This is a genomic window from Microbacterium sp. ER1 (genome assembly GCF_023383675.1).
Taxonomy (GTDB): domain Bacteria; phylum Actinomycetota; class Actinomycetes; order Actinomycetales; family Microbacteriaceae; genus Microbacterium.
In genome coordinates this window covers 1-85,642 of record NZ_QCXO01000127.1, presented here as the reverse complement: position 1 = coordinate 85,642, position 85,642 = coordinate 1, and the positions used below count along the sequence as shown (strand labels likewise).

The 85,642-nt window shown below is 70.4% G+C and carries 91 protein-coding genes, 2 tRNA genes and 2 pseudogenes; 66 read left to right on the top strand and 29 right to left on the bottom strand.

The features are described from left to right. Nucleotides 1-333 precede the first annotated feature (333 nt). From rpsA to BV453_RS05165, 7 genes are all read left to right on the top strand, one after another. On the top strand, nucleotides 334-1,788 hold the full coding sequence (gene rpsA / locus BV453_RS05195) for a 30S ribosomal protein S1 (protein ID WP_025105051.1): 1,455 nt from the start codon (nucleotides 334-336) through the stop codon (nucleotides 1,786-1,788). A 144-nt stretch (nucleotides 1,789-1,932) separates the two neighbouring features. Beyond that, nucleotides 1,933-2,784: an ABC transporter ATP-binding protein gene (locus BV453_RS05190; protein WP_025105050.1), complete on the top strand. Its 852-nt coding sequence runs from the start codon at nucleotides 1,933-1,935 to the stop codon at nucleotides 2,782-2,784. Next, nucleotides 2,781-3,821, top strand: coding sequence for an aliphatic sulfonate ABC transporter substrate-binding protein (locus tag BV453_RS05185; protein ID WP_249521029.1), 1,041 nt, complete (start codon nucleotides 2,781-2,783; stop codon nucleotides 3,819-3,821). Before BV453_RS05190 ends, BV453_RS05185 begins: the two co-directional genes overlap by 4 nt. Further along, on the top strand, nucleotides 3,818-4,675 hold the full coding sequence (locus BV453_RS05180; RefSeq protein ID WP_062766830.1) for an ABC transporter permease: 858 nt from the start codon (nucleotides 3,818-3,820) through the stop codon (nucleotides 4,673-4,675). Before BV453_RS05185 ends, BV453_RS05180 begins: the two co-directional genes overlap by 4 nt. Further along, nucleotides 4,666-6,672, top strand: a complete 2,007-nt coding sequence (acs, locus tag BV453_RS05175; protein WP_249521028.1) for an acetate--CoA ligase — start codon at nucleotides 4,666-4,668, stop codon at nucleotides 6,670-6,672. The genes BV453_RS05180 and acs overlap by 10 nt, the downstream gene beginning before the upstream one ends. Then, the gene (locus BV453_RS05170; RefSeq protein ID WP_249521027.1) at nucleotides 6,669-7,973 is read left to right on the top strand and encodes an O-acetylhomoserine aminocarboxypropyltransferase/cysteine synthase family protein; all 1,305 of its coding nucleotides are present in this window, start codon (nucleotides 6,669-6,671) and stop codon (nucleotides 7,971-7,973) included. The genes acs and BV453_RS05170 overlap by 4 nt, the downstream gene beginning before the upstream one ends. Next, the gene (locus tag BV453_RS05165; protein ID WP_082758503.1) at nucleotides 7,970-8,542 is read left to right on the top strand and encodes a CoA-binding protein; all 573 of its coding nucleotides are present in this window, start codon (nucleotides 7,970-7,972) and stop codon (nucleotides 8,540-8,542) included. The genes BV453_RS05170 and BV453_RS05165 overlap by 4 nt, the downstream gene beginning before the upstream one ends. Before the next feature lie 26 nt (nucleotides 8,543-8,568). Here the strand turns inward: BV453_RS05165 and BV453_RS05160 are convergent, their stop codons facing one another. Genes BV453_RS05160 through BV453_RS05150 form a run of 3 tightly spaced genes read right to left on the bottom strand, consistent with a single transcriptional unit; the run spans nucleotide 8,569 to nucleotide 10,205 of the window. Further along, nucleotides 8,569-9,072, bottom strand: a complete 504-nt coding sequence (locus BV453_RS05160) for a hypothetical protein (protein ID WP_062766821.1) — start codon at nucleotides 9,070-9,072, stop codon at nucleotides 8,569-8,571. A gap of 23 nt (nucleotides 9,073-9,095) precedes the next feature. Beyond that, nucleotides 9,096-9,611, bottom strand: coding sequence for a signal peptidase I (locus tag BV453_RS05155; protein ID WP_231729464.1), 516 nt, complete (start codon nucleotides 9,609-9,611; stop codon nucleotides 9,096-9,098). 36 nt (nucleotides 9,612-9,647) lie between these two features. Further along, nucleotides 9,648-10,205 (bottom strand): hypothetical protein, encoded by a 558-nt coding sequence (locus BV453_RS05150; protein WP_062634042.1) that lies wholly within the window; start codon nucleotides 10,203-10,205, stop codon nucleotides 9,648-9,650. A gap of 126 nt (nucleotides 10,206-10,331) precedes the next feature. On the opposite strand from BV453_RS05150, the gene coaE reads away from it, so the two are divergent. The 3 genes from coaE to BV453_RS05135 are packed head-to-tail and all read left to right on the top strand — an operon-like array spanning nucleotide 10,332 to nucleotide 13,420. Next, entirely contained in the window at nucleotides 10,332-10,931 is a 600-nt protein-coding gene (gene coaE / locus BV453_RS05145; RefSeq protein WP_062766818.1) for a dephospho-CoA kinase, read from the top strand. A 57-nt stretch (nucleotides 10,932-10,988) separates the two neighbouring features. Continuing rightward, nucleotides 10,989-13,061: an excinuclease ABC subunit UvrB gene (gene uvrB / locus BV453_RS05140; RefSeq protein WP_025105040.1), complete on the top strand. Its 2,073-nt coding sequence runs from the start codon at nucleotides 10,989-10,991 to the stop codon at nucleotides 13,059-13,061. An 11-nt stretch (nucleotides 13,062-13,072) separates the two neighbouring features. Further along, nucleotides 13,073-13,420, top strand: a complete 348-nt coding sequence (locus tag BV453_RS05135) for a TfoX/Sxy family protein (protein WP_249521026.1) — start codon at nucleotides 13,073-13,075, stop codon at nucleotides 13,418-13,420. A gap of 12 nt (nucleotides 13,421-13,432) precedes the next feature. On the opposite strand, the gene BV453_RS05130 is transcribed toward BV453_RS05135, so the two are convergent. After that, complete coding sequence (locus BV453_RS05130; RefSeq protein ID WP_025105038.1) at nucleotides 13,433-13,681, bottom strand: hypothetical protein; 249 nt, start codon at nucleotides 13,679-13,681, stop codon at nucleotides 13,433-13,435. Nucleotides 13,682-13,720: 39 nt separating this feature from the next. Between BV453_RS05130 and BV453_RS05125 the strand changes: the two genes are divergently transcribed. The 16 genes from BV453_RS05125 (at nucleotide 13,721) to BV453_RS05050 (ending at nucleotide 29,648) form a co-directional block, all read left to right on the top strand. Further along, nucleotides 13,721-14,164 carry a MarR family winged helix-turn-helix transcriptional regulator gene (locus BV453_RS05125; RefSeq protein WP_025105037.1) on the top strand — a complete coding sequence of 148 codons (444 nt, stop codon included), beginning with the start codon at nucleotides 13,721-13,723 and terminating at the stop codon, nucleotides 14,162-14,164. Between the two features lie 63 nt (nucleotides 14,165-14,227). Further along, nucleotides 14,228-14,983 (top strand): DUF4129 domain-containing protein, encoded by a 756-nt coding sequence (locus BV453_RS05120; RefSeq protein ID WP_249521025.1) that lies wholly within the window; start codon nucleotides 14,228-14,230, stop codon nucleotides 14,981-14,983. Then, complete coding sequence (locus BV453_RS05115; protein WP_249521024.1) at nucleotides 14,980-15,450, top strand: hypothetical protein; 471 nt, start codon at nucleotides 14,980-14,982, stop codon at nucleotides 15,448-15,450. Before BV453_RS05120 ends, BV453_RS05115 begins: the two co-directional genes overlap by 4 nt. Beyond that, a complete protein-coding gene (locus BV453_RS05110) occupies nucleotides 15,447-16,418 on the top strand; it encodes a MoxR family ATPase (protein WP_249521023.1) in 972 nt (323 codons plus the stop codon). The genes BV453_RS05115 and BV453_RS05110 overlap by 4 nt, the downstream gene beginning before the upstream one ends. Beyond that, entirely contained in the window at nucleotides 16,415-17,722 is a 1,308-nt protein-coding gene (locus BV453_RS05105) for a DUF58 domain-containing protein (RefSeq protein WP_249521022.1), read from the top strand. Before BV453_RS05110 ends, BV453_RS05105 begins: the two co-directional genes overlap by 4 nt. Next, complete coding sequence (locus tag BV453_RS05100; protein ID WP_249521021.1) at nucleotides 17,719-18,294, top strand: hypothetical protein; 576 nt, start codon at nucleotides 17,719-17,721, stop codon at nucleotides 18,292-18,294. The genes BV453_RS05105 and BV453_RS05100 overlap by 4 nt, the downstream gene beginning before the upstream one ends. Nucleotides 18,295-18,303: 9 nt before the next feature. Next, the gene (uvrA, locus tag BV453_RS05095) at nucleotides 18,304-21,192 is read left to right on the top strand and encodes an excinuclease ABC subunit UvrA (protein WP_060921194.1); all 2,889 of its coding nucleotides are present in this window, start codon (nucleotides 18,304-18,306) and stop codon (nucleotides 21,190-21,192) included. Next, entirely contained in the window at nucleotides 21,192-23,096 is a 1,905-nt protein-coding gene (gene uvrC / locus BV453_RS05090; protein ID WP_085607836.1) for an excinuclease ABC subunit UvrC, read from the top strand. The genes uvrA and uvrC overlap by 1 nt, the downstream gene beginning before the upstream one ends. 35 nt (nucleotides 23,097-23,131) lie before the next feature. After that, entirely contained in the window at nucleotides 23,132-24,004 is an 873-nt protein-coding gene (gene rapZ, locus BV453_RS05085; protein ID WP_025105029.1) for an RNase adapter RapZ, read from the top strand. A 63-nt stretch (nucleotides 24,005-24,067) separates the two neighbouring features. Then, the gene (gene whiA / locus BV453_RS05080) at nucleotides 24,068-25,045 is read left to right on the top strand and encodes a DNA-binding protein WhiA (protein ID WP_025105028.1); all 978 of its coding nucleotides are present in this window, start codon (nucleotides 24,068-24,070) and stop codon (nucleotides 25,043-25,045) included. Between the two features lie 161 nt (nucleotides 25,046-25,206). Continuing rightward, nucleotides 25,207-25,833, top strand: a complete 627-nt coding sequence (locus BV453_RS05075) for a superoxide dismutase (RefSeq protein ID WP_025105027.1) — start codon at nucleotides 25,207-25,209, stop codon at nucleotides 25,831-25,833. Nucleotides 25,834-25,948: 115 nt separating this feature from the next. Further along, complete coding sequence (gene gap, locus BV453_RS05070; protein WP_025105026.1) at nucleotides 25,949-26,959, top strand: type I glyceraldehyde-3-phosphate dehydrogenase; 1,011 nt, start codon at nucleotides 25,949-25,951, stop codon at nucleotides 26,957-26,959. A 10-nt stretch (nucleotides 26,960-26,969) separates the two neighbouring features. After that, on the top strand, nucleotides 26,970-28,184 hold the full coding sequence (gene pgk / locus BV453_RS05065) for a phosphoglycerate kinase (protein ID WP_025105025.1): 1,215 nt from the start codon (nucleotides 26,970-26,972) through the stop codon (nucleotides 28,182-28,184). Continuing rightward, complete coding sequence (gene tpiA, locus BV453_RS05060) at nucleotides 28,175-28,966, top strand: triose-phosphate isomerase (RefSeq protein ID WP_025105024.1); 792 nt, start codon at nucleotides 28,175-28,177, stop codon at nucleotides 28,964-28,966. Before pgk ends, tpiA begins: the two co-directional genes overlap by 10 nt. An 80-nt stretch (nucleotides 28,967-29,046) precedes the next feature. After that, nucleotides 29,047-29,295 carry a preprotein translocase subunit SecG gene (gene secG, locus BV453_RS05055; RefSeq protein ID WP_025105023.1) on the top strand — a complete coding sequence of 83 codons (249 nt, stop codon included), beginning with the start codon at nucleotides 29,047-29,049 and terminating at the stop codon, nucleotides 29,293-29,295. Then, complete coding sequence (locus BV453_RS05050) at nucleotides 29,295-29,648, top strand: RNA polymerase-binding protein RbpA (RefSeq protein WP_025105022.1); 354 nt, start codon at nucleotides 29,295-29,297, stop codon at nucleotides 29,646-29,648. The genes secG and BV453_RS05050 overlap by 1 nt, the downstream gene beginning before the upstream one ends. 56 nt (nucleotides 29,649-29,704) lie before the next feature. Here the strand turns inward: BV453_RS05050 and BV453_RS05045 are convergent, their stop codons facing one another. Then, on the bottom strand, nucleotides 29,705-30,934 hold the full coding sequence (locus tag BV453_RS05045; protein WP_249521020.1) for a hypothetical protein: 1,230 nt from the start codon (nucleotides 30,932-30,934) through the stop codon (nucleotides 29,705-29,707). 71 nt (nucleotides 30,935-31,005) lie between these two features. Beyond that, a tRNA-Gly gene (locus BV453_RS05040) sits at nucleotides 31,006-31,079 on the bottom strand. A 94-nt stretch (nucleotides 31,080-31,173) separates the two neighbouring features. On the opposite strand from BV453_RS05040, the gene BV453_RS05035 reads away from it, so the two are divergent. The 11 genes from BV453_RS05035 to clpX all read left to right on the top strand — a co-directional run bounded on the left by BV453_RS05035 (nucleotide 31,174) and on the right by clpX (nucleotide 41,084). Next, nucleotides 31,174-31,247: transfer RNA gene (locus tag BV453_RS05035), tRNA-Pro, on the top strand. A gap of 60 nt (nucleotides 31,248-31,307) precedes the next feature. Continuing rightward, a complete protein-coding gene (tig, locus tag BV453_RS05030) occupies nucleotides 31,308-32,786 on the top strand; it encodes a trigger factor (protein ID WP_249521019.1) in 1,479 nt (492 codons plus the stop codon). Between the two features lie 72 nt (nucleotides 32,787-32,858). Further along, entirely contained in the window at nucleotides 32,859-33,353 is a 495-nt protein-coding gene (locus BV453_RS05025) for a tetratricopeptide repeat protein (protein ID WP_249521018.1), read from the top strand. An 81-nt stretch (nucleotides 33,354-33,434) separates the two neighbouring features. Continuing rightward, on the top strand, nucleotides 33,435-34,022 hold the full coding sequence (locus tag BV453_RS05020; protein ID WP_025105018.1) for an ATP-dependent Clp protease proteolytic subunit: 588 nt from the start codon (nucleotides 33,435-33,437) through the stop codon (nucleotides 34,020-34,022). 17 nt (nucleotides 34,023-34,039) lie between these two features. Next, complete coding sequence (locus BV453_RS05015; protein WP_025105017.1) at nucleotides 34,040-34,681, top strand: ATP-dependent Clp protease proteolytic subunit; 642 nt, start codon at nucleotides 34,040-34,042, stop codon at nucleotides 34,679-34,681. A gap of 154 nt (nucleotides 34,682-34,835) precedes the next feature. After that, entirely contained in the window at nucleotides 34,836-35,771 is a 936-nt protein-coding gene (locus tag BV453_RS05010; protein ID WP_060921184.1) for a sugar-binding transcriptional regulator, read from the top strand. Further along, nucleotides 35,768-36,769: a deoxyribose-phosphate aldolase gene (gene deoC, locus BV453_RS05005; RefSeq protein ID WP_025105015.1), complete on the top strand. Its 1,002-nt coding sequence runs from the start codon at nucleotides 35,768-35,770 to the stop codon at nucleotides 36,767-36,769. The genes BV453_RS05010 and deoC overlap by 4 nt, the downstream gene beginning before the upstream one ends. A 10-nt stretch (nucleotides 36,770-36,779) precedes the next feature. Next, nucleotides 36,780-38,222 carry an aldehyde dehydrogenase family protein gene (locus BV453_RS05000; protein WP_062766778.1) on the top strand — a complete coding sequence of 481 codons (1,443 nt, stop codon included), beginning with the start codon at nucleotides 36,780-36,782 and terminating at the stop codon, nucleotides 38,220-38,222. Further along, nucleotides 38,219-39,070 (top strand): aldehyde dehydrogenase family protein, encoded by an 852-nt coding sequence (locus BV453_RS04995; RefSeq protein WP_249521017.1) that lies wholly within the window; start codon nucleotides 38,219-38,221, stop codon nucleotides 39,068-39,070. The genes BV453_RS05000 and BV453_RS04995 overlap by 4 nt, the downstream gene beginning before the upstream one ends. A gap of 103 nt (nucleotides 39,071-39,173) precedes the next feature. Further along, the gene (locus BV453_RS04990) at nucleotides 39,174-39,698 is read left to right on the top strand and encodes a hypothetical protein (protein WP_062766775.1); all 525 of its coding nucleotides are present in this window, start codon (nucleotides 39,174-39,176) and stop codon (nucleotides 39,696-39,698) included. A gap of 117 nt (nucleotides 39,699-39,815) precedes the next feature. Then, on the top strand, nucleotides 39,816-41,084 hold the full coding sequence (gene clpX, locus BV453_RS04985) for an ATP-dependent Clp protease ATP-binding subunit ClpX (protein WP_025105011.1): 1,269 nt from the start codon (nucleotides 39,816-39,818) through the stop codon (nucleotides 41,082-41,084). Nucleotides 41,085-41,092: 8 nt separating this feature from the next. Here the strand turns inward: clpX and BV453_RS04980 are convergent, their stop codons facing one another. Genes BV453_RS04980 through BV453_RS04970 form a run of 3 tightly spaced genes read right to left on the bottom strand, consistent with a single transcriptional unit; the run spans nucleotide 41,093 to nucleotide 44,603 of the window. Next, nucleotides 41,093-41,590: a GyrI-like domain-containing protein gene (locus BV453_RS04980; protein ID WP_062766772.1), complete on the bottom strand. Its 498-nt coding sequence runs from the start codon at nucleotides 41,588-41,590 to the stop codon at nucleotides 41,093-41,095. 19 nt (nucleotides 41,591-41,609) lie between these two features. Beyond that, a complete protein-coding gene (locus BV453_RS04975) occupies nucleotides 41,610-43,661 on the bottom strand; it encodes a M3 family metallopeptidase (RefSeq protein ID WP_249521016.1) in 2,052 nt (683 codons plus the stop codon). Between the two features lie 9 nt (nucleotides 43,662-43,670). Further along, nucleotides 43,671-44,603 (bottom strand): LysR family transcriptional regulator, encoded by a 933-nt coding sequence (locus BV453_RS04970; protein ID WP_249521015.1) that lies wholly within the window; start codon nucleotides 44,601-44,603, stop codon nucleotides 43,671-43,673. A gap of 81 nt (nucleotides 44,604-44,684) precedes the next feature. On the opposite strand from BV453_RS04970, the gene tdh reads away from it, so the two are divergent. From tdh to BV453_RS16720, 3 genes and pseudogenes are all read left to right on the top strand, one after another. Then, nucleotides 44,685-45,728: an L-threonine 3-dehydrogenase gene (gene tdh, locus BV453_RS04965; RefSeq protein WP_062634086.1), complete on the top strand. Its 1,044-nt coding sequence runs from the start codon at nucleotides 44,685-44,687 to the stop codon at nucleotides 45,726-45,728. Then, the gene (locus BV453_RS04960) at nucleotides 45,728-46,906 is read left to right on the top strand and encodes a glycine C-acetyltransferase (protein ID WP_085607816.1); all 1,179 of its coding nucleotides are present in this window, start codon (nucleotides 45,728-45,730) and stop codon (nucleotides 46,904-46,906) included. The genes tdh and BV453_RS04960 overlap by 1 nt, the downstream gene beginning before the upstream one ends. A gap of 54 nt (nucleotides 46,907-46,960) precedes the next feature. Next, nucleotides 46,961-47,152: pseudogene (locus tag BV453_RS16720) on the top strand (winged helix-turn-helix domain-containing protein); the annotation flags it as partial. Nucleotides 47,153-47,553: 401 nt separating this feature from the next. Here the strand turns inward: BV453_RS16720 and BV453_RS04950 are convergent. Then, nucleotides 47,554-48,204: pseudogene (locus BV453_RS04950) on the bottom strand (MFS transporter); the annotation flags it as partial. Next, the gene (locus tag BV453_RS04945) at nucleotides 48,204-48,815 is read right to left on the bottom strand and encodes a TetR family transcriptional regulator (RefSeq protein ID WP_025104400.1); all 612 of its coding nucleotides are present in this window, start codon (nucleotides 48,813-48,815) and stop codon (nucleotides 48,204-48,206) included. The pseudogene BV453_RS04950 and the gene BV453_RS04945, both read right to left, overlap by 1 nt. Before the next feature lie 175 nt (nucleotides 48,816-48,990). Between BV453_RS04945 and BV453_RS04940 the strand changes: the two genes are divergently transcribed. From BV453_RS04940 to BV453_RS04900, 9 genes are all read left to right on the top strand, one after another. Then, the gene (locus BV453_RS04940) at nucleotides 48,991-49,428 is read left to right on the top strand and encodes an Asp23/Gls24 family envelope stress response protein (RefSeq protein WP_025104399.1); all 438 of its coding nucleotides are present in this window, start codon (nucleotides 48,991-48,993) and stop codon (nucleotides 49,426-49,428) included. Further along, nucleotides 49,425-49,616: a DUF2273 domain-containing protein gene (locus tag BV453_RS04935; RefSeq protein WP_025104398.1), complete on the top strand. Its 192-nt coding sequence runs from the start codon at nucleotides 49,425-49,427 to the stop codon at nucleotides 49,614-49,616. Before BV453_RS04940 ends, BV453_RS04935 begins: the two co-directional genes overlap by 4 nt. Beyond that, on the top strand, nucleotides 49,613-49,954 hold the full coding sequence (locus BV453_RS04930) for a hypothetical protein (RefSeq protein WP_029989602.1): 342 nt from the start codon (nucleotides 49,613-49,615) through the stop codon (nucleotides 49,952-49,954). The genes BV453_RS04935 and BV453_RS04930 overlap by 4 nt, the downstream gene beginning before the upstream one ends. Beyond that, a complete protein-coding gene (locus BV453_RS04925) occupies nucleotides 49,951-50,517 on the top strand; it encodes a hypothetical protein (RefSeq protein ID WP_249521013.1) in 567 nt (188 codons plus the stop codon). Before BV453_RS04930 ends, BV453_RS04925 begins: the two co-directional genes overlap by 4 nt. Continuing rightward, the gene (locus BV453_RS04920) at nucleotides 50,514-51,212 is read left to right on the top strand and encodes a hypothetical protein (protein WP_249521012.1); all 699 of its coding nucleotides are present in this window, start codon (nucleotides 50,514-50,516) and stop codon (nucleotides 51,210-51,212) included. Before BV453_RS04925 ends, BV453_RS04920 begins: the two co-directional genes overlap by 4 nt. A 14-nt stretch (nucleotides 51,213-51,226) precedes the next feature. Continuing rightward, entirely contained in the window at nucleotides 51,227-51,400 is a 174-nt protein-coding gene (locus BV453_RS04915) for a CsbD family protein (protein ID WP_025104394.1), read from the top strand. Nucleotides 51,401-51,517: 117 nt separating this feature from the next. Then, nucleotides 51,518-52,084, top strand: coding sequence for an RNA polymerase sigma factor (locus tag BV453_RS04910; protein WP_085603738.1), 567 nt, complete (start codon nucleotides 51,518-51,520; stop codon nucleotides 52,082-52,084). Continuing rightward, nucleotides 52,081-52,683, top strand: coding sequence for a hypothetical protein (locus BV453_RS04905; protein WP_249521011.1), 603 nt, complete (start codon nucleotides 52,081-52,083; stop codon nucleotides 52,681-52,683). Before BV453_RS04910 ends, BV453_RS04905 begins: the two co-directional genes overlap by 4 nt. After that, a complete protein-coding gene (locus BV453_RS04900; protein ID WP_238695680.1) occupies nucleotides 52,680-53,069 on the top strand; it encodes a hypothetical protein in 390 nt (129 codons plus the stop codon). The genes BV453_RS04905 and BV453_RS04900 overlap by 4 nt, the downstream gene beginning before the upstream one ends. A 17-nt stretch (nucleotides 53,070-53,086) precedes the next feature. Here BV453_RS04900 and BV453_RS04895 read toward each other — a convergent pair whose 3' ends face one another. Continuing rightward, nucleotides 53,087-53,932 carry an SDR family oxidoreductase gene (locus BV453_RS04895; protein ID WP_249521010.1) on the bottom strand — a complete coding sequence of 282 codons (846 nt, stop codon included), beginning with the start codon at nucleotides 53,930-53,932 and terminating at the stop codon, nucleotides 53,087-53,089. Nucleotides 53,933-54,025: 93 nt separating this feature from the next. Here BV453_RS04895 and BV453_RS04890 point away from each other — a divergent pair, with 93 nt between their 5' ends. The 7 genes from BV453_RS04890 (at nucleotide 54,026) to glmM (ending at nucleotide 60,160) form a co-directional block, all read left to right on the top strand. Beyond that, a complete protein-coding gene (locus BV453_RS04890; protein ID WP_025104389.1) occupies nucleotides 54,026-54,391 on the top strand; it encodes a helix-turn-helix domain-containing protein in 366 nt (121 codons plus the stop codon). Nucleotides 54,392-54,489: 98 nt separating this feature from the next. Continuing rightward, the gene (locus BV453_RS04885; RefSeq protein ID WP_060922145.1) at nucleotides 54,490-56,028 is read left to right on the top strand and encodes an APC family permease; all 1,539 of its coding nucleotides are present in this window, start codon (nucleotides 54,490-54,492) and stop codon (nucleotides 56,026-56,028) included. A 38-nt stretch (nucleotides 56,029-56,066) separates the two neighbouring features. Continuing rightward, nucleotides 56,067-56,915, top strand: a complete 849-nt coding sequence (gene truA / locus BV453_RS04880; protein ID WP_249521009.1) for a tRNA pseudouridine(38-40) synthase TruA — start codon at nucleotides 56,067-56,069, stop codon at nucleotides 56,913-56,915. Between the two features lie 53 nt (nucleotides 56,916-56,968). Then, on the top strand, nucleotides 56,969-57,637 hold the full coding sequence (locus BV453_RS04875) for an endonuclease/exonuclease/phosphatase family protein (protein ID WP_025104386.1): 669 nt from the start codon (nucleotides 56,969-56,971) through the stop codon (nucleotides 57,635-57,637). 191 nt (nucleotides 57,638-57,828) lie between these two features. Next, the gene (rplM, locus tag BV453_RS04870) at nucleotides 57,829-58,275 is read left to right on the top strand and encodes a 50S ribosomal protein L13 (protein ID WP_025104385.1); all 447 of its coding nucleotides are present in this window, start codon (nucleotides 57,829-57,831) and stop codon (nucleotides 58,273-58,275) included. Nucleotides 58,276-58,301: 26 nt separating this feature from the next. Next, nucleotides 58,302-58,787 carry a 30S ribosomal protein S9 gene (gene rpsI / locus BV453_RS04865; RefSeq protein ID WP_025104384.1) on the top strand — a complete coding sequence of 162 codons (486 nt, stop codon included), beginning with the start codon at nucleotides 58,302-58,304 and terminating at the stop codon, nucleotides 58,785-58,787. 14 nt (nucleotides 58,788-58,801) lie between these two features. Next, nucleotides 58,802-60,160: a phosphoglucosamine mutase gene (glmM, locus tag BV453_RS04860; protein ID WP_062766240.1), complete on the top strand. Its 1,359-nt coding sequence runs from the start codon at nucleotides 58,802-58,804 to the stop codon at nucleotides 60,158-60,160. Between the two features lie 21 nt (nucleotides 60,161-60,181). Here the strand turns inward: glmM and BV453_RS04855 are convergent, their stop codons facing one another. Both BV453_RS04855 and BV453_RS04850 read right to left on the bottom strand, forming a co-directional pair. Further along, nucleotides 60,182-60,643 (bottom strand): VanZ family protein, encoded by a 462-nt coding sequence (locus tag BV453_RS04855; protein ID WP_025104382.1) that lies wholly within the window; start codon nucleotides 60,641-60,643, stop codon nucleotides 60,182-60,184. 47 nt (nucleotides 60,644-60,690) lie between these two features. Further along, nucleotides 60,691-61,626 (bottom strand): Ppx/GppA phosphatase family protein, encoded by a 936-nt coding sequence (locus tag BV453_RS04850; protein WP_249521008.1) that lies wholly within the window; start codon nucleotides 61,624-61,626, stop codon nucleotides 60,691-60,693. A 28-nt stretch (nucleotides 61,627-61,654) separates the two neighbouring features. On the opposite strand from BV453_RS04850, the gene coaA reads away from it, so the two are divergent. The 8 genes from coaA to BV453_RS04810 all read left to right on the top strand — a co-directional run bounded on the left by coaA (nucleotide 61,655) and on the right by BV453_RS04810 (nucleotide 70,351). Continuing rightward, nucleotides 61,655-62,608, top strand: a complete 954-nt coding sequence (gene coaA / locus BV453_RS04845) for a type I pantothenate kinase (RefSeq protein WP_025104380.1) — start codon at nucleotides 61,655-61,657, stop codon at nucleotides 62,606-62,608. A gap of 63 nt (nucleotides 62,609-62,671) precedes the next feature. Beyond that, entirely contained in the window at nucleotides 62,672-64,519 is a 1,848-nt protein-coding gene (gene glmS / locus BV453_RS04840) for a glutamine--fructose-6-phosphate transaminase (isomerizing) (protein WP_062766244.1), read from the top strand. Nucleotides 64,520-64,623: 104 nt separating this feature from the next. Continuing rightward, a complete protein-coding gene (locus BV453_RS04835; protein WP_025104378.1) occupies nucleotides 64,624-64,983 on the top strand; it encodes a holo-ACP synthase in 360 nt (119 codons plus the stop codon). Beyond that, nucleotides 64,980-66,086 carry an alanine racemase gene (gene alr / locus BV453_RS04830; protein WP_025104377.1) on the top strand — a complete coding sequence of 369 codons (1,107 nt, stop codon included), beginning with the start codon at nucleotides 64,980-64,982 and terminating at the stop codon, nucleotides 66,084-66,086. The genes BV453_RS04835 and alr overlap by 4 nt, the downstream gene beginning before the upstream one ends. After that, nucleotides 66,083-66,574, top strand: a complete 492-nt coding sequence (gene tsaE, locus BV453_RS04825; RefSeq protein ID WP_025104376.1) for a tRNA (adenosine(37)-N6)-threonylcarbamoyltransferase complex ATPase subunit type 1 TsaE — start codon at nucleotides 66,083-66,085, stop codon at nucleotides 66,572-66,574. The genes alr and tsaE overlap by 4 nt, the downstream gene beginning before the upstream one ends. Continuing rightward, nucleotides 66,571-67,416 carry a response regulator transcription factor gene (locus tag BV453_RS04820; protein WP_249521007.1) on the top strand — a complete coding sequence of 282 codons (846 nt, stop codon included), beginning with the start codon at nucleotides 66,571-66,573 and terminating at the stop codon, nucleotides 67,414-67,416. Before tsaE ends, BV453_RS04820 begins: the two co-directional genes overlap by 4 nt. Nucleotides 67,417-67,625: 209 nt before the next feature. Further along, on the top strand, nucleotides 67,626-69,218 hold the full coding sequence (locus BV453_RS04815) for a cell wall metabolism sensor histidine kinase WalK (protein WP_249521006.1): 1,593 nt from the start codon (nucleotides 67,626-67,628) through the stop codon (nucleotides 69,216-69,218). Then, nucleotides 69,215-70,351: a hypothetical protein gene (locus tag BV453_RS04810; protein ID WP_025104373.1), complete on the top strand. Its 1,137-nt coding sequence runs from the start codon at nucleotides 69,215-69,217 to the stop codon at nucleotides 70,349-70,351. Before BV453_RS04815 ends, BV453_RS04810 begins: the two co-directional genes overlap by 4 nt. Before the next feature lie 15 nt (nucleotides 70,352-70,366). On the opposite strand, the gene BV453_RS04805 is transcribed toward BV453_RS04810, so the two are convergent. Further along, nucleotides 70,367-71,035, bottom strand: a complete 669-nt coding sequence (locus BV453_RS04805; protein ID WP_025104372.1) for a FadR/GntR family transcriptional regulator — start codon at nucleotides 71,033-71,035, stop codon at nucleotides 70,367-70,369. A 278-nt stretch (nucleotides 71,036-71,313) separates the two neighbouring features. Here BV453_RS04805 and BV453_RS04800 point away from each other — a divergent pair, with 278 nt between their 5' ends. Continuing rightward, entirely contained in the window at nucleotides 71,314-73,008 is a 1,695-nt protein-coding gene (locus BV453_RS04800) for a 2-isopropylmalate synthase (protein WP_249521031.1), read from the top strand. Here BV453_RS04800 and csrA read toward each other — a convergent pair. The 12 genes from csrA to BV453_RS04740 all read right to left on the bottom strand — a co-directional run bounded on the left by csrA (nucleotide 73,005) and on the right by BV453_RS04740 (nucleotide 82,232). Beyond that, entirely contained in the window at nucleotides 73,005-73,256 is a 252-nt protein-coding gene (gene csrA, locus BV453_RS16560; RefSeq protein ID WP_025104370.1) for a carbon storage regulator CsrA, read from the bottom strand. The genes BV453_RS04800 and csrA overlap by 4 nt on opposite strands. Nucleotides 73,257-73,265: 9 nt before the next feature. Continuing rightward, complete coding sequence (locus BV453_RS04790) at nucleotides 73,266-75,323, bottom strand: flagellar biosynthesis protein FlhA (protein WP_249521005.1); 2,058 nt, start codon at nucleotides 75,321-75,323, stop codon at nucleotides 73,266-73,268. Beyond that, complete coding sequence (locus tag BV453_RS04785; protein WP_249521004.1) at nucleotides 75,320-76,411, bottom strand: EscU/YscU/HrcU family type III secretion system export apparatus switch protein; 1,092 nt, start codon at nucleotides 76,409-76,411, stop codon at nucleotides 75,320-75,322. Before BV453_RS04785 ends, BV453_RS04790 begins: the two co-directional genes overlap by 4 nt. Continuing rightward, entirely contained in the window at nucleotides 76,408-77,169 is a 762-nt protein-coding gene (locus BV453_RS04780) for a flagellar biosynthetic protein FliR (RefSeq protein WP_025104367.1), read from the bottom strand. Before BV453_RS04780 ends, BV453_RS04785 begins: the two co-directional genes overlap by 4 nt. 4 nt (nucleotides 77,170-77,173) lie before the next feature. Continuing rightward, nucleotides 77,174-77,446: a flagellar biosynthesis protein FliQ gene (gene fliQ, locus BV453_RS04775; RefSeq protein WP_025104366.1), complete on the bottom strand. Its 273-nt coding sequence runs from the start codon at nucleotides 77,444-77,446 to the stop codon at nucleotides 77,174-77,176. Beyond that, complete coding sequence (gene fliP / locus BV453_RS04770; protein ID WP_025104365.1) at nucleotides 77,443-78,252, bottom strand: flagellar type III secretion system pore protein FliP; 810 nt, start codon at nucleotides 78,250-78,252, stop codon at nucleotides 77,443-77,445. Before fliP ends, fliQ begins: the two co-directional genes overlap by 4 nt. Next, nucleotides 78,249-78,659: a flagellar biosynthetic protein FliO gene (locus tag BV453_RS04765; protein ID WP_238695681.1), complete on the bottom strand. Its 411-nt coding sequence runs from the start codon at nucleotides 78,657-78,659 to the stop codon at nucleotides 78,249-78,251. The genes fliP and BV453_RS04765 overlap by 4 nt, the downstream gene beginning before the upstream one ends. 71 nt (nucleotides 78,660-78,730) lie before the next feature. Further along, a complete protein-coding gene (gene fliN / locus BV453_RS04760) occupies nucleotides 78,731-79,390 on the bottom strand; it encodes a flagellar motor switch protein FliN (RefSeq protein ID WP_025104363.1) in 660 nt (219 codons plus the stop codon). Further along, complete coding sequence (locus BV453_RS04755; protein WP_249521030.1) at nucleotides 79,387-80,307, bottom strand: flagellar motor switch protein FliM; 921 nt, start codon at nucleotides 80,305-80,307, stop codon at nucleotides 79,387-79,389. The genes fliN and BV453_RS04755 overlap by 4 nt, the downstream gene beginning before the upstream one ends. Before the next feature lie 49 nt (nucleotides 80,308-80,356). Further along, complete coding sequence (locus tag BV453_RS04750) at nucleotides 80,357-81,166, bottom strand: flagellar motor protein MotB (RefSeq protein WP_249521003.1); 810 nt, start codon at nucleotides 81,164-81,166, stop codon at nucleotides 80,357-80,359. Beyond that, nucleotides 81,163-81,978: a motility protein A gene (locus tag BV453_RS04745; protein WP_025104360.1), complete on the bottom strand. Its 816-nt coding sequence runs from the start codon at nucleotides 81,976-81,978 to the stop codon at nucleotides 81,163-81,165. Before BV453_RS04745 ends, BV453_RS04750 begins: the two co-directional genes overlap by 4 nt. Continuing rightward, nucleotides 81,978-82,232 (bottom strand): flagellar FlbD family protein, encoded by a 255-nt coding sequence (locus tag BV453_RS04740; protein WP_249521002.1) that lies wholly within the window; start codon nucleotides 82,230-82,232, stop codon nucleotides 81,978-81,980. The genes BV453_RS04745 and BV453_RS04740 overlap by 1 nt, the downstream gene beginning before the upstream one ends. Nucleotides 82,233-82,449: 217 nt before the next feature. Here BV453_RS04740 and BV453_RS04735 point away from each other — a divergent pair, with 217 nt between their 5' ends. Continuing rightward, entirely contained in the window at nucleotides 82,450-83,826 is a 1,377-nt protein-coding gene (locus BV453_RS04735; RefSeq protein ID WP_036292979.1) for a M23 family metallopeptidase, read from the top strand. A 98-nt stretch (nucleotides 83,827-83,924) separates the two neighbouring features. On the opposite strand, the gene BV453_RS04730 is transcribed toward BV453_RS04735, so the two are convergent. Both BV453_RS04730 and BV453_RS04725 read right to left on the bottom strand, forming a co-directional pair. Then, nucleotides 83,925-85,085 (bottom strand): flagellar hook protein FlgE, encoded by a 1,161-nt coding sequence (locus BV453_RS04730; RefSeq protein WP_249521001.1) that lies wholly within the window; start codon nucleotides 85,083-85,085, stop codon nucleotides 83,925-83,927. Nucleotides 85,086-85,110: 25 nt separating this feature from the next. Then, the gene (locus BV453_RS04725) at nucleotides 85,111-85,569 is read right to left on the bottom strand and encodes a flagellar hook assembly protein FlgD (protein WP_025104356.1); all 459 of its coding nucleotides are present in this window, start codon (nucleotides 85,567-85,569) and stop codon (nucleotides 85,111-85,113) included. Nucleotides 85,570-85,642: the final 73 nt, after the last annotated feature.

Sequence of the window (85,642 nt, the reverse complement as noted above, 5' to 3'; positions counted from 1 at the left end):
GAGACAGGGCGTTGGCTCCGGAGTGGGGGCGCAGGCGGACAGGGCCGAGACGCCGAGGGCAAGCACGGCGAGCATGCGGAGAGCGGTGGGCGACATCACCGGGCCACCGTACGCGGAATGGACGGAGCGGCGCCGACGTTATCCACAGAGAAGCTCGCACGAATCCGCTCTTTCGCGGACGGCAACTTCTGATAGCCTGAACTGTCACTCGTGGCGTGTACATGCATGCCCAGGTGACGAACACACCACAATCCACCTGCTGCGAAGCACATCCCGGCCGTGCGCGGCCATGCTCCGCAGCCCGAGTATCCATTCACAAGGACAACCCACTACATGACTACCGCAACGACCGCCCCGGCCACCAAGCAGGTCGCCATCAACGACATCGGATCTGCTGAGGACTTCCTGGCCGCGGTCGAGAAGACCCTGAAGTTCTTCAACGACGGCGACATCATCGAGGGCACGATCGTCAAGATCGACCGCGATGAGGTCCTGCTCGATGTCGGCTACAAGACCGAGGGTGTCATCCCCTCGCGCGAGCTCTCGATCAAGCACGACGTCGACCCCAACGAGGTCGTCAAGGTCGGCGACGAGGTCGAGGCCCTCGTTCTCCAGAAGGAGGACAAGGAAGGCCGCCTGATCCTCTCCAAGAAGCGTGCACAGTACGAGCGCGCCTGGGGAGACGTCGAGAAGATCAAGGAGAACGACGGCGTCGTCACCGGTACGGTCATCGAGGTCGTCAAGGGTGGACTCATCGTCGACATCGGCCTCCGTGGCTTCCTCCCGGCCTCGCTCATCGAGCTCCGTCGCGTCCGCGACCTCACGCCGTACCTCGGCCAGGAGATCGAGGCGAAGATCCTCGAGCTCGACAAGAACCGCAACAACGTCGTCCTGAGCCGCCGCGCGCTGCTCGAGCAGACGCAGTCGGAGTCGCGCACCACGTTCCTGAACAACCTGCACAAGGGTCAGGTCCGCAAGGGTGTCGTCTCCTCGATCGTCAACTTCGGTGCGTTCGTGGACCTGGGTGGCGTGGACGGCCTCGTGCACGTCTCCGAGCTGTCCTGGAAGCACATCGAGCACGCCTCCGAGGTCGTCGAGGTGGGCCAGGAGGTCACCGTCGAGATCCTCGAGGTCGACCTCGACCGCGAGCGCGTCTCCCTGTCGCTGAAGGCGACGCAGGAGGACCCGTGGCAGGTCTTCGCCCGCACCCACGCGATCGGTCAGGTCACGCCGGGTAAGGTCACCAAGCTCGTTCCGTTCGGTGCGTTCGTCCGCGTCGCCGACGGCATCGAGGGCCTCGTCCACATCTCCGAGCTCTCCAGCAAGCACGTCGAGCTGGCCGAGCAGGTCGTGTCGGTGGGCGAAGAGGTCTTCGTCAAGGTCATCGACATCGACCTCGAGCGTCGTCGCATCTCGCTGTCGCTGAAGCAGGCCAACGAGTCGGTCGACCCCAACGGCACCGAGTTCGACCCGGCTCTGTACGGCATGCTCGCCGAGTACGACGAGAACGGCGAGTACAAGTACCCGGAGGGCTTCGACGCCGAGACCGGTCAGTGGAAGGAAGGCTTCGACGCCCAGCGCGAGGCATGGGAGCAGGAGTACGCTGCGGCCCAGGCTCGCTGGGAGGCGCACAAGGCTCAGGTCGCGAAGGCGGCCGAGGCCGAGGCTGCGGCCGGCGACGACTTCGGCGGCCAGTCCTTCTCGAGCGAGTCGGCCGGCGCCGGCACGCTCGCCGATGACGAGGCTCTCGCGGCTCTGCGCGAGAAGCTCTCGGGCGGCAACTCCTAAGCACCACTCCGAAAAGGGTCGTCACCCCGCGTCACGGCGGGTGTGGCGGCCCTTTTCGCATGCCCGGTATCCGGCGGAGCAGCTGCGTGACGCAACGTTACGACCGCATTCGTAACATTCCGGAGCCTCCGACAGCATGGGGACATGACCGCCCTCCTGCCCGCTGCGTCGCGCACCGCTGAGGCCCCGACGACGTCGGGCTCCGCACAACCCGTGCGCTTGGACGGCATCGCGCGGTCGTTCCCGCTCGCTCAGGGGCGACGCGAGGTGCTCCGCGGCATCGACCTGGATATCGCCGCCGGGGAGATCGTCGCCGTCGTCGGTCCGTCCGGGTGCGGGAAGTCGACGCTGCTGCGCCTCATCGGCGGACTGGACACCCCTACGCGCGGGACGATCCGTCTGGACGGCTCCGGTGTCGCCGACGTCGACGAGCGCACGGCGATCGCGTTCCAGGAGCCGCGGCTGCTCCCGTGGCGTACGCTCGCGCAGAACGTCGAGCTCGGTCTTCCCCGGGGCGTCTCCCGCCGCGCCGGACGCGCCCGGGTCCGCGAACTCCTGCAGCTCGTGGGACTCGAGCACGCCGCCGACCAGCGCCCCCGTGAAGTGTCGGGAGGCATGGCGCAACGGGCCTCCCTCGCCCGGGCTCTCGCCAGGAACCCCGGAGTCCTGCTGCTCGACGAGCCGTTCGGCGCGCTCGACGCCCTCACGCGCCTCCGTATGCACGACCTGCTCCTGAAGATCCACGCGGCCGAGCTCACCACGGTGCTGCTCGTGACCCACGACGTGGAGGAGGCGCTCTATCTCGCCGACCGCGTGCTGCTGCTGCGCACCGTCGGCGACGCGGACGACACCGCGTCGTCCGTCGCGCGGACGATCCGCGTCCCTGGCATCCGCCCTCGAGACCGCGCCGACCGCGGCCTCGCCGACCTGCGCGCCGAGCTCCTCGAAGGGCTCGGCGTCGACACGCACCACCACACCCCCGAGGAGACCCGATGAGCACCATCACCCGCCGCATCATCCCTGCGATCGCCGTCGCCGGGACGATGATGCTCGTCGCCACCGGCTGCGTCGCCGGGGAGAACGCGTCCGCCGAGGCCGAGTCCACCCCGGCCGGGAACGGCGAGTGGTCGGCGGACACGCTGTCCGTCGACTTCGCGACCTACAATCCGCTCAGCCTCGTGATCCGCGACCAGGGCATCCTGGAGGACATCCTCGGCGACGACGTCACCGTCGAATGGGTGCAGTCCGCCGGCTCGAACAAGGCCAACGAGCTCCTCCGCTCGGGTTCGGTCGACGTGGGGTCGACGGCGGGCTCGGCCGCGCTGCTCGCCCGCGCGAACGGTTCGCCGATCCAGGTGATCGACATCTTCTCCCAGCCCGAGTGGTCGGCCATCGTCGTCGGGCCCGACAGCGACATCACCTCGGTGGAGGATCTCAAGGGCGCCTCCGTCGCGGCCACCAAGGGCACGGACCCCTACTTCTTCCTCCTCCAGGCCCTGGAGGAGGGCGGGCTGTCGCTGGCTGACGTCGAGGTGCAGAACCTCCAGCACGCCGACGGCCGCGCGGCGCTCGACGGCGGTTCGGTCGACGCATGGGCGGGTCTCGACCCCATCATGGCCGCCGCGGAGCAGGAGTCGGGCGACAAGCTCATCTACCGCAACGTCGACTTCAACACGTACGGCTTCCTCAACGCGACCGAGGACTTCATCGACAACCACCCCGACCTCGCTCAGGCCGTCGTCGACGCCTACGAGGAGGCGCGTGCGTGGGCGCTGGAGAACCCGGAGGAGACCGCCGCCCTGTTGGCAGAGGTCGCCGGTATCGACCTCGAGGTCGCGACCACGGTCATCCAGGAGCGGTCGAACCTCGACGTGGACGGCGTCCCCGGTGACGACCAGCTCGCGGTGCTCGAGAAGATCGCTCCGGTGCTCGTCGAGTCCGGCGACGTCCAGGGTGGGCAGGAATCCGTCGACAAGGCGCTGTCCAGCATCATCAACGACACCTTCGCGACGAAGGCGGGCGCAGGCGAGTGACTGGTCTCGAGGATCGGGTGGTCGTCCCGGCGGAATCGCGGGACGCGCTCGAGTTCGCGAAGGGTGCTCCCCGGCGGGGGACAGGAGGATCACGGCGTGGTCTGCCGCCCGTCGTGCGGATCGTCGCGGGTCTCCTGCTCCCGGCCGCGATCCTCATCGCCTGGCAGGTGGTCACGACGGCCGGTCTCATCGAGCCGTACCGCCTCCCGGCGCCGGCGTCGGTCTTCCAGGCCGGGGTGGAACTCGCCGAGTCCGGACAGCTCTGGACCCACATCGCCATCTCCGTCCAGCGGGTGCTGCTCGGATTCGCGATCGGCTCGGTCGTCGGCCTCGCCGCAGCCGGCATCGTCGGGCTCTCGCGCTGGGGTGACGTGCTGCTCAGCCCGACTCTCGCCGCGGTTCGCGCGGTGCCGTCGCTCGCCTGGGTGCCGCTGCTGATCCTGTGGATGCAGATCGGCGAGGAGTCCAAGGTGACCCTCATCGCGATCGGTGCGTTCTTCCCGGTCTACACGACCGTCGCCTCCGCGCTCCGGCATGTGGACCCGCAGCTCGTCGAGGCGGGACGCTCCTTCAGCCTGCACGGATGGTCGCTGTTCCGGACGGTGCAGCTCCCGGCCGTCGTGCCGTCCGTCGTCGCCGGCCTGCGCCTCGCGCTCGCCCAGGCGTGGCTGTTCCTGGTCGCCGCCGAGCTGATCGCCTCGTCCATGGGGCTCGGTTTCCTCTTGACCGACTCCCAGAGCACGGGGCGCGTCGACCGCATCCTGCTCTCCATCGTGCTGCTCGCGCTGCTGGGCACGATCACCAACGGCGTGCTCGCTCTGTTGGAGAAGTACCTGCTGCGGCGATGGACGTGACGACGACCGAGGCTCGGCTGCTGGAGGAACGGGTCTATCCTCCGTCGCCCGCGTTCCTCGACGCCAACGTGACCGCGGACGCCTACGAGCGCGCGGCCGCTGATCCTCTGGCCTTCTGGGAGGACGCGGCGCGCCGACTGGACTGGGCCGAGCCGTGGACGGCCGTGCACGAGTGGGAGCCGCCCGTCGACGGTGCCGTCCCCGCGGCGCGGTGGTTCCTCGGCGGGCGGCTGAACGTCGCGGTGAACTGCGTGGACCGTCATGTCGACGCCGGACGCGGAGACAAGGTCGCGCTGCATTTCGAAGGGGAGCCCGGCGACCGGCTCTCGGTGACCTACGCCGACCTGCAGCGTCGTGTGGCCCAGGCGGCGCACGCGCTGGAAGACCTCGGGATCCGACCGGGGGATCGCGTGGTGATCTACCTCCCCGTGCTCGTGGAGACCGTGGTCGTCACGCTCGCGTGCGCCCGGATCGGAGCCGTCCACTCGCTCGTCTTCGGAGGGTTCTCCGCGGAGGCCGTGCGTTTCCGGCTCGAGGACACCGGGGCGAAGCTGCTCGTCACCAGCGACGGCCAGTTCCGGCGGGGGACGGCGACCGAGGTCAAGTCCGCCGCCGATGCCGCCGCTGCGGGACTGCCGGACCTCGAACACGTCCTCGTGCTCCGTCGCACCGGACAGGGCGTCCCGTGGACCGAAGGCCGGGACGTGTGGTGGCACGATGTCGTCGACACGGCTCCCACCGCGCATCGGGCGGAGGCCTTCGACGCCGAGCACCCGCTCTTCATCATCTACACCTCCGGCACGACCGGGAAGCCCAAGGGCCTCGTGCACACCTCCGGTGGCTACCTGACCCACGCGAGCTGGGCGCATTGGGCGCACTTCGACGCCAAACCCGACGACGTCCATTGGTGCACGGCCGACCTCGCCTGGGTCACGGCCCACACCTACGAGATCTACGGGCCGCTGTCGAACGGGCTCACCCAGGTCATCTACGAGGGCACGCCGGACACTCCGCGCCGCGAGCGGCACCTGGAGATCATCGAGCGCTACGGCGTCACGGTCTACTACACGGCCCCGACGCTCATCCGGACGTTCATGACCTGGTTCGGTGACGAGCTGCCGAGCGGCCACGACCTGTCGACCCTGCGACTGCTCGGCACGGTGGGCGAGGCGATCAATCCGGAGGCCTGGGTGTGGTTCCGTCGGAACTTCGGGCGGGAGGAGCTCCCCGTCATCGACACATGGTGGCAGTCGGAGACCGGCGCCGCGATGATCGCCCCCCTGCCCGGCATCACGCCGCTGAAGCCCGGCTCCGCGTCGGTCCCGCTTCCGGGCATCGACGTCGCGGTGGTCGACGAGAACGGGGACGAGGTGGCGCCGGGCCGATCCGGGACGCTGGTCGTCCGGCGCCCATGGCCCGGGATGGCGCGGACCGTCTGGGGGAACCCGGAGCGCTACCGCGACGCGTACTGGTCCGCGTACGCCGGCGTGGGCGCGCACGGCGGCTACTACGTCGCCGGAGACGGGGCGACCCGGGACGCCGACGGGTTCATCTGGATCCTGGGCCGGCTCGACGATGTCGTGAACGTGTCCGGTCATCGCCTCTCGACGATCGAGATCGAGTCGGCGCTCGTGGCGCACGAGACGGTCGGCGAAGCCGGGTCCGCCGGCGTGGCGGATCCGGTCACCGGGCAGGCGGTCGTGGCGTTCGTCACCCCGTCCGGCCGGGCGGAGATCGACGCGCACGCGCTGCGCGCTGAGGTCGCCCGCGCGATCGGTCCGGTCGCGAAGCCGAAGCACGTCGTCGTCGTGCCGGACCTGCCCAAGACACGCTCGGGGAAGATCATGCGCCGCCTGCTCGCGCAGCTCTGGGATGCCGAACAGGATCGGCGCGCGGGACGCACTCCGCAGGCCCTCGGCGACACGACGTCACTGCAGAACCCCTGGGCCGTCGACGACATCGCCGGCGCTCTCGCCGCAGAATCGAGGACATCATGACCGAGGACCACCGCTTCGGGTTCCGCACCCGCGCTCTGCACGCCGGCGGCACACCGGACGCCGCCACCGGAGCGCGGGCGGTGCCGATCTACCAGACGACGTCGTTCGTCTTCGACGATGCGGCCGACGCCGGGAATCTCTTCGCGCTGCAGAAGTACGGCAACATCTACTCGCGCATCGGCAACCCCACCGTCGCCGCCCTGGAGGAGCGGCTGGCCTCGCTGGAAGGCGGTATCGGGGCCGTGGCGACCGCCTCCGGGATGAGCGCCGAGTTCATCACGTTCGCCGCCCTCGTGGGCGCGGGCGATCATGTCGTCGCCGCCGCGCAGCTCTACGGCGGCACGGTGACGCAGCTCGACGTCACCCTGCGACGGTTCGGCGTGGAGACGACGTTCGTCAGCTCCTCCGACCCGGCCGACTTCGCCGCGGCCATCCGTCCGGAGACCAAGGTCGTCTACGTCGAGATGATCGGGAACCCGTCGGGCGAGATCGCCGACATCGCGGGTCTCGCCGCCGTCGCGCATGAGGCGGGGGTGCCGCTCGTCGTCGACGCCACCCTGGCCACCCCGTACCTCGCGCGCCCGCTGGAACACGGGGCGGACATCGTCATCCACTCGGTCACGAAGTTCCTCGGCGGTCACGGCACGACCCTCGGCGGCGTGGTCATCGAGAAGGGCACCTTCGACTGGGGGAACGGCAAGTTCCCGCAGATGACCGAACCGGTGGCCTCCTACGGCGGGATCTCCTGGTGGGGGAACTTCGGCGAGTACGGATTCCTCACCAAGCTGCGCTCCGAGCAGCTGCGCGACATCGGGCCGGCGCTGAGCCCGCAGTCGGCCTTCGCGCTCCTGCAGGGCGTGGAGACGCTGCCGCAGCGCATCGACGCCCACATCGCCAACGCCCGGGTCGTCGCCGAGTGGCTGGCCGCCGACCCCCGCGTGTCCTACGTCACCTGGGCGGGGCTGGACGGTCATCCGCATCACGAGCGTGCCGCGCGGTACCTGCCGCTGGGACCGGGATCCGTGTTCGCGTTCGGGGTCGCCGCCGAGGACGGCCGCGCCGCGGGGGAGGCGTTCATCGAGAACCTGCAGCTCGCGTCCCACCTCGCCAACATCGGCGACGCCCGCACCCTGGTGATCCACCCGGCCTCCACCACGCACCGCCAGCTCACCGAGGAGCAGCTCGTCGCCGCGGGCGTGCGTCCCGACCTGATCCGCATCTCCGTCGGCCTGGAGGACGCGGAGGACATCATCTGGGACCTCGACCAGGCCCTCACCCTCGCGACGGGAACCCGCCGATGAGCACGACCTCCGCCGGCGACGCCTGCGCCATCCCGCCGACCACGGATGCCGCCAGCTGCGCGCTCCCCGCTGCCGTCGAGCCGGGCCGCACCTGGACCGGGCCCTCGCAGCCGCAGCGGTTCGGACTGCTGCGGCGGGCGCGATCGATCGCCATCGTCGGTGCCTCCGGGAATCCGTCACGGGCCTCGTACTTCGTCGCTACCTACCTGCTGTCCAGCACGGCCTACGACGTCTATCTCGTGAACCCGAGGGAGACCGAGATCCTCGGCCAGCCGGTCTACCCGTCGTTGAGCGCCCTGCCCGTGCAGCCCGACATCGTGGACGTGTTCCGTCGTCACGACGACCTCCCGGGCGTCGCGCAGGAGGCGATCGACAGCGGAGCGAAGACCCTGTGGCTCCAGCTCGGCTCCTGGAACGAGGAAGCCGCCGCGATCGCGGAGGCGGCCGGGCTCTCGGTGGTCATGGACCGCTGCATCAAGATCGAGCACGCCCGCTTCCACGGCGGCCTGCATCTCGCCGGCTTCGACACCGGGGTGATCAGCTCCCGACGGCAGCTGCTCGCGCGCTGAGGGGTGCCGCGCCCCGCCCAGGAGGCTCAGGTGCAGATCGTGTTCGCCGTGGTGCGCTGCAGCGTCACGGCAACCTGAAGGTCGGTGAGGTGCCAGTCGAGGCTGCGGCCGGTGAGCCGGGGCAACGAGGAGCACGTCCACGCGGGGTCCGGCGTGACGTGGCTGCCCGGGAGCACCCCCGCAGCGGTCCACGAGGTCCACGTCCGGGGAAGGCCCGTCGCCTTCTTCAGATCCACGTCGACGTCGACGTGGTGCGACCCGCCCGGGGCGTTCGTGCTGATGTAGAAGTGGCCGGAGGTGTCGCTGATCTCCTCGTAGCGGATCGCCGTGATCGCGCAGCTGGTGGGAGCTGCCGACTGGCTGCTGTAGGCCTTGCACGTGTTCCCCGCGAACGGCGACAACCATGCCGAGGCGGACGTCACCGTCGCCGTGACCACGGTCCGATCCGTCCACGCCGCGGTGGTGGTCGAGACGCTTCCCTGGGCGACGGCCAGGAAGACGAACGCCATCGCGACCGCGAAGCCGGCCATCGGGGACACCCGTCGTGCCGGCATCACGTGGTCAGCGGCTTCCGCGCCGGTCGCTCCCCAGGGCTCATCATGCTCAGGCCGAGCAGCCCCAGGAGTCCGAGGAGCAGCGGGACGGCGACGGCGGGCGTGGTCATCCGCATGATGGCGGTCCCCCAACCGGGAAGCTGCACCGCCGGCTTCCAGACATCGCCGGTGACCGGATAGTCGAGAGCGTCGGAGAACTCGTTGTTGTCGCCCTTCATGGTGATCGTGCGCGCGCCGTCGGCGGCTTCGATGGCGGTGATGCGATGAGTCACCAGGGAGTCGGTCAGCGCGCTCCGGAGGCTGACGACGTCGCCCACCTCCAGAGAGTCGGCGGGGACCTTCGTGGCGATGAGGAGATCGCCCGTCATGATCCCGGGCTCCATCGAGCCCGAGATCACGACGAGCGGCTGGATGAGCCCGATCGCCGTGGCGCCCCAGACGACGCCGCAGCCCACGCCCGTGGCAGCCAGCGCCCAGAGCACGGGCAGGGCGAGCCGGCGGAGGATCTGCACCACGGTTCGTCTCTTCGTTCTCTGCTGCGGGGCGAGGGGTCAGTTGGTGGCGGTGGCGGAGACCGTGACGAGGATCGTGCCGGTCTTGCCCTGGTTGCTCGTCGGCCAGTCGGCCGGGGTGGTGACGACGAGGTCGAACTCATCGGTCGCCGTGGAGCCGGAGGAGGTCAGCGACGCCGCGAGCCCGGTGATCGTCGCCGTCGGCTTGACCGTGAAGTCCGTCGCCGTGTTGCCGGGGGCGTACTCGACGGTCGAGGTGAGTGCGGCGTTGACGGAGCTGGCGTTCTTCACCCAGAGCTTGATCGTGCGGGTCTCGCCCGGGAGCAGGTTGGCCAGCTTCTCCGCGGGCACGACGAGCTCGATGCTGTTCTTCGCGGCCGACTCCTTCCAGGTGGTCCCGTCGGTGGAACCCTGGAGGTTGAAGGTGGCTCCTGCGGCCGGGGCGCTGAAGAAGGTGTTGTCGGTCCACGCGGCGCTCGTGAGCGCGGCACCGATCCCTCCGGTCGCGAGCACGGCCAGCGCGAACGCCATGATCGGGCGCCGCCGGGAGCGTCGCTCGGTGCGGTCAGGGCGTGCGGGGGCATCCGTGTTCGTCATGGCTTCGACGTTACGCAGCGCACCTCAGGGGACCGTCAAGTCTTCCTCAAGAGGGACCGAAGCTTTCCCGATTGTTCCGCGGCAGCGTCGTGCGCCGCCCTCGGACAGGCGTGGCAGGATGGTCGGATGCCGCTCATCGCTCTCACCGGAGGCATCGCGTCGGGAAAGTCCACCATCGCGAACCGGCTCGCCGAACTCGGCGCGGTGGTCGTCGACGCGGATCGGATCGTGCGCGAGGTGCAGGCGCCCGGATCCGAGGTGCTCGGCGCGATCGCGCGGACGTTCGGTGACGAGGTCATCGCCGAAGACGGGTCGCTCGACCGAGCCGCTCTCGGTGCGACCGTGTTCGCCGATCCGGGCCGTCTCGCACAGCTGAACGCCATCGTGCACCCGGCCGTACGGGCCGAGTCCCAGCGTCGTTTCGACGCCGCCTTCCAGGCTGATCCGGATGCCGTCGTCGTGTACGACGTGCCGCTTCTCGTGGAGGCTCGTGTCGACGACCCCTGGGATGCGATCGTCGTCGCCCATGCCCCGGAGGAGGTTCGCCTCGAGAGGCTCGTGCACCTGCGCGGGATGACGCCCGACGAGGCCCGCGGACGGATCGCCGCCCAGGTCCCGGACGACCGGCGGCTCGCGATCGCCGACGTCGTGATCGACACCGCAGGATCGATCGCGGACACGCTGGCCCAGACGGACGCGCTCTGGAACCGGCTCCGCGCGAGCTGAAGCGGTGTCGCCGCCGGACGCGGCCCCGATGTCGGAGGGGCGGCATACGCTTGATGTATGCAGCCCACCCGCAGTGTCCGCCCCTTCGAGGTCATCAGCGAGTACGCCCCTGCCGGTGACCAGCCGCAGGCCATCGCCGAGCTGGCCTCCCGTATCAACGCGGGCGAGACCGACATCGTGCTGCTCGGCGCCACCGGAACGGGCAAGTCGGCGACCACGGCCTGGCTCGTCGAGCAGGTGCAGCGTCCCACGCTCGTGCTCGCGCACAACAAGACCCTCGCGGCACAGCTCGCCAACGAGTTCCGCGAGCTCATGCCGAACAACGCCGTCGAGTACTTCGTCTCGTACTACGACTACTACCAGCCCGAGGCCTACGTCCCGCAGACGGACACCTTCATCGAGAAGGACTCCTCGATCAACGCGGAGGTCGAGCGGCTCCGCCACTCGACGACGAACTCCCTGCTGAGCCGGCGTGACGTGGTCGTGGTGTCGACCGTCTCCTGCATCTACGGCCTGGGTGCTCCGGAGGAGTACCTGCGCGCCATGGTCGCGCTGCAGGTGGGGGAGCGGTACGACCGCGACGCCCTGATCCGTCAGTTCATCGCGATGCAGTACAACCGCAACGACGTCGACTTCTCGCGGGGAAACTTCCGCGTGCGCGGCGACACGATCGAGATCATCCCGGTGTACGAGGAGCACGCCATCCGCATCGAGCTGTTCGGCGACGAGATCGAGGCGCTCTACTCGCTGCACCCGCTCACGGGCGAGGTCATCGAGAAGCTGGACGCCGTGCCGATCTTCCCCGCCTCGCACTACGTCGCGGGCACCGACGTCATCCAGCGCTCCATCGGCACCATCGAGCACGAGCTGGAGGAGCGGCTGAAGGAGTTCGAGCGTCAGGGCAAGCTCCTCGAGGCGCAGCGCCTCCGGATGCGCACGACCTTCGACCTGGAGATGCTCCAGCAGCTCGGATTCTGCTCCGGCATCGAGAACTACTCGCGTCACATGGACGGACGCATGCCCGGCGAGCCCCCGCACACGCTCCTCGACTTCTTCCCGGACGACTTCCTGCTCGTCATCGACGAGTCCCACGTCACGGTGCCGCAGATCGGCGCGATGTACGAAGGCGACGCGTCCCGCAAGCGCACCCTCGTCGACCACGGATTCCGGCTGCCGAGCGCGATGGACAACCGACCGCTGCGCTGGGACGAGTTCAAGAACCGCGTGGGGCAGACCGTCTACCTTTCCGCCACCCCGGGCAAGTACGAGATGGGCATCGCCGACGGCGTGGTGGAGCAGATCATCCGCCCGACCGGCCTGGTCGACCCGGAGATCATCGTCAAGCCGTCGAAGGGGCAGATCGACGATCTCCTCGAAGAGATCCGGCTTCGCGTGGAGCGGGACGAGCGCGTCCTCGTCACGACCCTCACGAAGAAGATGGCGGAGGAGCTGACCGACTTCCTCGGTGAGCACGGCGTGCGCGTGCGCTACCTGCACTCCGACGTCGACACCCTGCGTCGCGTCGAGCTTCTCAGCGAACTGCGCGCCGGTGTGTACGACGTCCTAGTGGGTATCAACCTGCTGCGCGAGGGACTCGACCTCCCGGAGGTGTCGCTCGTCGCGATCCTCGACGCGGACAAGGAGGGCTTCCTCCGCTCCGGGACCTCACTCATCCAGACGATCGGCCGCGCGGCGCGCAACGTCTCGGGTGAAGTCCACATGTACGCGGACAACATGACGGACTCCATGGCCAAGGCCATCGAGGAGACCGACCGTCGGCGTGAGAAGCAGATCGCGTACAACAAGGAGCACGGCATCGATCCGCAGCCGCTGCGCAAGCGCATCGCCGACATCACGGAGGTGCTGGCGCGCGAGGGTCAGGATACGGCGGAGCTGATGTCCGGCCGGGGCCGCGCGTCGGGCAAGGGCAAGTCGCCGACGCCGAACCTGCGGCGCACCGGGATCGCGGCCGAGGGCGCTCAGCAGCTGGAGGCCACGATCCAGGACCTCACCGATCAGATGCTCGCGGCAGCCGCGGAGTTGAAGTTCGAGCTCGCCGGGCGCCTGCGCGACGAAGTGCAGGATCTGAAGAAGGAGCTCCGGTCGATGGAGCGGGCCGGGCACGCGTAGACGAAGCCGAGATGGATGCCGCAGGAGAGGAACTCGCGGACCGCGTCCGCGCACTGCTCGGGGCCGACCCTTCCATAGAGGAGCGCCGGATGTTCGGGACCAGGGCGTTCCTCGACGAGGGGCGCATCCTCGTGGGTGCCCGGAAGGACGGGACGCTTCTCGTCCGCGTGGATGAGGAGAACGGGGCTGTCGCCGTGACGCTGCCCGGGGCCGCGCGTGCCGTGATGGGATCCCGCACCATGGGGTCCGGCTGGATCGATGTCGCAGCCTCGGCAATCGCCGACGACGCCGCGCTCATGACGTGGATCGACATGGCCCGCGAGTCCGTCGGCGCCGCGCTCGCCGATGACGACGACTGACGCCGAGGGAGCTTACGGGCAGTGCACCAGTGTCTTCGGGCCCGAGCGATCGATCTCGTGCTCGGTCATCGGCGCGCCGCACAGCGGACAGGCCCGTTCGGCGCGCTCCGCGGCGCTGGGCGGCGGCGTCTTCTCGTACGGCCCGACCGAGGCCGGACCGGCGAGACGCACGAGGTTGGTGTTCACCCAGGCGTAAAGGCCCCCCGCCTCGCGGATGCGGGTGCGAAGAGGGGGGCGGCTGGAGTCGCGTGACATGTTCATTAGTGTACTAATGATTCGTGCGGATGTATAGTCAGGACCGTGACTGACACCGACGATCTGCTCCGGCTCGAGAATCAGCTCTGCTTCGCCGTGGTCACGGCGGCGCGGAACGTCGTGGCGATCTACCGGCCGATCCTCGAGCCGCTCGGGTTGACGCACCCGCAGTACCTGGTGATGCTCGCCCTGTGGGAGCGGTCGCCGCGGACCCTGAACGACCTCGCCGCCGACCTCGCGCTGGAGCCCGCGACCGCGTCGCCCCTCGTCAAGAGGCTCGAGGCCGACGGCCTGGTGACACGCCAGCGCAGCAGTGAAGACGAGCGCCGACTGGAGATCACGCTCACCGATGCTGGAGCGGCTCTGCGTGCGAGGGCCGTGGATGTGCCGCGACAGGTGATGGCCGCCGTGGGGATGGGCATCGGCGAGATCGCCGCCCTCCGCGACGGGCTCGGGGCCTTCGCGGGGCGGCGCCCCGATCAGAGCTGACACGTTCCGCGGCACCCCGGTGCGGAACGGGGCCGTCTCGGGCCGCGCCCCTAGGGTGGAGGCATGTCGCGCCCAGAGCCTCCGGTCCGTGCACCGGAGGCCGTGCGCCGGTCATGGCCCACCGCGCCGCTGCTCGGCCTCGCCGCGATCGCCGGACTGTTCGGGGTCCTCATGCTCGCTGCCGCGGGACAGGGCACCCCGCAGTTCTCGTCGTCCCGACCGGAGAGCACGCCGCCGCCCCCGGAGGACGTCGTCCTCCCGGTCCCGTCGACGACCGGGACACCACCGCCCCCGGAGTCCTGGGGCGAATCCGCTCTCGCGCAGATTCTCGGGGTGGTCTTCGGGGCGCTGCTGACGCTGGCCGTCCTCGCCCTCGTCCTCGTGGTCCTGCGCCAGCTCCTCCGCTTCCTCCGACGGCTGTGGCAGGCACGTCCGCTCGATCGTCCTGAGGTCACCGCTGCCGCCGGGGAGGACGGTGGCAGCGCTCCCGCGGTACCTCCGAACGAGGAGGTCATCCGCCGCGGGGTCTCCGCCGCGTTGCGCACCGTGACAGCGAGGCCCGATCCCGGTGATGCGATCGTCGCCGCGTGGGTCGGACTGGAGGAATCCGCCGCCGACGCCGGCCACGGTCGCGGAGCCGCCGAGACGCCGGCGGAGTTCACGGCCCGGGTGGTCGGTGCCCGCCGGAGCATCGCGGCCGACGTGCTCCGGCTCCAGGGGCTGTACGAGCGGGTCCGCTTCGGTGGGCTGGTCGCAGACGAGCAGGACCGACAGAGCGCCGTGGTCGCCCTCCGGGGCATCAAGGAGGGGTGGCGGTGAAGGGCATCGTCGTGACGGTGATCAGCGCCCTCATCGGGGCCGCTCTCTTCACCGTGCTCATCGTGCTCGGAGTGCCTGCCGCCTTCGCCGTGGCCTGGACCCTCCTCCTGCTCGCGGTGGTCGCGGCCACCCGACAGGTCTTCGTCGACGAGGCGGTCGTGTGGCCGCCGGAGGCGCCGCGAGCGGAATCGCGCGGCTCGGACGTGTCGCGGATGGCCTGGGCGATCAACACCCGCACGGGCGTCGCCGGGCACGTCGTCGTGCGGCGCGTGCAGGGGGTCGTCCGGCGCCGCCTCGCCCATCGCGGCCTCGACCTCGACGATCCTGACGACCACCCGCGCATCGACGCGATGCTGGGGGACGGCGTTCGAGCGTCCCTGCACGCGCGTGACGTGCAGCGTGCCGACATCGAGCGCGTCCTCGACGCCCTCGACCGCATCCCGACCGACACGGAGGAGACTTCATGACCAACGATGAGACCGCGCAGATCGCCGACGTCGGACGCCGCGTGCTCGCCGGCGTCCGGACAGCGGTGGTCGGGATGGACGAGCCTCTGACTCTGGCGCTCGCCACGATCCTTGCCGGGGGACATGTGCTCTTCGAGGACGTCCCCGGCCTCGGCAAGACGCTCGCCGCGCGGAGTCTGGCGGGGGCCCTCGGCCTGGACTTCCGTCGGCTGCAGTGCACTCCTGACATGCTTCCCGGCGACGTCACCGGCTCGTATGTGTACTCGCCCTCGACCGGAGAGTTCGCCTTCCGCCTCGGCCCCCTCTTCACGGGCCTGCTGCTCGCGGACGAGATCAACCGGACGACGCCGAAGACGCAGTCGGCGATGCTCGAGGCCATGGCCGAGCGCCAGGTGACGGTGGAGGGCAATCGGTTCGCCCTCCCACGGCCGTTCCACGTGATCGCGACCTCGAATCCGATCGAGTACGAGGGGACGTACGCGCTGCCCGAAGCCCAGCTCGACCGGTTCATGGTGCGGCTCTCCGTGGGCTATCCCGGCGCTGAGGAGGAGGCGCGCATCATCCTCGACCGCGTCGAGCGGCAGAGCCCGGATGTCGAGGTCGCACCCGTTCTGGACGCGGAGGGCCTCCAGCGCCTCCAAGCGGCGGTCGAGCGCATCCACGTCGATCCCGACGTCGTGCGGTATGCCGTCGAACTCGCCCGCGCCACCCGCGAGGCGGCGACGGTAGCCGTCGGCGCGTCCCCGCGCGGCTCGCAGGCGCTCGTCCTCCTCGGCCGCGCGCTCGCCGCGCTGGACGGCCGGGCGTATGTGCGGCCGGACGACATCAAGCGCATCGCGGTGCCCGTCCTCGCTCACCGCCTGACGCTGACGCCGCAGGCCTGGGCGCAGGGCGTCGATCCGCGGACGGTGGTGGACGCGGCGCTGGCTCGGACGCCGGTGCCTCCGACGGTCGCGACGACGCCGTGACGGACGAGACGGCGGTCGAGTCCACCGCCGCACTCACGTGGCAGCGCACGCCGGTCATCGCGCTCGGCATCGCCGGCGCCGCGATCCTCGCGGCGGTCGGGCTCGCCTCCTCGCGTCCGGACGTCGTCGCCCTCGGGCTGCCCCTGGCGCTGACCGCGGGCTGGGCGCTCCTCTCGCGCCCCCGTCCCGGACACGCACGCATCGCGCTGCGGGCCCAGGCCGTCGGCGACGGTGACCGCCCGGAGGTGCGCACCACCGTGGACGTGCTGCTGACGGCCGACGCCGTACAGGTCGCGGTGGATCAGGACGGGCGGCGCACCGGCCTCGCGGACGTACGGCCCGGCGCCGCGTGCGTCACGGCCCGCAGTGCTCTGCAGCACTCCGGTCCGAGCGAGCCGCTCGGCGTGACCGCGCGGGGATCCGACCTCGACGGTGCGTGGGTCACGGGGCTCCTTCCCCGGACGGCGGTCGTCTGGAACGCGCCCCCGCGCGGCGTGCGGATCAGCGCCCTCCCGGTGGCGCCGCGACTCACCGGACTCCACGGTGCCCATCCGGGCTCGCGCCCCGGTCAGGGTGGGGACTTCCGCGACATCCAGCCCTTCGTCCCGGGGGATGAGCTCCGGCGGGTGGACTGGCGGGCGACCGCGCGAGTCGCCCGTCGCCCCGGCGACCTCCTGGTGCGCAGGGACGATGCGCTGAGCGATTCCTCGGTGGTCATCGCGATCGACACCGCCGAAGACCTGGGTGCCGTCGTCGCCGCGTGGGGGAGCGGCGACGCCGATCGCTCCGGGGTCACGTCGCTCGATCACGCGCGTGAGGCTGCCCTGGCGATCGCCACGGCCGCCACCGGAGTCGGGGACCGGGTCGCCTATCACGCGCTCTCCCCGGACGGGGTGTCGCTGCCGTCCGGTGGAGGAGTGCGGCACCTCGCCCGTCTCCGCCGCGCCATCGCGGCCACCGGCCTCGGCGCCGACCCTTCGTACCGTCGCTCGCCGGTGGTGCCGCCCGGCTCGATCGTCTTCGTGCTCTCGACGTTCGTCGACGGGGTCGCCGCGCGGCTGGCCACGAGCTGGCGTGCCGCCGGCCACGCCGTCGTGGCGGTCGACGTGCTCCCTGTGCCGGAGGCGACCCGCCTCACCAGGGAACAGCGGATCGCGCTTCGCACGCTGCTCGCCGAACGCGCCGACATCCTGACGGAGCTGGACCACGCGGGCATCGAGGTGGTGCCGTGGTCGAGCGGAGCCGATGCGGCGATGCGGCTGGCGGCGTGTCGTCTCACTCGCCGGGGGACCGGGCGCCGATGAGTCGTTCCGTCCGCTCGTTCCGCACCGGCGCCGCGGTGCCGGGCATCGTCATCCGGCTCGCGATGGTCGCCGTGGCCGCCTGCGGGGCCCTGCTGCTTATCCCGTTCCCGCTGTGGCAGGGCATCGCCGTGCTCGCCGCGCTCGTCGCCGCCGCGATCCCGCGCAGCCTCGCCGCCTGGGTGGCGCTCGCGTGCCTGCCGTTCGGGGTGATCCTCACGGAGCCGGATCCCGGCCGGACGGCGCTGGCGCTGTTGTGCGTGCATGCTCTGCACGTGTGCGCGTCGCTGAGTCTCGTGGTGCCGCCGTCCTCGCGTGTGGCCCTTCCGATCCTGCTTCCGACCGCCGGCCGCTTCCTCACGGTCCAGCTGCTCGCGCAGCCGGTCGCGTTCGGAGTCTGGCTGCTCACCGAGCGGCAGATCACCGGGGCGACCGCGCTCCTGGCACCCGTCGCCGCCGGGATGCTGCTGGGCGGGGTCCTGCTCGCGGTCCGTGCCGCGAGACGGGCCGACGTGGCGGCCGCAGGAACCGGGGCGTTCGGCGTTCTCGGAGCCGATGTCCGTGGCCCCTCGTAGACTTGTTCGGTGCCCATCGTCCCCGTTGCTTCCCCAGGAAAACTCAGTGTCCGCGGCGCCCGCGTGCACAATCTCAAGAACGTCGACATCGACATCCCCCGCGACTCGCTGGTGGTCTTCACCGGCCTCTCCGGATCGGGGAAGTCGAGCCTCGCCTTCGACACGATCTTCGCCGAGGGGCAGCGCCGGTACGTCGAGTCGCTGAGCGCCTACGCGCGGCAGTTCCTCGGTCAGGTCGACCGGCCGGACGTCGATTTCATCGAGGGGCTGAGCCCGGCGGTGTCGATCGATCAGAAGTCGACGAACCGCAACCCGCGGTCGACGGTCGGCACGATCACCGAGATCTACGACTACATGCGTCTGCTCTGGGCGCGTATCGGCGTTCCGCACTGTCCGGTGTGCGGCGAGAAGATCCAGCGGCAGACCGTCCAGCAGATCGCCGACCAGCTCATGGAGCTCCCGGAGCGCACCCGCTACCAGGTGGTCGCGCCGATCGTCTCCCAGAAGAAGGGCGAGTTCGTCGACCTGTTCCGGGAGCTCGGGGCGAAGGGCTACTCGCGGGCGATCGTCGACGGCGAGCTCATCCAGCTGGCCGAGCCTCCGACGCTCAAGAAGAGCTACAAGCACGACATCGCGGTGGTCGTCGACCGCCTCGTCGCCTCGCCCGACATCCTCGGACGCGTGACCGACTCGGTGGAGACCGCTCTCGGTCTCGCCGGTGGGGTCGTGCAGATCAACTACGTGGACGGCGAGGGCGACGACGCCTGGCAGACGTTCTCGGAGAAGCTCGCGTGCCCGAACGGCCACGCGCTCACCCTCACCGAGATCGAGCCGCGCACGTTCTCCTTCAACGCGCCGTTCGGTGCCTGCCCCGCCTGCTCGGGCCTCGGCACCCGCATGTCGGTGGACGTCGATCTGATGCTCGGCGACGAAGACCTCTCGATCCGCGAGGGCGTCATCATCCCGTGGACCACGCAGGGCAAGGGGCTCTTCCAGTACTACGAGCGCCTGCTCGAAGGACTCTCCCGCGACCTCGACTTCTCCCTCGACACCCCGTGGCGCGAACTGCACTCCGACGTCAAGGAAGCAGTCCTGCGCGGAGAGAACTACAAGGTCACCGTCAAGTGGAAGAACCGCTACGGCCGTGAGATGCGCTACGCCTCCGGATTCGAGGGCGTGGTGCCGTACATCGAGCGGCAGTACCTGCAGGCCGAGTCCGACACCCAGCGCAGCCGGTGGGGCGAGTACCTCCGCGAGGTCCCGTGCCCGGTCTGCAACGGCGACCGTCTCAAGCCCGAGGTGCTGGCCGTGCAGGTGCACGGCCACTCCATCGCCGAGGTCTCCCACCTGAGCCTGGCCGACGCCCGGGCGTTCATGGAGAAGCTGCATCTCACCGACCGCGAGGCCAAGATCGCCGCCCAGGTGCTCCGTGAGATCCGCCTGCGCCTCGACTTCCTCCTCCAGGTCGGTCTGTCCTACCTCAACCTCAGCCGTTCGGCCGGCTCGCTGTCGGGTGGCGAGGCCCAGCGCATCCGCCTCGCCACGCAGATCGGCTCCGGTCTCACCGGCGTGCTCTACGTCCTCGACGAACCGTCGATCGGACTGCACCAGCGCGACAACCGCCGGCTCATCGAGACGCTGCTCACGCTGCGCGACCTCGGGAACACCCTGATCGTCGTCGAGCACGACGAGGAGACCATCGAGGCCGCGGACTGGGTGGTCGACATCGGCCCGGGGGCCGGCGTGAACGGCGGTGCCGTAGTCCACTCCGGGCCCTACTCGGCGCTGCTCGCCGACACCGATTCGATGACCGGGGACTACCTCTCGGGCCGTCGGGAGATCCCGATGCCGGCGAAGCGTCGGAAGATCGACAAGAAGCGCATGCTCAGCGTCGTGGGCGCCCGCGCCAACAACCTCCGCAACGTCACGGCCGACTTCCCGCTCGGCGTGCTGACCGCGGTCACCGGCGTCAGCGGATCCGGGAAGTCGTCCCTCGTGAACGACATCCTGTATCAGGTGCTCGCGTCGCGGCTCAACGGGGCGCGGACGGTGCCGGGCAAGCACACGCGCGTGACCGGGCTCGACAACCTCGACAAGGTCGTGCACGTCGACCAGGCGCCGATCGGCCGCACCCCGCGATCGAACCCGGCGACCTACACCGGTGTCTTCGACCGCATCCGCACGCTCTTCAGCGAGACGCCCGAGGCGAAGGTCCGCGGCTACCAGCCCGGACGCTTCAGCTTCAACGTCAAGGGCGGACGCTGCGAGGCGTGCTCGGGTGACGGCACGATCAAGATCGAGATGAACTTCCTCCCGGACGTGTACGTGGACTGCGAGGTGTGCCACGGCAAGCGGTACAACCGCGACACCCTCGCCGTGCACTACAAGGGCAAGAACATCGCCGAGGTGCTGGAGATGCCCATCGAGGAGGCGGCCGAGTTCTTCGAGCCGATCCAGGCCATCCACCGCTACATGAAGACCCTGGTCGACGTGGGGCTGGGATACGTGCGCCTCGGGCAGTCGGCGACGACGCTGTCGGGCGGTGAGGCGCAGCGCGTGAAGCTCGCGACCGAGCTCCAGCGTCGCAGCAACGGCCGGAGCATCTACGTGCTCGACGAGCCGACGACGGGTCTGCACTTCGAAGACGTGCGCAAGCTCCTCGAGGTGCTGAACGGTCTGGTCGACAAGGGCAACACGGTCATCGTGATCGAGCACAACCTCGACGTGATCAAGTCGGCCGACTGGGTGATCGACCTGGGTCCGGAGGGCGGTTCTGGCGGCGGCACGATCCTCGCCACCGGCACGCCGGAGCAGATCGCGCGGGTCGAGGAGAGCCACACCGGCCAGTTCCTCGCCGAGATCCTGGGTGAGGGGCGCTCCGCGCGGAAGGCCAGCTGATGGCCGACGTGCTGCCGTACAAGCCCCGGGCGGGCGAGATCCCGACCGACCCGGGGGTGTACCGGTTCCGCGACGCCAACGGCCGGGTGCTGTACGTCGGGAAGGCGAAGAACCTCCGTCAGCGGCTGTCGAACTACTTCGCTCCGCTGCGGACGCTGCATGAGCGCACGCGCCGGATGGTGACGACGGCGGCGTCGGTGGAGTGGACCGTCGTGCCCACCGACGTCGACTCCCTCCAGCTCGAGTACATGTGGATCAAGGAGTTCGATCCGCCGTTCAACGTCAAGTACCGGGACGACAAGTCGTACCCGTTCATGGCGGTGACGCTCGGGGACGAGGCGCCGCGTGTGCTGGTCACCCGCAACCGGAAGATCCCCGGGGCCCGCTACTTCGGTCCGTACCCGAAGGTCTGGGCGGTGCACGAGACCATCGACCTGATGATCAAGGCGTTCCCGATCCGCACGTGCAGCGACGCCAGTTACAAGCGGGCGATGCAGACGGGGCGTCCGTGCTTCCCCGGGCAGATCGGCAAGTGCGGCGGGCCGTGTTCGATGACGGTGTCGATCGAGGAGCATCGCGCCATGGTCGACGACTTCGTCGCATTCATGGCGGGCGGTGACGAACGCTTCACCCGCGAGCTCACGCAGCGCATGCTCGCGGCGTCGGCGGCCATGGACTACGAGGCAGCCGCGAAATACCGTGACAAGCTCTCGGCGATCGAGGCCGTGCTCGGCAAGAGCGCCCTCGTGCTCCCGGCCGACGAGGACGCCGACCTGTTCGGCATCGCGGAGGACGAGCTCGCCGCCGCCGTGCAGCACTTCGTCATCCGCGGCGGTCGTGTTCGAGGCGTCCGGGCCCTGACGATCGAGAAGGAGATCGACATCACGGGTGGGGAGCTCGTGGAGCAGGTCCTCCAGCAGGCGTACGGCGAGGCCCAGGACGTGCCGCGCCGCATCCTCGTCCCGGTGCTTCCCGACGACGCCTCCGAGCTGGAGGTGTGGCTGCGCGAGCGCCGGGGCCGGAAGGTCGAGATCGCCGTGGCGCATCGCGGCCAGCGCGCCGATCTCATGCGCACGGCCACCCTGAACGCCCAGCAGGCGCTGATCAGGCACAAGACGCGTCGGACGAGCGACTACGTCGCGCGCACGCAGGCGCTCACCGATCTCCAGGAGGCGCTGGGGATGGAGGAGGCACCGCTTCGGATCGAGTGCTTCGACATCTCGCACCTCGGGGGCACCAACGTGGTGGCGTCCATGGTCGTGTTCGAGGACGGGCTGCCGCGCAAGGACCAGTACCGCACCTTCAACATCGCGGAGACCACCGACGACACCGACTCCATGTACCAGGTGCTGCGGCGTCGGCTCGCCTACCTCGACCGCCCGGAAGAGCAGGAGGCCGTCGACCCCACCACCGACGAGGTGGTCGCGGAAGACGTCGGCGAGGCGGGGGTGCGCCGGAAGCCCCGGTTCGCCTACCCGCCGCAGCTGCTGCTCGTGGACGGCGGTCAGCCGCAGGTCGAGGCCGCCGCGCGGGCACTTCGCGACGCCGGACACACGGAGATCGCGGTCTGCGGCATCGCCAAGCGTCTGGAGGAGATCTGGTTGCCGGGAGACGACTTCCCGGTCATCCTGCCGCGGACCAGCGAATCCCTCTACCTGCTCCAGCGTCTTCGCGACGAGGCGCATCGGTTCGCCATCACGCACCAGCGCAAGAAGCGCAAGAAGGACATCACCACGGTGCTCGCCGAGGTCCCTGGTCTCGGGGCCTCACGGATCAAGGTCCTCCTCAAGCACTTCGGGTCGGTCACCGCGCTGCGTGCCGCGGAACCGCAGCAGATCCAGGAGGTCCAGGGGATCGGTCCGGTGCTCGCCCAGAACATCCATACGCACCTGTCCACTCGCTAGGCTGGGAGGCCGAGGGGGAGAAGGAGCAGTGAGCGATGTCTGACGGGGAACAGGGCGAATTCCTCATCGTCACCGGGATGTCCGGCGCGGGTCGGACCACGGTGGCGAACGCGCTGGAGGATCTCAGCTGGTACGTCGTCGACAACCTGCCGCCGCAGATCCTCCGACCGCTGCTCGATCTGACCGGCATGGGGGGCGACGCGCTGCCGAAGGTCGCGGCGGTGGTCGACGTGCGCGGCCGCAACCTCTTCGACGACTTCCCGGGTGTCGCTCGCGTGCTGCGCACCAGGGGATCCATCCGCGTGCTCTTCCTGGACGCCTCGGACGACGTCCTCGTCCGTCGCTTCGAGGCCGTACGGCGCCCGCACCCGCTGCAGGGCGACGGCACCCTCCTCGACGGCATCCGGACCGAGCGCGCCCGGCTCGCCCCGATCCGCGAGGCCGCGGATCTGGTGATCGACACCTCGGCGTTGAACATCCACCAGCTCGCGACCAAGGTCTCGGACATCTTCTCGGAGGAGGGCGAGGCGCGGCACCGGGTCACCCTGCTCAGCTTCGGCTTCAAGTACGGGCTGCCCACCGACGTCGACGTCGTGGCCGACATGCGCTTCCTCCCGAACCCGTATTGGAACGAGGACCTGCGCGGTCTCACGGGGCAGGACGAGACCGTGCGGGAGTACGTGCTCTCCCGGGACGGCGCGGAGGAGTTCCTCGACGCCTACGCGAAGGCTCTCGTGCCCGTCCTCGAGGGGTATCAGCGCGAGAACAAGAGCCACTCCACGATCGCCATCGGGTGCACGGGCGGCAAGCACCGTTCGGTCGCCATGTCCGAGGAGCTCGCCCGTCGACTGGCGGGAATCCCGGGCGTCGCGGTCAACGTCCGCCACCGTGACCTCGGCAGGGAATAGGCCCCCGAGCGAGTAAGCTGGAGGTTTGCGTCGCGACCCGGCGCGTGAACGTGAAGGAGTCTCGTGGCACTAACCACCGACGTCAAGGCTGAGCTCGTCAGCATCCGCAATGCACCTCCGACGGTGCGCGTCGCTGAGGTGACGGCCATCCTCCGGTTCGCCGGTGGTCTGCACTCCATCGCCGGCCGTGTGGCGGTGGAAGCGGAGGTCGATGCCGAGACCCTCGCCCGCCGTGTGGCCCGCGACCTCGCCGAGATCTACGGCGTCCGCCCGGAGATCGCCCAGGTGCAGTCGAGCACCGCCAACGACGGCGCCCGCTGGGCCGTCCGCGTCATCGCGCAGGGGGAGACCCTGGCCCGCCAGACCGGACTGCTCGACCAGCGTCGCCGCCCGGTCCGCGGACTGCCGAACCGCCTCACCACGGGGTCCCGTGCGGAGATCGCCGGCCTCTGGCGCGGGGCCTTCCTCGCCGCGGGTTCGCTGAGCGAGCCGGGCCGCTCCGCGATGCTCGAGGTCGCCTGCCCGTCGTCCGAGGCCGCCATGGCGCTCGTGGGTGCCGCCCACCGCCTCGGTGTCGCCGCGAAGGCGCGCGAGGTCCGCGGGCTTCCCCGCGTCGTCGTGCGCGAGGGGGAGGCGATCCGCACCATCCTCAGCGAGATGGGCGCCCAGCGCACCGCTCTCGCGTGGGAGGAGCTGCGACAGCGCCGCGAGGTGCGCGCCGGCGTCAACCGTCTCGTCAACTTCGACGACGCGAACCTCCGCCGTTCCGCGCAGGCCGCCGTGGCGGCATGCGCCCGGGTCGAGCGCGCTCTCGAGATCCTGGCCGACGAGGTGCCCGACCACCTCCGTGTCGCCGGCGAGCTCCGCCTCGCACACCGCGACGCCAGCCTCGACGAGCTCGGTCACCACGCCGACCCTCCGCTCACGAAGGACGCGGTGGCCGGCCGCATCCGCCGCCTGCTGGCGATGGCGGACAAGCGCGCGCAGCAGGAGGGCATCCCGGGGACCGAGGCCGCCGTCCCCGCCGGTCTCGACGTCTGACTCGGGTGACGCCGCCCTGGACGGCGTGTCAACCCCCGGAAGGATCCGGACACCCGAGGCGTTGTCGTCAGTAGGATGAAAGTCGTCCGCTCTCCGTCGCACATCGGCGACGCGGAGCATCGGCAAGCGCCGCGGCGCGGCGCGGATTGGATGAATGCGATATGGCAACCTACACGCTCCCCGACCTTCCCTACGACTTCGCCGCTCTCGAGCCGCACATCAGCGGCAAGATCATGGAGCTGCACCACGACAAGCACCACGCGACCTACGTCGCGGGCGCCAACACCGCCCTGGAGCAGCTGGCCGAGGCCCGCGAGAGCGGCAACCTCGCGAACGTGAACAAGCTCGAGAAGGACCTCGCGTTCAACCTCGGCGGCCACGTCAACCACTCGATCTTCTGGACCAACCTCTCGCCGAACGGCGGCGGCCAGCCCGAGGGCGAGCTCAAGGCGGCCATCGACGAGTACTTCGGCTCCTTTGAGAAGTTCCAGGCGCACTTCACCGCCGCCGCCACCGGGATCCAGGGTTCCGGCTGGGCCGTCCTGAGCTGGGACTCGATCGGCTCGCGCCTCATCATCCAGCAGCTCTTCGACCAGCAGTCGAACACCGCGCAGGGCACCATCCCGCTGTTCCAGCTGGACATGTGGGAGCACGCCTTCTACCTCGACTACCTCAACGTGAAGGCCGACTACGTCAAGGCCGCGTGGAACATCGCCAACTGGGAGAACGTCGCCCAGCGCCTCGAGGTCGCCCGTCAGCAGACGAACGGCCTGCTGGTACTGTCGTAATCGGGTCGCGTCCCGGCGGGCCCACGGCTCGTCGGGGCGCCATCTCAGCCAAAAAACCCGCGCATGGCGCACGCTCGACGGCGGCGCTCGGCGCATGAGAAACAGGGAGACCTGAGTGTCTGTCAAGATCGGTATCAACGGCTTCGGCCGCATCGGACGCAACTACTTCCGCGCAGCTCTCGCGCAGGGAGCAGACCTTGAGATCGTCGCGGTCAACGACCTCACCGACAACAAGACCCTGGCACACCTGCTGAAGTACGACTCGGTCAGCGGCGTCCTCGACGCCGAGATCACGTACGACGACGACAGCATCACCGTCGACGGCAAGGAGATCAAGGCCTTCGCAGAGCGTGACCCCGCCAACCTCCCGTGGGGCGAGCTGGGCGTGGACATCGTCATCGAGTCGACCGGCTTCTTCACCAACGCTGACGCCGCGCGCAAGCACATCGACGCCGGTGCGAAGAAGGTCCTCATCTCGGCTCCGGCCACGGGTGACGACCGCACCATCGTCATGGGCGTGAACGAGGAGACGTACAACCCGGAGACGGACCACATCATCTCCAACGCCTCCTGCACCACGAACTGCCTCGCGCCGCTGGCCAAGGTGTTCAACGACGCCTTCGGCATCGACCGCGGCTTCATGATGACGGCCCACGCCTACACCGCCGACCAGAACCTGCAGGACGGTCCCCACAAGGATCTCCGCCGCGCCCGCGCCGCCGCGATCAACATCACGCCGGCCTCGACGGGTGCCGCGAAGGCCATCGGCCTCGTCCTCCCGGAGCTGAACGGCAAGCTCAGCGGTTCCTCCTACCGCGTGCCGGTTCCCACGGGCTCGATCGTCGACCTGACGCTCATCACGGACCGCGAGAACCTCACGGTGGACGAGGTCAACGAGGCCTACAAGAAGGCTGCGGCCGAGGGGCGTCTGGCCGGGTACCTGCAGTACAACGAGGACCCGATCGTGTCGAGCGACATCGTGCACAACCCGCACTCGTCGATCTTCGACTCCACGCTCACCAACGTCAGCGGCAACCTGATCAAGGTCTCGAGCTGGTACGACAACGAGTGGGGCTACTCCAACCGTCTCGTCGACCTGACCGAGTACGTCGCCGAGCGCATCTGAGCTCCGACACATGACTCTGCGCACCCTGGACTCACTGGGTTCGCTCGAGGGCAAGCGCGTCATCGTCCGTTGTGATCTGAACGTCCCCCTGCGGGACGGGGTCATCACGGACGATGGCCGTGTCCGCGCCTCGCTGCCGACCCTGAAGACCCTCATCGACGCGGGCGCCCGCGTCGTCGTCTGCTCGCACCTCGGCCGCCCCGACGGCGCGCCCGACCCGCAGTACAGCCTCGAGCCGGTCGCCCAGCGGCTGTCCGAGCTGCTCGGCGCCCCGGTCGCCTTCGCCGGCGACACCGTGGGCGAGGCCGCGAAGGACGCCGTGGCGTCCCTCGAGAACGGTCAGGTCGTCGTGATCGAGAACCTCCGGTTCAACCCGGGGGAGACGTCGAAGGACGATACCGAGCGCGGTGCCTTCGCGGCGCAGCTCGCGGAGCTCGGCGACGTGCTCGTCTCCGACGGCTTCGGCGTCGTGCACCGCAAGCAGGCGAGCGTCTACGACCTCGCGAAGCTGCTGCCCTCGGCGGCGGGGCTCCTGATCGCGACCGAGCTCGATGTGCTCGATCGCCTCACGGAGAACCCGGAGCGGCCGTACGCGGTGGTGCTCGGCGGGTCCAAGGTGAGCGACAAGCTCGGAGTCATCTCGCACCTGCTGCCGCGGGTGGACCGCATCCTCGTCGGCGGCGGCATGCTCTTCACCTTCCTGAAGGCACAGGGGCACGCCGTCGCGTCGAGTCTCCTCGAGGAGGACCAGCTCGAGACCGTGCGCGGCTACATCGCCGAGGCGGCCGAGCGCGGCGTGGAGCTCGTGCTCCCGACCGACGTGGTCGTCGCCGCCTCCTTCGGTGCGGACGCGGACCACGAGGTGGCCGCCGCGGACGCGATCGAGGAGACGGCATTCGGCTCGTCGGGCATCGGCCTCGACATCGGGCCGGAGACCGCGGCGCGCTTCGCCGAGGTCATCCGCGGGTCGAAGACCGTGTTCTGGAACGGCCCGATGGGCGTGTTCGAGTTCCCGGCCTTCGCTGCGGGAACCAAGGCGGTCGCGCAGGCACTGACCGAGGTCGACGGCCTCAGCGTGGTCGGCGGCGGCGACTCCGCCGCGGCCGTCCGCCAGCTCGGATTCACCGACGATCAGTTCGGGCACATCTCGACCGGCGGCGGCGCGAGCCTCGAATTCCTCGAGGGCAAGAAACTACCTGGGCTGGAGGTCCTCGGATGGGCGTGAGCTCCCGTACCCCGCTGATCGCGGGCAACTGGAAGATGAACCTGGATCACCTGCAGGCGGTGGCGTTCGTGCAGAAGCTGCACTGGACGCTGAAGGACGCCAAGCACGAGGACGGGTCCGTGGAGGTGGCGGTCTTCCCGCCCTTCACCGACATCCGCAGCGTGCAGACGCTGATCGACGCGGACAAGATCCCGTTCGCGTTCGGTGCGCAGGACGTCTCGGCGCACGACTCCGGTGCGTACACCGGCGAGATCTCCGGGGCGTTCCTGGCGAAGCTCGACGCGAAGTACGTCATCATCGGACACTCCGAGCGTCGCGAGTACCACGCCGAGTCCGACGAGATCGTGGCCGGCAAGGTGAAGGCTGCGCTCAAGCACGGCCTCTCCCCGGTGATCTGCGTGGGCGAGACGGCGGAGGACCTGGAGAAGTTCGGTGCCAGCGCCGTTCCGGCCGGACAACTCGAAGCCGCCCTTCAGGGCGTCTCCCCGTCGGCCGACATCGTCGTGGCGTATGAGCCCGTCTGGGCCATCGGGTCGGGCCAGGCGGCCACCCCGCAACAGGCGCAGGACGTCTGCGCGGCGCTCCGCGGCGTGATCGCGAAGGTCCTCGGCGACGAGGCGGCGGCCCGCACCCGCATCCTCTACGGCGGATCGGTCAAGGCGGCGAACATCGCCAGCTTCATGCGCGAGCCTGACGTGGACGGCGCTCTGGTCGGCGGCGCGAGCCTCGTCGTCGACGAGTTCGCGGCGATCATCCGCTTCGAGAAGCACGTCGGCGTGTGAGTGCGGCGGGGCTCCGGCCCCGCTGCACCGTATACTTGACCGTTACGGGGGCGCTCCGGCCCCAGCGAAAGGCTCTTTCCGTGGCAATTCTCGAGTTCGTCCTGCAGGTCGTGCTGGGCATCACCAGCGTCCTGCTGACTCTCCTCATCCTCTTGCACAAGGGTCGCGGCGGCGGCCTGTCCGACATGTTCGGCGGCGGCATGACCACTGCGGTCGGCTCCTCCGGTCTCGCGGAGCGGAACCTGAACCGCTTCACCGTCGTCCTGGCGCTCACGTGGTTCATCGCCATCGTGGCGCTCGGCCTCATCACGAAGTTCGAGGTGATCTGATGGCTACCGGTGGAAACGCGATCCGCGGTACCCGCGTCGGTTCCGGTCCCATGGGGGAGCAGGACCACGGCTACCACGCCGACCGCATCGCGGTGTCGTACTGGGACGGTCTCGGCAACGAGACGGTCCGCTACTTCGCCGCCGGTCTCCCCGAGGAGGAGATCCCGGAGATCATCGATCACCCGCAGTCCGGTCTTCCGGCCGGGCGCGACAAGGAGAACCCTCCTGCCGTCGCCAAGGCCGAGCCGTACAAGACGCACCTGGCCTACGTGAAGGAGCGTCGCACGGACGAGGAGGCCGTCCAGCTCCTGGAGGACGCCCTCACCCAGCTTCGCGAGCGTCGGGGTCAGTGACCGCCGATTGAGCGAGAGGAGAAGCCGCCGTGGTGACCACGGCGGCTTCTTCCGTCTCAGCGGCAGCCGGCCGCCGCGTCGATGTAGTTCTGCGGGGGATACCCGTAGGCCCAGACCCCGTTGGCGTCGTCCGTGAAGCCCATGCTGATCGCCCAGGCCGTCGCCCACTTCTCGATGCTGTCCTGGGTGGACGAGTCGTACATGCCCTCGCACTTCACGCTGATGGCATGGCCCACCTCATGGGCGACGAGCGCGCGGCTGCGTTCGGCGGGCCACTGCTCCGCCACCGAGTCCGACAGCTGGATGACCGCGCGCCCCGGATCGTCCCACCACCAGGTGGTGTACCCGCCCATGCTGCCGTTGTACCCGGCGCCGTTGACGAGAGGGGCCCAGTCGAATTCCAGCAGGACGCCGGGCGCGAGAGACCGCGCGAACGCCTCCACCTCGAGGCGGGCGTTCTGCAGCGGACCGGCCTTCTCCGCGAGCTCCGCGTTCTCCGCGGAGACGACCTCGGTGGCGGCCTGCTGCAGGGCGACATAGGCGGCCGCGGCCGCGTCGTCGACCTCGGTGACGGCGAGAGCGTCGGATGCGGCTCCGCGCAGAGCGATCACGGCGGCGTTGCGAGTGGACGGATGCGCGGTCTCGAAGGCGCCCGCGGCCTCGGCCGCGGCGGTGAGCACGGACACGCCGGTCGTCCGCACCGCGTCCACGCTCGCGGCGGCGGACGCGGAGGCGCTGTCCATCGACTCGGCGACGTCGCGCAGGATGCTCTGGTCCTCGGCGAGACGGCTCGTCGCGGCGAAGAGGTCCCAGAACCAGCCGGGTTTCGTCTCGTCGGCTGGGAGCCGCGTCGCGAGGACGTCCTCGGCCTCGCCGCCGGTGGTCTCGCCCTCCGCCACGGCGGAGTCCAGGGCCGCCCAGAGATCCTCCGGAACGGCGAGGGCAGGCGCGCCGGTGTCGATGATGACATGGCCGGCATCCGTCGCCGCGATCAGATCGGCGGTCCGCTGCCGGAGTTCCGTCTGCTGGGCGGTCACCGATCGAGTGGCGTCCTCGACCCCGCTGGCGGCCTCGTCGTACCCCTGGTTCGCGACGAGCTGCGTGATGCCGAGACCCGCCAACACCGCGACCGTGCCGACGGTGCCGGCGAGGACGCCCCTGAGCGATCGCCGGTCGCGCGGCGGCCGGGGGACGCCGGACGGCGAGGAGAGGACGGCCGGGAGGCGATGCCCACCCGGAGCCGGCACCATGGCGGTCGCGGCAACCGACGGCGGAGGGGCGGTCACGAGGCGCTCATCTCGGCAGGCCTTCCGGTCGGGAGCTGATCCTGTCAGCGTATTCGACCGAGGTGACAACGTGGAGGGGGTGACGGGAATCGAACCCGCGCAATCAGTTTGGAAGACTGAGACTCTACCATTGAGCTACACCCCCGGAACCGGAGTCCGGACTCCATCGATCATAGCGGACGGTCGGGCATGCTCCTGTCCGTTAGACTCGGTGGGGCTGAATCTGCGTGCGGATTCCCCGGGGCGTAGCTCAGCTTGGTAGAGCGCCCGCTTTGGGAGCGGGAGGTCGCAGGTTCAACTCCTGTCGCCCCGACTCGACCCCACGACCTTCCAGCCGCGTTCTGCGCGGAAACCACAAGGAGAACACACCAGCATGGCGAACAGCACCGTCGAGAAGCTGACCCCGACCCGGGTCAAGCTCACCATCACGGTCACCCCGGACGACCTCAAGCCCAGCATCGCGCACGCCTACGAGCACATCGCGCAGGACGTCCAGATCCCCGGCTTCCGCAAGGGCAAGGTGCCCGCTCCGATCATCGACCAGCGCATCGGCCGCGGCGCCGTCATCGAGCACGCCGTGAACGAGGGCCTGGACAAGTTCTTCCGCGAGGCGACCGCCGAGCACAAGCTCCGCATCGTCGGCCGCCCGTCGGCCGAGATCACGCAGTGGCCGAGCGAGAAGGACTTCTCGGGCGACCTGCTCGTCGACGTCGAGGTCGACGTGCGGCCGGAGATCGAGCTCCCCGACTACGCGGGCATCACCCTCGAGGTCGACGCCGTGGAGGCCGACGAGGCCGCCCTCGACGCCGAGCTCGAGAACATGCGCGCCCGCTTCGGCACGCTCATCCCCGTCGACCGCCCCGCGGCCAAGGGCGACTTCGTCGAGCTGGACCTCGTCGCCACCATCGACGGCGCCGAGATCGACCGCGCCGAGGGCGTCTCCTACGAGATCGGCTCCGGCGAGCTCCTCGAGGGCATCGACGACGCGATCGAGTCGCTCACCGCCGGTGAGGACACCACCTTCCGCTCCGCCCTCGTCGGCGGCGACCACGCCGGCAAGGAGGCGGAGGTCTCCGTCACCGTCAAGGCCGTCAAGGAGCGCGAGCTTCCCGAGGCCGACGACGAGTTCGCGCAGATCGCGAGCGAGTTCGACACGATCGCCGAGCTGCGCGACAGCCTGCGCGAGCGCGTCGAGCAGCAGGGCGTCTTCACGCAGGGCTCCGCCGCCCGCGACAAGCTCGTCGAGACGCTGCTCGCGCAGATCGAGATCCCGGTCCCGCCGCAGCTCATCGAGGACGAGGTGCACAACCACCTCGAGGGCGAGGGCCGTCTCGAGGACGACGTGCACCGCGCCGAGGTGACCGAGGCCAGCGAGAAGCAGTTCCGCACGCAGGTGCTGCTCGACACGATCGCCGAGCAGGCCGACGTGCAGGTCTCGCAGGAGGAGCTCTCGCAGTACCTCATCCAGTCCGCCGCGCAGTACGGCATGGCGCCGCAGGAGTTCGTCGAGGCGCTGCAGTCCTCGAACCAGCTCCCCGCGCTGGTCGGCGAGGTCGCCCGGAACAAGGCGCTCGCGATCGCCCTGGGCAAGGTCAAGGTCGTGGACACCAACGGCAAGGCCGTCGACCTCTCCGACTTCGTCGTGACCGACGACGAGGCCGAGTCCGAGGACGAGAAGCCCGCCGAGGCCGAGGAGAAGCCGGCCGCGAAGAAGAAGGCCCCCGCCAAGAAGGCGGCCGCCAAGAAGGATGCCGACGCGGACGAGAAGCCCGCTGCGGAGAAGAAGCCCGCCGCCAAGAAGCCGGCGGCGAAGAAGGCTCCGGCCAAGAAGGACGCCGACACCGCCGAGTGATCGGCACGGTCGAGTGAAGAGGGCGGGTGCTGCGGCATCCGCCCTCTTTCTCATCGAGGGAAGGACGACGGGATGACGAGCTGGGACGACCGCATCGAGCAGGTGTGGGCGGAGGCCTCCGGAGAGGAGGTCGGCGACGAGACGATCGCGCGCATCGACGCCCTCGCCGCCGAACGGGGTGCGGACGACGCGAGGGCCGAGTTCGAGCGCGCCGGTGCTCGCGATTCCGCCGGGCGCCCGGCGGAGGCCGTGGAGCTGTACCGCCGCGCCCTGGCGCTCGGCCTCGACGAGGAGCACCGCCCGCAGTGCGTGATCCAGCTCGCGAGCTCGCTGCGCAACCTCGGTGACTACGACGAGGCGCTGCGGGTGATCCGCGCCGAGGAGGAGATCGCGGCGGACGGGGCGTATCGGGACGCGGTCGCGGTGGTGCACGCCCTCATCCTCGCGAGTGCCGGCCGGCCCGCGCAGGGCCTGTCGGTGGCCATCCTCGCGCTCGTCCCGCACCTGCCGCGCTATCACCGGTCGATGACGGCGTACGCGCACGAGATCGCGGGCAGCGACACCTGATATGCCGACGGCGAACACGACCTAGGGGCTGTGCGCGCGCCGGTAGATTCGAATCACTGAAACACGGAAGCAGGAGCTGACATGGCTGAACCCCTCGTCGCGACAAGCGTCTTCGACAGGTTGCTGAAGGACCGCATCATCTGGCTCGGCTCGGAGGTGCGAGACGACAACGCCAACGAGATCTGCGCGAAGATCCTCCTTCTCGCCGCCGAAGACTCCGAGAAGGACATCTACCTCTACATCAACTCGCCCGGCGGCTCGATCACCGCGGGCATGGCGATCTACGACACGATGCAGTTCGTGCCGAACGACATCGTCACCGTCGGCATCGGCATGGCCGCGTCCATGGGCCAGCTGCTGCTGACGAGCGGCACCAAGGGCAAGCGCTACATCACGCCGAACGCCCGCGTGCTGCTGCACCAGCCGCACGGCGGCTTCGGCGGCACCGCGAGCGACATCCAGACCCAGGCGCAGCTCATCCTGTCGATGAAGAAGCGCCTCGCCGAGATCACCGCGTCGCAGACCGGCAAGCCCGTCGAGCAGATCAACGCCGATGGCGACCGCGACCGCTGGTTCACGGCGGAGGAGGCCCTCGAGTACGGCTTCGTCGACCACATCCGCGAGCACGCCAGCGACGTCACCGGCGGCGGCGGCACGGGCGTCGAGTAAGGATTCGAGAGGACACCATGTACACACCCACGTTCCAGTCCGCCGGAAACCTGCCCTCCAGCCGGTATGTGCTGCCGCAGTTCGAGGAGCGCACCGCCTACGGCTTCAAGCGCCAGGACCCGTACAACAAGCTGTTCGAAGACCGCGTGATCTTCCTCGGCGTGCAGGTCGACGACGCGTCGGCCGACGACGTCATGGCACAGCTCCTCGTCCTGGAGAGCCAGGACTCCGAGCGCGACATCACCATGTACATCAACTCGCCCGGTGGCTCGTTCACCGCGATGACGGCGATCTACGACACGATGCAGTACGTCGCGCCGCAGATCCAGACCGTCGTGCTCGGCCAGGCGGCCTCGGCCGCGTCCGTGCTGCTCGCGGCCGGTGCCCCCGGCAAGCGTCTCGCCCTGCCGAATGCGCGCGTGCTGATGCACCAGCCCGCGATGGGGGAGGCCGGCCACGGTCAGGCCTCCGACATCGAGATCCAGGCGGCGGAGATCCTCCGCATGCGCACCTGGCTCGAGGAGACCATGGCCCGTCACACCGGCAAGCCGGTCGAGCAGGTCAACCGCGACATCGATCGCGACAAGATCCTCTCGGCCAACGAGGCGCTGGAGTACGGCATCGTCGACCAGGTGCTCACCTCGCGCAAGCGCGCGTAGTCCGCATCCGCAGAGAAGGACGCCCGTCGAATCGACGGGCGTCCTTCTCGCATCTCCGGCGGATGCGCGCGGGAGGATGGCGGGACTGCGCATATGAGCAGACGGGTGCGCGAACGCTGAATCCGGCGTACCCTGGAGGAGGAAGGAGGACACCGTGGAAGAAGATCTGCTCATGGTCCGGGTCGCCGAGCTGTACTACGACGAGGACAAGACGCAGGACGAGATCGGTGGTCTCCTGAAGATCTCCCGCTGGAAGGTCGGGCGCCTCCTCACGCAGGCGCGTCAGCGCGGCATCGTCCGCATCGAGATCGTCCACCCGCGCGCCCGTCGGCTCGGCCTCGAACGCGAGCTCGTGGAGCGGTTCGGCTTGACCGACGCGGTGGTCGTCCCCTCGCCGGAGGGCGACGAGGGCACCCTGGAGCGCGTCGCTCAGGCGGCGGCCGACTTCCTGACCGCCCTCCGTCCGGTTCCGCGCACGCTCGGCGTGAGCTGGGGCAAGACCCTCCGCGCCGTGGCCGAGGCCCTGCCCGACGGCTGGGCGAACGGCGTCACCGTCGTGCAGCTCAACGGCGGTGTCAGCCTCAACCGGCGCTCGGGAGGGGCCGCAGGACTCGCGGTGACCATCGCCCAGCGCGCGTCCGGCCAGGTCTCGCTGCTGCCGAGCCCCGCGATCCTGGAGCACGTCGAGACGAAGCAGGCCATCGAAGGCGACCGCACCGTCGCGGCCGTGCTGGAGGAGGCGGCGGACGCCCAGGCGTTCCTGTTCACCGCCGGACCGTGCGATGCGACCTCCGCCCACGTCGAGAACGGCTATCTCACGGCCGCCGACGTGGAGGAGCTGGCACGTCGCGGTGCCGTCGGCGACGTCCTCGGGCGCTACGTCGACGCCGAGGGCAACATCGTCGACCCGCAGCTGGACGCCCGCACGGTCGGCGTCTCGCTCGACCGCCTGCGCGGCGCCGCGCGGGCCATCTTCGTGACGGCGGGTCCCGCCAAGCACGACATCGCGCGCACGGTCGTGACCAGCGGCCTGTGCGGGGTCCTGGTGACCGATGAGACCACAGCACGAGCATTGTTGGAGGAACAGTGACGACGACAGAACTCAGCCGCAGGACGGCGGTGGACGTCCTCGGCGGTGAGCCGGACGACGCGACCCTCCGTCGTTTCCTGCACGGCCTCCCCGGCGTGGACGCCGTCGGGCTGGAGCAGCGCGCTGCCGGCCTCGGCACGCGCTCCATCAAGACGACGTCGAAGGCGTGGGCGCTGGACACGATCATCAAGCTGATCGACCTGACCACCCTGGAGGGGGCGGACACCCCTGGCAAGGTCCGTTCGCTCGTCGCCAAGGCGAAGAACCCGGATGCGGCGGATCCGTCCACGCCTCGGGTGGCGGCCGTGTGCGTCTACGGCGACATGGTCGCCGGAGCGGTCGAGGCCCTCGGCAGCCTGCACGGCGACCCCGACGACGGCCTCATCTCGGTCGCCGCGGTGGCCACCGCCTTCCCGAGCGGCCGGTCCTCCCTCGCGATCAAGCTCGCCGACACCGCGGAAGCGGTCGCCGCGGGTGCGGACGAGATCGACATGGTCATCGACCGCGGTGCGTTCCTGTCCGGCCGCTACGGGCTGGTGTTCGATCAGATCGCTCAGGTCAAGGAGGCGTGCCGCCGTGAGGACGGCTCGTACGCCTCGCTCAAGGTGATCCTCGAGACCGGCGAGCTGAACACGTACGACAACATCAAGCGTGCCTCCTGGCTCGGCATCCTCGCCGGCGGCGATTTCATCAAGACCTCGACGGGCAAGGTGCAGCCGGCGGCGACGTTGCCGACCACGCTACTCATGCTGGAGACGGTGCGCGACTGGTATCGCGGGACGGGGGAGCGGATCGGCGTGAAGCCCGCCGGCGGCATCCGCTCGTCGAAGGACGCGGTCAAGTACCTCGTCACCGTCGCCGAGACCGTGGGGGAGGAGTGGCTCCAGCCGCACCTGTTCCGCTTCGGCGCCTCGAGCCTGCTCAACGACGTGCTCCTGCAGCGCCAGAAGCTCACCACCGGCCACTACTCCGGCCCCGACTACGTCACGATCGACTAGGACACCCGACATGTCATTCCTGGAATACGCTCCGGCTCCGGAGTCCACGGCGGTGCTGAACCTCAAGGACAGCTACGGGCTGTTCATCGACGGCGAGTTCGTCGACGGCTCCGGCACCCCCTTCCGTACCATCTCCCCGGCGACGGAGAAGGAGATCGCCGAGATCGCCTCCGCCGACGACGCGGACATCGACCGCGCTGTCGCCGCGGCCCGTCGCGCCTACGACAAGGTCTGGTCGCGCATGAGCGGCCGCGACCGGGGCAAGTACCTGTTCCGCATCGCCCGCCTCGTGCAGGAGCGCGCCCGCGAGCTCGCCGTCGCCGAGAGCCTCGACAACGGCAAGCCCATCAAGGAGAGCCGCGACGTGGACGTGCCCCTCGTCGCGTCCTGGTTCTTCTACTACGCGGGCTGGGCCGACAAGCTCGACTACGCCGGGCTGGGTGCGAACCCGCGTGCTCTGGGTGTCGCCGGTCAGGTCATCCCGTGGAACTTCCCGCTGTTGATGCTCGCGTGGAAGCTCGCGCCCGCGCTGGCGGCCGGGAACACGGTCGTGCTCAAGCCGGCCGAGACCACGCCGCTGACGGCACTGATCTTCGCCGAGATCCTGCAGCAGGCCGATCTCCCTGCCGGTGTCGTGAACATCGTCACCGGAGCCGGGGCGACCGGTGCCGCCCTGGTCCGTCACCCGGACGTCGACAAGGTCGCCTTCACCGGCTCGACGGGTGTGGGTCGCGACATCGCCCGCGCCGTGGCGGGGACGAACAAGAAGCTGACGCTGGAGCTGGGCGGCAAGGCCGCGAACATCGTCTTCGACGACGCGCCGATCGATCAGGCCGTCGAGGGCATCGTCAACGGCATCTTCTTCAACCAGGGCCACGTGTGCTGTGCGGGCAGCCGCCTGCTGGTGCAGGAGTCCATCCATGACGAGGTCGTCGACCGGCTGAAGAACCGGCTGTCGACGCTGCGTCTCGGTGACCCGCTCGACAAGAACACGGACATCGGCGCGATCAACTCCGCCGCGCAGCTCGCCCGTATCCGTGAGCTCAGCGACATCGGCGAGGCCGAGGGTGCCGAGCGCTGGACCGCCGACTGCGCGATCCCGGAGCAGGGCTTCTGGTTCGCTCCGACGATCTTCACCGGCGTCGAGGCCTCGCACCGCATCGCCCGCGACGAGGTCTTCGGGCCGGTGCTGTCGGTCCTCACCTTCCGGACGCCCGCTGAGGCGATCGCCAAGGCCAACAACACCCCGTACGGTCTCTCCGCCGGCATCTGGTCGGACAAGGGCTCGCGCATCCTCGCCGTCGCCGACCGGCTGCGCGCGGGCGTCGTGTGGGCGAACACGTTCAACCGTTTCGACCCGTCGAGCCCGTTCGGCGGCTACAAGGAGTCCGGGTACGGCCGCGAGGGCGGTCGCCAGGGCCTCACCGCCTATCTCAAGGGAGCCGCAGCATGAGCAAGCGACTGACCGTTCCGAAGACCTACAAGCTCGCGATCGGCGGGGCCTTCCCCCGGAGCGAGTCCGGACGCACGTACGAGGTCGTCTCCCGCAAGGGCGCCTTCCTCGCCAACGCCGCCAAGGCCTCCCGCAAGGACGCCCGCGATGCGGTCGTCGCCGCGCGCGCCGCCGTCAAGGGCTGGTCGGGGGCGACGGCCTACAACCGCGGCCAGGTGCTCTACCGGGTCGCCGAGGTCCTGGAAGGGCGTCGCGCGCAGTTCGTCGACGAGATCGTGGCGCAGGAGGGCAACTCGTCCTCGGCGGCCACGGCGCAGGTCGACGAGGCGATCGATCTCTGGGTCTGGTACGCCGGCTGGTGCGACAAGTACGCCCAGGTGGCGGGAAACGCGAACCCCGTCTCCGGTCCGTACTTCAACATCTCGGTGCCCGAGCCCACCGGTGTGGTCGCCATCGTGGCCCCGCAGGACTCGGCGCTGCTCGGCCTGGTGTCGGTGGTCGCCCCGGCCCTCGTCGCCGGGAACACCGTCGTCGTGGTCGCGAGCGAGCAGTACCCGCTCTCCGCGATCAGTCTCGCCGAGGTGCTCGCGACCAGTGACGTGCCAGGGGGCGTGGTGAACGTGCTCACCGGCTCGCCGGCGGAGATCGCGCCGTGGCTCGCCTCGCACCAGGATGTGAACGCCCTCGATCTCGCCGGCGCGGGCGCGCTGGAGTGGGTCGACATGCAGATCGCCGCGGCGGAGACGCTGAAGCGCGTGCTCGCCCCCGGCGACGTGGTGGCCTCGCCGGAGCGGATCGCCGCGTTCACCGAGGTCAAGACGGTCTGGCACACCAAGAGCATGGTCTGACGACACGTCAGGATGACCGAGGGCCCCGTCGCGCACCGCGCGGCGGGGCCCTCGTCGTGCGGGCAGCGTGCGGGTGACGCCGGTGCTGTGGTTTCATGGCGGCATGATGGCGATCTCCGGCGTCCGCGCCCGCCCCGGGCGAGTGACGCTCGTGCTGGCGGCGATCCTGCTTCTCGGCGGCTGCGCTGCGGCGCCGGCCGACGTCGCCGCCGGAGAGCCGACGCCGACCGTGACGCCCACCGCCGCCTGCCCGCAGGTGGACGGCGCCGAGCTTCCGCCGGAGTGCGCGCCGTACGACCCGGAACACGCGATGGAGCAGAACGACCGACATCGTGAGCGGATGGACATGTCGGCCGAGGCACGGGCGGCCGCCGAGCAGCCGGTGGCGGATCTCCGCGTGCGTCTCGAAGCGCTGCGCACGGAGAGCGCGATCTCCGTGATCGCCGTCCAGGACGCCTTGCGCGAGGCCGGCCTCGTCCATCACGTCGCCCGGGGAGATGCGCGCGCGGTGGCGTTCGGGGCAGACGGTCCGGAGGGCGGCTGTGTCTTCGGGGAACTGCGTCCCGACGAGGTCCGTGTCGAGGTCGGCGGATACATCATGGACGGCGGCTGCCTCCCCGCGGAATGACGGTGGAGGCACCGTCGTCCGCCGGACCCGCCGAACGACTCGTCGCCAATGCGGCCCGGTGTCGTATGCAGCGGTTAGGCTCGAAGAACGATCCTGATCCCCCCGAGGAGGACGCGCATGGCCCGCATCGGTGAAAGCGCTGACCTGTTCAAGTGCTCTTTCTGCGGAAAGAGCCAGAAGCAGGTGCAGCAGCTCATCGCCGGACCCGGCGTGTACATCTGCGACGAGTGCGTCGAGCTCTGCAACGAGATCATCGAAGAGCGCATGGCGGAGTCGTCTGCCGAGGGCGTCGCCGAGTTCGAGCTGCCGAAGCCCCGCGAGATCTTCACGTTCCTCGAGGAGTACGTCGTCGGACAGGAGCCCGCGAAGCGTGCGCTGTCCGTCGCCGTCTACAACCACTACAAGCGCGTGCGCGCTCACGGCACCCTGCAGCCTGCTGAGCAGAAGGCCGAAGAGGTCGAGATCGCCAAGAGCAACATCCTGCTCATCGGACCCACGGGCTGCGGCAAGACCTACCTGGCGCAGACGCTCGCCAAGCGCCTCAACGTGCCGTTCGCCGTCGCCGACGCGACGGCACTGACCGAGGCGGGCTACGTCGGCGAAGACGTCGAGAACATCCTCCTCAAGCTCATCCAGGCCGCCGACTACGACGTGAAGCGCGCCGAGCAGGGCATCATCTACATCGACGAGGTCGACAAGATCGCCCGCAAGGCCGAGAACCCGTCGATCACCCGCGACGTGTCGGGCGAGGGCGTGCAGCAGGCGCTGCTGAAGATCATCGAGGGCACGGTCGCCTCGGTGCCGCCGCAGGGTGGTCGCAAGCACCCGCACCAGGAGTTCCTGCAGATCGACACCTCGAACGTGCTCTTCATCGTGGCCGGCGCCTTCGCCGGTCTGGAGGACATCGTCTCGGCGCGCGTGGGCAAGCACGGTGTCGGCTTCGGTGCTCCGCTGCACGACAAGGGCAAGGACCTCGACCTGTTCAGCGAGGTGCTCCCGGAAGACCTCCACAAGTTCGGTCTCATCCCGGAGTTCATCGGTCGTCTGCCCGTCGTGACGAACGTGTCACCGCTCGACCAGGCCGCCCTCATCGACATCCTCACCGGTCCGCGCAACGCCCTCGTCAAGCAGTATCAGCGCATGTTCGAGCTGGACGGCGTCCAGCTCGAGTTCGAGGAGGACGCGCTGCGATCGATCGCCGACCTCGCCGTCGAGCGCAAGACCGGTGCCCGCGGACTCCGTGCCATCCTCGAGGACGTGCTCGGTCCGGTGATGTTCGAGATCCCCTCTGCCGAAGACGTCGCGAAGGTGATCATCACCCGTGCCGCCGTCGACGAGGGCGCCCCGCCCACCATCGTGATGGAGCGCAAGCGCAAGAGCGCCTGAACGCCTGCTCAGGCCACGGGCATGAGCAGGTCCGTGCGGAGCTCGTCGGGATCGACACCGGGGCCCGAGACGTAGACCTCGATCCAGACGCCGCGCGGGTGCAGCCCCGCCTCCGCGGCGCGCGCGACCAGCCCGGCCCACCCGGCACCGAGACCGTCGTACGAACCGAAGACGCTGCTCGCGACGGCCTGCCCGGTCGGCAGGGTCGAGGGGATGATGGCTGCCCCGTCGCCCGTGGCGATCGGGTCGGACGGTGGGGCCTGCACGGGGAAGCCGAGCTCCAGGTCGAACACGCCCATCGGATCGCCGTGGTAGATCGCGAGCGCCGGGCCGGCCGGAATCAGGGTGCCCGCAGCGAAGGCGGCACCGATCGCCGCGTATCCGGAGTCGAAGGCATCGCGGAGGTCGGCGATCCGGATGCCCTCATGGCGGATGACGGCCAGGGGTACGGCGCCCAGCTCCAGGGTGTCTGCGGGGCCGAACGGAGCGTCTGCGAATGCGTCCATGCGCTCAGGGTCTCACGACTCAGGAATCGAGTCCACGGCGTTTCAGGAGCGGCTCGATCTCGGCGTCCCGACCGCGGAAGTCGCGGTAGGCGGCCAGCGGGTCCTTCGAGCCGCCGACGCCGAGCAGCCGGTCGCGGAAGCGGTCTCCATTGGTGCGGGTGAGGCCGCCGTTCTCCCGGAACCACTCCACGGTGTCGGCGTCGAGCACCTCACTCCAGATGTACGAGTAGTACCCGGCGCTGTAGCCGCCGGAGAAGACGTGGGCGAAGTAGGTGGAGGAGTACCGGGTCGGGACGGCGGGGTCGTCGAGGCCGATGTCCGCCAGCGCGGCCGCCTCGAAGCCTGCGACATCGTCCACTGTGTCCTCGGCGGAGAGTCGGTGCCACGCCTGATCCAGCCACGCCGCGGCGAGATACTCGCTGGTCGCGTGCCCCTGGTCGAAGGTCGCAGTCGCCCGCAGCCGCTCCACGATGGCGGGATCCAGCGGCTCGCCGGTCTCGTGGTGCCGGGCGTAGTGGTCGAGGACCTCGGGCCAGAGGATCCACATCTCGTTCACCTGGCTGGGGAACTCGACGAAGTCGCGGAACACGTTGGTCCCGGCGAAATGCGGGTAGGTCACGGTGGCGAACAGGCCGTGCAGAGCGTGCCCGAACTCGTGGAACAGCGTCGTCACCTCGTCGAGCGTCAGCAGGGTGGGCTCGCCGTCCCCGGGCTGCGGGACGTTGAGGTTGTTGACCACGACCGGGGCGCTGCCGCGCAGACGGGATTGGCTGACGATCGCGTTCATCCAGGCGCCGCCGCGCTTGGAGTCCCGGGTGTAGAGGTCGAGCACGTAGAGCCCGAGCGGGGAGTCGTCGGCGTTGCGCACCTCGAAGACGCGGGCCTGCGGGTGGTAGGCCGCGAGGTCGTGTCGTTCATGGAAGGTCACCCCGTACAGGCGGGTCGCCGCGAAGAACACGCCGTCCTGCAGCACGCGCTCCGCCTCGAACCAGGGGCGCAGGGCTGCGGTGTCGATGTCGTAGCGGGCGGTGCGCACGCGCTCGGTGTAGAACGCCCAGTCGTGGGCCTCCACGGGGAAGGGCTCCGGTTCGGTCTCGTCGACGATGGCCTGGAGCGCGTCCCGTTCGGCGCGGGCGTTGCGCGCGGAGGGCGCGGCCAGTCGTCGCAGCATTCGCTCGACGGCCTCGGGGGAGCCCGCCGTCTCGTCGGCGGTGACGTAGGCGGCGTGCGAGGCGTAGCCGAGGAGGCGCGCGCGCTCGGCGCGGAGGCGCACGATCTCGCGCAGCACCGGACGGTTGTCGTTGCCGTTGTCCCGCGAGCCCCGCGCGCGGGACGCCGCCATGATCCGGCGGCGGGATTCCCGCACCGCGAGCCGGGCGAGCGCCGGATGGCCGGTGAACAGCGGCAGGGTGAGGAGGTAGCGGCCGTCGAGCCCGCGGTCGGCAGCGGCGCGTGCGGCGGCGGACAGCTCACCCGGGCTCAGGCCCTCCAGGTCGGCCGCGGCGTGGAAGACCACGGCGAGGTCGTTCGTATCGCTCAGCAGATTCCGCTCGAACGTGTTCGTGAGCACCGACAGCTTCTGGTTCAGAGCCGTGAGCTGCGCCTTCGCCTCGTCGTCGAGCGCGGCGCCGGCATGCGTCATCTCGCGGTGGTGGCGCTCCACGAGATACCGCTGCTCAGGATCGAGGTCGAGCGCCTCGCGCTGCTCGTACACGTGGGCCACGCGCGCGTAGAGGGCCGCATCCAGCGTGATCGCATCCTGATGGGCAGCCATGAGCGGCGCGAGCTCCTCGTCGATCGCCTGGATCTCCGGCGTGGCATCGGCGGAGCTCACCGTGTAGAACGCGTGCGCCACCCGGTCGAGGAGCGCGCCGGACCTCTCCAGTGCCTCGAGCGTGTTCTCGAACGTCGGCATCGACCGCACGCGGGTGATGTTCGCGACCTCGGCGAGCTGCTCCGCGAACCCGGCGCGGAAGGCGGGGAGGTAGTGCTCCGGACGGATGGCCCGATAGTCCGGGAGCCCGAAGGGGAGGGTCGACGGCTGCAGCAGCGGGTTCGTGGCGTCGCTCATCCTCCGAGCCTAGCCACCGCCGTCCCCGGAACGTTCCGTGCTCAGACGGGTCATCACCTCTCGCAGGGCGTCGACGACGACACGGACCGAGCGGCGGCGCAGGTTCTCCGGGCGCGCGAGGACGTCGATCATGCGGTGCGTGCTCACGCCTCGGAGCGGGATGCGCACGATGGCACGATCGTCCACGCTGCGCGAGGTGAACCGGGGGAGCATCCCCACGACACCACCGGCCGCGACCACCGCCGACACCGCACCATAGTCGTTGATACGGTGCCGGACCTCGACCGGGCGGCGGGCGACGGCGGCGACGGCGCGGAGCACGTCGTCGGGGGAGTACCCCACACGGCTCGTCACCCACTGCTCGTCGGCGATCTCGTCCGGCGAGAGGGTGCGGCGACCGGCGAGAGGGTGCTCGGCGGAGACGGCGACGTCCAGAGGCTCGCGGACGAGACCCACGGCGCGGACACCCTCGGTCGGCCACGGCGCGGAGTGCTCCATCCGATGGGCGAGGACGAGGTCGTACCGCGCGGTGAGCCCGGGGAACTCGCTCTGCGCGACGTCCTCGTCCGTGAGACGCACGGTCGGGGCGTGCTCCTTGCCGGACAGCTCCCGCACGAGCGGGCCGAAGAGTGCCTGACCGACGCTGTGGAAGCCGCTGATGCTCACCTCTCCCGTCGCCGCGTCCTCGAAGTCGTCCAGGGCGTGGCGCGCCGCCGCCATCGCGTCGATGGCCTCGGCTCCGGCTGCTGCCAGGACCTCGCCGGCGGCGGTCAGCACGAGGGTACGGCCCTGGCGACGGGTGAGCGGGGCCGGGAAGGAGCGCTGCAGTGCGGCGAGCTGCTGCGAGACCGCGGAGGGGGTGACCCGCAGCGCCTCGGCGACGGCGGTCGCGCTTCCCAGCGCTCCGAGTTCGCGGAGGATCTGGAGCTGGTGGAGTTCCACGACGACAGTTTAGTTCCCTCTACAGGGCGGATGCAGAAGATGCCGATTGTTCTACAGCAACGGATGCGATGAGATCAGAGCATGAGAGCTCTGTTCAAGGAGGAACCCGGCGCCGGCCTCGCGCTCGTGGAGCGTCCCGACCCCGTCGCGGGTCCCGGCGAGGTCGTCATCCGTGTCCTCCGCACCGGCATCTGCGGAACCGATCTGCACATCCGGCGATGGGACGACTGGGCGGCCTCCGCGATCGCCGCGCCCCTCATCCCGGGACACGAGTTCTACGGGGAAGTCGTCGAGGTCGGGCCGCTCGTCCACGACATCGCGGTCGGCGACCGGGTGTCCGGCGAAGGACACATCGTCTGCGGCACCTGTCGGAACTGCCGCGCCGGACGGCGGCAGATGTGCATCCGCACGATCGGACTCGGGCTGCAGCGCGACGGCGCCTTCGCCGAGTACCTCTCGCTGCCGGCGACGAACGTGTGGGTCCACCACGCCGAGGTCACCCCGGAGCTCGGCGCGATCTTCGACCCGCTCGGCAACGCCGTGCACACCGCCCTCCGCTTCCCGCTCGTCGGTGAGGACGTGCTCGTCACCGGGTGCGGTCCGATCGGCCTGATGGCGATCGCCGTCGCCCGGCATGCGGGCGCCCGCTTCATCGTCGGGACCGACGTGAGCGCGCCGCGCCTGGAGATGGCGCGCGGGATGGGAGCCGACGAGGTCGTCGACGTCTCCCGCCAGGAGATCCGCGACGCGCAGCGGGCGCTCGGCATGCGCGAGGGCTTCGACATCGGCTTCGAGATGAGCGGCGCGGCGTCGGCGCTCCCGGCGATGATCGACAACATGAACCACGGCGGACGCATCGCCATGCTCGGGCTGCCGTCGACCGGGTTCGACATCGACTGGGGCAAGCTCGTCACGCACATGCTCACGATCACCGGGATCTACGGCCGGGAGATGTTCGAGACGTGGAACGCCATGGGCGCGATGCTCCAGACGAGTGCGACGTTGCGCGAAGCCATCGGCCGGGTGATCGCCGAGGTCGTACCGGCGCGCGACTGGGAGCGCGGATTCGCGGCGGCGGAGTCCGCCGGCACGGGCAAGATCATCCTCGACTGGACGGAGCTGTGATGTACGCGACCTTCAAGGACCATGTGGCGCAGGAGCTGGCGGGAATCGAGGAGGCGGGGCTCACCAAGCGCGAGCGCGGCATCCGCGGACCGCAGCGGGCGGAGATCACGGCCGACGGCGCCGAGGTGCTCAACTTCTGCGCCAACAACTACCTGGGGCTGGCCGACGACCCGCGAATCCTCGCTGCGGCCCGGACGGCCCTGGACGAGTGGGGGTACGGGCTCGCGAGCGTCCGCTTCATCTGCGGCACCCAGGAGCAGCACCTCGAACTGGAGCGTCGGCTCGCGGACTTCCTCGGCACCGATGACGCGATCCTCTACTCCTCCTGCTTCGACGCGAACGGCGGTGTCTTCGAGACGCTGTTCTCCGCCGAGGACGCGATCATCTCGGACGAGTTGAACCACGCGTCCATCATCGACGGGATCCGGCTGTCCAAGGCGCGCCGGCTCCGGTACCGCAATCGCGACATGGCGGATCTGGAGGAGCAGCTGCGGGCGGCCGCCGATGCCCGGTTCCGCGTGATCGTGACCGACGGTGTCTTCTCTATGGACGGCTACATCGCCCCGCTGGCCGAGATCTGCGACCTGGCGGAACGCTACGACGCGCTCGTCTTCGTGGACGATTCGCACGCGGTCGGCTTCGTCGGCGAGAACGGACGCGGGACGCCGGAGCTGTGCGGCGTCGCAGATCGCGTGGACATCTACACCGGCACGTTCGGCAAGGCGCTGGGCGGCGCCTCCGGCGGGTACGTCGCCTCGCACGCGGAGATCGTCGCGCTGCTGCGTCAGCGCTCCCGCCCGTACCTGTTTTCGAACACCCTCGCTCCGGCCATCGTGGCCGGCACGCTGACCGCGCTCGACCTGGTCGAGGGATCGGCCGACCTCCGGGCGCGGCTGCGCGACAACGCGGCCCTGTTCCGCGCCCGGATGGCGGAGGAGGGGTTCGACCTGCTTCCGGGGGAGCACCCGATCGTGCCCGTCATGTTCGGCGATGCCGGTCTCACAGCCCGAATCGCCACGGCGATGCAGGACCAGGGCGTGTACGTGACCGCGTTCAGTTTCCCGGTGGTGCCGCGGGGCAAGGCGCGGATCCGGGTGCAGCTCTCCGCCGCGCACACCCCCGACCAGGTGGAGCGGTGCGTGGCGGCCTTCGTCGCGGCCCGGGAGTCCGTGAGCTGACCGTATGCAAAGAAAGACTTGCAAAGCTTTGTTTGCAAGCGTAACTTTGCATTCATGACGAACGAGACGCAGGTACGGACGCTGGATGCGGGGGCGCTCAAGGCGCTCGCCCATCCGCTGCGGGTCAGGATCTTCGATCTGCTCGCCTCTCGTGGTCCTCAGACGGCCAGCTCTCTCGCGGCCCTCGTGGGGGAGACCTCGGGATCCACCAGCTACCACCTCCGCGCCCTCGCCGCCCACGACCTCATCCGCGAGGTGGAAGGCCGGGGCACGGCACGGGAGCGATGGTGGGAGCGTCCGAAGGGCCGGATCGACGTGCCGGGGCCGGACGAGCAGATGTCGCCGGCGAACCGCGCTGCGGCGCAGATCGTGACCTCGGAGTTCTTCCGACTCCGGCACGAAACGCTGATGCGGTACCTCAACCGCCCGGAGTCCGAGGTCCCCGAGGGCTGGCGCGACGTGGGCGTGACGATCACCACGCACCTGGACATGACCGCGGAGCAGGCGATGTCGCTGCGGGCCGAGCTGGAGGCGGTCGTGGAGAAGGCGATCGCGCAGTACCGCGGTCAGGAGGGGCCCGACGTGCGCCGCGTCTCCCTCCGCGCCGAGATCTTCGATCTGCCGACACCGGATGGTGCGGCCACGACCGAGGCAGCGGACAGGAAGAGCACGCCGAGGATGTCGATCGGCTTCTCCGCCTTCTTGCTGGGGAGCTTCAGCGCTACGAGGGCGATGAGGAACGCCGCGATGCCGACCGGGATGTTGATGTAGAACGCCCACTGCCAGGTCATGTGGTCGACGAAGAAGCCGCCGAGGAGCGGTCCGGCGACCGCGGAGAGGCCGAACACCGCACCGAGCGGGCCCATGTACTTGCCGCGCTCGTTGGCCGGCACGATGTCGGCGATGATCGCCTGCGAGAGGATCATGAGCCCGCCGCCGCCGAGACCCTGGAGGGCGCGGAAGACGACGAACATCCAGAAGTCCGACGCGAAAGCGCAGCCGACCGAGGCGAGCGTGAACAGGGCGATGGCGACGAGGAACAGCGACCGCCTGCCCAGCACGTCGCCGAACTTGCCGTAGATCGGCATGACGATGGTGGTGGCGAGCAGGTAGGCCGTGGTGATCCACACCTGATGGTCGACGCCGCCGAGCTGGCCGACGATGGTGGGCATCGCGGTCGACACGATCGTCTGGTCGAGGCTCGCGAGCAGCATGCCCGCGATCAGGGCGCTGAAGATGATCCAGATGCGGCGCTTCGTCAGGAGGAAGGGCGCATCCGCGGTGGCGGTGGCGGACATCAGTGGGCTTTCTGTGAAGGGGAGTAGAGGTCGCGCGCGAGGCGCAGCCGGCGGGTGATGAGGTCGGCGAACGGTTCGGTGGAGTGGTGGTGCAGCAGCTGCTCCATGCACAGGCGCACGAGCGCGCCGACGGAGTGGACGAGCACCTCCGCGCGCAGCTCCGCGTCCGGCTCCGCGCCGATGCGGCGGGCCACGAGGGCGATGTCGCGGCGCTCGTGCTTCTCCTGCTGCTCGAAGGCGGCCCGCAGCAGCCGCGGCTCCTGCTCGATGACGGCGAACAGCTCCGCGGCGTGCTCGATGGGATCGAAGAGGGCGAACCGCTCGATGGTGAGCTGCACGAAGTCGTCCAGGAGATCGCCCTCGCGGTCGAGGAAGGCCGCTTCGAGCTCCTCCTGGCGGGAGTCGATGACGGCGAAGCCGAAGACCGCGTTCTCCTTGCTCTCGAAGTAGTTGAAGAACGTGCGCCGCGAGACCCCGGCGTCGGCGCACAGCTCCTCGACGGTGAAGCCCGCGAAGCCCCGCTCGGTGGTCAAGCGGCGCGCGGCTTCGGTGAGCGCGCGCGTGGTCCGACGCTTGCGCTGCTCCCGGGTGGACTCTGCACTGTTCTCCATAAAGTGCAACTTTGCACTCTGAACCTTGGAGTGCACTGAGAGGTGCTGCCGAGAGGCGAGCCGAAATTCGTTCGGAGAAGTTTGTGACATTCTGTGCTCCCCGACCGTCTTAGTGGTGTCGTGAGAATACGGCCCGCGCGGGAACCGCGTGGTCACACGGATGAAGGAGCTCGAGATGGCGAACGTGACTGGGGGCACCCAGCCCAAGGCTCAGGTCGTTCCGGCGTCGCAGGGGGCGGCGGGGAAGACCACGATCGAGGATGCGGTGGTCGCGAAGATCGCCGGCATCGCGGCACGAGAGGTGGACGGGGTCTACGCGCTCGGCGGCGGCGCCGCACGCATGATGGGCGCCATCCGCGACGCCCTCAACACGACCGACCTCGCGCAGGGGATCAGCGTCGAGGTGGGCGAGACGCAGGTGGCCGTCGACGTGACGATCGTGGCGGAGTACCCGGTGTCCCTGCAGAAGGTGGCCGACCAGGTGCGGGCCGCGATCCACCGGGCCATGGTGGAGCTGGTGGGCATGGAGGTCGCCGAGGTGAACGTGACCGTCAACGACGTGCACATCCCCTCCGAGGACGACGACGAGGCTCCGGAGGCGCGAGTCCAGTGAACGCCTCGGTGATCGGCGGAGCTGCGGCGACGGTGCTCGCGCTGACCTGGATCGTCTGGGGGTTCTGGGCGTTCCTGCTCGTCACCCTCGCGATGCTCGTCGGTGCGGTCGTCGGCCGCATCGTCGACGGTCGCCTGGACGTGCGGGCGCTCGCCGACGTGGTGCGCGGGCGGCGATCGTCCTCATGAGCGTCGCAGTGACGGACGGGCCGACGACCGTGGCGGGGGCCACGGTCGTCGAGGCCCGGGCGCTGCATCGGCTCGCGCTGGGGATCGTCCGCGATGTCGCCGGAGTCGGCGCGGGAGACGCGAGCGTCGACCTCGCCGACAGCCGCGGCGACCTGCGGGTCTCCGTGGCGGTCCCGGTCGTCCTGGGGAGCCGCGGGGGCGGTCCCGTGGCGGTCCGCGCCGACGCCGTGCGCGACGCGGTCGTCCGCGGCATGCGCGAGCTGGCGGCCCGCCGCGTGGGAGCGGTGGACGTGCGTTTCACCGGAGTCCGGCGTGAGGACGAGAGGAGAGTGGCATGACGGCGAACACGACGACGTCGCGGCGACTGCTTCGTCGAGAGGCGAGGGCGACGCGCCGGGGCCCGGCGATCGCGCTCGCGGTCGTCCTCGCGGTGCTCCTCCTCGCTCTGCTGGGCGCGATGGTCGCCGGGACTCTCGACGCGGGGTTCCGCGCGCAGGTCACCGGATGGCTCACGCCCGTCACGGCTTCCGCCGCGGCGCCTGCGGTGATGATCGCCGCCGGGGCCGTGCTCGTGGTCGTGGCGCTGCTCCTCCTCGGACTCGCCGTGCTTCCCGGTCGGCGGGCCCGCCGCACGCGGCTCGCCGCACGGGCCGCGCTCGTGATCGACGACGGGGTCCTCGCCGACGCCATCGCCGACGGCACCGCGCGCCGGGTCGGCGTGCCACGCGGCCAGGTGCGCGTGACCGTGGGACGACGCACGGTGCTGATCCGGGTCACGCCCACGAGCGGGGTCCCGGTGGATGCGGCCGCCGCGGGAGACGCGGCCCTGCGCGTGCTGGACGAGACCGGATTCCGGCTCTCGCCGCGGGTGCAGGTGGCGCGGGAAGGAGTGATCGCATGACGTCGGCAGGGACCGTCGCGAACCGGATCGTCCTCCTCGGAGGAGCCGCGATGCTTCTGGGCGGGGGAGTCGTCCTCCTCGCTGCGGGACTGCGGGGCGCGGGGGCGCTTCCGGCCCCCGCCGAGGATGTGCTCGCCGAGGCCGACGGTGTCGTGGCGTGGTCGGGGGCCTGGGGCCTCGACATCCCCGGTGCGGGCTTCGTGCCGCTGTGGGCGCTCGCGGGGCTCGCCGCCGCGGTGCTGCTCGTCGTCCTCCTCCTCGCGTTCCTGCTCACCCGCAGGCCGCGGCGGGAGCGCACCCTTCTCCGGCTCGCCGGTGAGGGCGGCACGACCACCGTCGACCGGAGTGTGGCAGAGCAGCTGCTCGCAAGCCCCCTCGCCGATCGAGCGGACGTGCTGGCCGCCCGGGTGACGAGCCGGAAGGCCGGCCGCGAGATCGCTCTCGGCCTCGTGGTCACTCCACGCCCCGGCGCGGCCCTGGGGCAGGTGCTCGCCGCCGCCGATGCGGTCGTGCAGGAGTGGGACGCCGTCACCGGGACGCGGATGCCGGTCGTCGTGCACATCGCGGACCGCGGCTGGCGGGAGCTCTTCCGCTCCCGGCAGCGGATGCGCCGTTCGCTGGTGGCCGGACAGAGCACGGCGGCGCGTGAGCCGCACAGCACACAGACATCGACCCCGACCGTCGGGGTCGTGTGAGGAAAGGAGGCGCCATGAGCGCGGAGGACAAGATCAAGGCCGCAGCCGAGAAGGTCGCAGGCAAGGCCAAGGAGGTCGTCGGCGAGGTCACGAACAACGACAAGCTCGTCGCCGAGGGCAAGGCCGAGCAGGCCAAGGGCGATGTCAGGAACGCGGCCGAGGATGTCAAGGACACGTTCACCAAGTGACGGAAGGGGAGGAGGCGCCCGGAGGGGCGTCTCCTCCGCCCGCGCGCAGAGGGTCGATCCGATCCGATGCGGCGCGGGCTCCGAACGTCCGGGGAACCGTGAACGAGGGGTGGGGGAATGGCAGCCGATCACTGGGGTGAGGCGCTGGAGCAGGCCGGAGACCGTATCGTCGCCGGCCGCGCCATGGACGGCGACGTCGCCGCGTTCGCGGTGCTCGTGCGCAGGTACACGCCGATGATGAGGGCCTACACGCAGCGGATGCTCAACGCGTCGGCGGAGGTCGACGACATCGTGCAGGACGCGTTCGTGACGGCATGGCAGCGCTTCGGTGAGCTGGAGGACCCCGCGAAGGTCAAGAGCTGGCTCATGCGGATCGTGAGCCGCAAGGCGGTGGATCGGCTGCGCCGGACGCGTCCCGCGCTCGACGTGGACGAGATCGACCGACCGGCGCCGCCGCAGGCATCGCCCCATGCGGTCGTCGAGGCGAGAGCGGGCGTCGAGGCCCTCGGCGCGGCCCTGCGCGAACTCCCGGAGGCCCAGCGCGAATGCTGGGTGCTGCGGGAGCTGGCCGGCTACAGCTACGACGAGATCGCCGAGGAGCTCGGCATCCCCGTCAGCACGGTGCGCGGACTGCTGTCCCGCGCGCGACGGTTCCTGATCACACGGATGGAGGCGTGGCGATGACCGATCACCACGAGGACGACCAGCTGCGCCGCCTCGGCCTGGAGCCCGCCGACCTCGACGGGCACACGATCGAGGAGCTCAGCGACTACCTGGACGCCGGCCGCACCCCGCGGAATCCCGCCATCGAGGAGTCGCCGGGGTGCCAGCTCGCGCTCGATGCCCTGGAGAGGCTGCGCGGGCTGGGCAGCGCCCTGATGGATGAGGATGTCTCCTCCGCGCCTGCCGCGGACGAGAGCTGGGTGGAGAGGATCCTCAGCGGCATCGCGATGGACGCCCAGGCGGGGCGCCGCATTCCCTTCGCCTCCGATGATCCGGACGTGGAGCTGGCGATCACGGAAGGCGCCGTGCGCGGACTGGTCCGTGCCGCGGAGGAGGCCGTCCCCGGCGTGCTGGTCGGCCGGTGCCGGCTGGAGGGCGATGTCACAGAGCCCGGAGCGCCGGTGCGGGTGGCGATCGACGCGAGCGTGCGCCTCGGCGACCCTCTCCGTCGCGTCGCCGACCGGCTGCGCGCGGAGGTGGAGGCCCGGCTGCGTCGTCATACCGAGCTGCAGGTCGTGGCCATCGATGTCGCGATCACCGACGTCAGGGAGGGGGCATGATGACCGGCACCGAGCTGTCGAAGGAGGAGCGCGCCGGTCTCGCGCTCCGGATCGAGGCGGCGCTGCGCGCCTGCTCCGGGGTGCGCGGCGTATACCGATCGGGCTCCCTCGTCTCCAACCTCCTGCGTGCGGGTGCGTCGGCGTGGGGGAACGAGCGCGGAGTCGAACCGATCGTGTCCGTCGCCGCCGGAGCGGACGGCGTGGCGGTGGAGGCGGCGATCGGCGTCGACGGGCGGGTGCGCAGCGTCGCGACGCTACGGCATGCCCGTGACGCCGTGGACGCGGTGCTGCGGGCCGAAGGCCTGCGCCGCGGGAGCCTCACGCTCACCGTCGCCTACGTGCAGAGCGCCGTGGAGCCGGAGCCGGGGGAGCGCCGCCGTCCGTGACGGCGGCGCTCCACGGGTCACACCAGGGCGCGGAGGCCCTCGACGAGCGGGGTCGTCGGGCGGCCGACGAGGCGGCGGAGGGTGCCGTCGGTGTCCGCCAGGGCGCCGTCGCGGATGCCGGCGTCCAGGGCGACGACGAACCCGGCGGTGCCCTCGTCGAGGCCGGCGGCGCGGAGCGCGGCGAGCTGCTCGTCGGCGGAGAGCGGGACGAACACGACCTCGCGGCCCGTCACCTCGGTCATCGCGGCGGCGAGGTCGGCGTAGGTCCATGCGACGTCCCCGCCGAGCTCGTAGACCGCACCGAGGTGTCCGTCCTCGGTGGCGACGACGGCGGCGGCCTCGGCGTAGTCCTTCCGGCTGGCGGAGGCGACGCGGCCCTCTCCGGTGCCGGCGCTGAGAGTGCCGGTCTCCGCTGCACGAGCGAGGTCGGCGGCGTAGTTCTCGGTGTACCAGTTGTTGCGGAGGATCACCGCGGGAAGGCCGGCGGCCGCGATGAGCTCCTCGGTGGCCTTGTGCTCGGGAGCCAGGACGAGGGAGCTCGTGGTGGCCTTCGGAGCGCTCGTGTAGACGAACTTCGACACCCCGGCATCCTTCGCGGCCTCGATGACCGCCTGATGCTGCGCGACGCGCTGGCCCACCTCCGAGCCGGAGACGAGCACGACGGTGTCCACGCCGTCGAGCGCCGCCGCGACCGACGCCGGGTCGGTGTAGTCGAGACGGACGACGGGCACGCCGAGGTCGGCCCCCTTGGCGATGTCGCGCGCACCGGCGCGGATCGTCTGCGGGTCGACGCCGCGCGCGAGCAGGGCGGCGACGATGAGGCGGCCGAGGTGACCGGTCGAACCGGTGACGAGGATGGTCATGGGAGTCCTTTCGTTGCTGACTCCCCGGACAACCCCGGCAGCGGTGCTCGGCATTCCTTTCGGCGGGTACCCACTTTTCGGTAAGGTACCCACATGACGGTGAGTTTTGCGCAGATCCGCGATTCCCAGCCCGCTCTCTTCGATCAGGGATGCGGAACGCGGGTCATTCTCGACCACATCATGAGCAAATGGGGCGTGCTGGTGCTCTCCTGCCTCTCCGACGGCACGCGGCGCTGGGGCGAGCTGCGTCGGGAGGTGGACGGCATCAGCGAGAAAATGCTCGCGTCGACCTTGCGAACCCTCACCGACGACGGCCTGGTGCATCGGGAGTCGCTGCCGACGGTGCCGCCGCATGTCGAGTACAGCCTCACGCCTCTCGGGCGTGACCTGATGGAGCGGATGCTTCCGCTGATGGAGTGGGTCGCGGCGCACGCCGACGGAATGCTCGGTCGCGACTGACCCACGGAATCCTTCGCGTATCTGAACGCGACGCATGGATTCCGTTGCAGAAACAAAAGGATTGACGGGATACCGCGGCGAGCCGTACTGTTCAGGACATGGCAACGACGCCCATCCACCTCGAACGCCCCGACGGCAAGGGCCTGGCCGCAGGCACCCTCGGCCTGTGGGGCTCCACCGTCATCGGGCTCGCCTCCACGGCCCCCGTCTACTCGCTCGTCGCGACGCTCGGCTTCGTCGTGCTCGCCGTCGGCGCGCAGGCGCCGATCGCCTTCATCATCGCCTTCGTGCCGATGCTGCTGATCGCCTTCGCCTATCGCGAGCTCAACAACGCCGTCCCCGACTGCGGCACCACCTTCACCTGGGGCACCAAGGCCTTCGGGCCGTGGGTGGGCTGGATGGGCGGCTGGGGCGTCGCGGTCGCCGGCATGGTCGTGCTCGCGAACCTCGCGCAGATCGCCTCCGTGTACTTCTGGTCGCTGATCGGGCAGGACCTCGAGAACAACGACTGGCGCGTCGTCGTGGTGGCCGTGCTGTTCATCGCGGCCATGACCTGGGTGAGCTGGCGCGGGGTCGAGATCGGCGAGCGCATCCAGAACGTGCTCCTCGCGATCCAGTACCTCGCGCTGGCGATCTTCATCGTGGCCGCCCTCTGGCAGTTCTTCACGGGCGACGCCCCCGACGCCACCCCGTTCTCGTGGGAGTGGCTGAACCCCTTCGGCTTCACCGACTGGTCGGGCTTCACCGAGGCGATCCTTCTTGCGCTCTTCATCTACTGGGGATGGGACACCTGCCTCGCCCTCAACGAGGAGACGAAGGACCCGAAGCGCATCCCCGGCCGCGCCGCGGTGCTCACCTGCGTCATCCTCCTGGTGACGTACGTCGCGGTGACGATCGCCGCGATGATGTACGCCGGACTCGGCGAGGACGGCACGGGACTCGGCAACGAGGCCAACGCCGACGACTTCTTCCTGGCCATCAAGGACGGGCTGCTCGGACCGTTCGGCTGGGTGCTCGTGGTCGCGGTCATCATCTCGGCGATCTCGTCCACCCAGACGACCATCCTCCCGACCGCCCGCGGCACGCTCGCGATGGGCGTGTACCGGGCGCTCCCGGCGAAGTTCAAGGACGTGCACCCGGTCTACAAGACGCCGTCGTTCTCGACCATCGTCATGGGCGTGGTGGCTTCCCTCTACTACGTCGGCATGACCCTCATCAGCGACAACATCCTGCAGGACTCGATCCTCTCGCTGGGCCTCGCGATCGCGTTCTACTACGCCATCACCGGTTTCGCCTGCGTCTGGTACTTCCGTGCCGACCTGCGCCGCTCGACCCGCGACCTGTTCTTCAAGGGCATCTTCCCGCTGCTCGGAGCGCTGCTGCTGACCGGCGCGTTCGTGCAGTCGGCGATCGACATGTGGGATGTCGACTACGGCTACACCGTGCTCTTCGGCATCGGCGGCACGTTCGTGATCGGCATCGGGTCGCTGGCGATCGGCCTCGTCCTGATGTTCCTCTGGTACCTCTTCCCGCGGTCGAAGCGGTTCTTCCGGGGCGAGAGCCTGAACCGGGAGACCGAGGTGATGGTGCCGGAGGAGCCGGGCGCGATGATCCGCTCGGTCGACGGCGGCATCTGAGGCGCAGGGTGCTCGCGCGGCTGTCCTAGGCTGGCCTCGTGCGCATCCGGCTCGACATCGCCTACGACGGCACCCATTTCCGCGGGTGGGCCACGCAGCCCACGCTCCGCACGGTCCAGGGGACGCTGGAGGCGGCGCTCGCCCGGATCGTCGGCTCCGACGTGCGGTTCGTCGTCGCCGGACGGACGGACGCCGGCGTGCATGCGAGCGGACAGGTCGCGCACGTGGATCTCGACGAGGCGCAGTGGGCCCGGATCCAGGCACGACACGGCCGCGCCGCCGAGGATCCCGCGGGCAGCATCGCGGCGCGCATGCGCGGGGTGCTCGGCGCCTACCCCGACGTGTCGGTCGTGCGCTCCTCCCTCGCCCCCGAGGGCTTCGACGCGCGCTTCTCCGCGGTCTGGCGACGCTATCGGTACCGGCTCGCCGACGACCTCGCCGGCTATGACCCGCTACGGCGTCTCGACACCACGACGATCCGCGGTCGGCTGGACGCCGAGGCCATGGACGCCGCCGCCCGGACCCTCATCGGTCTGCACGACTTCGCCGCCTACTGCAAGCCGCGCGAGGAGGCCACGACCATCCGCACGCTGCTCGACTACCGGTGGCAGCGGGACGCGGACGGGGTGCTCGTCGCGGAGGTGAAGGCCGACGCGTTCTGCCACAGCATGGTGCGGGCCCTCGTCGGCGCCTGCGCGGCGGTGGGGGAGGGGCGCCTCGACGTGGGCGACCTCGTCGTGCTCCGCGATGCCCTCACGCGGACCAGCGAGTTCAAGGTGCTCGCCGCCCGCGGGCTCACGCTCACCGAGGTCGGATACCCCGCCGACGACCTCCTCGCCGCGCGGGCAGCCCAGACCCGCGCCCGCCGGGACCACGAGACCGACTGATCGTCCGGATCCGGAGCCGGGGCACAGATGGGGCGGGTAGCGTGGGGACGATCATGAAGGTCATCTCCTACAACCTGCGCAAGCACCGGGCCGCCGGCGAGCTCGCGGCGCTCGTCGATGAGCATGATCCCGACATCCTCTGCCTGCAGGAGTGCGACGTCCCGGAGCTGCCGGACCGGATCGGCGGTCTCGTGCTGGCGGATGCGACGCAGGGCAACCGCCTCGGTCTCGCGCTCTTCTATCGCGAGAGCACCTACCGCCTGCAGGGCATCCGCACGCTGGGCCTGAAGAAGTCGCTGCACGATCGCATCGCGAAGCCGGCGCACGAGCGCGTGCTCGGCGCGCGCCTGCGCGACATCGACGACGGCGGCGAGTTCATCGTCGCGTCCTTCCACGCCGCGCCCCTGACGGCGTTGAACTCGCTGCGGCGGCATCAGATCCGTGCGGCGCTCGCCGAGCTCGCGACGCTGGGCGAGGGGCTGCCGCAGCTCATGGTGGGGGATTACAACTACCCCGTGTTCAAGGAGAACCTCGGGCAGGCCGTGCGCGACCAGGGCTACGCGCTCTCCCTCAGCGACGACCACACCTACACGCGCTACCGCGTCTTCCGCGGGCACTACGACTTCGCGACGTCGTCCGGCTTCGAGATCGAGCGCATCACCACGCTGCCGCAGCGTTCCAGCGACCACCGCCCGATCCTCGTGACGGTCCGCCCGGACTGAGTCGGGGCGCCGGCGGGTTTGGGAATGCCGTTCCGGTGGCGTATGCTGACTCTTTGGTGCCCTTCCCTGTCCTGCGGGGAAGACGCACATCCGAACGTGAGCCCTCCACTGGCGTGTTCCTCCCCGTAGGGAAGAACCACCCCGGAGTGGGATTCACGAACACCTCCGTTCGACAAGAAAGCAGCACTATCGTGACGCGCACTTACACCCCCAAGGCTGGCGAAGTCCAGCGCGACTGGGTCGTCATCGACGCCACCGACGTCGTTCTCGGCCGTCTGGCTTCGCACGCGGCGACGCTCCTGCGTGGCAAGCACAAGCCGACCTTCGCCAACCACATCGACTCGGGTGACTTCGTCATCATCGTGAACGCCGACAAGGTCGCGCTCACCGGTCAGAAGCTCCAGAAGAAGATGGCGTACCGCCACTCCGGCTACCCGGGTGGCCTCAAGGCCGTCAGCTACGCCGAGCTCCTCGAGAAGAACCCGGTCCGCGCCGTGGAGAAGGCCATCCGTGGCATGCTCCCGAAGAACAGCCTGGGCCGCCAGCAGCTGTCGAAGCTGAAGGTGTACGCCGGTGCCGAGCACCCGCACGCCGCGCAGCAGCCCCAGCCGTACACCCTCGACCAGGTCGCCCAGTAAGCGCCGTACAGACTAAGGACATACTCGTGGCTGACATCCAGGACTCCACCGAAAACCTCCAGAACTTCTCGACGTCGACCCCGGAGACCGACGCGGTCGAGGCGGCTCCCCGCCCCGTGCTGAGCGTCCCCGGCGCCGCTGTCGGCCGTCGCAAGCAGGCCATCGCCCGCGTGCGTCTGGTTCCCGGCTCGGGCACCATCACGGTCAACGGCCGCACGCTCGAGGACTACTTCCCGAACAAGCTGCACCAGCAGCTCATCAACGACCCGTTCACCGCGCTGAACCTCGCCGGTGCCTACGACGTGATCGCCCGCATCTCGGGTGGTGGCGACTCCGGCCAGGCCGGCGCCCTGCGTCTCGGCATCGCCCGTGCCCTCAACGGCATCGACGCGGAGAACAACCGTCCGACCCTGAAGAAGGCCGGCTTCCTCTCGCGCGACGCTCGCGTCAAGGAGCGCAAGAAGGCCGGACTCAAGAAGGCCCGTAAGGCGCCTCAGTACTCGAAGCGTTAAGGTCCACTGCTCCGATGCCGATCTTTGGCACGGACGGCGTGCGAGGACTCGCCAATGGCATCCTCACCGCCGACCTGGCGCTCACCCTGGCCCAGGCGACTGCTGTCGTCCTGGGCCAGGGCCGTACTGCGGAGGCTCGCAAGGCCGAAGGCAAGCGACTCACCGCCGTCGTCGCCCGTGACCCTCGGGTCTCGGGGCACTTCCTGACCGCCGCCGTCTCCGCGGGACTCGCCTCCTCCGGCGTCGACGTCCTCGAGGCCGGGGTCATCCCCACGCCGGCGCTGGCATTCCTCGTCGCGGATCGCGACGCCGACTTCGGCGTGATGATCTCCGCGTCGCACAACGCGGCGCCCGACAACGGGATCAAGATCTTCGCCCGCGGCGGACGCAAGCTCCCTGACATCGTGGAGCAGCGCATCGAGGAGGCCATGCACGGCGAGATGCTGCGCCCGACCGGTGCCGGCGTCGGCCGCATCGACCGGTTCTCGGACGCCGAGGACCGCTACGTGGTGCACCTGCTCGCGTCGCTGCCGCACCGTCTCGAGGGCATCCACGTCGTGCTCGACTGCGCCCACGGCGCCGCCTCCGGTGTCTCGCCGGAGACGTTCCGCGATGCCGGCGCCGAGGTCACGGTGATCGGTGCCGACCCCGACGGCTGGAACATCAACGACGGCGTCGGTTCGACCCACCTCGACAACCTCGCCGAAGCCGTCGTCCGGCTCGGCGCCGACGTCGGCATCGCGCACGACGGCGACGCGGATCGCTGCCTCGCGGTCGACGCACAGGGCAACGTCGTGGACGGCGACCAGATCATGGCCATCCTCGCCGTGTCGATGAAGGAGCGCGGTCGTCTCACCGACGACACCCTCGTGGCCACGGTCATGAGCAACCTCGGCCTGCACGTCGCGATGCGCGAGCACGGGATCACGGTGCGTCAGACGGCCGTCGGCGACCGCTACGTGCTCGAGGACATGAACGCCGGCGGCTACGCCCTCGGCGGCGAGCAGTCCGGCCACGTCATCATGAGCGAGTACGCCACCACGGGTGACGGCCTGCTCACCGGTCTGCATCTGGTGGCCGAGATGGCGCGGCAGGGCAAGTCCCTCGCCGAGCTCGCGTCCGTCATGACCGTGTACCCGCAGCTGCTGATCAACGTCCGCGACGTCGACAAGGATCGCGTCGCCGATGACGAGGTCGTGCAGCAGGCGGTGCGCGACGTCGAGGCCGAGCTGGGCGATACCGGGCGTGTGCTGCTGCGCAAGTCCGGCACCGAGCCGCTGGTGCGCGTCATGGTCGAGGCGGCCGACTCCGAGTCGGCACGGGCTCACGCCGAACGACTGGCTGCCGTGGTGCAGGAGCGCCTCGCCCTCTGACGGGGGCGGGGGCTCGCTGCCTCACCCTGCCGGCGAGGTCGGCTGCACGGCTCTCGGGCGCGGCCGCAGGCCCACGGCCACCCGGACGAGCAGGCATCCGACGATGGTGCCCAGGGTGTTCGCGATCACGTCCGACAGCGTCGGGTAGCGGCTGGGCAGCAGCGTCTGCACGAGCTCGATCGTGGCGCTCGCGGCGTAGCCCGTCAGGATCACGAGCCAGGGGCTCCAGCGCGGCCATCCCGCGGCCAGGAGAAGCCCGAACGGGACGAACAGGGCGATGTTCGCGAGGAACTCGAACACGGTGTAGCTCGTCGAGAGCGAGATCCCGAGATGGGCGGAGGCGTACTCCGCGAGACGGAACGCGATACCCGTCACCCGCGAGGCGACCGTGGCCGGCAGCCAGACGATCATCGCGACGGCGACGACGTACGGGACGAGCAGCACGCGCGCCGCGATGGCGGTCTTCGACAGGCGGGAGGGCATGGCGCGAGCCTAGGGGGCGAACCTGGGGATCCGTCCGGCGGCGGGGGTCACCCGGGCGGGCCCTGCTGCTCGATGTACCGCAGCAGCACGCCTTCCCGCAGTGCCCAGGGCGACACCTCCAGCTCCTCCACGTCGAGCGCCGTCATCGCCGCATGCAACGACACCGCCGCCGCGACGATCTGGAAGGTGCGGTCGGGAGTGATGCCGGGGAGCTCCTGCCGTGCCGATGCGGGCAGACGCGCCAACCGCGGGATCCACGATCCGAGGGCCGCACGCGGCAGCAGCATCCGCTCGCTCCCCGACCAGCCGGGGACGGGGTAGCCGACCAGACGCGCGAGGGAGCGGATGGCCTTGGACGATCCGACGACGTGGTCGGGACGGGCGAGCGCCGTGAACGCGGGGACGACGGAGGCGAGCGTCGTCGTCGCATGCGCGCGGAGCCGGTCCACGTCGTCCTCGCCGGGCGGGTCCTGCGGGAGGAAGCGCACCGTCATGCGTCCCGCGCCCAACGGCACGGAGGCGGCGATCTCCGGGAGCTCCTCGGCCCCCGCGGCGATCTCCAGCGAACCGCCGCCGATGTCGAGGAGCAGCAGTCGGCCGGCGGACCAGCCGAACCAGCGTCGCACGGCGAGGAAGGTGAGCGCGGCCTCGGTCTCGCCGTCGAGCACCTGCAGCGGCTGGCCGAGCGCGGCCTCGATGCGGGCGATCACGGCAGCCCCGTTGCGGGCGTCGCGCACGGCGCTCGTGGCGGTGGCGAGGAGAGCGTCGACGCCCTCGGTCTCGGCGACCCGACGCGCCTGGGCGACGGCCGCCTCCAAAGCCCGCACGCCCTCCTCGGCGATCGCGCCGTCCGGTGTGAGGTAGCGCATGAGGCGCAGCACGGTGCGGTCGCTCGTCGTCGCGAGCGGTCGTCCGCCGGGACGCACGTCGGCCGCGAGCATGTGGACGGTGTTCGATCCGATGTCGATGACTCCGAGGCGCACGGGATGAGGATACTCGCGCGCGGTTACGATGGACGACGTGACCACCGTCGACCCCACGCTGCCGCTGTCGCCGTACCGGGAGATCGGGCGCGCGGAGTGGGCGCGTCTCGCCGCGGGACTCGACCAGCCGCTCACCGAGACCGAGGTCGTCGAACTCCGAGGCATCGGCGACCGGCTCGACCTCACCGAGGTGCGCGAGGTCTACCTCCCGTTGAGCCGGCTGCTGAGTCTGTACGCGAGCGCGACCAAGCAGCTCGGCGCCGCGACCTCGACGTTCCTGCAGGAGGACGACACCACGACGCCGTTCGTCGTCGGTGTCGCCGGCTCCGTCGCGGTGGGCAAATCGACGATCGCCCGGCTCCTCCGCGAACTCATGAGCCGCTGGCCGGGGACGCCGCGGGTGGAGCTGGTCACGACGGACGGCTTCCTCTACCCGAACGCCGAGCTGGAGCGCCGCGGCCTCATGGACCGCAAGGGCTTCCCCGAGTCGTACGACCGCCGGGCGCTGATCCAGTTCCTCACGGAGGTCAAGAGCGGGGCTCCCGAGGTGCGCGCGCCGTTCTACTCCCACATGCGCTACGACATCGTCCCGGACGCCCACGTGGTGGTGCGCCGGCCGGACGTCGTGATCGTCGAGGGGCTGAACGTCCTGCAGCCCCCGCCGGCGCCGAACGACGTGGCCGTGAGCGACCTCTTCGACTTCTCGATCTTCGTGGACGCCGACACGGCACACATCGAGAAGTGGTACGTCGACCGGTTCCTCGCCCTGCGGCAGGGTGCCTTCAGCAACCCGAACTCGTACTTCAACGTGTTCGCGCACCTCACCGACGAGGAGGCGATCACCACTGCATTGGGATACTGGAACGAGATCAACATGCCCAACCTCGTCGAGAACGTGATGCCGACTCGGCATCGGGCACGGCTCGTCCTGCGGAAGGGCGCGGATCACGACGTGGAGAGCGTGCTCCTGCGCAAGCTGTGAGCGCTCGCGGCGGAGGCCGATTGTTCGGACGGTTCGCAAAAAATGCCGCTTACCCTTATCCGCATGTGTGGAATCGTCGGATACGTGGGCCCGCGGCCCAGCCAGGACATCCTTCTCGCCGGCCTCGCCCGGCTCGAGTACCGCGGCTATGACTCCGCGGGCATCGCCGTGATCGACGGCGAGGGGACGCTGGGCATGCGCAAGAAGGCGGGCAAGCTCGCCATGCTGCGCGACTCGCTCGGCGACGCCCCCCTCGCCGACGGCACGACCGGCATCGGCCACACCCGCTGGGCGACGCACGGCGGCCCGACCGACGTCAACGCGCACCCGCACCTCGCCGACGACGACAAGCTCGCGGTGATCCACAACGGCATCATCGAGAACTTCGCGGCCCTGCGCGACGAGCTCCTGGCCGACGGCGTCGCCTTCCGCAGCGAGACCGACACCGAGGTGGCCGCCGCCCTCCTGGGCCGCGAGTACGCGGGCAACGGCGGCGATCTCGCCCTCGCCTTCCGCACGGTGGTGAACCGCCTCGAGGGGGCCTTCACGCTCCTGGCCATGCACCAGGACCACCCGGGGCTCGTCGTCGGCGCCCGCCGCAACTCGCCGCTCGTGATCGGTCTGGGCGAGGGGGAGAACTTCCTCGGCTCCGACGTCGCCGCCTTCGTCGAGCACACCCGCAAGGCACTGGCGATCGGTCAGGACCAGATCGTCTCGATCACCCCGGACGCGGTGACCGTGACCGACTTCGCCGGGACGCCCGTCACCGCCGAGCCCTTCGACGTCTCCTGGGACGCCGCCGCCGCCGAGAAGGGCGGATGGTCGAGCTTCATGGCCAAGGAGGTCGCGGAGCAGCCCGAGGCGGTCGCGAACACCATCCGCGGACGCATCCGCGACGGTCAGGTCGTGATCCCGGAGCTGGACGGCCTCGACGAGCTCTTCGTCGGCATCAACCGCGTCATCATCACGGCGTGCGGCACGGCCTCCTATGCCGCGCTCGTCGGCAAGTACGCGATCGAGCAATGGGCCCGCGTGGCCGTCGACGTCGAGCTCGCCCACGAGTTCCGCTACCGCGACCCGGTCATCGGCGCGGACACCCTCGTGGTCTCGATCAGCCAGTCCGGCGAGACCATGGACACCCTCATGGCCGTGAAGTACGCCCGGGAGCGCGGTGCCCGCACGCTGTCGGTCTGCAACACGCAGGGCGCGACCATCCCGCGCGAGTCCGACGCCGTCGTGTACACCCATGCCGGCCCGGAGGTCGCCGTGGCCTCGACCAAGGCGTTCTCCGCCCAGATCACGGCCCTGCTGCTGCTCGGCCTGCACATGGGCCGCGTCCGCGGTGTCGTCGCCGACGCCTCCACGGACGTCGAGGAGCTCGCCGCGCTGCCGGAGAAGGTCGCGAAGGTGCTGGAGAGCGAGCACGAGCACGTCTCGCAGCTCGCCGGCTGGATGGCCGACACCCGCTCGGTGCTCTTCCTCGGTCGCCACGTCGGCTATCCGATCGCGCTCGAGGGTGCGCTCAAGCTCAAGGAGATCTCCTACATCCACGCGGAGGGCTTCGCCGCCGGCGAGCTCAAGCACGGTCCGATCGCCCTGATCGAGCCGGGACAGCCGGTGTTCGTGCTCGTGCCGTCGCCGCGGCACTCCGCGCTCGTGCACTCCAAGGTCGTCTCCAACATCCAGGAGATCCGCGCCCGTGGTGCCCGCGTCATCGTCGTGGCGGAGGAGGGCGACGCCGCCGTGCTGCCCTTCGCGGACGAGGTCATCCACATCCCGCTCGCCGGACCCATGTTCGAGCCGCTGCTCGCCGTGGTGCCGCTGCAGATCTTCGCGATGGCGCTGGCCACCGCGAAGGGCCTCGACGTGGACCAGCCGCGCAACCTCGCGAAGTCCGTCACGGTGGAGTGACCGCCGACCCACCCCCTTGTGTTCTCCCACCCCTCTGCGTGCGCACGCAGAGGGGTGGGGTGTACGGAGAGGGGTGGGTGGGCAAGCCCGAGTAGGCTGAACGCGTGATCATCGGCACCGGCATCGACCTCGTGGACATCCCGAGGTTCGAGCGCACGATGACCCGCACCCCTCGCCTGCGCGAGCGGCTGTTCGCTCCGTCCGAACGGGAGCTCCGGCTGCCCTCTCTGGCCGCGCGATATGCCGCGAAGGAAGCGCTGATCAAGGCGCTCGGCGGCTCCGACGGCGTGCACTGGACCGAGATCGAGATCGCCTCGGAGGCCTCCGGAAAGCCGCACTTCGTGCTGTCCGGATCCACCGCCGCGGTCGTCGAGGAGCGCGGCATCCGCACGCTGCATCTCACCCTCACCCACGATGCCGGCCTCGCCGCCGCGTTCGTCGTCGCCGAAGGAGCCCCGCTGTGACCGTCCCGTTCCGCGAGGCCACGATCGACCTCGATGCGATCGCCGACAACGTGCGACACTTCCGCAGGCTCACCGGAGTCGAGGTGCTCGTCGTCGTCAAGGCCAACGCCTACGGGCACGGCGCCGCCGCGACCGCCGTGGCCGCGCTCTCCGCCGGTGCGACGCGGCTCGGCGTGGCCGAGATCCCGGAGGCGCTGGAACTGCGGCGTCAGGGCGTGCACGCGCCTGTGGTGGCCTGGCTGCACGCCCCAGGGGAGCGGTTCCTGGAGGCGGCTGCGGAAGGGGTCGAGGTCGGCATCTCGTCGTACGACCAGCTGCAGGCGGCCGCCGCCGCCGCGTCCGCGGACCGCCCGGTCGCCGTGCACCTGAAGCTCGAGACCGGGCTGTCGCGCAACGGCATCGCTCCCGACGACTGGGGGACGGTGCTCGCCGAGGCCGCCCGGCTGGAGCGCATCGGCCGCCTGCGCATCGTGGGCCTCTTCTCGCACCTCTCCAACGCCTCGCCTGCCGACGACCGCGCCGCGCTCGCCCGGTTCGAGGAGGGTGTGGCGCAGGCCGCGGCGCTCGGAGTGCGCCCGGAGATCCGCCACATCGCCGCCACGGCCGCCGCGATCGACCTGCCGGAGACACGGCTGGACGCCGTCCGCATCGGCATCGGCACGTACGGCCTCTCGCCCTTCGATGACCGCTCCTCCGCGGAACTGGGTCTGCGCCCGGCCATGACCCTGCGCGGGGCGGTGGCGGCCGTCCGTCGTGTTCCCGCCGGCACCGGGGTCTCCTACGACTACGTGCACCGCACCGACCGCGAGACCACCCTGGCGCTCGTGCCCCTCGGTTATGCCGACGGCGTGCCCCGCAGCGCCTCCGGACGCCTGCCCGTGTCGATCGGAGGGCGCCGCTACACGAACGTCGGACGGATCGCGATGGATCAGTTCGTCGTGGACGTCGGGGATGCGCCGGTGGGTGTCGGTGACGAGGTCACCCTGTTCGGGGATCCGACCCTCGGCGTGCCGTCGGCCACGGATTGGGCGGAGGCCGCCGGCACGATCGGCTACGAGATCGTCACCCGCATCGGTCACCGGGTGCCGCGGAGGACGACGTGAGCCTGGACCCCGCGTTCCTCGGACGCCGCCGGATCTCCACCTCCGAGGAGATGGAGCAGCTCGGCCTGCGCATCGGCGAGCAGCTCGAGCCGGGCGACCTCCTGATCCTCACCGGGCCGCTGGGGGCGGGCAAGACCACGTTCACCCGCGGCCTGGCCGAGGGCCTCGGGGTGCGCGGTCCCGTGCAGAGCCCCACGTTCGTGATCGCCCGCACGCATCCGTCGCTCGTCGGCCGCGCGCCGCTCGTGCACGTCGACGCCTATCGCCTCGGCTCCGCGGCGGAACTCGACGACCTCGACCTCGACCTGGAGCGATCGGTCGTGGTCGTGGAATGGGGCCGCGGTATGGCGGAGGAGCTCGCCGACGCCTGGTGGGACATCGAGATCGAACGCCCCGTCGGTGCCGGCGAGGACGACGCCCTCGACCCGTCGGAACTCGACGCCGACGCACCTCGCGTCGTCACGATCACCCGTGAGGAGCGCGCGTGACGGCGGGGGAGCCGCTGGTCGCGGTCATCATCGAGGACGACCCCGGGGTCCGGTCGCTGCTGGACGAGGTGTTCCTCGCCGCGGGGTTCCGCACCGTGCTGGCCGGCTCCGGGCCGGAGGGGCTCGCGGCGGTCGCGGCGCACCGTCCGATCATCACCACGCTCGACATCAACCTCCCCGGCATCGACGGCTTCGAGGTCGCGCGGCGCATCCGACAGGTCAGCGACACCTTCATCATCATGCTGTCCGCCCTGGCCGACGAGTCGGACGTGGTGCTCGGCCTCACCTCCGGTGCCGACGAGTACCTGGTGAAGCCCTTCCGGCCGCGCGAGCTGCGTGCCCGGATCGAGGCGCTCCTCCGGCGCACCCGCACCCCGGCGACGGACCCGCTCCCTCTCGCCGCCGCGCAGGTCCCGGCGGCTCCGACCCCCGTGCCCGCGGCCTCACCCGCCCCGAGTGCTGCGCTCCCGGCCGGTGCCGCCGCCGATGCCACCGTGGCCACGTGGCGAGGGCTCGTGCACCGCGACCTCAGTCTCGACCTCGACACGCGCCTCGTGCTCGTCGCCCAGCGCCCCGTCGAACTCACCCCCACCGAGTTCGACCTGCTCGCGGCGCTCCTCGAGGCCGGCCGCCGGGTCTGCAGCAAAGCCGACCTCGCGCTCGGACTGCGCGGAGCCTCCGGCGACGCCTTCGATCGGGTGAGCGAACCCGACAAGCGGGCGATCGAGACGCACATGGCCAATCTGCGTCGGAAGCTCGGCGACAGTCCCACCGCCCCTCGCTACATCGAGACGGTGCGTGGCGTCGGATACCGCCTCACGTCCGACGATCGGCGCCCCTGACGGGAGGGGTCGAGGCCGCGGCTCCCCCACCGCGGCCCCGGATGCCTGCGAATCCCCACTCGCGCGGCCCCAGCTTCTGCGAAATCCCCAGTCGCAGCGTCGGCTCCCACTCAGAATCGTAGGGCGCGAACGCCTCCTGAAGAGCGAGATGTGACGATCTTTGAGTAATCTTGCGTGAATGCTGAGGATCGACCGGGAGGCGGACCTTGATGATCCGCACGGTCTCGATCTGGCGGTGGCAGCTGGTGTTCACCGCGAGCATCGTCGCCATCGTGGTGATGGTCGCGGGCTTCAAGCCGCAGACCCTCGCGATCCCGCTGTTCATCGGGGGGATCGGCCTCATCGTCGTCACCACCCTGGTGGCGCTCATGGTCCCGTGGCGACGTCTGCCGCGCGCGGCGGTGACGGTCCTCCCGCTGCTCGACGTGCTCGGGGTCGGACTGACGACGAACGTGCCGGATCTCCGGCTCGGCTTCCTCTGGGTCTTCCCCGTGGTCTGGCTGGCGACCTACTTCTCGATGCCCTGGGTGTTCGTCGGCATCGCGCTCAGCGGCGGCTGCCTGGTGTTCTTCTCGGACCGCTCCGGCCCGCCGGAGGACGTGCTGCTGCGCGTGCTCACGGTCGTCATCACCCTGAGCTTCCTCGGCGTGACGGTCCGCATCGGCGCCCAGCGCTCCGGCGCGGCACGGCGGCTCCTGCAGCGCCGCTCCGAGCAGGTGAACCGGGCGGCGGAGCGGGCCGAGACGAACCAGGAGCGCGTCACGCAGGTCATCGACGCGCTGCGCATCGCGCTGGTCGTGGTCACCTCCGCGGGCCGCATCCTGCAGATGAACGACGCCTACCGCACCCTCTACGGCCGTGACCGCTTCGGCGCGGCGCTCCCGTCGGCGTCCGTCGAGTACGACGCCCGGCGCGGGACGGCTCTGACCCCGGAGCGCACGACGCTGGCGCGGGCGGCCGCGGGGGAGTCGATGCGGGAGGAGCGGGTGTGGCTGTACGACGGGGCAGGGCAGTGGCACGCCCTGGCCGTGACCACGCAGCCCATCGCCGGAGCCCGGGAGGGGGAGCGCATCACCCTCGTCGTCATCGACGACGTCACCGCGCTCCTGGAGGCCGCCGAGGAGCGGCGGGCGCTGACCGCCGTGATCTCCCACGAGCTGCGCAACCCGCTGACCGCGATCATCGGCCACGTCGAGCTCCTGCGCGAGCGCGACGACCTCCCCGGCCGCGTGCCCGCGCAGATCGAGGTTATCGCGGACGCGGGGGAGCGGCTGCAGGATCTCGTCACGAGCATGCAGGCCCAGACGGGGCGGGTCTCGCACGACCCCTTCGAGCCGGTGGACCTGCGCGTGGTCGTCGAGGAGTCGGCCGCGTCGTTCGCACCCCTGATGGGGGCCGCGCGGCAGGAACTCGTCCTCCACGGGGCCGAGCGGATGGTGATCACGGGCGACGCGTTCCGGCTGCGTCAGGTGCTGGACAACCTCCTGGGCAACGCCGTGAAGTACACGCCGGGGGGCGGGCGGATCACGGTGCGGCTGGCGGAGTCGGACGGACACGCCGAGGTCACCGTGGCGGACACCGGGATCGGCATCGCCGAGGAGGAGCTGCCGCGGCTGTTCGAGCCCTACTTCCGCGCGGACAGCGCCGTGCGCGGCGGCATCGCCGGCACCGGTCTCGGCATGGGCATCGCGCGGGACATCGTGGTCGCGCACGGCGGCGCCATCCTCGTGGCGAGCGAGGTGGACGTCGGGACCACCGTCACCGTCCGCTTCCCCCGACGAATGAGAGAGGACCCCGTATGACGCCGCTCGTGCCCGTCAGCGTCGACGTCACCACGAGCATGGTGGCCGTGGTGACCGTGCTCACCGCGATCGTCGTCGGTCTCGCCACCCTGGCGCGGCCGAGCAGGGCGACCATCGTCTGGGGCGTCGCCTTCGGCATCGGGATGCTCGGCGCCTACCTCTGGTTGGCCGGTCACCACACCGGCAGCCCCGTGCTCCGCGCGGCCGCCTCCGCGATCGTCGTCTCCTTCGTGCCGCTCGTGTGGCTCGGGGTGCGGATGCACTTCGGACGGTCAGCGCCCTGGCTGCCGGTCGTCCTCGCGCTCGTCGGCGTCCCCACGGCGCTGATCCTCACGGCGGGCACGCGCTGGTATCTGCCGGTCTTCCACGTCGTCTTCCTGGCGATGGCGGTCTTCGCCGGCCTGCTCGCCTGGGAGCTGCTCCGAGGGCAGCCGGCGTCGCGGGACATCGTGCTGCCTCTCGCGCTCGCCGCGTGCGGCTTCGTCGTGGTCGCCGTCGTGAGCGCCGGCTCCGCCCTCGTCTCGGGAGGCGTGAGCACGGAGGAGCAGCTCAGCGCGCTGCGCGGGATGAACGCGGTCGGGACGATCGTCGTGAGCACGTGCGCAGCCTTCACCCTCGTGCTCCTCGTGCGGGTGGAGAGCGCGACGCCCGGGACGGACGGCGCGGCGGAGCGCGCCAGGGAGCGGCTTCGCAAGGCGTCAGCGCAGAAGGACCCCGCCTGGTCGATCCTCGACATCCGCCTGGACGACCCCACCGACCTCCGCGAGGCATCGAGCAGCGCCGGCTTCCGACGCATCGCAGATCGGTTCCACGCGGACATCGGCGACGCGCTTCCGGCGACAGCCGATGCGGAGCGGGTCGCCGACGACCGCGCGATCGTCATCATCCACGGAAGCGACGAGGCGGTGCGGTTCCACCTGCGGGCGATCCTGGCATCCGTGTCGATCATCGATCTGGAGGCGCCTGCGAGCGGGATCCGCTCCTCCGCCAGCATCGGCTGGGCGACCGCAGCCGTCGCGGGATACGACTACGACACACTCGTCGCGGCGGCGGCATCCGCGGCGGAGCGGGCGCGCGACGCCGGCGGGGATCAGTGGAAACGGGCGCAGGAGTCGGATCTGACTGCCGTCTGAGCTCGCCTTCCGGCGTCAGCCGAACAGCCTCTTCACCGTATCGAGGTGCTCGCGGGTCAGGGCGCCGGCTGTCCGGGGGTCGCGCGCGGCGATCGCATCGCCGATACGCCCGTGCGCGTCCTGGTCGGCGGCGTCGCCGTGATGGCCGCGGATGCGCAGCATGTCGATCATGGCCTGCAGCGAGCGCGGGGCGAAGCCGTCGAACAGCTCTCGCAGCACGGGATTGCCGGAGGCGACGACGACGGCCCGGTGGAAGGCCATGTCCGCCTCGACGTGCGCGCGGATGTCCGTGCGTCGACGGTCGCGTTCGGCGAGCGTGCGCCTCAGCTCGTCCAGGTCGGCCGCGGTCCGGCGCTCCGCAGCGAGCGCCGCGGCCTCGACTTCGATCGCGGTGCGGGCCTCGAGGACCGCGATGATGTCGGCGCGGTCGAGGACGGCATCCCAGGTCGGGGCGGGCTCGACGGCCGTGACGAAGACGCCCGCGCCCTGGCGGGTGGCGAGCACACCGCGCCCGGCCAGGATGCGGATCGCCTCGCGGGCCGTCGAGCGACCCACGCCGAGCTGCGGAGCGAGCGTCGTCTCGCCGGGCAGCTTCCCGCCGACCTCCCATTCGCCGGCTCCGATCCGGGCGAGGAGCAGCTCGGCGGCCTGTTCGGCGAGGGATTCGCGGCGCACGGTCGTCATGGGTCCATTCTCGCAGGTGACTCGACTGCTCTGCTTGTCTGAGGAGTTGTGCTAGGTTCTCCCTATGCGCACATCCGGGTTCCTCCTCCTTCGTCGCCACGACGGGGTCTAGTCAGACCGGCTCCCCGTCGTGGGGAGCAGGACGCGCCGGTCGCCTTCCTCGCGATCCGAACAGGAACCAGATCATGACCCCATCCCGCGCCTTCCCGACCCTCGCCACCCCGTCCGGCGCCCTCCCCGACGACGCTCCGCACTGGAACAGGCAGCGGCCCTCGCAGATGCCCTCGCATCGCTATCGAGACGTGTACTCCCGTGTCGCCGTGCCGCTGCAGACGCGGACCTGGCCGAGCGCGCGACTGACCCAGGCCCCCCTGTGGGTCCCTGTGGATCTCCGGGACGGGAACCAGGCGCTGGCCGAGCCCATGGACCCGGCCCGCAAGCGGCGCTTCTTCGAGCTCATGGTCGCGATGGGCTACAAGGAGATCGAGGTCGGATACCCCTCGGCCTCCCGGACGGACTACGACTTCGTCCGGCTCCTCGCCGAGACCGACCTCGCTCCTGCCGACGTGACGATCGTGGTGTTCACGCCCGCGCGGCGCGACCTGATCGAGCGCACCGTCGAGTCCGTGCGCGGCATCCGGAACCCCGTCGTCATCCACATGTACACCGCCACGGCACCGACGTGGCGCGATGTCGTCCTCGGCCAGGACAGGGAGGGGCTGAGGGCGCTGATCCTCACGGGCGGGCAGGACGTGCTCCGCTTGGCGGGAGACCTCGACAACGTCCGCTTCGAGTTCTCTCCCGAGGTGTTCACCCTCACCGAGCCGGACTTCGTCCTCGACGTGTGCGGGGTGATGACGACCCTGTGGGACGCGACCCCCGAGCGTCCCGTGATCCTGAACCTGCCGGCGACCGTCGAGGTCGCGACCCCGAACGTCTACGCGGACCAGATCGAGTACATGCACCGCAACCTCGGGCGTCGCGACGGGGTCATCCTCTCCGTGCATCCGCACAACGACCGCGGTACCGGCGTCGCCTGCGCGGAACTCGCCGTCCTCGCCGGTGCGCAGCGGGTCGAGGGGTGCCTCTTCGGCAACGGGGAGCGCACCGGCAACGTCGACCTCGTGACCCTCGCCCTCAACCTCCACGCGCAGGGCGTCGATCCGATGATCGACTTCTCCGACATCGACGAGATCCGCCGGACCGTCGCGCACTGCAACGGCATCGACATCCACGCGCGGCACCCGTATGCCGGCGACCTCGTGCACACCGCCTTCTCGGGCACCCATCAGGACGCCATCCGGAAAGGGTTCGCGGAGCATCGCGCCCGTGCCGCGGAGGAGGGCCGCCCCGAGGACGAGATCGAATGGCGCGTGCCGTATCTGCCCATCGACCCGGCGGACATCGGCCGCAGCTACGACGCCGTGATCCGCGTCAACTCGCAGTCCGGGAAGGGCGGCATCGCGTACCTGCTGGAAGACGCCTATGGGATCGAGCTGCCGCGGCGCCTGCAGATCGACCTCGCCCGTCACGTCCAGCGGCGCACCGAGCAGACGGGACGCGAGGTCACGGCCGCGGAGGTGTGGGACATCTTCCACGCCGCCTACCTCGCGAGCGCGGACACGGGACCGCTGAAGCTGCGGGCGGATGCCGACGTCGCGGGAGGGTGCACGACGATCACGCTCCATGCCGACGGCGTCGAGACGCGGACCCGCCACGACGGCGTCGGTCCGGTGGAGGCGCTGGGCACGGCGCTCGCGGCAATCGGTCTGCCCGTCGAGATCCTGAGTCTGCACCAGACGAGCATCGGAACGGGCCCGGACAGCGACGCGCTCACCCTGATCGAGTACCGCGACGGCGCACGCTCGGAATGGGCGGCCGGCCGCGACCGCTCCGTGCTGACGGCGACCCTGCACGCCGTGCGGAACGCGGCGGAGCGCCGCGCCGCGACGACGCCGGCCCGCGGGGCCTAGGGGGTCTGCTTCTCGCGCCCTCGCGCGAGTGCCGCGGTGATCGCATCCGCGGCGCTCGCGTCGGTGTCGGCGGCGGCGGAGACGTTCTCGGCGACGACGGCCTCGATGATCTCGGTGCGCTGGATCCGGGTCTCCCGCGGGGCCTTGACGCCGATGCGCACGCTGTCGCCCTTGATGTCGAGCAGCGTGACCTCGATCTCGCCGTCGATGCGCACGCTCTCACCGATCCGCCTCGTCAACACCAGCATTCGTTCAGCCTACTGGTGCGGCGGGGCGGCCCCGAGCGACGCGGTGGAGGAGTCGCGGACCACGCCGATCGTCTCGATCGTGAGGGGAGCGGCGGTCGCCTCGCTGTAGGAGAGGACGGGGAGGCCGTCGGTCTGCGCCGACACCAGCCGCCGCACGGCGGGACGCAGCGAGGGGGCGCAGACGAGCACCGGTTCGCCGCCGTCCGTCGGCGTCGCCACGGCCTGCTTCACCGACGCGATCACCGCTTCCATCCGCGGCGGGTCGAAGACGATCTGCGAGCCCTCGTCGCCGGGACGAAGACTCTCCAGCATCGCCTGTTCCAGCAGCGGGGCGATCATGACGACTCGGAGGGTGCCGTCCTCCGCGAAGCGGGAGGCGATGGCCGGTCCCAGGGCGGCACGGGCGGCCTCGATCAGTCCCTCCGGGTCGGTGGAGGTCTTCGCACGGAGCGCGAGCGCCTCGTAGATGCGGCTGAGGTCGTTGATCGGCACCCGTTCGGCGAGCAGCCCCTGCAGCACCCGCTGGACCTCCGCGAGCGACAGCAGCGCGGGGGTGAGCTCCTCGACCGCCGAGGGAGAGACCTGCTTCAGGGCGTCGGTGAGCTGACGCACGTCCTCGCGGCTGAGCAGGCGGGCGGCGTGCGTCTGGATCACGCTCGACAGGTGGGTGATGATGACGCTCGCCCGGTCGATCACCGTGGCTCCGGCGAACTCGGCGCTGTGGCGCATCTCCATCGGGATCCACTTGCCCTCGAGACCGAACACGGGGTCGAGGGCGGCGGTCCCCGGCAGGCTGTCCAGGCCCTGTCCGAGCGCCAGCACCGACCCGGTCGGCGCGGTGCCCCGCCCGGTCTCGACGCCCGCGATGCGGATGACGTAGGTCGCCTGGGGGAGCTCGATGCTGTCCCTGGTGCGCACGGGCGGGGTGACCAGACCGAGGTCGAGCGCGATGCGCCGCCGCAGCGCCTTGACCCTCGCGAGGAGGTCGTCGGGGCCGCCGGTCACCAGATCGACGATGTCCGGGGCGAGGAGGATCTCGAGGGGGTGCACCCGCATGCGCTCGATGAGCTCCTCTGGCTGGTCCACCGGCGCGGGAGCGGGTGCCTGCGCCGCCTCCGCCTCCTCCCGCTTGCGGGTCGCGGTGATGCGCTGGGCGATGAGCAGCAGCAGGGCGCCGATCACCAGGAAGGGGAGCATCGGCATGTGCGGGATGAGCGCCATGACGATGGCCGCGGACCCCGCGATGATGAGGGCGTTGCGCGACTGGCCGAGCTGCGTCGATGCGGCCGATCCCATCTCGGCCTCGGCGGTCGAGCGGGTGACGATCATGCCGGTCGAGACCGCCATGAGCAGCGCAGGGATCTGGGTGACGAGGCCGTCGCCGATCGTGAGCAGGCTGTAGGTGCTCACCGCCTGGTCGATCGACATGCCGTGCTGGACGAGGCCGATCGCGATGCCGCCGACGAGGTTGATGATGATGATCACGAGTCCGGCGATCGCGTCGCCCTTGACGAACTTCGAGGCGCCGTCCATCGCGCCGTAGAAGTCGGACTCGGCGGCGACCTCCGCCCGGCGCTCGCGGGCTTCGGTGTCGCTGATGAGGCCGGCGTTGAGGTCGGCGTCGATGGCCATCTGCTTGCCCGGCATCGCATCGAGCGTGAACCGGGCGCCCACCTCGGCCACGCGCTCTGCACCTTTGGTCACCACGACGAACTGGATCACGACGAGGATGAGGAACACGACGGCGCCGATGATGAGCGAACCGCCCACCGCGATCGCCCCGAACGCCTCGATCACCTGTCCCGCGTAAGCCTCGCCGAGAACGAGGCGGGTGGAGGCGACGTTGAGCCCGAGCCGGAACAGTGTCGCCACGAGCAGCAGCGAGGGGAACACCGAGAAGTCGAGCGGCTTCTTCACGAACATCGACGTCAGCAGGATCACCAGCGCGAACATGATGTTGAGGATGATCAGCACGTCGAGCAGGAACGGCGGCACCGGGACGACGAGCAGCATGATGATGCCGACGACGCCGATCGGCACCCCGAGCGTGGTGAGGAGCTTCTTCATACGGTCCTCCGGTAGGGGAGCGAGTGGATGCCGCGGGCGGCGCCTCGGCGCCGCAGCGCGTCGACGAACACGAGGACCCGTGCCACGGCGTTGTAGAGGTCTTCGGGGATCTCCTGGCCCAGCTCGCACGCGGCGTGCAGAGCGCGGGCGAGGGTGATGTCGCGGACGAGGGGGACGCCGGACTCGAGCGCCTTCTCGCGGATGCGCTCGGCGATGACGCCGCTGCCCTTCGCGACGACCCGCGGGGCGGAGGTGCCGGGGTCGTATTCGAGCGCGATGGCGATGTGCGTGGGGTTGACGACCACGACGTCGGAACCGGCGACCGCGGCGATCATGCGGTTGCGGCTCACCGCGAGCTGGCGCGACCGGCGCTGCTGGCGGATGAGCGGGTCGCCCTCGGAGTTCTTGTTCTCGTCGCGCACCTCGCGCTTGGTCATGCGCGTGTGCTTGCGGTTGCGCCGCATCACCACGAACAGGTCGATCGCGGCGAGCACCAGGCCCACGGCGATCGCCGTCTGCAGCAGCGCCGCGGTGCCGTCCGCCGCGGTGCCGAGCAGCCGCGACACGGAGTGCGCGCCGCTCGCCGTGAGCACGGGCATGAGCCCGGAGATGACGACCCACAGGGCGAGGGCGATGGCGGCCGTCTTCAGGAGCGCCTTCGCCCCCTCCCACAGCGCCTGCAGGCCGAACACCCGCCGCACGCCGGAGACGAGGTTGAACTGCTCGTAGCGCCCGGACAGCTTCCGCAGGTGCACGCCGCCCTGCACCACCGCGCCGAACAGCGTCACGATCGCGACCGCGGCCAGCAGCGCGCCCAGCGTGGGCAGCACCGAGGCGAGGGCCCGTCCGAGGGCGGCGAGCGCGGCCTCCGGAGAAGGCGCCTGCATGAGCCCGGCGAGGGTCACCAGCTGCTCGGTGCCGGCGGCGGTCCCCGCGGCGATGGCGGCGGGCATCATGACGGCGGCGGCGGCGATGCCGAGCCACGCCGTGAGGTCCTGACTGCGGGCGATCCGGCCCTTCTGCCTGGCCTCCCTGAGGTGCTTCTCGGTGGCCTTCTCGCTGCGTTCGCCGCTGTCCGAGCCGCTCACGGTGTCACCCCCTGCATCAGGCGGAACGCCTGGGTGGCGAGGGCGTCGACGATTCCCGGGAACGCGACGTACACGGCGCCCGCGAGCAGGAGCGTGAGGAGGATCTTGACGGGGAAGCCCATCGCGAAGGCGTTGAGCGCCGGCGCCACGCGCGTGATGAGACCGAGCCCGACGTCGGCGAGGAAGAGCACCAGGACGAGAGGACCCGCGATCTGCACGGCCGCCAGCACCATCTGGGACACCCCGTCGACGAGCAGCTCGGCGGGTCCCGCCACGCGGAAGATGCCGTCGACCGGCACCGCGTCGAAGCTGCGGGCGAGCCCGGCGAGGATGAGCTGATAGCCGCCGGAGGCGAAGAGCAGCGTGAGCGCGGTGAGGTGGAAGAGCCGGGTGAACTGCGCGCCGTTGACCATCGCCGCCGGATCGAAGGCCTGGGCGAGCTGGAAACCGCCGAACACGTCGATCAGGCTGCCCGCGGCCTGCACCGCGGAGAAGCACAGCAGCACGAGGAAGCCGAGCAGGGCCCCGGTGAGCAGCTGGATCACGAGCGCACCGAGGAACGGCCCGGTGTCCAGGCTCTCGTACCCGGGCGCGACGGCAGCCCCCACCGCGAGCGACAGTCCGATCGAGAGCATCGCCTTCACGCGCACCGGGATCGCGCCGTACGAGAACGGCGGGGCGATCATGATGAACGCCGTGATGCGCACGGCGGCGAGCAGGGTGGCCTCCAGCCACGCGAAGTCGATCGGGATGAACACGGGCTCATCCGCTCAGCAGCGACGGGATGCGGGCGAACATCTCGTTCGTGAAGGCGATGATCTCGGCGATCATCCAGTTCCCCGCGATGAGCAGGGCGATGCCCACCGCGACGATCTTCGGCACGAACGACAGCGTCACCTCCTGCACCTGGGTGATGGACTGCAGCAGCGAGATCGCGAAGCCCACCACGAGCGCGGTGATGAGCATCGGGGCGGCGAGCTTGGCGGCGATCAGCAGCCCCTGGGCACCGATGTCGAGGACGGCTTCGGGACTCATCCCACACCTCCGTAGCTCTCCAGGAGCGCTTTGATGATGAGCCCCCACCCGTCGACGAGGATGAACAGCAGGATCTTGAACGGCAGCGAGATCATGACCGGCGGGAGCATCATCATGCCCATCGACATCAGCGCCGCCGCCACGACGAGGTCGATCACGAGGAACGGCACGAAGATCACGAAGCCGATGATGAAGGCGGCCCGCAGCTCCGAGATCATGAACGCGGGGATGAGCGTGTACATCGGCACGCTCGCGGCGTCCTCCGGATTGTCCTGCCCGGCCATCCGGGTCATCAGCGCGAGGTCCTCCTCGCGCGTGTAGTGCAGCATCCACTCCCGCAGGGGGGCCTGCCCGACGTCCACGGCCTGCGTGAACGTGAGCGCCCCGTCGATGTACGGCTGCACCGCGAGCGTGTTGATCTCGGTCAGCACGGGCCACATGATGAACAGCGAGAGGAACAGCGACAGGCCCGCGAGCACCTGGTTCGGCGGGATCGTCGGGAGGGACAGCGCGTTCCTGGTCATGGCGAGGACGACGAAGATCTTCGTGAACGACGTCATCATCAGCAGCAGCGCGGGGGCCACCGACAGCAGCGTGATCCCCAGGAGGGTGAGGATCGAGCCGGACGGGCCGCCGTCGATGCCGTTGATGTCGATCGTCACGCCCTCGCCGTCGTCCGGGGTGACCTCCGCGTGCGCGGCGGTGCCGGAGAGGGCGACGAGGACGACGGCGAGGAGGATCGCGACCGCGACGAGGACGACCAGCCGCGAGGCGCGACCGCGATCGACGGCACGGGTCGCGGTCATCGTGCGCGCCGGAGGGCCTCGGCGGTCTGCCGCCAGGTGTCGGGGGAGAGGATGGAACCGCGGAGCGGGTCGTTGCGGTGCCGCACGCGGCGACGGAGCTCCGGTGCCGGGGCGACCGCCGGGGGCGCGCTCGTGAGTGCGGCGGCGGCGAGGATGCGGTCGAACTCGGCGTCGTCGGCCGTGCGGGTGGCCGGCGGGTGCCCGACCTCTGAGTCCGCGGGCTCCGGCCGCAGGGGAAGGCGGTCGACCACGCTCACACCGTGCTCGGTGACCCCGAGCACGTAGCGGGCGTCGTCGGTCTGCACGACCACGAGCTGCGCCTTCGGACCGATGCCCTGCCGCCCGAGCACCGTGATCGCCTCGGCGTCGCGGCGCCGCGCCTGGGTCTTCGAGACCCGGCGCTGCAGGAACCAGAGCAGCCCGAGGACGGCGGCGAGCGACAGCCCGACCCGCAGCGCGAGCAGGAGGTCGTCCAGGGTCAGGCCTCGACGTTCTCGAGGATGCGGGTGATCCGCACCGCGTAGTCCTGGTCGACGACGACGACCTCGCCGTGCGCGATCGTGCGGCCGTTGAGCTTGACGTCGGCGGGGGCGCCCGCGGAGCGATCGAGCTCGACGATGCGACCGGGCTCGAGGTCGAGCACGTCGCGGACGGCCATGCGGGTGCGGCCGATCTCCACCGTCAGCTCCATCTCGACGCCCGCGATGCGGTGCAGGCGGCCGTCGGCCCCGGTCGGGCGCGCGGGGCGGTGGGTGATCCGCACGGCGAGGCGGCCGATGATCCGCTCGGTGTGGTCCACGAGGTCGAAGAGCTGGGTCTGCGGGTCGGCGAACACGGCCGAGGCGTCGCCGACCGCGGCCTCGCCGAGCAGGCCCGGACCGAGGGCGGTCGCCGCGGCCTCGAGCGCGTCGAGCAGCCGGTCGGTGAGCGGGCGGTCCCCGAGGCCGTCGACGAGCACGTCGGCGTCGAGGAGCTGCACCGCGAGTTGGGCGCTCGCCTCGCCGACGAACTGCGCGACCACCGCGTCGCCGGTGTCGCCGGACACCTGCGAGGCGCGCGCGGTGACCGGTGCGGCGGTGGGCAGCCGGGCCGCGAACGCGGCGGCGACGGCGGACTCGTAGGCGGTGGTGCTGATCACGCGGACTCCTGAGCGGGGGCGGTTTCGGGGACGGTGGCGGTCACGACGCAGGCGAGCCGGGCGCCCGCGCTGCCGACGGCGGCGGTCGCGACCGTCTGGTCGCCCACGGTGAGGAGCAGGGGACGGTCGGCGGCGTGCGGCAGGGGCAGCAGGTCGCCGACGGCGAGATCGAGCACCTCGCGGGGGAGCACCGTGCGGGGGGCCAGCCGCAGCGCCACCTCGACCGGGGCGGCTTCCACCTGCCGCCGGACCAGTCCCGGGGTCTCGGTGCGGTCGGCGTCGGAGGCGCGTACCGCGAACCCGGCGAGGACCGACGCGGGGAGCATGATGCTGGCGGGCACCGTCCGGCCGCCGTGGCGCATCGACAGGCGGGCGACGATCACCGGCTCCCCGGCGGCGGCCACCTGCGCGAACTGGGAGCTGTACTGGATGCCGGCGACGGCCACCCCGGCGGGCAGCAGGCCGTCGAGACTGCCGGTGAGGTGGTCGATGGCGTCGGCGATCAGCGATCGGATCAGCGCCTGCTCGATCGGGGTGAAGGTGCGGTCCTCGGCGGTGGACGTCGATCGTCCTCCGACCATCTGCACGATCCACGAGGTCGCGGTCGGGATCGGCACCTGGACGATCATGCGCTCGTCCGAATCGGGGAGCGCGCACACGATCATGGTGGTCGTGGTGGGAAGCGACTGCGCGTACTCGCCGTACGTGAGCATGCCGACGTGCTCGACGGCGATGGTGGCGCGCACGTGGATCTTGCCGGAGAGCTGGGCCGACCACTGCCGGGCGAACGTCTCGAACGCGAGCTCCAGGGTGCGGGCGTGCTCGCGCGACAGCGTCGCCGCGCGTCCGAAGTCGTAGACCTCGACGTCGGCGATCGTCGTCTCCGCGCGCGCCCGAGAGCGCACGCCGTCATCCATCACCACGAACCCGACTATCGGGCGGTGAGCGGCGTGCGTTAGGGACGGGTCAGGGGGAGGTCTGCGCGGCACCCGCGGCCGGGATCAGCGCTCGCACCTCCTCGCTGGCATCGGAGAGGATGACGATGTCCACCCGGCGGTTCTCCGCGAGCTGCTCCGGCGTGCTGCCCGCAGCGACCGGGCGGGTGTCGCCGAACCCGACGGACTTGAGGTGGGCAGGGGGCAGGCCGGCGGCCTCCACGAGGTAGCGCAGCACCTGCGTGGAGCGCCCGGCGGAGAGCTCCCAGTTGGTCGGGAAGGGGGCGACCGAGCCGCGGGCGTCGGCGTGCCCCTCCACCGAGATCTCGTTGGGGGTCGAGACGAGGACCGATCCGAGCGCATCGAGCACCTGCGTCGCGGCCGGGCTGAGGTCCGTGCTGTTGGTGGTGAAGAAGGTCTCCGCGCTCACGAGTCCGATGGTCAGACCGCGCTCGTCGATCGTGAAGGTGACGTCGGCTTCGAGCCCCCGGTCCGCCAGCACCTGGCGCAGGCGCTCGCGGAGGGCGGAGAGCTCGTCGAACTCGCGCTGCGCGGCCTCCAGCCCGGTGTCGGCGAAGTCCTCGCCCTCGTCGTCCACGAGCTCGGGCGGCACGACGACGCCGCTGGTCACATCGATGTCGTCGGAGGGCTCCTGGCCGAAGCCGGTCGCGAGGGACGCGCTCAGGGCCTCGAACTTCTCCTGGTCGACGGTCGACATGGCGAAGAGCACGATGAACATGCACATCAGCACCGTCACCATGTCGAGGTAGGACGCCATCCAGCGCTCGTCCGGCCCGCTGTGCTCGGACTCCTGGACGCGGCGTCGGGTGCGCACGCTCATGAGAAGAGGTCCTCGTGCTCGGCCGCCGCCTCCGCCGGCTGCTCGCGGCGGCGGGAGCGGCCGGGGGAACGGTCGGAGACGAGCGCGCTCAGGCGCTCGCGGACGTGCGCGGGGGCGGCACCGGCCTGGACGGCGAGCATGCCCTCCATGAGCACCGTCATGCGCTCGAGCTCCAGCTCGCCCAGACGCTGCAGGCGGCCGCCGATCGGGAGCCAGATGAAGTTCGCCGACAGCAGGCCCCACAGTGTGGCGACGAAGGCGGCGGCGATCATCGGTCCGAGCGTGTCCGGCTTGTCGAGCTTCTCCAGCACGTGGGTGAGGGAGACGACCGTGCCGATGATGCCGACCGTGGGGGCGAACCCGCCGAGGGTCATGTAGAAGCGGGAGGCGGTGCGGTTCCGGGCGGCCGTGGACGACAGCTCGTCCTCGAGCAGCACGCGGAGGTCTTCCGCGTCGGTGCCGTCGGCGATGCTCTGCAGGGCCTGCCGCAGGAACGGATCCTTCTCCTCGTCCAGCCCTTGCTCCAGCGCCAGGAGCCCTTCGGCGCGGGCCTTCTCCGCGTAGCCGACGACCGTGTCGATGGTGCTCTGCGCGGTGCGGCGCTCCCCGCGGAACGCGCGGGGGAGGGACTTCACGGCGTGCAGGGCGTCGCGCAGCGTGCCGCTGGCCAGCCCGACCGCGATCGTGGCGCCGAAGACGAGCACCATCGGCGCGGGCAGGAGGAGCGACCCGATCGTCGCGCCCTCCAGATTGATCATGGCGATCAGGGCGCCGAACGCGAGGACGAGCCCGAGGATGAGAGACGGATCCATCAGGCGTCCCCTCCCGTGACGGATACGGCGGGAGCGCCGGCCTCGTCGCCGGCCGCGACCAGTGCGGCCGCGGTCGCGAGGACCCCGGCGCGGAAGCGGGTGATCCGGGCGATCACGTCGTCCATCGTCTCCGTGACGACGAAGGTCGCCCCGTCGACCATCATGATCGTCGTGTCCGGCGTGGCCTGGACACGTTCGATCAGGTCGGGGTTCACCGCGAACCGGGAACGGTTCAGGCGCGTGAGGACGATCATGGGCTCCATCCTGGAAAAAGCTCGCCCCGCCCGAGAGCGGGGAACCGACGGCCCGTCCTGGGCTGTCGGAGAGGACTGTCGGCCGGGTGCTGCGGCGCGTTAGCGCGGGGTCGGACCGAGCGGGATCTTTCTCACGGCGGGCGCGTCGTCGCCGATAGGGACCAGGGGCGGGGGACGATGAGCAGCGGGCGAAGGGAGCCTTGTGCGGGATCGGAACGTGGAGAAGGCCGCGGCGACGGCGGCCGAGGAGTGCGGCTGCGCGCCGACCGCTGCCGAACGCGGCGCGCTGTGGAACCAGCCGGTCAGCCGGCGCCATGCCTTCGGGATCGGCGCGCTGGGCGTCGTCGCGCTCGCCGCCTTCGGCGTCGGTTCGGGGGTCACGGCCGCGCATGCCGCGTCGTACCCGAGCTGGGACGACGTGCAGCGCGCGAAGAACAACGAGGCGGCCAAGGCCGGCGAGGTCAGCCGGATCCAGGGGCTGATCCAGTCGTTGGAGCGCAAGGTCGCGGAGACCCAGGCGGCGGCACAGGTCGCGTCCGACGAGTTCTTCGAGGCGCAGCAGGCCTACTTCGCCGCGATCACCGAGGCGGACGCCCTGCAGGCCCAGGCCGACGAGAAGGCGGCGCTCGCCGACGAGACCGCGAAGAAGGCCGGCCAGATCGCGGCCCAGCTCTACCGCAGCGGCGGCGACGACACCGCACTGGAGCTGTTCTTCGCCGGGTCGGGAGCCAACGCCGACGAGCTGCTGTCGCGGCTCGGCACCATGAACAAGTTCCTCGAGTACAACCAGACCACCTACGACAACGCCGTCTCGGCGCGCAACACCGCGCAGGCTCTGACCGCGCAGGCGCAGGTCGCCAGGGACGAGCGCGACCGCCTGCAGCAGGTCGCCGAGCAGAAGATGGTCGCGGCGCAGCAGGCGGCGGACGCGGCCCAGGCCGCGCTCGACGAGCAGGCGGCGAACCTCGAGACCCTCAAGGCCCAGCTGGCGGCGCTCAAGGACACCACGACCAAGACGGTCGCGGGGTACCAGGCGGGCGTGGAGGCACGGCGGCGCGAGGAGGAAGCCCGTCGCAAGCGCGAGGCGGCGGCTGCTGCCGCGGCGGCGGCTGCGGCCGGCCGCGGGACGAGCGGCGGCGGTGGTGGCGGTGGCGGCGGCGGTGGCACGCCGGGCAACGGCGGCTGGGTGCGCCCGCACGGCGGGGCGCGGAGCTCGAGCTACGGTCCGCGCACGCCCATCTGCGGTCCACAGGGCTGCTCGTCGAGCTTCCACTACGGGGCCGACCTCGCCAACGGCTGCGGCGCCGCGATCTACGCCGCGAACTCCGGGACGGTGGACTACGCCGGCCCGAACGGCAACTACGGCAACTACGTGCGCATCCAGCACGGCGGCGGCGTCAGCACGGGGTACGCGCACATCAAGCCCGGTGGCATCATCGTCCGCAGCGGGCAGTGGGTGCAGTCCGGTCAGGTCATCGCCTACGCCGGCGACACGGGACGCTCGTTCGGCTGCCACCTGCACTTCGAGGTCTACATCAACGGTGGGTACACCAACCCCGTGCTCTTCATGGAGCAGCGCGGCATCTACGTCTGACCCGCCAACCCCGCGAGACCCCGCTTTATCGTCGAGGCCCCGCCGTATCCACGTGGATACGGCGGGGCCTCGACGCGAAGACGGGGTCTCGGGAGGGGTCAGCGCTTGAGGTTCGTGAGCTCCTGCAGCACCTCGTCGCTCGTGGTGATGATGCGGGCGTTGGCCTGGAAGCCGCGCTGCGCGACGATGAGGTTGGTGAACTCCTGCGAGAGGTCGACGTTGGACATCTCGAGCGCGCCGCTGATGATGCCGCCCAGGCCGCCGGTGCCCGGTTGTCCGAGCTCGGCCTGACCGGAGTTGCCGCTCGGACGGAACTGCGAGGAGCCCACCTTCTCCAAGCCGCCGGGGTTCACGAACCCGGCCAGCGCGATGCGTGCCAGCACCTGGGTGTCGCCGTTGCTGAAGGTGCCGACGAGGCTGCCGTCGTTCGTCAGGGTGTAGGAGCTCAGCGTGCCCGCCGGCTTGCCGTTCTGCTCCTTGATCGCGATGTCGCTGACGTCGGCGAAGCCGGTCACACCGGACAGGTCGACGGTGACGCCGCCCGACACGATGCTCCCGGCGCCGTTCTGCACCCCGTCGGTGAAGGTCAGTGCGGTGCTCGCACCCGCCCCGTCGGTGACGTCCCACCCGGTCGCGCTGCGCGTGAACGTCAGCCGCAGGGTGGACGCGGAGCCGTCGGCGCCGTAGGTCTTGATGTCGCGCACGAGCGTCTCGCCGACCGCGGCACCGGAGGGCAGGTTGCCGGTGGCGCGCGCGGTGGTGGTGGCGGCCGCGGGGCTGAGGGCGCCGACGGGGAGCGTGATGTCCCCGATGCCCTGACCGGGGACGATCGCCCCGTTGGTCGCGGTCCAGCCCTGCACGAGGGCGCCGCCGGCGCCGACGAGACGGCCGCTCGCGTCGAACGTGAAGCCGCCGTTGCGGGTGTAGAGGGTCTCGCCGCCGGAGCGGACGACGAAGAAGCCGTCGCCCGAGATCATCAGGTCGGTGGGGACGCCGGTCGGCTGCGGGGCTCCTCCGGCGAAGTTGGTGCTGATGCCGGCGACCTGCACGCCGAGTCCGACCTGGGCGGGGTTCTGCCCGCCGGCCGCCTGCTGCGGCAGCATCGAGTTGCGCAGGAGCTGGGAGAGGGAGTCCTGGAACTGCACGGAGGACGCCTTGAAGCCGGTCGTGTTGACGTTGGCGATGTTGTTGCCCGTGACGTCGAGCATGGTCTGGTGCGAGCGGAGTCCGGAGATTCCGGAGAAGAGGGAACGGAGCATGGTGGTGCCTTTCTGGGGAGCGGGGTCAGGCAGCGGTGCCGGGGACGAGGGAGACGCCGGAGATCGCGTCGAGGGGGATCGACTTCTCGCCGATGGTCACGGTGGGGACGGCTCCCGCATACGAGACCGCGGTGACGACGCCCTTCTGGGTGACGCCGTCGGCGTCGACGTACTGCGCCTCCTGCCCGAGGAGGGCGGCGGCGGTCTGCCGCATGCTGAGGGCGAAGCTCTCGGTGCTCGTCGACGCGAGCGCCGTCAGCTGCTCCATCGAGGCGAGCTGCGTCGTCTGGGAGATCATCTCGTTGGTGTTCATCGGCGAGCTCGGATCCTGGTTGGTGAGCTGGGTCACGAGCAGCTTGAGGAACACCTCCGAGTCGAGGGTCTTCTTGCGCTCTGTCGCCGGAGTCGTGCTGCCGGTCTGCACACCGGACGTCGGCGTGGCACCCGGGGGCAGGGTGCCGGTGATGGAGTCGACCGTGGTCATGGAGTCCTCTCTGATCAGGCGTAGACGTCGATGCCGCCGGTGGGCGCGGCGGGCGGTGCGGGCGGGGGCGGGG

Excerpts from the sequence above, each read along its gene's own strand:
- BV453_RS04995 (WP_249521017.1), top strand. The coding sequence starts at position 38,219 with ATGAGCAAGCGACTGACCGTTCCGAAGACCTACAAGCTCGCGATCGGC.
- pgk (WP_025105025.1), top strand. The coding sequence starts at position 26,970 with ATGACTCTGCGCACCCTGGACTCACTGGGTTCGCTCGAGGGCAAGCGC.
- BV453_RS05160 (WP_062766821.1), bottom strand. The coding sequence starts at position 9,072 with ATGGCCGGCTTCGCGGTCGCGATGGCGTTCGTCTTCCTGGCCGTCGCC.
- BV453_RS04990 (WP_062766775.1), top strand. The coding sequence starts at position 39,174 with ATGATGGCGATCTCCGGCGTCCGCGCCCGCCCCGGGCGAGTGACGCTC.
- acs (WP_249521028.1), top strand. The coding sequence starts at position 4,666 with ATGGACGTGACGACGACCGAGGCTCGGCTGCTGGAGGAACGGGTCTAT.
- rapZ (WP_025105029.1), top strand. The coding sequence starts at position 23,132 with ATGTCTGACGGGGAACAGGGCGAATTCCTCATCGTCACCGGGATGTCC.
- BV453_RS05000 (WP_062766778.1), top strand. The coding sequence starts at position 36,780 with ATGTCATTCCTGGAATACGCTCCGGCTCCGGAGTCCACGGCGGTGCTG.
- BV453_RS04920 (WP_249521012.1), top strand. The coding sequence starts at position 50,514 with ATGACGTCGGCAGGGACCGTCGCGAACCGGATCGTCCTCCTCGGAGGA.
- BV453_RS04740 (WP_249521002.1), bottom strand. The coding sequence starts at position 82,232 with ATGATCGTCCTCACGCGCCTGAACCGTTCCCGGTTCGCGGTGAACCCC.
- BV453_RS04875 (WP_025104386.1), top strand. The coding sequence starts at position 56,969 with ATGAAGGTCATCTCCTACAACCTGCGCAAGCACCGGGCCGCCGGCGAG.
- glmS (WP_062766244.1), top strand. The coding sequence starts at position 62,672 with ATGTGTGGAATCGTCGGATACGTGGGCCCGCGGCCCAGCCAGGACATC.
- BV453_RS05110 (WP_249521023.1), top strand. The coding sequence starts at position 15,447 with ATGACCAACGATGAGACCGCGCAGATCGCCGACGTCGGACGCCGCGTG.
- BV453_RS04730 (WP_249521001.1), bottom strand. The coding sequence starts at position 85,085 with ATGCTCCGTTCCCTCTTCTCCGGAATCTCCGGACTCCGCTCGCACCAG.
- BV453_RS04900 (WP_238695680.1), top strand. The coding sequence starts at position 52,680 with ATGATGACCGGCACCGAGCTGTCGAAGGAGGAGCGCGCCGGTCTCGCG.
- BV453_RS04890 (WP_025104389.1), top strand. The coding sequence starts at position 54,026 with ATGACGGTGAGTTTTGCGCAGATCCGCGATTCCCAGCCCGCTCTCTTC.
- BV453_RS05075 (WP_025105027.1), top strand. The coding sequence starts at position 25,207 with ATGGCAACCTACACGCTCCCCGACCTTCCCTACGACTTCGCCGCTCTC.
- BV453_RS05135 (WP_249521026.1), top strand. The coding sequence starts at position 13,073 with ATGGATGCCGCAGGAGAGGAACTCGCGGACCGCGTCCGCGCACTGCTC.
- BV453_RS05165 (WP_082758503.1), top strand. The coding sequence starts at position 7,970 with ATGAGCACGACCTCCGCCGGCGACGCCTGCGCCATCCCGCCGACCACG.
- BV453_RS05100 (WP_249521021.1), top strand. The coding sequence starts at position 17,719 with ATGAGTCGTTCCGTCCGCTCGTTCCGCACCGGCGCCGCGGTGCCGGGC.
- BV453_RS04800 (WP_249521031.1), top strand. The coding sequence starts at position 71,314 with ATGCCCTCGCATCGCTATCGAGACGTGTACTCCCGTGTCGCCGTGCCG.
- BV453_RS04980 (WP_062766772.1), bottom strand. The coding sequence starts at position 41,590 with ATGGACGCATTCGCAGACGCTCCGTTCGGCCCCGCAGACACCCTGGAG.
- tdh (WP_062634086.1), top strand. The coding sequence starts at position 44,685 with ATGAGAGCTCTGTTCAAGGAGGAACCCGGCGCCGGCCTCGCGCTCGTG.
- csrA (WP_025104370.1), bottom strand. The coding sequence starts at position 73,256 with ATGCTGGTGTTGACGAGGCGGATCGGTGAGAGCGTGCGCATCGACGGC.
- BV453_RS04755 (WP_249521030.1), bottom strand. The coding sequence starts at position 80,307 with ATGGATGACGGCGTGCGCTCTCGGGCGCGCGCGGAGACGACGATCGCC.
- BV453_RS04855 (WP_025104382.1), bottom strand. The coding sequence starts at position 60,643 with ATGCCCTCCCGCCTGTCGAAGACCGCCATCGCGGCGCGCGTGCTGCTC.
- BV453_RS05150 (WP_062634042.1), bottom strand. The coding sequence starts at position 10,205 with ATGACGAACACGGATGCCCCCGCACGCCCTGACCGCACCGAGCGACGC.
- BV453_RS04750 (WP_249521003.1), bottom strand. The coding sequence starts at position 81,166 with ATGAGCGTGCGCACCCGACGCCGCGTCCAGGAGTCCGAGCACAGCGGG.
- BV453_RS05015 (WP_025105017.1), top strand. The coding sequence starts at position 34,040 with ATGTACACACCCACGTTCCAGTCCGCCGGAAACCTGCCCTCCAGCCGG.
- coaE (WP_062766818.1), top strand. The coding sequence starts at position 10,332 with ATGCCGCTCATCGCTCTCACCGGAGGCATCGCGTCGGGAAAGTCCACC.
- tpiA (WP_025105024.1), top strand. The coding sequence starts at position 28,175 with ATGGGCGTGAGCTCCCGTACCCCGCTGATCGCGGGCAACTGGAAGATG.
- BV453_RS04815 (WP_249521006.1), top strand. The coding sequence starts at position 67,626 with ATGATCCGCACGGTCTCGATCTGGCGGTGGCAGCTGGTGTTCACCGCG.
- BV453_RS04910 (WP_085603738.1), top strand. The coding sequence starts at position 51,518 with ATGGCAGCCGATCACTGGGGTGAGGCGCTGGAGCAGGCCGGAGACCGT.
- BV453_RS04905 (WP_249521011.1), top strand. The coding sequence starts at position 52,081 with ATGACCGATCACCACGAGGACGACCAGCTGCGCCGCCTCGGCCTGGAG.
- BV453_RS05130 (WP_025105038.1), bottom strand. The coding sequence starts at position 13,681 with ATGAACATGTCACGCGACTCCAGCCGCCCCCCTCTTCGCACCCGCATC.
- uvrC (WP_085607836.1), top strand. The coding sequence starts at position 21,192 with ATGGCCGACGTGCTGCCGTACAAGCCCCGGGCGGGCGAGATCCCGACC.
- BV453_RS05020 (WP_025105018.1), top strand. The coding sequence starts at position 33,435 with ATGGCTGAACCCCTCGTCGCGACAAGCGTCTTCGACAGGTTGCTGAAG.
- coaA (WP_025104380.1), top strand. The coding sequence starts at position 61,655 with ATGGACGACGTGACCACCGTCGACCCCACGCTGCCGCTGTCGCCGTAC.
- BV453_RS04725 (WP_025104356.1), bottom strand. The coding sequence starts at position 85,569 with ATGACCACGGTCGACTCCATCACCGGCACCCTGCCCCCGGGTGCCACG.
- rpsA (WP_025105051.1), top strand. The coding sequence starts at position 334 with ATGACTACCGCAACGACCGCCCCGGCCACCAAGCAGGTCGCCATCAAC.
- BV453_RS04895 (WP_249521010.1), bottom strand. The coding sequence starts at position 53,932 with ATGACCATCCTCGTCACCGGTTCGACCGGTCACCTCGGCCGCCTCATC.
- BV453_RS05190 (WP_025105050.1), top strand. The coding sequence starts at position 1,933 with ATGACCGCCCTCCTGCCCGCTGCGTCGCGCACCGCTGAGGCCCCGACG.
- BV453_RS04930 (WP_029989602.1), top strand. The coding sequence starts at position 49,613 with ATGAGCGTCGCAGTGACGGACGGGCCGACGACCGTGGCGGGGGCCACG.
- BV453_RS04805 (WP_025104372.1), bottom strand. The coding sequence starts at position 71,035 with ATGACGACCGTGCGCCGCGAATCCCTCGCCGAACAGGCCGCCGAGCTG.
- BV453_RS04975 (WP_249521016.1), bottom strand. The coding sequence starts at position 43,661 with ATGAGCGACGCCACGAACCCGCTGCTGCAGCCGTCGACCCTCCCCTTC.
- BV453_RS04790 (WP_249521005.1), bottom strand. The coding sequence starts at position 75,323 with ATGAAGAAGCTCCTCACCACGCTCGGGGTGCCGATCGGCGTCGTCGGC.
- BV453_RS04915 (WP_025104394.1), top strand. The coding sequence starts at position 51,227 with ATGAGCGCGGAGGACAAGATCAAGGCCGCAGCCGAGAAGGTCGCAGGC.
- glmM (WP_062766240.1), top strand. The coding sequence starts at position 58,802 with ATGCCGATCTTTGGCACGGACGGCGTGCGAGGACTCGCCAATGGCATC.
- clpX (WP_025105011.1), top strand. The coding sequence starts at position 39,816 with ATGGCCCGCATCGGTGAAAGCGCTGACCTGTTCAAGTGCTCTTTCTGC.
- BV453_RS05050 (WP_025105022.1), top strand. The coding sequence starts at position 29,295 with ATGGCTACCGGTGGAAACGCGATCCGCGGTACCCGCGTCGGTTCCGGT.
- BV453_RS05185 (WP_249521029.1), top strand. The coding sequence starts at position 2,781 with ATGAGCACCATCACCCGCCGCATCATCCCTGCGATCGCCGTCGCCGGG.
- BV453_RS05025 (WP_249521018.1), top strand. The coding sequence starts at position 32,859 with ATGACGAGCTGGGACGACCGCATCGAGCAGGTGTGGGCGGAGGCCTCC.
- BV453_RS04960 (WP_085607816.1), top strand. The coding sequence starts at position 45,728 with ATGTACGCGACCTTCAAGGACCATGTGGCGCAGGAGCTGGCGGGAATC.
- BV453_RS05120 (WP_249521025.1), top strand. The coding sequence starts at position 14,228 with ATGTCGCGCCCAGAGCCTCCGGTCCGTGCACCGGAGGCCGTGCGCCGG.
- BV453_RS04925 (WP_249521013.1), top strand. The coding sequence starts at position 49,951 with ATGACGGCGAACACGACGACGTCGCGGCGACTGCTTCGTCGAGAGGCG.
- BV453_RS05170 (WP_249521027.1), top strand. The coding sequence starts at position 6,669 with ATGACCGAGGACCACCGCTTCGGGTTCCGCACCCGCGCTCTGCACGCC.
- BV453_RS04745 (WP_025104360.1), bottom strand. The coding sequence starts at position 81,978 with ATGGATCCGTCTCTCATCCTCGGGCTCGTCCTCGCGTTCGGCGCCCTG.
- fliP (WP_025104365.1), bottom strand. The coding sequence starts at position 78,252 with ATGACCGCGACCCGTGCCGTCGATCGCGGTCGCGCCTCGCGGCTGGTC.
- BV453_RS04885 (WP_060922145.1), top strand. The coding sequence starts at position 54,490 with ATGGCAACGACGCCCATCCACCTCGAACGCCCCGACGGCAAGGGCCTG.
- BV453_RS04810 (WP_025104373.1), top strand. The coding sequence starts at position 69,215 with ATGACGCCGCTCGTGCCCGTCAGCGTCGACGTCACCACGAGCATGGTG.
- uvrB (WP_025105040.1), top strand. The coding sequence starts at position 10,989 with ATGCAGCCCACCCGCAGTGTCCGCCCCTTCGAGGTCATCAGCGAGTAC.
- BV453_RS04945 (WP_025104400.1), bottom strand. The coding sequence starts at position 48,815 with ATGGAGAACAGTGCAGAGTCCACCCGGGAGCAGCGCAAGCGTCGGACC.
- fliQ (WP_025104366.1), bottom strand. The coding sequence starts at position 77,446 with ATGAGTCCCGAAGCCGTCCTCGACATCGGTGCCCAGGGGCTGCTGATC.
- BV453_RS04940 (WP_025104399.1), top strand. The coding sequence starts at position 48,991 with ATGGCGAACGTGACTGGGGGCACCCAGCCCAAGGCTCAGGTCGTTCCG.
- tig (WP_249521019.1), top strand. The coding sequence starts at position 31,308 with ATGGCGAACAGCACCGTCGAGAAGCTGACCCCGACCCGGGTCAAGCTC.